We start from the raw sequence: 115,343 nt of genomic DNA, 5'->3' as shown, positions 1-115,343 counted from the left end.
CAGCAGGCGGGCCGTGACGGCAACGGCATTGGCGACGCCGAGCGCCGATGCGCTGCCGTGACTTTTCACAACCACGCCATTGAGGCCAAGGAAGACCGCGCCGTTGTGGTTGTTGGGATCCAGATGGTGCTTGAGCAGCTCGGTCGCCGGGCGCGAGATCAGGAAGCCGAACTTCGAACGCAGCGACGAGGAGAAACTGCGACGGAGCAGATCGGCGACGAAGCGGGCCGCGCCTTCCATCGACTTCAATGCGATGTTGCCGGAGAAGCCATCGGTGACGACAACGTCGCAATCGCCGCGCGAGAGCTTGTCCGCCTCGGTGAAGCCGTCGAACGTCATCGCGAGATCGCCGGCCAGTTCCTTGAGCTGGTTGGCGGCATCGCGCAGGGCATCGGTACCCTTGGTCTCTTCGGTGCCGATATTGAGCAGGCGCACACGCGGCGCGTCGAGCCCGTTGACGATGCGAGCGTAGGCGGCCCCCATGATCGCGAACTGGACGAGGTTGCGGGCATCGCAATCGGTATTCGCGCCAAGATCGAGCATGATCAGGTCATGTTCGCCGAGCGTCGGCAGCAGGGCCGAGAGTGCGGGGCGATCGATACCGGGCATGGTGCGCAAGGCGAGCTTGGCCATGGCCATGAGCGCGCCGGTGTTGCCCGCGCTGACTGCAGCGCCGGCATGGCCCTGTTTCACCGCATTGATCGCCAGGCCCATCGACGTGGTCTTGGCGCGGCGGAGGGCCTGCGTCGGCTTCTCGTCACCTGACACGACATCAGGCGCGTGAAGGATTTCCGAAGCTTCGCGTAAATTTGGGTGGTTTTCGAGGGCCTGCTTGATGCGGCCCTCGTCACCAACGAGAAGGAACTTGAAACGGTCATGGCGACGACGGGCAAGTGCCGCGCCTTCAACCATAACGCGCACGCCCTCATCACCGCCCATCGCATCGACGGCGATACGCGGCAGACTCATGTCCTCAGTCCCCCCGTTTTAAGGCTTAGAGCCCGACGGCGATGACTTCGCGACCGTTGTAGTGACCGCAAGCATTGCACAGGTTGTGCGGGCGCTTGAGTTCACCGCAGTTGGAGCATTCATGGAACGCTTCGACGCTCAGCGCGTCATGGCTGCGGCGCATGCCACGGCGTGAGGGCGAAGTCTTTCTTTTGGGGACGGCCATCTCGGCACCTGTTCTTAGAATTGCGTAGTTTTGTTGCGGGCGCGATAGGGAAAACCGGTCCATCGCACAAGCCCTGTTTGCGGCAGGACCCGTACGCGGCGAAGGACGCCAGACAGACACGGGATTCGCCAATCACTGGGCGAAGGCGCGCCTATACGGATTTTCTGGTGCTTTGCAAGCGCACCCGCGCTAGCCTTGGCCGCAGATCCCAGGACGGACGAACACAAGGGGGAGTACCTGAAGGCATGACTATACTGCCAATCACGCTGTGCGCGGCTGCGGCCGCTGCGGCGATCAACATCTGGCTTTCGATCCGTTGCGGCATGGTCCGCTCTGCCAAGAAGATCAGCATCGGCGATGGCGGCGACATGGATCTGATCGCGAGGATGCGGGCGCAGGCGAACTTTGTCGAGAACACGCCTGTCGTATTGGTGCTGATCGCCGCAGTGGAATTGGCGCGGACAGCCAACCCGTGGCTGATGGGCGTGGCCGCTATCTACATGCTTGGCCGCGTTGGCCATGGCGTCGGCATGGACGGCGGGCCGCTTGGGTTCCTTCGCGGCGTGGGTACGCTGACGACGATGCTGACCCAACTTGGTCTTGGAGTCTGGGCGGTTTCGATCGCCTTGGATATGTGAAATCTGCAAGGGTGGGCAGTGACATGCCCACCCCCAGGCCAGTCCACCTGCGGGAAAGGAGCTACTTCAGCGCGTTTGCTTAGCTCAGGGCATAGTCGCTGACATAAGCGTTGGTCTGGCGTTCACGGCCGAACGTGCTGTTGGGGCCGTGACCGGGAACGAAAGTCACGTCGTTGCCGAGCGGCCAGAGCTTTTGCGTGATCGAATCGATCAGGTCCTGATGATTGCCCATGGGGAAGTCGGTGCGGCCGATCGATCCCTGGAACAGCACATCGCCTACGATCGCTACCTGTGTCGGGGCGTGGTGAAAGACGACGTGGCCGGGTGTGTGACCGGGGCAGTGGATTACGTCGAGCTCGACCTCGCCGACGGTGACCTTGTCTCCATCATTGAGCCAGCGGGTGGGTTCGAACACTTCGCCATCGATGCCATAGCGCTGGCCGTCCTCATCGAGGCGGCTGATCCAGAAGCGGTCATTCTCGTGGGGGCCCTCGATCGGCACACCGAGTTCACGGGCGAAGATACCGACGCTGCCGCAGTGGTCGATGTGGCCGTGGGTAACCAGCAGCTTCTCGATGGTGACGCCGGTCATTTCGATCGCCTTGCGCAGCTTGTCCAGATCGCCGCCGGCATCGATGAAGGCGCCGCGCATGGTCCTGGTGCACCAGACCAGCGTGCAGTTCTGCTGCAGTGGTGTGACGGGGATGATCGCGACCTTGAAAGGCGGCTGGGCGGCGGTTTGGGTGGCGGCTACGGTCATGCCTGCCGATTTGGAGCGAAGGCACCATAATTGCAATGCTCCGGTCCGGGGCTTAGGTTTGCCCGATGATATCAATCCGCCCCTCCCGCCCCACAGATGACGAGCGTGCGCTGGAAATCTGGGCCTCTGCCGTGGATGCGACCCACGACTTCCTGTCGCCCGAAGACCGGCTGGCGATTGGCAACGAGGTTGCGGGCTTTCTTCCGGGTACGCCCATGACTGTAGCTGCGGACGCGAGCGACCGCGCCCTCGGCTTCATGATCGTGGACGATGGAAGCATCGAGGCTCTGTTCGTCGATGCCGCCTGCCATGGCCAAGGCGTCGGCAAAGCCCTGATCGGACATGCGATTCAGGCACTTGGAGCACATCGCCTTGAGGTCAACGAGCAGAATGCACGCGCCCGGGGGTTCTATCGCCGGATGGCCTTTGCCGAGATCGGCCGCAAGGAGGTGGACGGCCAAGGGCGGCCCTATCCGCTGATCCTCATGGAACTGCGCAGCTAGAGTCGGCCGCCTTTCCAGACGACCCGGCCGACGAGCTCGACCTCGTTCAAGGGGCGCTCAAGTCGAGGATAAGCGGGATTGTCTGAAATGATCCGCACCGTGCCGCCAGGGCCGGATTCGAGGCGCTTGACCAGCAGCACGTCGTCAAGCCGGATCACGTGAATTCCCGCGCGCAACGGGCGCGGAGTGCGGTCAACGAGGATCTCGTCGCCATCGCGCAAGGTCGGCTCCATCGAATCACCTTCGACTTCGATCACCGAAAGCATCGCCGGTTCCAGCCCCTGCCCCTTGAGCCAGCGGTGATTGAATCGCAGGCGACCGGAAGGAATCTCCTCTGCCGGGAGTGTGCCGGGACCAGCTGAAGCGCCCAGCGGCAGGCGGGGAATGTCGGCCCATTCGGCGGCGATGGACCGAGTGGGCTTGACGCCACGCGATGCTCCCTGCCCCGCGGTAATCACACCGCCGCGGGGCGAGGCACCAAGATCGGTTTCCGGGACGCCGAAGAACTCCGCAAGCGTACGGCGGTCATTCTCTTCCAGCTTGCGCGGACTGCCCTTGCGGACGAATTGCTGGAGATAGGTGGTGTTACGACCGATCAGCGCCGAGAGCGCCGAGAGGCTGACGCCGCGCTGCGTGGCAAGGCCCACAAGACGGGTGCGTGTGCCGTCTTCCGATTCGCTGTCTGCCGGGACCATTTCGCCTTACTCCGATTTCGAAGGACTTTTCCTAGCATTGTAGGATTTGAGGATCAACATAGGAAAAATCCTATTTCGAGTCGTCTCGCCGACTCCGCAGCTGGAGGTTTAGAAACGCCATGTTGCTCCGCAAGATCGAGAGCTTCCTTCGCCAGACGGGCATGTCAGTCACCAAGTTCGGCCGCCTTGCCGCCCACGATCCCCGTCTTGTGGGTGATCTGCGCAACGGCCGTGAGCCGCGTTCCGGAATGGTGGAACGCGTAGAACATTTCATGAACAACTTCGGAGAGAATGTCCATGCTGCTTGATCCTCATGCTTTCGAGACCAAGGCGCTTGCTGAATGCGTTCCTCCTCCTCTCACCCCTCGCCCATCTCCCGCCGAGCGCCTGTTGCGTGGCGTGCGCGAGATAAGCGGGCCACACGCCGAAGTAGTCAGTCATGACGAGACGCCGTGGGCGAGCATCACATTTTCAGGCTCGCGGCACCGTCTGGTGCTCCGCTTTGCCGGCAGCGAGGCGGTAAGTGATGGCGAGAGCTTCATCGCGGTTCTGCCCGAACACGAGTTCAAGTTGCGAGGGCGGCTGGTGGCCGATGCTGCGGTGACCCGGGTTGACCATGAGGTCCTGCCCGCACCGCTCATGGAAGTGGAGTGCGAGATCCTGCTGCTCGACGAGGACTGAGGAGATCGGCGGGTGCTCTTGAGCGCATGGACTCAAGGCACCCGCTCTCCTCTCCAACCGGTCAATTCGTCTTCGCGAGCAGCGGCGCAGGCTTGGCACCGACCCAGAGGCTCATGTCTACGGCGTTGGTGACGCGGAAGACATCGCCCTTGCTGTTGAGGAACAACTCTTCCATTTCCGGCCGGGTGAACGGGCGGGAACCAAGCCGACCAAAGACAGCCATCTGCCCTCCGGTTTCATCGACACCGCGATCGCGATCTAGCCCCTTTGACAGCGCCAGGGCCGGTGTCGGTGTACGAGCCCATGCAATGAGCTCCGGCTTGGGCTCGGGCGAGAAGCCGTAGAAGTTCGGCTGACTGGCTGGCGAGGTCAGCTGCAGCACTTTCATCCCGTTCCGGCCATCGGCGACGTAGGCGAAGAGCGAGGCGTTGGTTGACGCCGCGATCACGTCCTCGGCATCGTTCAATTGCCCGTCAGCGGTGTAGCTCGTGTAGATCGACGGTCGCGTCGGCGCGGTGATGTCCACGATGACCAGCCCCTGCGACTTGGCTGCGACATAGGCATACGTGCGCGCAAGGTAGACTCGGCGAGCGTCGACCATCGGCACAGTTGCCGATGGTACGGCCCTGGGCTGGGCCAGGTTGGTGATGTCCATCAGTTCTAGGCCATTGGCCGTCGTCACCCACAGGTAACGGAACTGCACCGCCGTGGCGCGAGGATCGCGCAAGGGCACGACCGAAGTGATGCGCGGATCGAGGCAAGTTTCGCCGCCCTTCTTCTCACTGACTTCGCACGGCTTTTGCGCAGACCATGGCTTGGGCAGGTGAACCGTGACCAGCGCCTTGTCGGTGACAATATAGGCGTAGTCCCCGGCGAGCGTGATGTGCCGAGCGCCAGTGAGCACGCCGTCCGGGTTGAAGGTCAGCGCGCGATTGAAGAAATTGTTGCGGAATTCGCCGTCGGCGAGAGTGTCGACGTTGACCGCGATCAGGCCTTCGACCGCATCGGTCACGAAAGCGTAGGAATAGATCGGCGAGAACGGCTGCTCCTGATTGAGCGTGCGCAATTCGCGTGTGTTGCGGGTCGGCGCGATGGACTGGTTGGTCGGCAGGGCCATGCAGGTCGCGTTGGTGGTAGCGACATGGGTGTCATGGCCCAAGGGCGAGAAGGGAGCAGTGACGATCCGCTCCGAGAAGCCCTTGTTGCCGATGGCGGCAATGTCATAGGCTCGGAATCCGCCCTTGCCCTCTGCGACGTACATGTACTCGCCGCGCATCTGCAGGCAGCGGACCGCGTCCTTGGTGCCCTCCACCACATTGGCAAACTGTTCCTGCCCGGTTGTTTCCCCCGAAAGCTTGCCATCGACGATCTTGCCGCGCGTCCAGTTCTTCAACTCGCGCCCGTTATCTTCGACATGCTGCTTCCAGTAATCAGGGTAGGCGTAGCGGTGCAGGTATGAGCCAATCACCGCTTGCGGCTCATCCCATTCGGTAACGCGGACAGCTTCAAATCCGCCGTCCAGACCGAACCAGGCGTTCATGCCCACGAAATTCACGTAGTTCGTGCCCAGCAGGAGAAGCTGCGCCATCGTGGCGTTATTGTCTTCGTCCTGGCTGACGTGGCAGTCGGTGCACTGCTTGGTCTCGTTCTTGCGAACAGTGTGCGGGAAGTGCGGCGCGAAGGCCTGTGACGAGTAGCCGATCGAGGAAATTGGCGGCTGCTGCACGTAGATGCGTTCGCGGTTGATGTTGGTTGACGACAAGATCAGAGCCGAAGTTGAACGGATCGGCGCGGTTATCGCCTTGCCCGACACCGGATTGCCCGAGGCGTCATACTGCACCGGGTCCGAACCCGACGACTTGTTGCGCTGGTGCTTGCCAAGCTGGAACATGTCATCGCGCGCGACCTGCGGGTTATAGGTCGCGTAGTTGCGGGTGTAATCTTCCTCGTACTTGTGCGTCGCCGACTTCCAGTTCGCCTCGATCGGGAGGTGGCACCCGGCACAGGAAGTGGTCCACGACAGGTGGCAGGTGAAGCAAGCCATATCGTCGTCACGATGGGCGCGCGCTTCCTTGGCCACGCCGGTGCCGAACTTGTAGACACCGTCATCCGACGCGGACTTGGCCATCAGTTTCGCGCGGGCGGCCTTGGGGTTGAAGATCGGCTTGCCGGACGTGTCCATTTGCCCGGCAAAGCGGGCGTCGACCGAGTCCTTCACCAGGCTGACGCGCCAGGACAACTTGGGATCGATGATCGAGCGCTGGATCAGCACGCGGCGCCCATCGGCCTCCTTGAACCATTCGAAGCGACGCTGGCCGTCTGCATTGCGCAGCAGCGCAAGATTGTTGCCCTTTTCGGGTGCCGCCATGTTCGAAGTCAGCAGCGTCGGGTAAGCATCGGGCGTGCCGTGGCAGTCCTTGCAGCCGATCTCGACCGCATTGGCGACTTCGCCATAGATCACGCCATTGCCGTGGCTGTCCTGCGAGAAGTGGCAATCGGCGCACTGCATGCCGATCTGGGCGTGGATGTCCATCATGTGGACGGCCTTGCCGGGATTGCTCTCACCCGGTTCGACGAACTTGCCCTCACCCGCCTTGCGGAACTTTTCCGGATCGTCAGGCGAGATGATGTGCGCCTTGTCGGTGCCGTAGGAGGACATATCACCCTCGTCATCGAGCAGGTTGCCGCGACGATCGCGCTTGAGGATGGCGCGGAAGTTCCAGCCGTGGCCGTGATAGTCGGCGAACTGGGTGCGTTCCAGCTTGTCGTTCAGGTCATAGACGTTGCGCAGGAATTCGACATCGCGCCACAGACCGCGCGTGGACGCGCCCTCGGGATTGCGGTCCAGCACTTCGCGCTGCTCGTCGATGTTCGGGTAGAACTGCTTCTTGAACGTCTTTGCGTAGTCTTCATCGGACATGCCGGCGGGCTTGGGCGCGCGGTTCTCTGGCCCGGGCCACATGCTCGGCGCATCGGACTCGTAGTCCCACATCGTGTAGCCGAGGTAAGAGTTCAGGAAGATGTTGGGCTGGTGCATGTGGCAATTCATGCACTGCGCGGTCGGGATGGCGCGGGTGAAGGCATGGACCAGCGGGTGGCCGCGTTCGCGATCCTGCATTGCGACTGGGCCATCGGCCTGGTGCGCATCTTCGCCGTGGGCATCCTTCTTCGGGTGCCCCTTGGCGTCCAGTCCTGCCATGGCGTGGGCCGAGGCCTGGTCCATCTTGTCGTTGTCCATCGAGCCATGTGGCGCGACACCCTTGCCCGGCGAGTAGACCAGCTGCTCGGCCGAGGAAATGGCGCGGGCGCAATCGCCCTCCATGTCTCTCGACTGTTCAGGATCAGTGCTGTCACCGCCGAGATAGCCGCGCTTCCCGCCGAGAACCGTGCCGCGCACCTTGTCGTGATGTTCTTCATTCTCGGCGTTGTAGGAGCCATAGGCACCCTTGCGATGCTGGCCTTCACGCAGGGAGTTTATGGTGGGGTCAGCCGTGATGGTCTGCCCGTCACGCCCGCACTTGCCGTAGCTCAACGAGTGACGCGGTTCACGGTCGTTCGCGTAGATGACATGGCACGCCGCGCAGCCCGAGGAGCGATAGTCGCCCGGCTGATCATTGGTGCCCATCTGGAACAGGAACGGGTCATTCAAACGCGTCTTGTGGATGTTGAGCACCGGGATGGCGACGCGCAGGCCCGTGGCGGGGCCGCGGTTGGACTGCTTGAGATCAGGACGCCCCGGTTCGTCCAGGCGCTGGATCAGACCCGTGGAATTGGGCAGGCCGATTTCGGGGAACTGCGGGTTGATCGTACGGCCACCATCCTCGAACACGCGGAACACGTCGCCCGGCGGGATGGTGTGCCAGCGCGGCAGTGGGTACATGATGGGCAAGGCGCCGCGCGCCTTCTCCCGGGGCGTGACGGTGCCCCACATCGGCTTGCCGTCCGCGCCGATCTCCTTCGAGGCCGACTTCAGCAAGGCAGGCTCACCATTGCGGGTGAAGCTTTCGCCAAACATGTAGTTCTTGAAGGGGACGATGCCGTTGTTATAGGCCGCCCCGCCCCACAGCATTGCCCCCGTCGACATCAGCGAGCGTTCGGACGCTTCGATGATCTGCATGTGGCAAGCACCACAGGAGTCACGCGCAACGCGATAGTCCGACGGGTTGACGAAGCGGATGAACTCGGGGCTTTCCTTGCCCAGAAGCGCGTAGGAACGCTTCGGGTTGGCTGACGACGGCCAGCCCCATGCGGCCGGGTACTTCGGCAGAACGTGTGCATCTTTCATGGCCGCGACATAATCGATCGAATTGCGGTTCCATGACCGGTCAGCCATGACCTTGGTGTTGCCGCCATGGCAATCGGCACAGGACAGCACCACAGCTGGGCTGGCGTGCATGGTGCGATGGTCGCTCTTGGTATGGCAGCTGACGCAGCCTGCGTTCTGCTTGTCGACGTAGGCCCACTGCTCCTCGACCGTATCACCGGGCTGGCCGCGCGGCGCGGCGGGTGCGCGAGTATGCGTAACCTTCTGGGCTTTCTCTTCACCCGAAGCGTAAAGAGCGCTCGGGATCAGCAGGGCGGCGAGCGCCGCTATCAGCCATGCCAGCGAGAGTTTGCGGAAGCTGCGCGTGTCGGTCATGGGCTGGGTCATCAGAAGGCCAGGGTCGCGTTGGCGAGGACGGAATAGAAGCGGCTTGCCTTGCCCATCTGGGCGAACAGATCATCAAAGCCCGCCCCAGGATCAAGCACGGCGCCCGAAAGGCGGAAGACGAGGTTCTGCGAGGCGTTGGGCCGCCAGATTGCCGAGACGGAAGCATCCCAGCCAATGTCGCGCGGAATCGAACCTTCGTTGCGCAGCACCTGCAGGATCTTGGTGTTCTCGAACCAGAGATGGTTGAGGTTGGTCGAGACCCGCACAGTTGGAGTGAGGTCGAAATCCGTACCCAGACCAAGCAGCATCGTACCCGGGTTCGTGAAGTTGGACTGCCCCTGCTCCTTGGATGAGCGAAGCGAGTTCAGGATGCCGTTGCGACCATTGACCGAGATGTTGCGGCCACCGCCGGCGAACGGGATCGTCTGGCGAATCCAGTAGCTGGTGTCCGCGCCTGCGACCTGGGGATTTTCGAAGATGGCGTCGAAACCGCCTTCGGTCTTGTCATAAGGATCACTGTCGCCACTTGCCCAGAGGCCGGAAAGGCGGACGCGGGTCCAGTCGAAATCATAGCTGACTTCGGCAGCGGCCATGAACGCCTTGATCTCGGCCGCGCGGCTGGTGAGGAAATTGTTCCGGTCCTCGCCCAGTGCAGCGTAGGCCTGCGCGGTGAGGTTGAGGCGTCCGATATGGCCGTCTGCAGCATAGCCGAGATAGACCACGTCGTACTCGCGACCGCGCAGATCACCAATCAGCGCCGGGCGAACCGGGAAGCCATTGGTATCGACCGTGATGTCGTTGCGCTCACGGTTCATGTTGTAGGTGACGGAGACCTGGCTGGTCAGGCCGACAACGGGAAAGTCCTGGCGATAGAGGTTCGCCATGAACACCCAATCGTTGCGCGGCGCCCGGCTGACGTCGTTCAGCCCGGAATTGGTTTCCTTCTCCAGCCGCCAGAACGCGGCGAGGTTGAACTGCACGCGGTTGTTGTCGCGGTTGCCGAAGAGGCGCACGCCCAACTGATTGTCGTTGAAGAGGAACCCGCGAAAGTCCGACTGCATCGGCTGGATGCCTGCACGCAAGGATATGAAATCGTAGCGCTTCGTATCGAACCGGCCGATGTGATAATCGATGAAGGCTTCCTGCAGTCCGATGAAGCCATCGGTACGCTTGGTTCCCTTTGAAGGTTCGACGAACAGGACGCGCCGTTCCGGCACCTCGACGTGGTTGATGTTGCCAGCCACCGCAATGCGATACTCGACCACGGGCGGCTTGTAGGCCGTCATGCCCTTGAGCAGCGAGAGGCTGGCGATGAAGGTCTGCGACAGCACCAGGCTGTGGCTACGACCAAAGACGTCAATCGCGTTGGGATTGGTCGTGGTCTGGTTGCCGACCGGGATCGGGAAACTACGCGGCTCGACCACCGTATCGGAAACCGCGCCGGCCAGCAGATACCAGTCATCCCCTTTCAGGAAACCGGGGCGCTTGCCCCGCGCCAGGGGACGATCGCCTTTGAGCAGGTTATGATGAAACGGATCGAGCTGCGAATGACAGACGTATTCGAGCTTCGGGAATAGCGTGTAGAGCGAGCGGTCTTTCTTGCCGGTAGCCTTGTCCTTCTGTGGACAGAGCGAAGACATGATACGCCAGCGGTCAGGCAGGGCCACATCAAGGCCGAGATCGCCCACGGGCCCCTCGCCATCGTACTTGTCGTAGAAGGCTTCCGGCGGCGGAGCATTGACCGCACCGGGATTGTCCTGCTCGACCTTCTCGGGAAGCTGCTTGTTGAAGCCGGGGCGGCGACGCCCATCGATCAGCGCACCATCGGCATCGGTTTCACCACCCGGGAGCGGAGCAGCTTCCTGCCCGGCCGCGGCATCGCTCTGCGGGTTCGCCGCCTCCTGCGGATCGCCCGCACCGGGAGAAGCCGCGTCTACGGCTGCCAAAACGTGGAACGGCAGGGTGACGGGCTGGGAGGCCGGCGTGGTAATGCCGAGAACCGGTCCGAGAAGGAGTGCGACATGCTGCATCACTTGCCCTCGCAGACGTTCTGGTCAGTGGTATCGAGGAACGGGGCGAAAGGACAGTTCACATAGCGCAGGCGAACGCCCTGGCCCACCGGGACGACGATGGTATCGGCCCGAATTTCCTTGGGCGCGTTGCCGATGGTGCCCACCTTGGCACCGCCATTGTGCGTTCCCAGGAAAGCGATCATGTCGTCCTGATCGATACCGTCACCGGAAATGCCGATGGCACCGACCAGCTTGCCGTTGCGGTAGATCGGAACCGAACCCGGAAAAATCTGGATGCCGTTGGCAATGCGCTTCTTGCCGGTAGGGGTGTCCGGGACCGCCGTGCAGCGCTGAACCACGTCACGCGCGTTGAGAGAGCCTTCGACGAAAACCGCGTGCTGCAACAAGTTGGCCTTGACCAGAGCGATCTGGAGGCCAGTGGCCAAGGGACTGAAATCCGTGATCGGGCGAGAAAGCGGTCCATGGGGACGGCCGACTTCTCCGTCAGGGAAAAAGGGCCGCGACAGGTTACCGCCCGATCGGTCAGCGAAAGCGATCTTGCCGGTGAGAGCCGTCTGATCGCCGAGGAAATCGCGGGTACGCTGCACGAATGCGGGGATTTCCGCATCGGTATTGGCGAGAAGCTGCTCGGCTGCGACCGGATTGGAAAAGAATGCAGCGGTGCGCGCTTTCTGGAGCGAAACGTCGATGCCGAAGATGGGCGCGTCAGGCCCGCGAACAAGGCCGAGCACCTCGCCGTATGTGTCGACAACGGAAATCGAAACCTGTGCGCGGCTATCGAGGGGGCGGCGGATCTGCGCGCGGGCGCGCGTCATGATCGTGAAGGCCTCTTCGAGAACGGCACGCACCTCTGCAGCGGTCAAAGCCGTGCCGACGGCAGCGGAATCGGTCCCGCCCTTGATGGGATAGCGGTTTGCGCCAGACCCGTTGCTCAGGACGTAGGCGTCGGCCAGCGAGAACTCGCTCAGGGTCGCACGCCGAATGCCGCTGGCTTCTGTTCCATAGGGCGTTCCAGCAAGAACCGCGGTGCCATCATAATAGCCACGCACGGGAATGAGGGTGCCTGCCGTGTTGTTAATTGCGGAAAAACTGGTCTGAAGCGGATGAAGGCCTTCGACCCGCGCATCGGCAAAGCGCAGCGTGGAACCATCGACCGGAATGCGATCGGCGCGAATCTCTGCCGGCGGTGCGAAGCCCTGGATGCCGGCGAGCGCCATGAATTCTTCCGGATCGCCGTCGACGTCGGTCACATCGGGATCGTAGGCATAATCGCCGTCGGCCATGATGCCGATGCCGCCAACCACGACCCCGTTCTTGTAAAGCGGGAGTCCGCCTGGATCGGCAGCCAGCCCCAACGGAGCGCGCTTTGGACCGATAAAGGCGGCGCTTCCGGCATTGCCCGCGGCAAATCGGGCGGAAAGGTCCGAGCACGGCAATTGACTGAACTGCACGCCGAAGAGCGGGCCTGATTCCAGGCCGGGCGTATTCGGCGCCGGCGGGAAATGCTCCTGCACGATCATGCTGGCCGTGCGGGTGGAAAAGGCATTCCCGCTCGACGAAAGGTAGGCGGCGGTGACAGCCTTCGAAATGGCTCCCATCGTCGCTTCGACTTCGAGCCCCTGCGCATCGACTTCACGCGGCGATATCTCGCCCGTGGCGGTGCGCGGGCTGATGATCATCCGGGTTGCAGCACCGTTCATGCGGAAAACAGCAAGCACGTTGCCGACACGATCGACCACTGCGATGATCGCCGGGTAGTTGAGGGCCTTGGCCTCGCCCACTGCCTGCGCAATTATTTGCTGGACTTCCGCGACAGTCAGGGCTTCCTGCGCCGGATCAGCGAAAAAACGCGAAGACGATGTCGGGGTAGGTGTCGGCGTGAATGTCCCGCCCGAGCCAGAGTCACCACCGCCGCACCCAGACAAAGTGAGAGAGAGCGCGAGTGCGACGGCGGTGGTCTGCCGGAGAGCCAACGGCATGCGCATCAGCGAAGGCTCCGGATGGATCGTACCGCGCTGCCGAGGGCGCGGCGGAATGAGAGAGGCTGGAAACCGTTCGGATCACGAACGGCGGCATAGGCCTGGTTGATCTGGACGCGCAGACCGCTGGCGGAACCTGGCGAGACCATGCCTTGATTGACGAGACCATTGAGCAGCGTATCGACAGCCATGACCGACTGCACGGCCCCCTCGTAATCAGTGAAGCGTTCGCCAATCGCGTCGCTGGCAATCGAGTCCATGATCGCGAAGGTCTGCTCCCGCGTGAAGCTGGCAGAGGCGAAGCGCGCAGACAGCGCATCGGCAGACTGGCGAAGTGCCTGGGCCGCGGCGACGGTCTCTGCGCGGTTCGCCAGCATCGCCCGGTGGAACGCCTTGGCCCGCGCGTCGAACGTGGCAGCCGCATCCGGCGCGATGACACGCGCAGCCGCCAGAAGCATGATCATGTTCTCGTCGTTATAGGGAGGCGTGCCAAGATCGACGGGGCGGCCGGGATTGCGGATTGCCGTGACGTTTCCATCCTCACCGTCATAAATGCGGCGGTGGCATGAGTGGCAATCGTAGAAGGTGAACTCGGGGAAGATGCCATCCATGGCCCGCGCCGGCTGACTGAACAGCTCAAGGCTGCGCTTCACGGCCTCGGCTTGCCCCACGGCCCACATGCGCATCGAGTTGGTCTTGCCGCCCTTGCGCTTAACGTAGTCGGCGTCCTCATCGTGGTGCTGCTGGAGCGTGGTGAACAGGTCCAGCTCGAACGAAATGCGCGGGTGGCCTGCAGCCATGATACGGTGGGCAATGAACTGGCCCTTGGCATCGCCGGAGAAATGACAATCAAGGCAGACCTGCGCCTTCACTTGTGGGCGGGTCAGGTCGGTCATGCCCTGGGCGACGTTGCGGGCATGGCTGGCGCCGACGGTGTAGTGGGAAGAGAGCCAGCCGCCAGAGGCACCGTGGCACGCTTCGCAATCGACGCCATCGGAAGGACGCGCAGATCCCGGCGAGGCGTGGCAACCCGCACATTCACGCTGAATGCCAGCAGCATCGAGCCCCATCCGCCTGACGATGGCCTGCCCACGCGGCTCCTGGATCACGCGCCAGGCGCGGCTGTGCGCACCCGAAGGCGAGGAATCTTCCTGCCAGCGCATGAGTTCATCCTGCCGGACGACAGCACCATCGGCGACGCTACGGCCGTGACAAGTGGAGCCCGCGCATGACGCGACACCGACGTGGCCGCGCAGGACCGCCGGCGCAGTCCCCTGGGCCTGCAGCGAAGGCGACACCAGCGAGGATGCACCGAGGGCGGCTCCGGCCATGACAAGGCAGAACGCCATCGCCATGGCGGCGGAGCGCGGTAGGGCCCGGCAAGTTGCCGCGAGCTGCCTGATTCGCAAGATAGTACCCAGCATTGCCCCTCGTCCCCACCGGCCCTGCATATCGCGCGGCTTTTGCCTTGTGCGATAGCTCCTGCCGGAAGTGCTGCAATGCGACCCCGTTGATCTTCAGGTTAGGACACTCTTACCCCTTGGTTCAAGTGGCTAATCGGCATCTTTGGAAACATATCGGAAAGACAGGCACCTTTCTTTGTCGGAAATCACTTCCGGCGGATGACCATGTTCCTGATCTCGGACATGTCTTCCATGGCGAAGCGGATCCCTTCGCGGCCGAGGCCCGAATCCTTGACCCCACCGTAGGGCATGTTGTCGACGCGGTAGGAGGACACGTCGTTTACGACGATACCACCGACGTCGAGCTTGTCCCAGGCGTCCATCACCTTGTGGATGTCGGCCGTAAACAGGCCCGCCTGGAGCCCGAACTTGCTGTCGTTCACTTCCTCGAGCGCGGCATCCCAATCCGTGAACCTGGACAGGATGACGACGGGACCGAAGGCCTCTTCGGTATAAACGTCCATATCGCGGCTGCAGCCTTCGAGCAGGGTGGCTTCGAGCATGTTGCCATCGCAGCCACCGCCGGCGAGCAGCGTGGCTCCCCCAGCCACTGCAGCATCGATCCAGGTCTTGAGGCGCTGCGCTTCCTTGGCCGAGATCATCGGGCCGATGAAGGTATCGCGGTGCTTGGGGTCACCCGACTTCAGCGTCTTGACCCTGGCGGCGAGCATGTCGCGGAACTGTTCGTAGATGTCGGCATGGATGATCACGCGCTGGACGTGGATGCACGACTGACCGGACTGATAATACCCACCAAAGATGATGCGGGCGAGCGCGTGTTCGAGGTCGGCGTCCTTGTCGACGACAACGGCTGCATTGCCGCCGAGTTCGAGGACGACCTTCTTCTTGCCCGCCTTCCCCTTGAGGTCCCAGCCGACGCCCGGCGAGCCGGTGAACGAAAGGAGCTTGAGCCGGTCATCAGTCGTGAACAGGTCGGCGCCATCGCGGCTGGCAGGCAGGATCGAGAACGCACCTTCCGGCAGGATATCGCATTCCGCCAGCACTTCGCCCATGATGATCGCGCCCAGCGGGGTGAGCGAAGCGGGCTTCATCACGAAAGGGCAACCCATGGCGATGGCGGGCGCGATCTTGTGCGCGGCAAGGTTCAGCGGGAAGTTGAAGGGCGAGATGAAGCTGCACGGACCGATCGGCACGCGCTTCCACATGCCCATGTAGCCCTTGGCGCGGGGGCTGATATCGAGTGGCTGGACTTCGCCGTAGTTGCGCGTGGCTTCTTCGGCGGCAATGCGGAAAGTGTCGATCAGGCGGCCCACCTCGCCTTCGGAATCGGCAATGGGCTTCCCGGCTTCGACGCAAAGGGCATAGGCGAGCTCGTCGTTGCGCTCGGCAAAGCGGCGGACGCAATGGTCGAGCACGTCGCGCTTCTCGTAGGATGCAAGCTTGGCCATGGGTTCGGCAGCGCGGACGGCACCGGCGATTGCCTCATCGATCACGTCTGGCGTCGCGAGCGCGGTGCGGAACGCGATCTCGCCCGTGAACTTGTCCGTCACCGCAAGGTCGGTGTTCGGCTGCACGGCCTTGTTGTTGAGATAGAGCGGGTAGACGTCCTTGAGCTGTGACACTTGATAACCTCCAACGTCACCCCGGGCTTGACCCGGGATCCCGCTATTTATCGAACCGCCGCAGGTGGAAAAGCGGGACCCCGGGTCAAGCCCGGGGTGACGACATGATGAATCGCCTGAACCCTAGAGTGCCTTGGACAGTTCCTTGATATCCTTGTTGAGAATCTGGTCGTTCTCCGAATAGTCGACCGGACAATCGATCAGGTGGACGCCCGGCGTATCGCGGCAATGGGCGAGCAGTTCCTTGAGGTGCTCGGAACTTGTGACGCGATGCCCATGCGCGCCGTAGCTTTCGGCATACTTCACGAAATCGGGGTTGCCGTAGGTCAGGCCAAAGTCCTCGAAGCCCATGTTGGCCTGCTTCCAGCGAATCATGCCATAGGCGCTGTCATTCAGGATGAGCACGGTGAGGTTGAGACCAAGGCGGACCGCGGTTTCCATCTCCTGGCTGTTCATCATGAAGCCGCCATCGCCGCAGATCGCCATGACCTTGCGCTCAGGGTAAAGCATCGCGCTCATCATCGCCGAGGGCAGGCCAGCGCCCATTGTCGCCAGCGCATTATCTAGCAGCACGGTGTTGGGATGGTAGGCGGTGTACCCACGCGCGAACCAGATCTTGTAGACGCCGTTGTCGAGGCAGATGATCGCGTCCTCAGGCAGGGCATCGCGGATCTGCTGCACGAGGTGCGGCGGGAAGATCGGGAAACGAGTGTCGGCGGCGAGCGGTGCGGTGTGCGCGACCTCGGCAGCGCGATAGGCCAGCATATGATCGAAGTTCCAGGCCGGGTTTGGCTCGACCGCTTCCTTCATCTGCCAGACCGCGTTGGCGATATCGCCGATCACCTCGATGGCGGGGAAATAGACAGGGTCGACTTCAGCCGTCTTGGTCGAGACGTGGATGACCGGCGTACCGCCTTCACGCATGAAGAACGGCGGCTTTTCGATGACGTCATGGCCGACGTTGATGATGAGGTCGGCGTCCTCGACGGCACGGTGGACGAAATCACCGGCCGAAAGCGCGGCGCAACCTAGGAACTTGGGGTGTCGCTCGTCGATCACGCCCTTGCCGAGCTGCGTAGTGAGAAACGGTATGCCGGTCTTCTCGACAAACTCGCGCAGCATCTTGCCGGTCATCTTGCGATTTGCGCCCGCCCCGATGACGAGGACCGGAGCCTTGGCGTTCTGCAAGGCGTGAACGGCCTGCGCGATTGACTTGGCATCGGCGTTGGGGCGGCGCACGAGACTGCGCTTGAGGGGGACGGAGTCGGTGTGTTCGTCAGCGATATCCTCGGGCAGTTCGATATGCGTTGCGCCGGGCTTTTCTTCCTCGGCGAGGCGATACGCTTCGCGCACGCGGCTGGGGATATTGTCGGACGAGGCCATCTGATGGGTGAATTTGGTAATCGGCCCCATCATCGAGACAACATCGAGAATCTGGAAGCGGCCCTGCTTGGACTTCTTGATCGGCTTCTGACCAGTGATCATCAACATCGGCATGCCGCCGAGCGTGGCGTAGGCGGCGGCGGTCACGAAATTGGTCGCGCCGGGCCCGAGGGTGGCAATGCAGACGCCGGTCTTGCCGGTGTGGCGACCGTAAGTGGCTGCCATGAATCCGGCACCCTGTTCATGGCGCGTGAGGATCAGCTTGATCTTTTTCGAGCGGGAAAGCGAATCGAGGAAATCGAGGTTCTCTTCGCCCGGAACGCCGAAAATGTATTCGCAGCCTTCTTCCTCAAGGCACTCGATGAACAGGTCTGACGCCTTCTTGCCTTCGGCCATTTTTGGTCGCTCCATCAACGGGAACGCGCGGCCAAGGCTGCGTTACCCTCCCCAACTTGGATGCGACCGCAGGGCAAGTTCCCGGCGCGTGTCGTTATGGCCCCCGCGCCTGCCCTTGCCCGCATGGCTATCAAAGGTGCGCGCCGCTGTCACGCCCCGCCGTCAATAGCCGAGCGAAAGATCCACCTGCGGCTGGAGCGGCTCGCCCGAGCGGAAGCGGGCAAGGTTTTCGAGAAAGCGCATGACCGAACGCTCGAACATCCGCGTCTGGGCACGTCCGGAGAGATGGCTGGTGATGTGGGCATTAGGCACGTCCCACAGCGGGTGCTTTGCCGGCAGGGGTTCGGGGGTGACGACATCGAGAAAGGCGTGGCCCGGGCGGCCCGCCTTCAGGCCCGCAATCAGCGCTTCCTGATCGACGACACTGCCTCTTGCGACATTGACCAGCGTGGAGCCGGGTTTCATCGCGGCAATCTCGGCTTTGCCGATCATGCCTTCGGTTTCGGGCGTAGCGGGGACGGCAAGTATCACCCAGTCGAAGGTACCTAGCTGACCACGCCACTCGTCCAGACCGAGCGTGCCCTCCCCCTGCGACCGTCGCACCTTGACCACATCGACATCGAAACCCTGCAGCATGCGATCGACCCTCTGGCCGATAGCGCCATAGCCGAGAATCAGCGCGCGGCTGCCGGCCAGTTCGACCTTGCCTGGACTGTCGAGCAGCCATTCGTGTCGGTCTTGCGAGCGCACTACCTCGCGATAGCCCTTGGCCACGGTCAGCATGCCCATGACTACATATTCGGCGATGGTGATAGCGTTGATGCCGGTGCCGTTGGTAAGGATCACGCCCCGCTCCCGAAGCACATCGAGCGGGAAGAAATCGACTCCGGCATAGACCGAGTTCAGCCACTTTAGCCCTGTCGCCAGCCGGATTGCCTTGTCCATGCCGCCGGGCTGGTAGAGGTCAAACCAGCCGATCTCCGCCTCCGGTGCCAGTTCGAACAGTTCCTCGGCGCTGCGAAAATACCGCGGCTCCACCCACCTTGGCAGGTGCGGCTCGATCAGCGGCGCGGCCACGGCATTCATCACGAGGACGGTCATGCTGAGCTCTCTCCCAATAACATTTGCGAGAGACTTACCCTATCGATTGCGGATTGAAACCCGTTCAGACGAGCTTCCATTCCCAGCCGAGCGGGTCGCCGTCCATCACCTCCACACCCTTGGCGGCAAGGTCATCGCGCAGAGCGTCGGAACGGGCGAAGTCCTTGTCCGCACGCGCGGCCCTGCGGGCTTCGAGAGCAGCTTCAATTTCAGCCCCTTCGATCTCGACGCCCTTGGGCCTGAGGCGGAGCGCCTTTCGGTCAAGCGTGAGCAAACCGATGCCAAGGACCGCATCCATTGCTGCCAGCGCCGCAAGCTTTTCCGACGCATCGACCTTTTTCAGCGCGAGCACTTCCTCGAAGACGGTGAGCGCGACCGGAGTGTTGAGATCATCCGACACCGCTGCATCGAAACGTTCGAGGAACGATGTGAATCGTGGACCGGGCTGGGCCTCCGTTTCGCCCGCCCGCTCCTTGAGCTGACCCACCGCGATCAGCATGCGCTTGAGGCGCGTGAGTGCGGCCGAGAGCCCGTCCCACGAGAACTCGAGTTCGCTGCGATAATGTGCCTGCAGGCACATCAGGCGATAGGCCAGCGGCGAGTAACCCTTGTCGATCAGGAGCTGCAGCCGCAGGAATTCACCGCTCGACTTGCTCATCTTGCCTGACCGTTCGACCAGGAAGTTGTTGTGCATCCAGACCCGAGCGCCGGAATTTGCGGGGAGGTCCAGCCCATTCGTGCAGCAAAACGCCTGGTTTTGCGCGATCTCATTGGGATGGTGGATCTCACGGTGGTCGATGCCGCCGGTGTGGATGTCGAACGGGAAACCGAGCACTTCGCCGGACATGACCGAACATTCGAGATGCCAGCCAGGAGCGCCCTTGCCCCATGGCGAATCCCACTCCATCTGGCGCTTCTCACCCGGCGGTGTCTTGCGCCAGATGGCGAAGTCGGCGGCGTTGCGCTTGCCTTCGACTGCTTCGATGCGACCCTCCCCGTCCTCGGTCTGCGCACGAGCGAGGCGGCCATAATCGGCCACGGTCGAGACATCGAAATAGAGGCCGCTGTCGAGTTCGTAGCAGTGGCGGGCCGCGATCTTCTCGGCAAAGGCGATCATCTGCGGCACGTATTCCGTGGCGATGGTCCAGCGTGCCGGCTGGCGAATGTTGAGCGCCTTGACGTCTTCCCAATAGGCTTGCGTGTAGTGCTGCGCGATGTCCCAGATGGACTGGGCCTGCGCCTTCGCCATCTTCTCCATCTTGTCCTCGCCATCATCGGCATCGTCGGTGAGATGGCCGACGTCGGTGATGTTGATGACGTGGGTTAGCTTCAGCCCCTTGAACGACAGTGTGCGACCAAGGATGTCGGCGAAGACATAGGCCCGCATGTTGCCAATGTGGGGATAATTGTAGACCGTCGGCCCGCAGGAATAGACGCGCGCCTCGCCTGCGTGGACGGGCTGGAACTCCTCGAGCTGTCGCGTCAGGCTGTTGAACAGCTTGAGCGGTGCAGAGGGCGCGAAGGGGGCGGGGCCGTGGACTGACATGGTGCAGCCATTGCCCCGCGCCCCCGCTTCAGGTCAAGTCACTCGCCGGTTTCGCGCGCCTCACCAAGCAGATCGTCATTGCCCGTGCCCGTCACCGGCTCGTCGATCAGCGGTTCGAAGCCCGCTGGCGCGATCTGGTTCAGTTGGATGAGCGTTGTCTTGGTGAAGCTGTCGACCACCTGCAGCGCGTTCTCCGCGGGATCGGTCTTGAGCACCTCCTCCACGAGATCGCGCAGTTCGATGATCTCGAAAGGCAACTTGTTGCAGGTATTGGCACTCAAGATAACGCAGCCGTTGACCGACGAAAGCTCGGTGAAGCTTTCATCGAACGCGATTTGCTCGATCGCATCGACACCGACCTCGCCATTCACGATGCCGTTGATCGCGATATCGAGCTGGCCTCCGTCACGACTGCCAATGCTCAGACTCTTGGCAACCAAGCCCCGTCGATCATCGAGACGGGTGCCCAGCGAGGTGTTCTGGATGTAAACCTCGCGGTCTGAACGAAGCTGTATCGCATCTGCTTCCACCAAAGTACGACCGTCAGTGACCCCATCATTCAGGGCAAGTCGATCCGTGATGAGCGCCGTGTCCGTCAGTTGCGCTATGTCCTCGAGCGCGCTGCGGGTGACCATGGCAATGCCAGTCCCCGATATCCGCAGGGTGCCCCCAGCATCTTCATTTTCACGCAAGCGGATCGAGCCGGTCGCGGCGTCGAGGAACACTCCGGCCTGACTGTCCACGGCCAGTCTGTTACCGCTGGCATTGCTCATGCTCAATGCACCGAGGAATGACGCCAGTCCGCCCGAAGCAAGCGAAAGTGTACCATTTTCCCCGATCTGGCCCGGCACTGTGCCAGCTTGGGCGGCCACTGCCAGATCGCCTACCAGCAGCGCCTGGTTGGCGCGGATGGTCAGATCTCCTCCAGAGCGGATGTTCGCAAATTCCGCCTGCGAGATGGCATAACCGCTCGCTGCCGAGGCAATGTTATCACCGAGCTTCAGTGGCCCCTGCCCGGTGCTGCGCAAGGTTATCTCGTTGGTATGCGTGGCCTCCCCAAGTCGACCGCTGGCCGCAATCGCAAGATCGGCCGAGGTCAGGTCCATCTTCGCACCCGTGGCAAGTCCATTGACACGGATTGTATTGCCCGCGTTCAAAGTAAGCGTCTCTGCGGCATCTGCCACGTCGTTGATCACGATGTCGCCGCTGGCCGCGATATCGATATCCCCTTGCCCCCTCACACCGGGTGTAACCAGTGCTAGCTGCCGCAGGCCTGCCCCATTGGCAAAGTCGTACCCTGCAGACAGATGACTGACGATAACGCTGCCGTTTCTCGCAAGCAGATCGATATCGCCCGCCGCGGCGACGGTTCCACCTCCGATAGAGCCATTCGCCGAGACAATGACGTTGCCGTCATTGGCGACGATGCGAATGATCTGCAGGTTGCCCAAGGAATCAAGGCCAACAGCATCGGCTTGGACGCTGATCGCGCCCGTCAGCTGCAGGCCCGAGATGTTGACGATCCCGCGAGACGAAATCCGCGCGGACGCACCAGACAACGCCGAAACTGCAAGATCGCCCTGTGTGGTGAGATCGATGTCACCTCCTGCGGAGATGGAAGTCCCGGTCATTGCAGTATTGGCGGACCGGAATGCCCCGCCCGCAGTGATCGACGAGAAGCCGAGGTTCCCGGCCACGACGTCGACGTCTCCGGCGGCATCAATCGCGCCCAGACTTGCATCGCCGCTCACGGAGATGGCGAGATCAAGGGTGCGTGCCCACAAAGCCCCTCCCGAAACCGTCCGGCCGCTGATCGCAATGCCCCCACCCTCGATCCGGCCATAGGTGAAGCTGCCGGTTCCAGTGGCAATCCGGATCTGCCCGGTGGCGACAAGATCACCGCCAACCACGTTCCCGCTGGTGATGACGCCCAACGAACCGCCGCTCGACATCCGGGTGAAGGTCAAGGACTGGCTTGTCACGTCGAGAGCGGTGCCCGCCGTTGCCGTGCCGACCTCCACCTTACCCGAACCTGCCAAGGTGAAGCTGCCGGAAGCACCGAGAACCGGAGCACTCAGCGAGCGGACACTTGCAGAGAAATCTGCGCCGGATTGCGCACTCGCAAGCGTTGCATCCCGGGCAGTCAGCTCAAGCGACCCACCCGCGATGAGCTGGCCGGTCGTCAGATCGCCCACGACATCAATGCGGAGCTTACCCGTGCGCGCCGTCATCGCGCCGCCACGAGCCGATGCGGCATTGATGGTCACGTTGCTTCCGTCGACGCTGCCGTAGGAAAGCGCGCCTCCTGTTGCGATGGCGACTGTATCCGCTGCGGTGGCACGACTGATCGAGACATCGCCATCGTCGTCGATGGTGATGTTCGCGCCTGCGATGAGATCACCACCTTGCGTACCGGCGAGCGATCGGATCTGCGCATCGCTCGCAGCATCGATCATATTGAAATCAAGTGCACCGGTAGCGGCGGTGAACATCCCGCCCGCAGTGGCTGTATCAATCAGGCTTGCTCCCGTGCTGACGATCGTGATGTCGCTCCCCGCAGTGAGTGTTCCAGCATCAATCGTATTGCCGACCAGCGACATCGCCGTTCCTGCATCGGCACTGCCGAGTTGAAGAGCGCCCCCAGCATCAAGAGTGATGGCAGATGTGGCCTTGGCGGTGCCGATCGTGAGATTTGAGCCGGTCGTCACGGTGACGCTGGCCGGGTTGCTCGCCGGGCCACCGCTTCCTGCCCCCAGCCCGAAGTTGAAGGATATGCTGCCGGTATTGTCGCCGGAATTCGAATCCCAGTAGCCAACCGAAAGGGTTCCCGTTGCCGGTGCCGTGATCGTGCCGTTCGCGCCGACAAGAACTCTCTGTCCCGCAACCTCGCCTACCAGCGCACCGAATGGTGCCGTAAAGTTACCGATCGTCAACGAGCCGAACTGCGCGCCAATCTGCGTTCCCGGCTGGATGCCCGAGTCGTCCTGGGCGGTAGACAGGCGGAACGCGATCAAGCCATCCGCGTCAGAGAAGCGCGGCAGCGGCCCGGCGCTCCACAGGTCGTTTGTCGATGACGAGACAGTAAAGGTCTGGCCCTGCACGACATCGAATACCGGCAACAGTTGTCCGCCAGTGTAGGAGTTGCCCAGAGCCTGCACCACGACCTGCACGAGATTCTGACCGGTATCAGCCAGCCCCGCCGAGATGCTGCCGATCTGGGCGCTCCCCGAAATTGCGAGCACGCTGTCCAGACCGGACCTGCTCGTGCCCAGCAGTAATGACGCGGCGGTAAGGTTGAAGGTCCCGAACACCGACACAGTACCGATTTCTGCCCTGTCACCGATTGTCAAAGTCAGGTTGCCATCGCCGGTCAGGCTGAGCGCATCGAGGCCTGCCGCATCGATCGAAACTGCACCGCCCGCCCGCAGGTCGGTCAGCGAGACGCCACCGGCAGTCGAGATACCGAGATCGCCGCCTGCATCGAGCGTGCCTGCCTGCAGGCTGTCGGCGCCAAGCGTCATCGTCGTGCCAGACGTCGCCGAGGCCAGCGTCAGCGCGCCGGTTGCGGTCACGGCGATGCTGGTGCCGGCATCGAGCGTGCCGCCGGTGATCGTCCCGCCTGCCAGCGTGATCCCGCCCGCAGCGCCGATTGCGTCGAACGTCAGCAGCGCCGGGTCGATGAACACCGAACCGCCGCTCGAGGTGACCGTGCCCAGCGTTGCCGTGTCAGTCACGGTCAGCGTCACGTCGCCCGCCGCCGCAAGGCCCGTCGCCGTGAGGTCCGTCGCGGTGATCGACAATGTGGTTCCGGCATTGACGGCATCGCCCGCGACACTGCTGCCGACAAGGATGGCTCCGCCAAGCGTGTCGAGGGTCCCGAACCGCAAGGTCGTGGCGCGATAGTCGAGCTGGCCCACGCTCGCCAGATCAAGGTTCGCCGTGCCATCGACAAGCACAAGCGCAGCGCCGTCCGTCAACAGGTTGGCAATCTGCAGGTTGCCAGCAGTCAGATCCAGCGAGCCTGCAAACACATCGCCGAGGCCGACATCGCCTGCCGACCGCACGGTCAGGAGTGTGCCCGCCTCGACGAGGTTGCCGGTGATCGCATCTGCCGTGAGACTGGTTGTCGCAAGGGATGCGACATCGCCGAACGCCAGCGTCCCGGCGGTGATCGCCACCGTGCCGGTTGGTGCGCGGACGCTGCCCAGCGCGGCGTTGCCGGTCACACCGATCGTGACGGCCCCCGCCTCGATCAGGTCGAGGCCAAGGCTGCCGGCGGTGATGCCCGCGTTGCGCCCCGCCGTGACCCCGCCGAGCGTCGCCCCGTCCGTCACCGCGACGGTCAGGTCGCGCACGGCATCGAGCGTCGTCGCGTCGAGCGTTGCCGCCGAGATGAACAGGTCGTTGCCGCTCTGGATCAAGGCGGCGGTGATGTTGCCCGTGGCATTCAGCGACATGTCGTGGCCCGGACCGCTGGTCCCGCCCAGGACACTGCGCACCACGATGTCCTGCGCGGTAAGGTCAAGCCTGCCCGTGAAGACATCGCGCAGGGTCAGCGTGCCGCTGGCAGTGCCGGTCAGCGCGTCGCTACCGACATCGCCGCCGGTGATCGTCCCGCCCGCAAGCGTGACCGCGCCGCTCTCCAGCGATGCAAACGTGATCGTCGGTGCCGCAATGGTGATCGCGCCGACGCCACCGGTGCTGGCACTGGTCGTGATATTCACGCTGCTGGTGCCGGTCAGATCGATCGTCGTCCCCGCAGCCAGCAGGCCCACATCGATCGTTGCACCGGACAGCGCCATGCCCTCGACCGCCTGCGCCGAGGCCAGCGTCAGCGCGCCGGTTGCGGTCACGGCGATGCTGGTGCCGGCATCGAGCGTGCCGCCGGTGATCGTCCCGCCTGCCAGCGTGATCCCGCCCGCAGCGCTGATCGCATCGAACGTCAGCAGCGCCGGATCGATGAACACCGAACCGCCGCTCGAGGTGACCGTGCCCAGCGTTGCCGTGTCGGCAACCGTCAGCGTCACGTCGCCCGCCGCCGCAAGGCCCGTCGCCGTGAGGCTGCCTGCGGTAAAGTCGAGCGTGCTGCCGGCGGTGGCCGAACCCAGCGCCGCCGTGCCGCTGACATTGCCCGCGATCAGGCCATCGGCGCTGATCGTCGTTGCCAGCAGCGTGCCCGCCGTGAGCGACAGATCGCCACCTGCGGCAATGTCGGTGATATCGGCAAGGCCGCTCACCGTCGCATCGAGATTGCCCAGTGCGGCCAGCGACGTGCCGCTGGCACTGGCCGCCTGAAGCGCAAGGTCCGTCCCCGCGCTCGCGCCGCCAACCGCATAGCTGCCGCCCAGCAGCGCCGTCAGGCTCGTCCCTGCACGGATGCTGCTGCCGGCAAGATCGCTGCCTTCCAGGCTCACCAGGCCGCTGGCATCAAGCGTGGTGAAGTCGAGCGTGCCGAACTGCGCCGAGACATTGCCACCGGACGTCGCCGCACCAGTCAGCACCGCGCCGCCCGTCACGGCAAGCGACAGATCGCCGCCTGCATCGAGCGTGCCTGCCTGCAGGCTGTCGGCGCCAAGCGTCATCGTCGTGCCAGACGTTGCCGAGGCCAGCGTCAGCGCGCCGGTTGCCGTCACGGCGATGCTGGTGCCGGCATCGAGCGTGCCGCCGGTGATCGTCCCGCCTGCCAGCGTAATGCCGCCCGCAGCGCCGATCGCATCGAACGTCAGCAGCGCAGGGTCGATGAACACCGAGCCGCCGCTCGAGGTGACCGTGCCCAGCGTTGCCGTGTCGGCAACCGTCAGCGTCACGTCGCCCGCCGCTTGCAGGCTCGTCGCCGTGAGGCTGGCCGCAGTCAGATCGAGCGTGCTGCCGGCGGTGATCGTGCCGCCGGTGATCGCCCGCGTGGCACCCAGGGTTACGCCCTCGCCCGCGCTCAGGCTGTCGAAGGTGAAGTTGCGCGCAGCAACAAGCACCGCCGCCCCCGCATCGGTCGCGCCAATGCGGATGTCGCGCCCCTGGTAGGTCGCCGAGGTTCCGGCATTCACCGCGTTGACCGTTGCGTCGCGGCTGCCCAGCGCGACGCTGGTGCCTGCCGTGATCGTGTCGAGGGTCATGGCACTCGTCGCGGTCAGCACCACCGACGTGCCGGCGTCGAGCGTGCTGCCATTGATCACCACGCCGCCGAGTTGCACCTGCCCGCTTGCGCTGGCAGACGCGAAGGTCAACCGCCCGGTCGTCGCCGCGATGTCGCCGCCAAGCGCGGACACGCTGCCCAGCGTGGCAAGCCCGCCGATGGTCAGCGTCAGGTTCCCCGCTCCGGACTGCAGCGTCGGCACCGCCAGCGTGCCAGCACCGATCGCCAATGCCCCACCGGCCAGCGCAGAATCCAGCACCGCGCCGCCCGTCACGGCAAGCGACAGATCGCCGCCTGCATCGAGCGTGCCTGCCTGCAGGCTGTCGGCGCCGAGCGTCATCGTCGTGCCAGACGTTGCCGAGGCCAGCGTCAGCGCGCCGGTTGCCGTCACGGCGATGCTGGTGCCGGCATCGAGCGTGCCGCCGGTGATCGTCCCGCCTGCCAGCGTGATCCCGCCCGCAGCGCCGATCGCATCGAACGTCAGCAGCGCAGGGTCGATGAACACCGAACCGCCGCTCGAGGTGACCGTGCCCAGCGTTGCCGTATCAGTCACGGTCAGCGTCACGTCGCCCGCCGCCTCCAGTTGATCAGCAGCAAGGTTATCTCCGGTGATGGCGAGCAGACCACCCGCTCTTGCACTCGTGCCTTCGATTGACTGTGCATCGATCGACAGATCGCCGTCGACAACCAGATCTCCGAACGTGGCCCCGGTCCCGGCAGTGAGGGACAGATTGCCCACATCGGACGCCGAACCCACGTGAAGCGAAGTTGCCGCATCGAAGGTGCCATCAAGGCCAGCCAATGTGAGGAAGCCGATGCGGATCTCGGCCGCAGCTGAAACTGCGCTTGTTGCCCCAAGCGAAAGTATGCCTGTGCGCAGCGCACCGGCAGCAGCAAAGCTTCCCTCGGTTTCACCGCCGACATCGACGGCTGAAGTCAGCTCACGTGCAGCAACGAGAGAAGCGGCATCGATGTCACCACCGATCGAGAGACCGATGTCACTGACCGTTGCTTCGATATTCCCCGTACCCGACAGATTGGCAGCGGCTGTCAGACTGACGAAACCGCCTTGCAGCGTGGAACCGCCAAGGAGAGCGATGCCGCCTTGCTGGGACGTGATCGAAAGGCCATCGACCGCCGCGATCTGCGCTACAAGCTCCGGCCCGCCGATCGCTATGTCACTGGTCGCGTAAAGCACGACGGACTTGCCGGATATCGCGCCGTTGGAGCGGATATCGAAAGCCTTGAAATCTCCGTCACCGATGCTGACGAAGTCAGCGGCGTTCACGTCGTCGATGCAGATTGCGCCCTCAAGGCAATCGGCATCAAGCGTATCGCCATCGTTCCGGCGGATCGACGACCCCGAAATCGCTCCTGTGACATCCGCGCGGAACGATGCTCCGGCAAAGCTGGCCAGCCGAGCATCGATGGCGGCACCGGAAATCTCGATACCGCCCGTGCCAGCATCAATTGCCGAGCCTGCCCCGATTGAAAGGACAGCGATGTTGGTGGGCAAGAGGTCGTAACTTATCGGCTGACCGCCGGCTGCAAAGACCAACCGTTCGGGGACTGACGATGGCCCGGTGTTGGCGAGGAAGCTGTTGTTCCTGCCAATCAGGATATCATTACCGGACCGAACTCCGATGCCCGCTCCGGCTGTGAAAGCAGTGCCATCCAGAGTCAGGACGGTTCCGCCGCTGTTGAGATCGAGACTGCCCGAAGCGTTGAAGCGGCCGCCGCCCGAGGCCTCTCCGAGGGTCAGCAAGCCATCGACGTAAAAGTAATCTCCGTCGAGCAGAGCGCCAGCCTCGGCTATGACGTTCGTGCCGGAGATATTGCGGATCGTGGCGTCGTTCCCGGCGCGAACGGCTACGTTGCCATTCGAATAGTATCCGCTGCCAGCATCGCCAGTGATGTTTCCGCCAGCGTAGGCGGTGAGATTGCCGAGACCGGCCAATTCGGCCGGACCGACAAGACTGAAATCGCTTGATGCGTCCACGTCGAGATTGCTGCTCGCCTCGATTAGGCGGCAGACCGCTGCGGTGCAGGCATCGCTGACGATATCGATGGTGTCGAATGACGAGAGCCTGATCGCCCCGGCAGAGAAGCGGCCATTGCCCTCGCCGGTCACAACGATGCCGGTATCACTTTGCACATACGCAGTGTCTGCGGCGAGCGATGCACCGTCGGCTAGCGTAATTGCAATGTTGCCGCCGGAGAGCAGGGTCAGCTCTGAATCGACCGCGATTGTCCCGCCGGTAACCGCAATGCCGATCGTTGGATCCAGGCTTGCAGGAAAGCCGGACGCTTCGCCGGTGAAGCTGCTGAAATGCAGGCCACCACCGGCGGCAGTCGCGGAGTTCGACAGCGAGATGCTACCCGGTGCCTGGTTGAAGCCGAAACCGAAATTGACGAAGAACTGTCTGCTCGTGACATCTGCCGTTACGTCGAGGGCAGAAATCTGTCCAAGACCACCGCCGCTATCGTCGCTTGCAGAAAATGCGATTGTTCCCCCCGAGGCGGGAACGGCAGTGGACGTTCCGGGATTGCCCGATCCGCCGGGCCCAGCGCCACTCGTCCCCGCCAGGTTTCTGAACCGGGTAGTGCCTGCCGCCGTGGCGACGAGATCGCCGAAGCTTAGCTTCCCACCCTCTGCGCCCATGGTGATTGCGCCACCGGCTCCAGCCTGCGCAAGTCCGGTATTGCCGCCATTGCCGCCCGCGACCCCGGCTTCGCTGGCCGACGCACCATTGCCGCCCGCACCGCCCAAGCCACCGACACCACTCGCGGTGAGTGTCGTGCCGCCAGACAATCCAAGTGACGCCTCGCCAAGCCGATTGGCCGATAGCGCTATTGTTCCTCCTGAACCTGCACCGCCAGCGCCGCCGTTGCCCCCTGAACCGCCGCTCGATCCAGTTGCATCCACGCCTCGCCCGCCGTTGCCGCCAAAGCCCGAAGTTGAAACCGCCAGTCCGCCATCGGTTTCGGCGATTGCGATAGAGCCTTCGAGGTCAGCAAGCAGGTTGAAGACGCCGCCGGAACCGTCACCGCCCGCGCTGCCAGCAGTGCCGTCACCCGAAGCGGAATATCCGGCTCCATCCGCACCAGCACCGCCGGTGCCGTCAACGGTCGCCGTCAAGCTACCGAGAGAAATGCTCGAATTGGCCCCCGTGGAAGTGAGAGCAATCAGGCCGCCGCGACCGCGGCCGCCCGTGCCGCCGACCGAGGGTCCGGGCGTGCCGCTGCTGCTGGCATCGACGCGGCCACCTCCAGCACCGCCCAGACCGCTAGCGATCATGGTCAGGACATCGAATGCCAGGCTGCCGCCACCCGACGCAGTTGCGGTGATGGCGCCACCCGAACCGTCCGCCCCATTGCCGCCATCGCCTTGTGCGACGCCGCCGAACAATGCAGAGTTTCCACCAAGCCCGCCATTTGCGGCTCGACCGGAGGCTTCTATCGCGGGGCCCGAAACCGTCAGCGTTCCGAGGTTTGCTGCGGCGAACGCAACCTCTCCGCCTATGGCCTCGCCGCCATCTCCGCCAAGACCTGCGCCAGCGGCGTCGGCTCCGCCGTTGCCGCCGTTGCCGCCGACGCCTGCCGCAGACAATGCTGCACCGGTTACGGTTAGTCCTGTACCGGATCCCCCGGAAGCCACCTCGACCCGACCACCAATGCCCGAACCGCCTTGTCCGCCATTGCCGCCGGATTGCCCATCACCACCCGCGGCACCCCTGCCTTCGGCGGTTATGGTGAGATCGCCAAGTGCCGTCGTGCCCGCGCCAACCAGAAGGCGGCCAATGCCGCCAGTACCATTGCCTCCATTGCCCCCGTTCGTCCCAGCTTCGCTAATGGCACCGATACCGTCGGCGGATAGGGTCACTGTGCGGAGATAGTCGAGCGACGTGGAAGCGCCGAAGTCGGCAGCAATCTCGAATATTGCCGTGCCGCCGGTGCCGCTGCCGCCACTTCCTCCGAAAAAGGCATCATTGGCATCGTTGATGAAGTTTCCGGCACGTCCGCCAATGCCGGTCGCATCGACTGCGATGATCCCAGCATCGAACACGCCAGAGAGGTATCTGATGGTCGCAGTTCCGCCAACGCCGTCTCCTCCGGGACCTGAGTACTGGGGAGTACCTGATCCGAAGGAATAGCCACCAAGCCCGCCATTGCCGATCGCCCTTACCTCGACCTGAGGCGGGACATCGCGATATGGAACAGTAGCTGACAACGAGCCGCCATCGATCGTGACGAGCGCCGCCCCGCCGGTGCCGAGTCCCCCCTGCCCCGGTTGCAGCGTTCCACCGAAATCGTAACCGCCGTTCCCGAAGTAACTGATACCGCCGTAAATCGGATCCGAAATCGGCGTGTTGCCATTGGCTTCAACCAGAAGGGAGTCCGTGCGGATCGTTCCGGACGTGAGAGTTGCAGTTGCATCACCGCCGGTGCCAGCGCCGCCAACGCCGCCATCAATGTCGAGGTCCGTGTATGCTCCATCGCCACCATAACCTGATGCGGTGACAGTGATACTGGGTACGGAAACCAAGCCGCCGCTGACGTTCAGCGCTGCCGATCCGCCAAGGCCGAGCCCACCGGCGCCCGGTCCCGCACCGGCCACGTTCCGGCCAGTGCCGCCTTCGCCTGTTGCGCTGATGTCGAGGGTGCTCGTCGCAAATGTGCCATCCGTAATAGTGAAAGTTGCCGTTCCACCGACCCCGCTGGCGCCGTCTCCCGCCTGAGCGCCAAGACTGGTGCGGGCGGATTCAAATGCTGCCCCGCCTTGGCCGAGACTGGACACAGTGACCTGCGCCCCCGTGAACGATGAAGTCTTGCCAGACTGGGTGAAAGTGACGTCGCCGCCTGTTCCGACACCCGAAAGCCCCGCTACGTCGTCTCTTCGGCCTGCGCCCCCGATCGAACGCATCGTCAGGTCACCCGAATAGGATGAATCGGCGAGCGTGAAGCCCACTGCGCCACCGGTTCCGCTCCCGCCGTCGAAACCGCTCCCGCCGCTTGCCTGCGAGCGCAATGACGCTCCGAAGTCAACGATTGCCGAAGACCCGTTGCGCAAGATCGCCGTGACAGTGCCGGACTGGGCGTCCTCTCCGCTCTCGTAAGAGCTCGCATCGGTTGTCAGGCTCAGATATCCGGTGCGCAGCGTGCTGGCGTCGCTGACGAACGAGACATTGGCCGACCGCTGTGTTCCCAAAGCATTACTGCCGTGCGCCGACAGATACACACTTGCGCCCGCCGTATCGAGCTGGGCGTTATTTGTAAGATTGAGCGACACCGTGTTCGGGTCGATCAGATCGCCATAAGCACTCGATCCAAGATTGATGTAATTGGAGAAATTCCCCCCGTTAGTGAGGATTGAGGTCGCTAGATTGGCATTGTCCAACGACATCGACACGTTGCCGAGCGAAGCGATGCCTCCATCGCTGGCCGAGGCATAGTTCGACGCATTGATCGAACCGGTCTGAAACCGTGTCGGGATGCCAGAAAAGCTGACGGATACCGCTCCAGCAGTGGCATCAAGTGGAGACTGATCGCTGCCGGAGTAGGTGATCGCATCTGAATGGAGCGAGAGTGAGCGCGATGCATAAGCACCACCGGACACCGACAAGGATACATCACCCGATGTGGCATTGCCGCCACTGATCGCCTGCTGACCACTGAAAAAGCCGTGGCTCGCGGTCGACGAAATGGTGACGTCACCGAACGAGACACTGTTGCTGGTCGAACCGACGGGAGCGGAAACCTGGATTGCCGCTGAACCCGACGTGGCACTTCCTGTCGAAAGAGCGCCGACTCCCGAGGTGGCGTCGCTCAGCAAAGAGGTCGAACTCGCAAAGACGCTGCCGTTGGTAACCGTCAGCGAGACATTGCCCGCAACGGCGTCGTCACCGACCGTGTCAGGCAACAGCGCATCGCCGTTCATTGGATCGGTCTGGATCGCTCCGATCGCGGTCGATGTCAGACTCAGGCCTCCGCTCACGGAGAGTCCCGCCTCTCCCGCCACAGATACCGCTACGTTGCCCGCCTTGGCGCCGTTCGCCGATGCCAGCGACAGCCCACCATCGACGGAAACGAAATTGCCGTTGTCAATCTTGGCAGACAGATCGCCGCGCGCGTCAAATGTGGCGCTGCCGTTCACGACCGTCGATGAAGTGGTCGCGTCAATTTCAATGCCACCGCTGGCACGACCGACGAGCGTGTTGGTCGATCCCTCGGAACCGATCGTGAGGTTCGAGACGACAAGGGAAGCATCGTTGCCCACGATCGCATTCGGATCGATAGCGCCCGACGCAATATTGTACCCCGCCGAGAGCACGACCGAACCATCCACCACCTCGGCGGTCGTCGCGCTGTCATAGCCCATCCGTCCCGAGACCATGGCGGTCATCGCCTGGTTCTTGGGAACCGCAACGAGGTAAACCCCGTGGTTTGCGTCGGTCGAGTTAGTGTTTGCGGCCCATGTGGTGCTGCCGGTATGGGAGACCCCGGTATCATCGGTCGACCCACTATCGACCACGATGTCGAATAGCCCGTTGTTGATCGTCAGGGTCGCCGCCTCTGCGGCAACGAATGCGGCGGAACCGTTTACCCGAACTGTGCCTGCCTGATCGACCCGCGGCGCTACCAGCGCAACGTAGCTGCTGTTGAACAGCGTGGCGTTGATCTGCGCGCCCGACTGAATCGTGACGGACGACTTGGGATCGAGGGCAGCGCCGAAACGTATCTCGTTCTTGTCGCCATACAGACGAGTACCCTCAGCAGTCACCGGGTCGACAGTGATGGGCAGCGACGTGAGTACGAGGCTGCCGACATTGAAGACGCCCTTCGCCCCCACGACCCAACCGCCGGCATTGTAGAACCAGATCCTGCCAAGCGGATCCGAAGAGACTGTTCCGGATATCGAGAGTGGACCAGTCGTCGCCGTGTCCGTGACGCGGTTCAGGACAGTGAATGGCGTGCCGGTGTCGGCGTTGAACCGCAGGGTCATGCCTTCGGGCAGGAACTCGCCGGACGGACTGGTAATGGCCCAGTCGATCAGGGCCTCGTTCGCATTGACAAAGATCGTGTCGGTGTTGGTGCCGTTGAAGACCGGCGCACTGGCGCCAAACTGGACCGTTGCCGTACCCTGCACCGCCTGTGCGCGGACCTGCGCGGGCGCAGTCGCAAGCGCCAGCGATGTTGCCCCGCAGGATATTCCGCACAAGAGCTTGGCCAAGGATAGTTTGCGCATTTTCGGGCTTGTGCTTTCAGGCGAATGGGCAGGCGAACGGGCCATCACAGCCTCCACGGCAGGAGCTGGAACGAAAGATTGAGCATGAAGCGGGCCTTGCCCTTGACGTCCAATCCCAGTGGATCGTGCAAGGGCACCGCCACGCCGGCATCCAGACGAATGGAATCCTTGATTGCAGCCCGGAGGCCCCCGCCGACCGAAATCACCTTCTGCGGATCGATCCCATCGAATGCGGCGTCATTGTTCCACACCCACGCCGCATCGGCGAAGGCGTAAGGCTGGAAAGCACTGCCACCGGCAACCTTGGGCAAGAGCGATCCCAGCCGGATCTCGCCGCGCACGCCAACGCCGCTGTCGCCGATCACGGCACCGGGATCATAGCCCCTGCCCACGGTGTAGTTGCCACCGGAGAATTCTTCATAGGAAAGGAGCCTGTCTGGCGAGTATTGGGCACGGGGCTGAATACTGAGCGTAACCTTGCGCACCGGACGGTAATCGAAAACACCAGAAGTTCGCAGGACAAAGCCCTTTGCGGTACCCTCAATCCGGCTCGGAGTAACCTTTCCGAAGCCGCGGCAACTGGGCGCATTGGCACCAACGCAGCCCTTGGTGGCGTCGAGGACATCAAGCCCCTGTCGGGCTTCTAGAGTCAGTCCCCACGACCAGTGCGGTTCGAACGGCGTGAAGCCGTCGCGGCCTGTCAGGCTCGGTCGGCTGATACCGCTGGCCTCGGTCCTGGCGTAGATCACCCGCAAGCGATCGCGGTTCAGCGGAATGCTGCCGAAGTCGAGATCCTGATTGGATATCTGTCCCCCTGCTGCAATCGACAGGTTGTATGCCTGTGACCGGACGAGCGGAAAGCTGCCCTCCAGCGATGCCGACAGTGTCCTCGAATGAAAGTCGGCCCGCGAGTCCGTCACAGTCGGATTGGTCCAACCGTACGTAAAGTCACCCCGAAGTGCGAAACCTTCTCCTCCAAGCCGCATCTCGTGGCCAAGTTGAAGCACGTTCTGCTCATGAAGGTCGGTGGTGGCAAAAAAGCTCGCCGTGGTGGAATCGCCCAGCCCCGTCAGCCCGTTGAACTGCACCCTCGCAAGTCCACTGTACCGACCGACTGCGCGAGAGCCGTAGTTCTGCAACCCGATTTCAGCATAGGCTGGCATCCTCCGCACGGAAACCTCGCCCACGACTTCGCCCGGCGACCCTTCCAGCGGGCGAAGCGCCAGCCGCACATCCATGCCAGGCAGGTCCTTGGCCAGAAGCAGGTAACGCTCTGCGCGACGGGTGTTGAATACGGGATCTCTGGTCAGCTTCTGGAGGTACCTGAGGAGCGCCTGTTCGGACCGCCCCACGTCACCTTTGACCTGCACGCGCTTGAGATGGGCAAGGAGCACATCCAGCCGGACGGTTCCTCCGTCAATTTTTTGCGGCGGCACCTGCACCGCGGCGAGATATCCGGCCTGGCGCAGCTTGGTCGCGGCGCGATCACGAATTTCGCAGATCACCGATACCGGCTGCTCCGCTCCGACAAACTCTGCATAGCTGTCCGCGAGAGCGAACCCCGCAAGATCCTGCATGCCGGTGAAGGTGACGGACGAAAGCTTGAAGCGGATCCCGGCGAAATCGGGAGCAGCAAGAGGGCATGGCGCGCGTTCGACTTCGGATGTGTCAACCGTGACCGGGCCACTCCGATTGAGCGTTCCTTCTGCTACCCCACGCTGGATTTCTTCGCGCGTAGGGGCCTGAACGTTACCCGGAGGAACCGACTGGGCGAGCGCAGTGCTCACCGAAAAGGATAGGGTCAGAAGAGGAAACAGGCCTGCCGCGGCTGTCCCGCGAAGCCTGAAGAACCAGGCTTTGCCACGGAAACGAACTGGCATCGTGCCCCCGGGCAAGGGCAAAACAGCAACAGGATCGGCCATTTGAGTCGAATCTCCACAGGCGCGACCCGTGATGACTTAACTTGTTGGCCCGGTAAGGCTCTGTAATGTTGGGAATGACCTGTGGTGGAGAATCACCCTAAGTAGTTCCACTATGGATGTTGCTCTTGTATCTCCGGTTCTGCAAGAGTTGCCGCGAGCCAATCGAATTGCGCTTTGCAACCGTTGTCCAGCAACAACGTGCCCAATGACGCGGCATCGGCTGGAACGTCCTCAGGTTCAAGCATGACGATCCGGAACTCTGCCGCTTTGTCCGGCGCCGTTTCATCGTAGATACGGTAGGTCCGCCCTTCCTGCGGGGCGAGCATGGTCTTGGGCCAGGCAATACCCACGGTCTTGGGCGGCCACTGCATGCGCACCATCTCGCCGCCCGCACTTTCGGTCAGCCAGGTGAAGCTCCGTGCCTTGGCCTCCGCTCGCCAAAGATAAAGGTCGCTCCCCCGCGGAACACAGACGTTTCCGCCCTCGCTGGTGTCCGCCAGCCAGATGCTTACGGGCAGAACGTTTTCGCCCGAGGTATCCCCGGCCCCGCGCACGGCTCCCGCCCTGACGGACGCAGGATTGCTGAGAGACCGAGCCAGCAGCGCCGCTGCACTGCGATCACGGTTAACTGCATTGTCGAGCGTGAAGGTGCCAACGCCCCTGAGAACCCTCGTCCCGGCCTTGTCCAGCACGGTAACCACGTCGCCGGCTTTCAGCACCACTTGTGCATTCGCCGGGAGCCGCTTGCCCTTTGGGTATGAGGCGGCAGACGGACCGGTCGATCGCACGACAACGGCCTGTGCGAAGGCGCTGCTCGATATTGCCGCAAAAGCTGAGGCAACTACGATACTGAACGTGACCAGTCCCTTGCGACGCATTGGTCAGCCTCCGGCTTGCGTTGATTGGGCGAGGTTCGCAAGGAGGTCGAGCTGCGCGTTGCAGCCCTTGTCCGCCATGGCTCCTGCCACCTCAAGTTCGTCAGACGGGACATTCGTCATGACCATGGTGCGGATCTTTACCGGCGCGCCCACGGCATTGCTGAAAGTGTAGGTCTGCCCGTCGACGACGGGCACGCTCGCGGCCGGCCAGACCTTGAGCGCACTCCCGGCACGCCATGTTACATCAGCGGAACTTCCGTCCTGCGAAAGCAGCTTGCCCGTGCCCTCCTCAACTTTCTCCGGACGCCAAAGCACGACCGTTGCAGGATCGGCAATGCAATAGGTCCCGCCCTTGCTGACGTCGATGTACCAGACGTTTTCCGGGCCGGTCGGCGCAGCCATCGCCGGAGCGCTTGCCGCGCCGCGCACAGCCCCGGTTCGCGTACGCGACGCGCCGCCGCGGGCCATCATCGCAGCGAGCTGCGTCCCTGCTGCCGCATCGCGGTTGACCTCGCCGTTGAGGGCGAACGTTCCAGGACCGTTGAGAACTCGTGTACCGGCCTTGTCGAGAACCGTCACATGGTCGCCGGACTTCAAGACAACCGATGCTCCAGCGGGCAACTTGCGCCCCTGCGGATAGGAACCTGCCGAAGGTCCGGTTGAACGGACCACAACCGATTGCGCCATGGCCTGGCCTGCCAGTGCAAGCACGGCAATGGCCGAAGCGCCCGCCACCAGGGCGCGCAACTGCTTGCCATCAACCAAGAACATAACTCTCTCCCTTGTGCGTCTGCCGCAACCTCTGGATCAAATTCATCATCGCATCATCATGGACCGATTCGAGAATTGTGTCTGTGAGAGCTTTCACACGTTCCACCTCTCCCCGCGCGTGCGCCTCTACCGCCGCGATCGCAAGTCTGCGCTGTTCCGCAGGCATGTCCGGAACCGGTTCGAAAATTTCGACAGGTGTCTTGCGCCCCCGCAGCGTGACAGCCCCCATGGGACGGAACCAATCCAGGCCAGATCGCTCCGCCGCTTCTCGGCTGACGAGTACGCGCGTATCCAGAGGCTTGTTGGCCCCCTCGAGGCGGGCGGCAGTGTTCATGGCATCGCCAAGCGCGGTGTACTGGATCCGACCTTCCCCCCCGAAATTGCCGACGACCGCCTCACCGTAATGGACCCCCACGCGGGTCCGGCCAATCTTGGGCACACCTTCAGGTACCGACTTTCGAAACTCCTCGCCCGCCAGGTACATCGCCCATGCGGCCTTCACTGCGCGCTCACCATCATCGGGGTATGCAATCGGAGCCCCCCAGAAGGCGACCACGGCATCACCTACGAACTTGTCGAGCGTACCGCCATACTCGAGTACCACTGCACTGAGCCGGTCGAGGTAATCGTTCAGCAATCGCGCGATCATTTCCGGCTCGACTGCATGGGTCAGCTTGGTGAAGCCTTCGAGGTCGCTGAAAAGACAGAATATCTCGCGCTTTTCTCCGTGAAGCGAGAGACGGTCCGGGTTGCGCATGATCTCTGATGCAACCGATCGGGGAAGGTACTTGCCAAGTGCGCCCTGGGCGAACTCGCGCTGCGCTGCATTGATGGCTCGCAAGCCTGAACTGATGGCAGTGTAGGCTATCAACCAGCCGATCAGCCAGCCCGTCGCCGGCAAGTCCAGCGTGTCATATCCCGCCCGCTCCACCAGGAACGGCACGGCGAGGAACAGCGAGAACTGCGCAAGTACGCCGATCGCCAGGACCCAGGTGCGGGTCTGGACCATGGCCGTGGCAGCGCCAAGCGCAACGGCAAGGATGCCAGCCAGGATCTTGAGACCCATCGCGGGTCGCTGCTTCCAGGCCTTGTCCAGGAGTTGCGCAAGCATCGAGGCGTGGACTTCGACGCCGATCATCCGCGTTTCGCCGGTCACGGGATTACCGGTGCGGGTATAGGGCGTGTCAAACTGGTCGAAATCCGAAAAATCGCCGCCAATCAGGACATAGCGCCCCCTGATCGCGTCTGCGACCAAGGGCGCCGTCTCGGGATCGGCAACGAGATCGATCGGAATCTTGTCGAACACCGGCCGATCGCTCGCCGAGGGCACCCGATAGCGGATCGGTCCTGTAAAGTTCGCAAACCGGGGATCGGCATCGGCACTGCCCTGCGTCAGGGCAATGGAAAGCAGAGGCGGCAACCCCGGATATTGCCGAGGCCAGCGGCGGGCAACGCCGTCCGTATCCGTCTCGAGAAGGATCGAGGCCGGCTTGGTCATAGCCCCCCCTGCACTTTGCATGAAGGCGCGCAGGTCCTGCTCCTGCTCGTACGTGATGGCTTCCGGATTGGTGCGGTTATCAGCAAACGCCAGAAAGACAGGAGTCTTCATACCCTTCAGCGACGCTCTCAAGAGGTCATCGTCATCCTGCGGGCTGTCGAACAGGACGTCGATACCGATGCCCTTCGCTCCCAGTTGGTCAATCTGCCCGAGTGCTTTCGCCAGGATCGTCCGATCGACCGGAGAGATCTGTCCCGTCGCACGATTTGTATCGGCTGTGTAAACGACCAGGGTGACACGCTTGTCGGTATCGGTCGGCGGGGCAAAATTGGCTGCCCGCAGATCGTAGAGGGCTGCTTCCGCATCACGCAAAAGCGGCAACCGCCAACTGTTCAAGGCAATGAACAGTGCCAGGGCCAACAGGACCAGTGCCACGAAGCTGCGCTGCCAGCCGAGCTGCGACAAGCTGCGTCGCGCCGTCCTGCCAATCTCGCGCGGTCCATCTTTGGCCGCGCGCGGCTCTTTGGCCATGCGTTAAATTCCCTCCGTTATCATTGAGGGCGCGCCCGCTTTGCCCTTCAAAGATGCAGCCATCCGCGCGCCTTGCGATACGAGCGGCCTCGCTCCGTCTCCGATAACTGCAAAGCCGGCCCAATAATAAGGGTGAGATGTATCGACATCGGACATGAGCCCCTGCTGCGCCTTGAGCAAAGCCTCTCCGGACGGCGTGCCGGGGGCAGCTGCGAACAGTCCGTTGATCAGTCGCGCCGTGGCATCGAAGTCGTCAGGCGCCGGCCAATGGCTGGCAAGTACAGATCGACTCCCGGCACCGATGAACGCACGGACCAGACCTTCCAGCGCTGACCCGCCACCTGTGGCAAGGCCAGTCTCGCGCGTGGCGATCACGTCCGCTTCACCTGCCGTATCGCAGGCGGAAAGGATGACCATGTCGGCATCGAGCTTCAGATCGAATATCTCGGCAAAGCTGAGCAGGCCGTCCGAACCCTGCGCGCCGAACGACGTGACAAGCGCTGGCCGTGCCGCGCACGACGGCTGCGGCGGCGTGACGAGGCCATGCGTCGCGAAATGGAGAATCCGGAAATTGTCGAGGTCGCCTCGCGATTTGATCGCAGTGTCCGAAAAGGCCGGACCGACCATCAGATCAGTCCCCTGGCCTGATAGCAGCATCCGGGCCTTGAGAAGCTCGGCCTCGGAGATGGGCCTGCTCCACGTCGTCAGCGGCCAATCGCAATCGTTGCCTGCCGCCCCATCGCTTCCCCGCACCCTCGGACCAACTTGCCCGCTTAATTGTACAACCGCAGCATTGCGGCCCATGCCGAGATAGGCTTCGTGCGCCTTGGAGGCAGGCTGCTTCCGGGCATCCATGAAGGACCGTGCCGAAACGGCAGTGGAGACGAGCTTGTCCTTTGCCAGCCATTGCACCGCTCGCAGATCGAACGGATCGCCCGCCGGGCTTTCGGCCTGCTGAAGATAGTCCTGCGCCGACCCCTCGTCGGCAATCAGGACATTGACCGGCAATTTCAGCATCGCCCCGTCTGGTTCAAAGATCAGATGCCTGGCTGCCTGCAAATCCGATGCGACAGGACCAAACAATGCCTTGTAGACGGCTACCGCCTCTTTTGCCGCAAAAGTCCCGGTCACATACTGCTTGCCATCGAAGCGCGAGATGGAGTCACGAATCGCCTTGACCGATGCGTCCAGTTCCGCCGAAGTGATTGGCGCCCGATAACCAACGGCCTTGTCCTTGTTCGCGAAGAACACGAACACATCCGGACCAAGAACGGCCATCTTGGCATAGGCCTCGTTCGGCGCGAGGCCTTCCTGAAGCTCCTTCTGTCCAATTACCCGCTGCGTCACAACGCGGTAGCGCGCATAGTTGGCAAGTTCGATGACGGTTGCCTGTTCCTGCGCTTCGAGTTCGTTGACCCGTTTTGCGGCATCCGCAATCTCGTCACTCCGGGCTGATGCATCATCCAGTCGCTGCAAGGCCGCATAAGTCATGCGGGCGCGCTCAACGGCGCGCGTCAGGCTGTTGGATTGCCGGAACAGCCGGGCTGCTTCGTCGCTGCCTCCTGATAGTTCGCGCGATAGCACGGCCTGTGTTTCGGCAACGCCTGGACGCACCAGCACTTGTGACGCCTGGAAGAAGGCATCGCTCGTTGCCGCGTCGCCGCTCATCCTCGCTGCTAGCAGATCAAAATAGGGGGACATCTGCCGTGAAAGGCCGGAAAGACCATTCTCGCGCTCGACAGAACGGGCCACGACCTGACGATATAACGGCTCTGCTTCGGCCGGGCGGCCATGACGCATCAGGTAGGCTGCCAGCCTCGCCTGGGCCGCTGCCATGCTGCGGGTTTCCGGGTATTGAACGCTAACGATTTCTAGCGCAGAGCGCAGCAGCGCTTCTGCGTCAGAGATGCGCCCCTCGTCTTCGGCGATCGTTGCCAGCTCGTTCAGAACTTGCGCGCGCATCCGCACGATCGAGACGACGCGACCGTTGCGCACCGCCAAGGCCCGAGCCTGCGCCTGTTCCAACGCGGCACGAGCCTCGACCTTGCGCCCCACAAGACGCAGCGCCGTTCCGCGCAACTGGAGGCTCTGTGCATCCAGAATTGTGGCGCGTTCGTCATCTGTCAGCCGAAGATCATCGACCAATCCCATTGCGTTGGCCGTAAGATCCGAGGCGTTGATCCGTCGCGAAACCGAAGGCGTAAGTTCCATGGTGGCGCGCAGGCTGTCCGCGCCCATGGCGCTCGTCTTCCGCAGGGGCTGGCCCAGCCGGTCCAACGCCTGAGCATACCTTTCCTGATTGAGCAGGTGAATGGCTTCGTAATTGCAACGCAACCGTTCCACCACGCCGCTACCGGCGGGCATGGCAGCGGCTTCGGAAAACAGGCGGTCTGCCTCGGCAAACTGGCCAAGGTTGGAGCGTTGCAGGCCAGCGTTTACAAGGAACTCGACGCGATCGATCGGAACATCGCCTGTCGAAGCCTGCCGCTGGTCCAATGTCTCGAAGTATGCCGCGGCCTCGGCGTAATCGCCAGAATTGTTGCGACGATAACCTTCTGCCAGCGCTGTTGCTGGATCAAGCGTTAGGGCCTGTATCCGGGCATAAGCTTCGGTGTCGTTGATGGAAGTCGTGGCAATCTCGATCGGTTCGTCCAGAATACGATCCGCATAGATCGACCGCAGAGCCAGATCGAGCGCACCGTGATAGGCGGAGAAGCCTTCCACCACGAATGTCGTGTTGCCTCTGGCCACGCTCACCACTTCGTAGGCCAGATCAGGGTCTTTCCACCGGCAATCCGTCCGCATGCGCCCAGCAACGGACGCGCGGCTGGCGTCTAGGCAGGTGACCTTCTGGCGACGCCGATCTGCCAGACGGGCAAGTTCATCGTCCTGGCCATGCCGCAGGGCAAATACATATCCAACCGGCAGGGCGGAATCCCGGCAGACGATGGCCCATGTCCTGTCCAGGGGCGATCGGTTGGCCTGATCCGTCGTGCGCGACTGGACCTGGCAAAGTGCCTTGCTGCCGCCCGATCCGAGAGGGAAACTGTCGCGCAGGAGCAGCGATTCCTCAGCTGCCACCGCGTGGCCAACCGAAGGGCCGCACACCACTGCAAGCGCAGCAACGCCCGTTGCCAGTCTGATTCCGAAGCTCGCCAATCGGTTACGCATCGCCTGCTCCCTTAGCCCGGCCTTCACGATTCACGTGAAGACCAAGACCACTGCATCGAATTACTGCGTATCCCGAAGACTCTTGTGCCCTTTGCCACAGCATAGGCGCGTCGATGCGGCAATGCCAAGTGATACACCGGCAACGTGTGACAAAATGTCCCCGTCAGGCGTCAGAAGCCCTCGAAAGTCACTGCCTCTTCCAGCGCCGCGCGAGGTACTTCAAAGCGATTGATGGCTGCGTCCTGATCGCGATAGCCGATCGCCAGCCCACAGAAGAACACATGATCCTCGGGGATGGCGACGCATTCCCGGACTTGCTTCTGATAAACAGCCCAGGCCTCCTGCGCGCAGGAATCAAGCCCTTCCTCACGCAACAGAAGCATGACCGTCTGCAGCCACATTCCGATATCCGACCACTGCGGCGGCCCCATGTAGCGCGGCGTGTGGACCAGCATGAGCACTGGCGCACCGAAGGCCCGGAAGTTGCGCATGAACTGGGCCAGGCGACCGCGCTTGTTGTCCCGTTCGATGCCAAGCGCAGCGTACATCGCTTCGCCCACACCAAATCGCCGCGCTTCGTAAGCACCCTCAAGATCCGGCGGATAGATGGCGTATTCGGGCGCGTGAGCATTGCGCCCCATTGGTATTACGGCTCCTACGGTTCTGACCAGCCGGTCGAGCGGCTCACCCGAAATGACGTGGGCGTTCCAAGGTTGGACATTGCCACCCGAAGGAGCTCTTTGCGCCTTCGTGAGGACACGCTGAAGGATGTCGAAAAGTACGGGGTCCGAGCGAAAAAGACGCACCGATCGCCGCGTCAGCACTGCCTCGGTTACGTCCATCGAACCGCTTCAGAAACCGAGGAATCGCACGTTTCCGTCGATCGGCTCGCGCTGGCGACTGAAGCCGTTCACGGGATTGCCATCATCACGGTATCCAATCGCAATGCCGCAGAAGAAGATGTGGGTCTCATCAGAAACGCCAATAAACTCCTTGATAAGCTTGGCATACATCGAGAGGAATTCCTGGGGGCAGGAATCAAGCCGCTCTTCGCGCAGAAGCAGCATGAACGTCTGCAGCCACATCCCGACGTCCGACCACTGCGGGGGGCCCATGCGACGATCGAAATAGCAGAGCAGCACCGCCGGGGCGCCGAAAGACGTGGCATTGTTGCGAACGAAGTCGGCCCTTGCATCCGCATCGGCTCGTCCCACGCCCATCGCCTGATACATGGCGGCTCCGACCGCATGGAGGCGAGCCTTGCATTCGGGAATGACCTCGGGATCAGACCACGAATATTCGATCGGATCCTGCATCGGTGACGAAAGCATCTTCGCCTGCAACTCGGCCAGGGGAGCGCCGGTCACAATGGTCGCTTCCCAAGGTTGAAAGTTACAGCCAGACGGCGCCCACCTTGCCTTGTCCAATACGCGACGCAAGGTCTCGAGCGGCACAGGGTCAGGCTTGAAAGCCCGGATGGAACGACGGGAAAGTACGGCTTCGCTGACGGTCATCGTGCTCATGCCGGATTAACTGCCCGGTTAAACCGACATCGTCAAGCGGGACCTACTCGTCCTCGAACAGATCTGCCAACTGTTCGATAATCGTGCCGCCCAATTGTTCGGCATCCATGATCGTCACTGCGCGGCGGTAATATCGGGTCACATCGTGACCGATGCCGATCGCGACAAGCTGGACCGGCGATTGCTTCTCGATCCAGTCGATCACCTTGCGAAGGTGCTGTTCCAGGTATCCCGCGTTGTTGACGGACAAAGTGGAGTCATCAACCGGAGCGCCATCGGAAATGACCATGAGGATGCGGCGGTCCTCGGGCCGGGCCAGCAGCCGGGTATGCGCCCACAGCAGCGCTTCGCCGTCGATGTTTTCCTTGAGCAGACCCTCGCGCATCATCAGGCCGAGATTCTTTCTCGCACGGCGCCAAGGCTCGTCGGCCTTCTTGTAAACGATGTGGCGCAAGTCGTTGAGACGGCCCGGCTGCGAAGGCTTGCCACCGGCCAGCCATGCCTCGCGGCTTTGCCCCCCCTTCCACGCGCGGGTGGTGAAGCCGAGCACTTCTGTCTTGACCCCGCAACGCTCAAGCGTGCGCGCAAGAATGTCGGCGCTGATCGCTGCGATCGAGATGGGGCGCCCGCGCATCGATCCGGAATTGTCGATCAGTAACGTGACGATGGTGTCCTTGAACTCGACATCGCGCTCGATCTTGTAGGACAGCGAATGACCCGGCGAGATCACCACGCGGGCAAGCCGAGCCGCGTCCAGCAGGCCCTCTTCCTGGTCGAAGTCCCAAGACCGGTTCTGCTGCGCCATCAGGCGACGCTGCAGCCGGTTGGCGAGGCGGGTGACCACGCCCTGCAGCCCCTTGAGCTGGGTATCGAGGTAGGCGCGCAGCCGCGTCAGTTCTTCCTCGTCGCACAGGTCAGTAGCCGAAACGACCTCGTCGAACTGCGTGGTGTAGCTCTTGTAGTCGAAGTTCTCGGGCAGGTCGGTCCAGGGACGGTTCGGGCGCGTCGGCAGCATGCCCTCCTCGCCCTCGTCGGCCATGTCCGAATCGGCCGCATCGTCGTCCTGTTCGATTTCCTGCTCGGACTCCGAATCCTCGTCGCCCTCGCTGGTGTCGCCAGCCACTTCGGACGGTTGCTGCTCCTGATCGTCGGAGTTCGAGGGCTCTTCCTCGCCCTCGTCTTCCTGCTCCTCGCCCTCGTCGTCCTGCGTGTCCTCATCCTGTTCGGACGCGGACTGCGTCAGGTCGAGATGCTGCAGCATGTCCAATGCGAGCTGCTGAAACGCCCGCTGGTTGTCGAGCGAAAGGGCAAGGCCTTCGATGTCCTGGCCAACCTTGCTCTCGATCCAGCTGCGCACCATCGCCATGCCGGTATCGGTCGACGCCGGGGATTCCTGTCCCGTCAGCTTCTCGCGCAGGAGCAGCGCAAGCGCGGTTGGCAGCGGCACGTCCTCGGGCTTTGCGGCGCGACTGATCGGGTCGGAGGCCATGCGCATGGCGAGGGCCGCACCGAGGTTGCCGCGCATGCCGGCATAGGCGTTCGCGCCAAGCGCCTCGTAGCGGACCTGCTCCACCGCATCATAGCAAGCGCGCGCCAGTGCCTCGGTCGGCGCATTGCGGCCGTGCATGGCAGCGTTGTGATGGCGCAGCCGCAGCGCCATCGAATCCGCATGACCGCGGGCTTCTGCTACCTGCTCTGCCGGGAGCGAACGCCCTGGCATTGGCACGCGCATGGACTGCCCGGACTGCACCGGCGCATCCGCCGTCCACGCCACCTCGACCTCGGGATCGAGCGAGATCGCCCGCGCAGTGCCGGTCAGCACCGAACGGAAACGGTCGAGGGGAGTTTCGTCAGCCAATGCGCAAATGCCCGTGATTCAGAACGTTCAGCCGATCTTCTGGCCGGTCTTCGCCCAGTCCGCAAGGAAGCCTTCGATACCCTTGTCCGTAAGGACATGTTTGAACAGGCCCTTGATCACGGCCGGGGGCGCAGTGATCACGTCGGCACCGATGCGTGCGCTCTCCAGCACGTGAACGCCATGGCGGATCGAAGCGACGAGGATTTCGGTCTCGAACGCATAGTTATCGTAGATCAGGCGAATGTCGCGGATCAGGTCCATGCCATCGAAGCCGTTGTCGTCATGACGGCCGACAAACGGCGAGATGAAGGTCGCGCCGGCTTTGGCCGCAAGCAGCGCCTGATTGGCCGAGAAGCAGAGCGTGACATTGACCTTCGTGCCGTCGCTGGTCAGCGCCTTGCAGGTCTTGAGACCGTCAATCGTCAGCGGGACCTTGATGCAGACGTTGTCGGCGATCTTCCGCAGGATCTCGGCCTCGCGCATCATGCCTTCGTGGTCCAGCGCCACGACTTCGGCCGACACCGGACCATCGACCAGACCGCAGATCTCACGGGTGACTTCAATGAAGTCCTTGCCCGCCTTGGCAATCAGGGTCGGGTTGGTCGTCACGCCATCAAGCAGGCCAGTGGCAGCAAGGTCGGCGATTTCGGCGGTATCGGCAGTGTCGACGAAGAACTTCATGGGACGAGGCCTTCCAGCAGGGAGAAGTGATTCCCCCGTGCCTATAGGGAAAGCCTCGGCCAATGTCAGTGCCCGAGCATGCGAATTTGTCAGACTATTTCAGGCCAAAAGCGGCCATCAGCACCGGATCGTTGGTCGAACGAGGGTCAGAACGGATGGCGGCCTCTTCCCGGCCGATTGCGCGGAAGATTGCATTGTCCGCCTCATAGGCCAGCGAATTGGCAATGCCGCCAACGTCAACACCTGTCAGCGCGCCAAGGACCTGCCCCAGCAGCGGGTCCCGGCTCACCCGGATCGCATCGCCGAACTCCGGCACCATGATCTCGACAAGGCTCGTGCCCATCTCCTGGTGCAGGAACGACGTCGCCCCCATCGGATCTGAACCGCGCAGCAGCGCGAGCGCATTGCGAATGCCGATAGTGCGCACCGCGTCCGTCACTGCAGGCGCTGCGCGTTCCGCCGCATCATAGGCCATGTCGTTGAACGCCCGCTGCAGCCGGTCCCTGACGATCGGTCCGGTCAGGATCCGCTCGAGCACGCCGCCGCGGTTTCCGATAGCCTGGGGCAGGGCAAGCCGGGTTACCTGATCGTCCCAGAACCCGCCCGGCGCCAGCAAGCGCGCAAAGGCCCTATCGGTCGACAGGAACAGCAGCCGACGCACGGCCTCTTCCAGCGAGAACTGCGGATAGCTCGCACAGCCGGAAACGGCGAGCACGGCAGCTGACGTCATGCCGCCAAGCAGGACCCGGCGGTTCAGGATGGTGGAAGCCTGCGACACGTTTTTCTCCTCAATTCCTTTGCGCCCGGGCTTTGCCCGTTGCGATGCAGCCCCATATAGACCGGCGAACATGAACCGCGTCCGATGCCTTGTCTTCAACTCCGCGCTCGGCCCGCTCGACTATCGCGTGCCCGCCGGGATGGACGTGGAACCTGGCAGCGTCGTGATCGCACCGCTGGGGCCGCGGCAGATCATCGGCGTGGTCTGGGAAGCGGAACGGCTGCCGGGAACTGAAGTTCCGGATGCCAAACTCCGCCCATTGCTTCAGGTTCTCCCTGTCCCTCCCCTGCCCGCACCATTGCGGCGCCTGATCGAGTGGACTGCCGACTATTACGTCGCGCCGCTTGCGGCAGTGGCGCGCATGGCGCTGTCAAGCACGGCCGCACTGCAAGGCGGCGGCACCGTCACCGAATATCGCCTGACCGGCCGCGAGCCGGAACGAATGACGCCCCAGCGTCTCATCGCTCTGGACCTGTTGCAGGACCAGCAGGCAACGATCCGCGAACTGTCGGAAATCGCCGGGGTCTCCGACGGCGTGCTGCGCGGCATGGTCAATGCCGGGCTGCTTGAACCGGTGGTGGTCGATTCGGACCGGCCCTATCCACCCGCGGATGCCGGTTTCGCCTCTCCCGACCTGTCGGATGAGCAATCGGAAGTCGCCGCCCGCTTTGTCGAGGCGGTCAATAAGCATGACTTCCACCCGTTTCTGCTCGACGGCGTGACCGGCTCTGGCAAGACGGAAACCTATTTCGAAGCTGTAGCAGCCGCGATTGAGCATGGGCGGCAAGTCCTCGTGCTCCTTCCGGAAATCGCGCTCACAGAAACCTTCCTCAAGCGCTTCGAAGCGCGCTTTGGGGTACCGCCGGTCACGTGGCATTCCTCGCTGAAATCGTCCGAACGGCGGCGCGCGTGGCGGGCTGTGGCAGCAGGAACGGCGCAAGTGGTGGTCGGTGCACGCAGCGCACTGTTCCTGCCCTTCGCCCGCCTCGGCCTCATCGTCGTCGACGAAGCGCACGAGATCTCGTTCAAGCAGGACGACGGGGTGCGCTACAACGCCCGCGACGTCGCAGTCATGCGCGCTCATTTCGAGAAAGTGCCAGTCATCCTTGCCAGCGCCACGCCGGCGCTGGAAAGTCTGCAGATGGCCGAAGCCGGGCGTTACGAGCGGGCGGTCCTGCCCGCACGCTTTGGCGGGGCGACGATGCCAGACATCCAGATTGTCGACCTGCGCGAGCAACAGCCCGAGCGCGGACACTGGATCGCGCCGCCATTGGTCGAGGCACTGAAGGATCGGCTCGCCAAGGGCGAGCAGTCACTGCTTTTCCTGAACCGGCGCGGCTATGCTCCGCTTACCCTGTGCCGGACCTGCGGCTATCGGTTCCAGTGCCCCAACTGCTCGGCCTGGCTGGTCGAGCACCGCCTCTCGCGCCGCCTCGCCTGTCACCATTGTGGACACGAGATCCCGCCGCCCGATGCCTGCCCCGAATGCAGCGAGCCCGATTGCCTTGTCGCCTGCGGCCCCGGGGTTGAACGCATTGCAGACGAGGTTGCGGCGATCCTGCCCGAAGCCCGCGTCGCGCTGGTCACTTCCGACACGCTGACCAGCCCCGCGAAGGCTGCAGAGTTCGTCGAGATGGCAAGCAACAAGGCGATCGACGTGATCGTCGGCACCCAGCTTGTCACCAAGGGCTACCACTTTCCGGAACTCACGCTGGTCGGCGTGATCGATGCCGACATGGGCCTCGAGGGCGGCGATCTTCGCGCAGCCGAACGCACCTATCAGCAAGTGGCGCAAGTCGCAGGCCGCGCCGGCCGTGGTGAAAAGCCCGGCGAGGTGCTGATCCAGACCCGGCACCCCGAAGCGCCGGTTATCGAGGCCCTGGCCAGCGGCGACCGTGACGCCTTCTACGCCGCCGAAGCCGAAGCCCGGCGCGATGCCGGAGCGCCACCCTTCGGACGTTGGGCCGCGATCATCGTTTCAAGCGAGGACGAAGCCGAAGCGCGCGACGCTGCTCGCGGGATTGGAGGTTCGGCGCCGCGACTGGACGACGTGCTGATTCTCGGGCCTGCCCCGGCGCCGCTGTCGCTCCTGCGCGGCCGCTATCGCTACCGCCTGCTGATCAACGCACGCCGCTCCACCGAACTGCAGCGCGTAATCCGCGACTGGCTCGATCCCCTGCGCTTCCCGCCGGGCGTCCGTGTCGCCGTGGATATCGATCCCTACAGCTTTGTCTGACGCTTAGGGGGCCTGACCCTTAGAGGCAGGTTGAACCAAAACGCCACTCGGCCATTCCGCAAGGATGACCGGCCCCGTCCTCGTTCCGATCCTTGGCGACCAGCTTTCGCCTGACATCTCCAGCCTGGCTGATCGCAAGCCGGACGACACCGTGATCCTGATGATGGAAGTGGCCGAGGAGACCACCTACGTCCTCCATCACAAGGCCAAGATCGCGCTGATCCTCTCGGCCATGCGCCACTTCGCCCAGGAATTGCGCGAGGCTGGCTGGACGGTCGACTACGTTCGCCTTGATGACCCGGAAAACACCGGCAGCTTCAGCGGCGAAGTTGCCCGCGCCATGGCTCGCCATGACGTACGCGGCGTGCAGGTGACCGAGCCAGGGGAATGGCGGGTGCGACAGGCAATGGAGCAGTGGCGCACGGACCTCCCGGTCCGCGTCCGCATTTTGCCCGATAACCGCTTCATCTGCCCCCTGCCCGACTTCTTCGAATGGGCGGCAGGCCGCCACGAGTTGCGCATGGAATGGTTCTACCGTGAAATGCGCCGCAAGACCGGACTTCTCATGGACGGTGACAAGCCAATGGGAGGTCGCTGGAATTTCGACGCGGAAAACCGGAGAGGACCCGAGAAGAGCCTCGCGCCGCCAGTTCTCCCCGCGTTCAAGCCGGACGAGGTGATGCACGAGGTTCTCCAAATGGTCGCCGAACGATTTGACAGGCACTTCGGCTCGCTCGGCAACCTTGCCTGGCCGGTTTGCAGGGCCGAGGCGGAGCAGGCAAGAGACGCCTTCCTCAAGGACCGTCTGCCAATGTTCGGCAGGTATCAGGACGCAATGGTGACGGGGCAGGATTTCCTTTTTCACGCCGCACTGTCCCCCGCGATCAATATCGGCCTCCTGGATCCGCTCGACCTCTGTCGCCGTGCCGAGACGGAATGGCGCGAAGGCCGCGCACCACTGGAAGCCGTCGAAGGCTTCATCCGCCAGATCATCGGCTGGCGGGAGTACATCCGCGGCATGTACTGGCTGGAAATGCCGGCGCTCGCCGAAGCCAACGGCCTTGATGCCCACCGTCCGCTACCCGACTTCTACTGGACGGGCGACACGCAGATGCACTGCATTGCCGAATGTGTCCGCACCACGCGGGACAATGCCTATGCCCATCACATCCAGCGGTTGATGGTGCTCGGCAATTTCGCTCTGCTTGCCGGCCTTGACCCTCGGGAAGTGGCGGAATGGTATCTGATCGTCTTTGCCGATGCCTATGAATGGGTCGAACTGCCCAACGTGGCAGGCATGATCCTTCATGCCGACAAGGGCCGTCTGGCGTCCAAACCCTACGCGGCCAGCGGCGCCTACATTAATCGCATGAGCGACTATTGCGGCAAATGCACTTACGACGTGAAGCAGAAGACCGGCCCCGGCGCCTGCCCGTTCAATGCACTCTACTGGCATTTCCTCGCGCGGAATGAAAATCGCCTGTCAAGCTATCATCGGCTCGCCCAACCTTATGCCACGTGGCGAAGGATGGACGAAGACCGGCGTGACGAATACATTGCCAGTGCCGAGCTTTTCCTGAACAGCCTTTCCCAAAAGCCCTGAACTTCGGGCCGGAACCGATCCGAATACGGTCGTGCTTGCCGATAACGAAAGAATGAAGGACTGCTCTTGCGAACCTTTCCGGCAATGGGTGGTTGATCTGGCGTGAATATTTCTGGCTTGAAGAAGTTCCTGCGGTCCATCGCATTTGGGACAAGCATCCTCGTCTCGGCAACTACTCCAGCTTCGGCAGAAAGCTGGTACAAGCTCAATTCCCGCCATTTCGTGCTGCACAGCGCGGGCAGCGTCGAACTCGCCACAAAGTTGTCGAATGATCTCGAACGATTCGATTTTCTGGTCCGGCAGATGTTCGGCATTCCCGATGATCCCAATGCCATGCCGCTGCCGATATATCTGCTGCCCAACAAGGCTGCAGTTGGCGCATTGTACAAGGTCCCGGAGGTAGCGGGATTCTTCTCGCATGACATCGAAGGCCGCTTCATCGTCTCGCATCGCGAGGTTGCCATGTCCGAGCTCGAACTTGGCGCCCAGGCAACCTTGTTCCACGAATATGCCCACTTCCTGATGTTCCGAAACTTCCGCTTCGCCTATCCCTCCTGGTACGTGGAAGGCTTTGCGGAGTATCTTTCCACCGTCGAATTTGACAGTCAGGGTCGCTTCGATCTTGGTCGTCCGGCCCGTCATAGAGCGTGGACCCTTGCGCGGGACGATATGCCCCTGACCGAGGTTCTGGCTGGCAAGCAGGGGCGCAATTCGGATCTGTTCTACGGCAAGTCCTGGCTGCTGGTACACTTCCTCAGCACAAGCGAGGAGCGGAAGGGCCAGCTCGGCAATTATCTCTCGCTCGTGGCAGGTGGAATGCCGCCCGACGAAGCCGGCACCGCTGCATTTGGTGACCTCAAGAAGCTGGATCGCGAACTCGACAAGTACATGCGCGGAAGCATCAAGTTCTCGCGCTCCGCCACGCCCTTGCCGCAGCCTGCCGCCCCTGCCCTCGAACGCTTGTCGCCAGTCGATTCGGCCATCGTTCCCCTCCACCTCATGCGCTTCATCGACAAGCGTGAGGAAGAGGCACTTGGCGAACTGCACCAGATCGCGCTGGCAATTCCGCAGTCCGCCAATGCCGCTTACGAGGTGGCAAGAGCAGCACAGGCGCTCGCGAACAACACCGAAGATACGGCCAAAGAAATCGCGTTGTGGAACGAGGCCGAGAAGTTCAACGAACTTGCCTTGAAACTGGCGCCGTGGATGGCGCGGGCGAACCTCCTGAAGGGCGAGATCGAGATGCACCGGCTCGGGAACGTGTCCATAAGGACGCCCGAACGGTGGACTGCGGCCCGAGGCTGGGTCAACAAGGCCAGCGACGCATAACCTTACGATTCCTTCGCGATCTGGACGCTGTTCCAGAGCTACAGCTGCGAGTCGGCGGATATACCCGGTTCTGCGCGCTACGCGTTGCGACGGGCGCTCGAACTCGCGCCGGAGGCGAACAGCATACGCGCAGCCTTTGCCTGGGACCAGGCGAACCAGGGGCGGTTCGATGACGCTATCGCCCATGCGCGCATCCTCGCCAACGATCCTCACGGCGGACAGTACGGTAAATCCCTCCTCGCCCGGATCGAGCGTTGGAAGTCAACCGGGCAACCAGAGAAACCTTGTACGGCAGAGGAAAACGCCTGCGAAAGTAAATGATGCCTCGGCACTGGCGAGGCGACCGCTCCGTCAGTGCCGCGCCCACATGGGTGGCCGTATGCCACCCTGACGGACGACGCGCAGGAGCAGGAACAACCCTGCGCCAGTCGCCACCAGCATGGCGATCACGCTTGCCTCCAGACCGAACGCACCGCCAGTCAGCCAGTCAGGCCCGTTGCGTGTTGTCGCCAGCAGGCCATCTGGCGTGGCGCCCCCTGAAACCGGCACGCTGAACACCCAGCCCTGGGTGAAATTCCACGCGGCATGAATGCCGATCGGGATCCACAGCCTTCGTTTCCAGAGGTATGCCGCGCCGAGCAGGATGCCTGCTTCCATGGCAATGGCGAAGGCGGCAAAGATCGTCGCTCCGTCATTGGCAAGGTGCGCCGCACCGAACAGCGCCGAGGTGACAAACAGCGCCGCCCACGTGCCCAACATCGCCTCGACGTGCCGCAGCAGGATGCCCCGGAACAGAATCTCCTCGATCGTCCCCGATGTTACCGCCATCGCCAGCATCGCCCACAGCGCGCCGATGCCATTCACGCGCTCGACAGACAGTCCACCCAGCAGCGCGACAATCCCCGTCATCAGTGCAAAAAGAGCGCCACCGATCAGCATGCCAAGCGGCAGATCCATGGTCATGGCCGAAAGCGGAAGATCATGGGGCGAACGTCGCTCGATCCAGCGGACGCAAGCGAGGTAGACCAGCATTGTCAGCACAGCCACGCCAAGCCCCCCGAGGAAGTAGCCGGGCGTTCCGTGGGATAACAAACCTTTCAGACCGATTGTCGCAACAGAGGCAGCTATGGTGACGGCAAGGAACTCGACAATCGTCAGCGTCAACGGAAAGGCAATGATCTTGCGCAAGGTCCCAGCTCTTGCCGTCTGAAGATCGTCCATGCCTCACCCCCGGTTGGTATCGCGCTCCTTGTCGAGCAATCGCTGCTTGATCTCAAGCCCATAGGCATAGCCGCCCAGTGAGCCGTCGGAACGTATTACGCGGTGACAGGGAATGAGCACCGCCACGTTGTTCGCCCCGTTTGCGGTGCCTGTTGCACGCACCGCGCCCGGTTTGCCAACGGCTGCCGCGATTTCTGCGTAGGAACGGGTCTCACCAGGCGGTATCTGTCGCAAGGCCTGCCACACAGCCTCCTGAAATGACGTTCCCTTCACGTCGATCGGAATATGAGAATGATCGCCCGGAGCCTCGACGGCCGCGATGACCTCCTCCAGCAGATTGGCGAAATCCGCCCCCCCTTCTTCCAGAGCGGCCTCGGGAAAGCGCCGCCGCAAAGCTTCGTCGCTCTCGTTGAACGCCAGACGGCAGATGCCTTTGTCGGTCGCAGCGACGAGCATGTTCCCAAGAGTTGTGGGAACGACTGCCCAGCGAATCCTCACTCCCCTCCCACCATTGATCCAGGCCGATGGCGTCATTCCCAACCGCTTCCCAGCAGCCGAATAAAACCGCGAAGGTCCCGAGAAACCGGCATCGTAGATTGCATCGGCAACCCTTTCCGTTCCTGAGAGCGCCTCGGCCATCCGGGCATTTTGCAACGCCCGCGCATAGGCTGTTGGCGACAGTCCCGTTGCCTTGGCAAATACGCGCTGGAAGTGAGTGGGCGAATACCCGCAGCGTTTCGCCAGATCGGCCAGACCCACCGGTTGGCCCGCCGACTTGATAGCCTCGATAGCCGTCAACACGGCGCGCTCGTCGCGCGATACATCATCGGGGGAGCAACGCAGGCAGGGCCTGAGACCTGCCCCACGTGCAGCCTCCCCATCTGGGAAGAAGCGCACGTTTTCGCGGCGGGGATGCCGTGCAGAGCAGGACGGTCGACAGTAAATCCCCGTGGTCAGCACACCTGTGACAAAATGACCATCATAAGAGCGATCGCGTGCCAGCACCGCCGCCCACGCCTCGTCGTCGGCAATCTTCGATCCACTCGTCATAGGCTTTCGATAAAGCTCCGAACGATAGCTGCAAGCCCGCGTCGCCTTGTGCATGGTCACATCTCCTTCTTGTGCAGAGTTTCTGCCCGCGCTCCATGCCAAAAGCGTCCCGCACCTTGCGGTCAAAGCAATATGGCGCAAAAAGCGGGTACATGCGTGTTGCCAAACAGATAATTGCCCTCCTTGCAGCTCTTTTCGCATTGGTAGCGGCGCCTGTCGCCATGGCCGATCCGGCGGACATCAGCGCGGCAAGCCGCTCCGTGGTTCGCGTGGTGATCATTGAAAGCGACGGCGATCGCGCCCGGCTGATCACCCATGGCACGGGATTCGCCGTGACCCCGAACCTGATCGTCACCAATGCCCATGTCGTCGAGGAGCTGCGCGGAGACGACACTCTCATCGCCGGTGTCGTCCCCGCCGAGGGCCGCAACGGATATCCGGCCAAGCTGGTCGCCTATTCGCCCGGCAATGATCTTGCCCTGCTGCGCATCGAAGGTGGCGGCACCCTTACGCCAATCACGCTCTTTCCCGGTGCACCAACCGATGGTTCGGAGGTCTATGCCGTCGGCTATCCCGGCAACGTCGATCTGGCGCAAGGCTTGTCGATGGCCGATCTCGTCACGCCGCAGGAAGCGGTCAAGACACGCGGCTATCTGTCCGGGGGCCGCTCCTCGCGGTCATTCGATACCCTCTTGCACACGGCCCCGCTTGGATCGGGAAATTCGGGCGGCCCGCTGCTCGATTCCTGCGGCCGCGTAATCGGCGTCAACTCCTTCGGCACGGTCAGCGACAACAGCACCGATTCGTCCTTCTACTTCGCCATTTCGATGCGCGAGCTTTCGGCCTTCCTGCTCCGCGCCAAGGTGGACGTGCATAGCAGTGGCCTGCCATGTCGCTCGATAGCGGATCTGGACCGCGCCGAAGCGCAACGCGCAGCCGGAGAACAGGCCCGCATGGCTGCCGAACGCGAAGCACGCGCGCAAGCCAGCCAGCAGCAGTTCGAAACTGCGCGGCGCGAGGCTGAAATGGCAGTGCTGTCCGAGCGTGACAACGGCATGGCCCTGGCCGCCCTGCTGCTCGTCGGCGCGCTCGGCGTTGGCGGTTGGGGCATGGTCCAGGCCTCACGGCGGCGCGGAAAATTTCAGCGCAAGCACGTCTTTGGTGCTGCGGCGCTGCTTGTGTCCGCTATCGCAGTATGGTTCCTGCGCCCGTCGCTCGCATCAATAGATAGCCGCGCACGGGAAAACCTCGAACAACCCCAGGCGTCTTCCAGCAGTTCGGCAGCGGCACTCGATCGCCCTGGCTCAGGACGCATGATCTGCGTGCTCGATCCCGAACGCAGCCGCGTCACCGTTTCCGATATCACCGATGTTCCGATCGAATGGACCGAAACTGGCTGCATGAACGGAAAGACGCAGTACGGCCTCGCCAACGATGGCTGGAGCCGAATCCTTGTGCCGAACGGCGAGGAAACGATCTCGGTGAATTCGTATGATCCACAATCCCGGACCTACACCGTGGAACGGTTTCTCGTGGGTCTGGATGCCATGACCGAGGCCCGCGCTGCACGCGCCAGGCTCAATGCGCCCGCATGCGGCGCCGGTGAAGAAGCCGCCCGCCAGTTCGGCCAGAACCAGCAGTCCATCAAGGCACTGCTTCCTCCCGAACCCAATGAGCGCATGCGCTACAACTGCCAGCCTCAGCCCTGAGACCTGTCGATCGGACGTCGATCGAGGAAATCACGATCATACCTATGCACAAGAAGCCAAGTCGCATCTTGTCATATGGGCCTGACGTTGCTAGGCGCGCCCCGTCTGCAGGCCACCCGGTGTTCATCGCCGGGTAATGGTCTGCCTCGGCTTATCCTGGATGAAGGAACTTCGGCGCGTGGAGATTTCCAGCGGCATTACGGCCAGCCTGTCAGGGCGTTACGCCTCGGCATTGTTCGATCTGGCCAATGAACAGAGCTTCGTTTCGGCGGTCGAAAGCGATCTCGAGAAGCTCGATGCTGCACTGCGCGAATCGGCTGACCTCAAGGGCCTGATCAGCAACCCGCAGCTTGGCCGCGATGCAGCCGGCCGCGCAATGGATTCGGTTGCCGGCCTGCTCGGTCTTGGCGACCTTACGAAGAAGTTCCTCGGCGTGCTCGCTTCGAACCGCCGCCTCTCGGCCCTGCCCGACGTGATCCGCGCCTTCGGCCAGATCGCTGCCGCCCATCGCGGCGAAGTCAGCGCCGAAGTCGCCAGCGCTCACCCGCTCGACGATGCACAGATCGCAGCCCTCACTGAAAAGCTGAAGGCCCGTACCGGCAAGTCGATCAAGCTCAAGACCAGCGTCGATCCCGAAATCCTTGGTGGCCTCGTCGTCAAGATCGGCAGCCAGATGATCGACAGCTCGATCCGCACCCGTCTCAATTCTCTCGCCCAGGCGATGAAGGCCTAACGGCCCGCACAGGTTCCAGGAAGGACAGAACATGGAAATCCGCGCCGCTGAAATCTCGAAGGTCATCAAGGACCAGATCGCCAGCTTCGGCACCGACGCCCAGGTCTCGGAAGTCGGGTCGGTTCTCTCGGTGGGTGACGGCATCGCCCGCATCCACGGTCTCGACAAGGTCCAGGCCGGCGAGATGGTCGAATTCGCCAATGGCGTGAAGGGCATGGCCCTGAACCTCGAAGCCGATAACGTCGGTGTCGTGATTTTCGGCTCGGACGCCGAAATCAAGGAAGGCGATGTCGTCAAGCGCACCGGCACGATCGTCGACGTTCCCGTCGGCAAGGGCCTGCTCGGCCGCGTGGTGGACGCTCTCGGCAACCCGATCGATGGCAAGGGCCCGATCGTCGACGCCACCCGCACCCGCGTCGAAGTCAAGGCTCCGGGCATCATCCCGCGCAAGTCGGTGCATGAACCCGTGCAGACCGGGCTCAAGGCGATTGACGCTCTCGTGCCCGTCGGCCGTGGTCAGCGCGAATTGATCATCGGTGACCGTCAGACCGGCAAGACCGCCGTCGCGATCGACACCTTCATCAACCAGAAGGCCGTCAACGCCGGCACCGACGAAGGCAAGAAGCTCTACTGCATCTACGTCGCCGTGGGTCAGAAGCGCTCGACCGTCGCGCAGATCGTCCGCCAGCTCGAAGAGAACGGCGCGATGGAATACTCCATCGTCATCGCCGCTACCGCTTCGGAACCGGCTCCGCTCCAGTACCTCGCGCCCTACACCGGTGCGACCATGGGCGAATTCTTCCGCGACAACGGCATGCACGCCGTGATCGTGTATGACGACCTTTCCAAGCAGGCCGTTGCCTATCGCCAGATGTCGCTGCTGCTCCGTCGCCCGCCGGGCCGCGAAGCTTACCCCGGCGACGTGTTCTACCTCCACAGCCGCCTGCTCGAGCGCGCCGCGAAGATGAACGACGAGAACGGCGCTGGCTCGCTCACCGCTCTGCCGATCATCGAAACCCAGGCGGGCGACGTGTCGGCCTACATCCCGACCAACGTGATCTCGATCACCGACGGCCAGATCTTCCTTGAAACCGGCCTGTTCTACCAGGGCATTCGTCCGGCAATCAACGTCGGTCTGTCGGTGTCGCGCGTCGGCTCGTCGGCACAGACCAAGGCGATGAAGAAGGTTGCCGGCTCGATCAAGCTCGAGCTCGCCCAGTACCGCGAAATGGCGGCCTTCGCCCAGTTCGGTTCGGATCTGGATGCTTCGACCCAGAAGCTCCTCAACCGCGGTGCACGCCTGACCGAGCTGCTCAAGCAGCCGCAGTTCTCGCCGCTCGGCTTCGAAGAGCAGACTGCGGTGATCTTCGCCGGTACCCAGGGCTACCTCGACAGCGTGCCGGTGAACCGTGTCACCGAGTATGAAGCCGAACTGCTCAGCTTCCTGCGCACGCAGCACGCTGACCTGCTCGGCCTGATCCGCGACACCAAGGACCTTGGCGACGAAGCCAAGGGCAAGCTGGTCGCGGCGCTCGACGCTTTCGCCAAGCAGTTCGCCTAAGTCTTTGAAGTCAACGCCACCCCGTCCAGCGCGGCGGGGTGACGGATCAAGGGAGCCGTCATGGCCTCGCTGAAGGAACTCAAGGGCCGGATCAACTCGGTCAAGTCGACCCAGAAGATCACCAAGGCCAAGCAGATGGTCGCGGCGGCCAAGCTGCGCAAGGCGCAGGCGGCTGCCGAAGCCGCGCGCCCCTATGCCAGCCGCCTCGCGGAAGTCATGGGCAGCCTCGCTGCCAAGGTCGCGGGCCAGGACAACGGTCCGCTGCTTATGCGCGGCACCGGCTCCGACCAGCGTCACCTCCTTGTCGTGGTCAACACCGACAAGGGCCTGTGCGGTGGTCTGAACTCGAACATCGTCAAGGAAGCCAAGCTGCAGGCGCGCGCGCTTGAAGCCGCGGGCAAGACGGTGTCGTTCTACCTCGTCGGAAAGAAGGGCCGCGCCCCGATCCGCCGTGACTATCCGAACGGCATCGCCGCCGGATACGATACCGGCAACGTGCGCACGCCCGGCTTCGATGAAGCCAGCGCGATCGCTCGCGAACTCCTCGAGATGTTCGAAGCCGGCAAGTTCGACGTTGCGCACCTCGTCGCGCCGGAGTTCAAGAACGCGCTAACCCAGCTGCCGGTCACCACGCAGATCATCCCCGTCCCCGCTCCGACCAACACCGTCGCCATTGACGCGGTGGTTGAATACGAGCCGGGCGAGGAGGAAATCCTCGAGGAACTGCTGCCGCGCTACGTGACCACGCAGCTCTTCGGTGCCCTGCTTGAGCGTGAAGCCTCGGAACAGGGCGCGTCGATGACCGCGATGGACAACGCGACGCGCAATGCGGGCGAGCTGATCAACAAGCTCACCATCCAGTACAACCGCAGCCGCCAGGCCGCGATCACCACCGAACTCATCGAAATCATCGCTGGCGCCGAAGCGCTCTGACGACGACATAGAAGGCAAGGAAACAACAATGGCCACCGCAGCAGCTACCGGCAAGATCAGCCAGGTCATCGGCGCCGTCGTCGACGTCGCGTTCGACGGCGAACTCCCCGCCATTCTCTCGGCGCTCGAAACCGACAACAACGGCAACCGCCTCGTTCTCGAAGTCGCGCAGCACCTCGGCGAGAACACCGTTCGCACCATCGCGATGGACTCGACGGACGGCCTGACCCGCGGCCAGCCCGTGACCAACACCGGCGCGCAGATCTCGGTGCCGGTCGGCCCCAAGACCCTCGGCCGCATCATGAACGTCGTCGGCGATCCGATCGACGAGCGTGGTCCGGTTGGCGCCGAGCAGACCGCTCCGATCCACGCCAAGGCTCCGGAATTCATCGAGCAGTCGACCGAAGCCGCGATCCTCGTGACCGGCATCAAGGTCATCGACCTTCTCGCTCCTTACGCCAAGGGCGGCAAGATCGGCCTGTTCGGCGGCGCAGGCGTGGGCAAGACGGTTCTCATTCAGGAACTGATCAACAACATCGCCAAGGGCCACGGCGGCGTGTCGGTCTTCGCGGGCGTCGGTGAACGCACCCGCGAGGGTAACGACCTCTACCACGAGTTCCTCGACGCTGGCGTTATCGCCAAGGACGCCGACGGCAACCCGACCCCCGATGGTTCGAAGGTGGCTCTCGTGTTCGGACAGATGAACGAACCGCCGGGCGCCCGCGCTCGCGTCGCTCTGTCGGGTCTCACCATGGCTGAGTACTTCCGCGACCAGGAAGGCCAGGACGTTCTGTTCTTCGTCGACAACATCTTCCGCTTCACCCAGGCGGGTTCGGAAGTGTCGGCACTGCTCGGCCGCATTCCTTCGGCGGTGGGCTACCAGCCGACGCTCGCGACCGACATGGGCGCGCTGCAGGAGCGCATCACCTCCACCACCAAGGGTTCGATCACCTCGGTGCAGGCGATCTACGTTCCCGCCGACGACCTTACCGACCCGGCTCCGGCCGCCTCGTTCGCCCACTTGGACGCAACGACCACGCTGAACCGCGCGATCTCGGAACTCGGCATCTATCCGGCGGTCGACCCGCTCGATTCGACCTCGCGCGTGCTGACGCCCGCCGTCGTCGGTGAAGAGCACTACCAGACCGCCCGCCGCGTTCAGGAAACGCTGCAGAAGTACAAGTCGCTGCAGGACATCATCGCGATCCTCGGGATGGATGAGCTTTCGGAAGAAGACAAGCTCACCGTCGCCCGCGCCCGCAAGATCCAGCGCTTCCTGTCGCAGCCGTTCCACGTCGCCGAAGTGTTCACCGGCATCTCGGGCAAGTTCGTCCAGGTCGAAGACACCGTGCGTTCGTTCAAGGCGGTTGTCGACGGCGAGTACGACCACCTTCCCGAAGCCGCGTTCTACATGGTCGGCGGCATCGACGAAGCGGTCGAAAAGGCCAAGAAGCTGGCTGCTGAAGCCTGATTGAGCTAGCTCCCCGGGCTGGCCCCGGGGAGACCGAAAGGCAAGAGATGTCGCTCCACTTCGAACTCGTCACCCCGGCCCGCCTCGTCCGTTCGGAAGAGGTCCACATGGTTGTCGTTCCTGGCACCGACGGTGAATTCGGCGTGCTGGAAGGCCACGCGCCTTTCATGTCCACGGTCAAGGACGGGACGATCAAGGTCTACAAGTCTGCAGGTTCGGCACCTGAAGAGATCACGGTCCAGGGCGGCTTCGCGGAAGTCGGCGCCAAGGGCCTGACGGTTCTCGCCGAACACGTCGAAGGCTGATTTGCCTTAACCGACACGCAAGGGGGCTGGTCCGCAAGGACCGGCCCCTTTCGTTTTTGCAGAACCGAACCCGGTCGTATGTGTCACATACATTTTTTGCACAATTCAGCATTCCGAACTTTTCAAGCACGCGAAAATAGGGCAAAGCGACTCCACATCCGCGAAATCGCATCGGGAGAGCCAAGAAACCATGTCCCAGACCCTCGAACAGGTCATCCAGAATGCCGGTGACCTCGTAAACTTCGTCCGCAACCAGCAGGTCGGCCCCAACGTCTATCCCGGTGTTCCGGCAGAATACTCGAACTGGCGCAACGAACAGTGGGCGTGGGCGCACTCGGCGGTGCTCTACAACCAGTCGTACCATATGGTCGATCTGGCGGTTAAGGGGCCTGACGCCTTCAAGATGCTCGAACACCTCGGCGTCAACTCGTTCAAGAACTTCCAGCCCGATCGCGCCAAGCAGTTCGTACCGGTGACGCCCGACGGCTACGTCATCGGCGACGTGATCCTGTTCTACCTCGACGAAAACCACTTCAACCTCGTCGGCCGCGCACCGACGATCGAGTGGGTCGAATACCACGCTGCTTCGGGCAACTGGAACGTCACGGTGGAGCGCGACGAACGCTGGGCGATGCGCACCGATGGCAAACGCAATTCGTACCGTTTCCAGGTGCAGGGTCCGAACGCGATGAAGATCATCGAAAAGGCCACCGGGAAGACCGCGCCTGACCTCAAGTTCTTCCACATGACCCGCATGACCATCGGCGGCAAGGAAGTCCGCGCGTTGCGTCATGGCATGGCTGGCCAGCCGGGCTTCGAACTGATGGGCCCGTGGGAAGACTATGGCGCCGTCCACGCCGCGCTGGTCGAGGCCGGCAAGGAATTCCAGATGGCGCTGGTTGGCGGTCGCGCCTACTCGTCCAACACCCTGGAATCGGGCTGGATCCCCTCGCCCTTCCCCGCGATCTACACTGGCGAAGCGCTCCGCCCCTATCGTGAATGGCTCTCCGCCAATTCCTACGAAGCCAAGTGCTCGGTCGGCGGCAGCTACGTGCCCGAAACCATCGAAGGCTACTACACCACGCCGTGGGATCTCGGCTACGGCCCCTTCGTCAAGTTCGACGATGACTTCATCGGCCGTGCCGCGCTCGAAAAGATGGCCGCTGAAGGCAAGCACCGCACCAAGGTCACGCTCGCGCTCGACAACGAAGACGTCATGCGCGTCCAGTCCTCGGCACTGAGCAAGGGCGATCGCGCCAAGTTCATGGAGTACCCGAGCGCGGTCTACTCGATGCACCCATTCGATCAGGTTCTCGCCGATGGCAAGATGGTCGGCCTTTCCACCTGGATCGGCTACACCGCTAACGAAGGCAAGTTCCTGACCCTCGCGATGATGGAACCGGGCTACGTCGAGCCTGGCACCGAGGTCAGCCTGCTCTGGGGCGAACCCAACGGCGGCACCACCAAGCCGACGGTCGAACCCCACGTCCAGACCGAAATCAAGGCCACCGTTGCTGCAGTCCCCTACTCGGAAGTTGCCCGCGACAGCTACGCCGAAGGCTGGCGCACGAAGAAGTAAGTCTCAGGGCGCAAGCCTGACAGCGAGAGCGCCGGCCCATCCCGACGGGTCCGGCGCTCTTTGCATTGTAGCACTTCCTGCGCTGCTAACGCCTCGTCATCCTGAACTTGTTTCAGGATCCATGTCTAAATGCAGGCAGCCTAGTGAGGGGACGGATGGACCCTGAAACGAGTTCAGGGTGACGGCGGTCGAGGCACAAATTTCGTTTGTGTTACTAACAATATCTGGCAAAGTGCTGGCGACAAGAACCGAGCCAGAAACCCGAGGATGCCATGGCCGCCAACAATACCATTACCTTCTACGACCTCGCCCTTTCCACCGGTGCGACGATCAGCCCGTTCGTCTGGGCGACCAAGTACGCGCTCAAGCACAAGGGCTTCGATCTCGACGTCGTGCCAGGCGGCTTCACCGGCATTCTCGAACGCACCGGCGGCAAGACCGAGCGCCTGCCTGCCATCGTGGATGACGGCGAATGGGTGCTCGACAGCTGGGGCATCGTCGAGTACCTCGACGCGAAGTACCCGGATCGCCCTGCCCTGATCCCGCACGAAAGCGTTGCCGTCACGCTCAAGGCACTTGATCACTGGTTCTGGAACGCCGCCGTTGGCCCTTGGATGTTCTGCTTCTGCGCCGACTATCGCGATCTCTCGGTGCCGGCAGACCACGAATACGTCACCCACAGCCGCGAAAAGATGCTCGGCCGCAAGCTCGAGGATGTGCAGGCCGGCCGCGAAGAGCGCCTGCCCAAGATCAGCGCCGCGCTTGAACCACTGCGCGCGGCGCTCGGCCAGCACGAATGGCTCGGCGGGTCGTCGCCCAACTATGCCGACTTCCGTATCATGGGCGGCATCCTGTTCACCGCATCGGTCTGCAAGACTCCGGTCCTTGCCAACGACGACCCGCTCCGTCCCTGGATCGAACGCTGCCTCGATCTCTACGGCGGCCTCGGGCGTCATCCCGGCCTCTTCCCCCTGTTTGGCCTCGAACAGCGCGAAGGCGATCCGGACCTGTTCAACCGCTCGGCTGGCCAAGGCGGCATCTACAAGCGCAACACCGGCCCGGATTCGACCCGCGCCGAAACCCAGCGCATCACCGAAGGAATGAAGAAGTAAAAGGAATGGGCCGGAGCGATCCGGCCCTTACTTCCTGAGCTTGGCCAGCATGTCCCCGAACGTCAGCCGCGTGTCGATCGTGGTATAGACGCGGATCGGACGTCCCTTGGGGTTCGGCCTGCAGGTGCCATCGTCCTGCACCGTAGGCGCAGGCACAACGGCGTAATCGCTCGAAGAAGGGTCAGGCTCGAACGCGGACTGAAGCACCGTCAGCGTGACCAGCGGGCTGTCGCCCAAGGCATAGGCTTCGCCTACCTTAAGCCCCATCTTCGCTGCGGCCTCGGACAGTCCGGATATCTGACCCGCCAGCCAAGCCCCGGTCCCGCCATTCTCCTTCATCGCTTGGAGTTCGGCCATCGAGAATAGCATTCGCCGATACGTGTTGCGCGGCACTTGCCATATCGCAACGTCGGAGCGGTTGAAGACGACCTGTGCTGCGGCAACGTCAATTGTTATGTTGTACTCGCCCGGAGATCCACCCGGCACGGGCAGGCCAAGCCCGGGATACTCCGGCCCGCCAATCCACACCAGCGTCAGCCGCTTGGCGATGCGCGGCTCGATCAGCAAGGCTGAAGCAAGATCGGTCAACCCGGCCCCGGCGCAATAGAACAACGGCAGGGGATCGTCCCGCATCGCCTCTGCAATGATCGCATCGACCGCTGCCGAGCGCGCCGGGACGAACGCGGAGACCATCGCTTTCTCCGACCCGACGTGGACGGGAACCTTGCCGGTCAGCCCCATGACTCCAAGCAATTCGCGGGCCTTGTTTGCTCCATCCGTTGCCTGATGCTCTGATTTTGCCCAGATTTCATCGACATGAAGATGCGATCCGATGATCGCCCGCACTTCGACCGAAGGCGAGCGCAAGTGGTGCGCCAGCTGGAACAGCCCGTCCGGGTCGCCGGAAAAGTCGTTATCGCAAATCACGCGAAAGCGACGTTGGTCTGCCGAGGCTCGCGCCAGGCCGGGTACGACCACCAGACCTGCAGCGGCGTGCAATAGCCCCAGAAAAGACCTGCGCTTCATCACTTTACCGCTCCTGCCACGCGCAGCAAAAGTTGGCGCACCCGCTCGGCCAGTTGTTCATCGAATCGTACCGCAGGGACAGCCACGCTGAACGCACCGGCAAGCTGCTCGTCGATCCATACCGGGACCGCCATGCCGCATATCCCGACCGTCGCTTCTTCCTGGGCGAGGCTGAAGCCAGTGGCCATGATCTGCGCAAAGTCGGCGCGAAGCTCCGCCTCTGTCGTCCTTGTCTGCGGCGTCAGCTTGGCGCGTTCGGTCTCGGCGAAATAGCGCTCCATCTCGGCCGGCGGCAGCCACGCTGCCATGATCTTGCCGGCGGCCAGTGCATGGAGCGGGCGTCGCGTGCCAGGGTCGACGGCATAGCGCAGCGCCTGATCGCTGGCCTCTGTGACCAGCGCTTCGACTTCCCAGCCACGGCGCACCATGAAAGACGATGTCTCGTTCAACTCGCTGCGGAGGGCGCGGACCAGCGGCGCCACCCGATCCTCAAGCGTCAGTGCCGTTTCAGGGGCTCGCAGCCGCTGCAGGCCCGGCCCCGGCAAATAGCGTCGCCCTTCCCGCGTCAAGTATCCACGCTCGGTCAAGGTGGCGAGCAGATAGGACAGGCTGCTGACCGGAATGGCCAGCGCGCCCGCAATCTCCTGGGCCACCGCGCCCTGCCGATGCGCCACGACGTACTCGATTACGTCGAGCGTCCGCATCGCCGACTTGACGGGGTTGGATGCGGTTGGTGCGTTCACTTGAACGTCAGGCTGCCGCGGCGCTCTGCGAACCGCCAGCCGTCGGCGGTAAGCGCAAAGCGATCGTGGAAAGAGCCGACGAGCGGGGCGCCGTCGCCCGTGAACAGCAGCATGGCGCTGGTGCCGCGTGCAGTCGCCGGCCCTTCAACATCGATGACCACGTTCGAGCAGACATGTCGTGTGGTGCGTGGCGGACGCGCCTTGAACGCGGCGAGGATCGCTTCGCGCCCCACCACTCCCTGATCTGGCGCGGTCGGGCGGTACATGACACCATCCTCGGTATAGAGGGCTGCCACTTCCTCCCAACGCGCCTCGTCGTTCAGGTTGGCATAAAGCGCAACCAGCCGGGCGCAATCATGCTCGGCCGCGCGGCGGTCTTCCGGACTCACAGGCGGCTCGCTGCGATGTCTGCGCCTTCACGCAGAGACTCGAGCTTGCGCCACGTCACGATCGGATCGAGCTTGCCATAACCGGCAAATGTGCCGAAGCCGCAGTCGGTGCTGGCGACCACGCGGTCCACGCCGACGAAGCTGGCAAAGCGCTCGATGCGCTGGGCGATCAACTCAGGATGCTCGATGTAGTTCGAGCAGGTGTCGATCAGGCCCGGCGCAAGGATCTTGTGATCCGGCAGCTTCGCGTCCCTCCACACCGTCCATTCGTGTTCGTGGCGCGGGTTGGCGCCTTCGAACAGGATCGTGGCGGGTCGGGCCTTGATCACGATGTCGACCACGCGTTCCAGCGGGATATCATGATCGTGGGGGCCTTCGTAGTTGCCCCAGCAGATGTGCATGCGCATCTTCTCGGGCGGAATGTTGGCCGTCGCCGCGTTCAGCGCTTCGACGTTGGCGGCGGCTACCTTGAGGAAGTCCTCTTCCGACATGTCCTGATAGCCGGTGTGACGGCTCATCGCGAGATCGGGACAATCGAGCTGGAGGTAGAAGCCCGCGTCCACGATCGTCTCGTACTCCTCGCGCATCGCATCGGCGAGGTCGGCGAGGTAAGCTTCGTGGGTGGGATAGTGGCGATTGACCTGGAAGGCGGTGATCAGGCCCGGCGAGGCCGCGTTCATGAACGCTTCCGTATCGGGCGCTGCGTGCTTTTCCAGCGCCGCCTTGAAGCGGCGGATATCGTCGTGCAGCGGCTGCAGCGTGACCTTTCGCACCGGCCCGATGCACGAAGCGCGGACGAATTCCTGGCTGCCCATGATCGCCGAGAGCTTCTTCGCAAGATTGGGCACTTCGGCAAGGTCAGCAGCGGGCTTGCGATCGATGTGGCCGCCGAAGCCGGAGAGGCGCTCGATCATGTACGTGGAGTAGCCGACCTTGCCGAGTTCGCCATCGGAGACCACCGAGACTCCGGCATCGACCTGCATCTTCACCGCGGCATCGACGGCGGCCGAAACTTTCGCGTCGAAATCCGCGGCGTCGTAAGGCTCACCCTTGTCCCGGGCGAGGAGCAGAGGCGTCAATTCATCCCCGCGCGGGAGGCTGCCGACGTGAGTTGTCTTGATCTTGGCCATTTCAGTCGCCTCTTCCTCAGTTCATATCCATGAAAAATTCATAGAGAACTTGGCGGGCGAAACAAGGGGAATTGCTGGCTTTTGCGCGGAAACGCCGCGGGAGGGAGTTTACGGGTTTACAGTGTCCTGAGAAAAATGCCGCAACCGCCCCGGGTACACTTCAAGCGGCAGATCAAAGCACTGAGCCATCATTCCCCACGCCAACGACGCTGCCATATTTCCATGCTGTAGGACAGCCCTGCCGATCAGCGGCAACGAATTGACACTGCCTCGAGCCGGAATGGGACAACGGACAGAACCCCACAATATTCCAGCGAATCCATTCAAGTTGGATCCGTCGTTAGTAACGAACGCAAGACTCTGATTCTAATGGCTTAAGAGTATGAAACACCATCGATCGTGCTGCCTTTTCATACCGAAGGTTAGTAATGCACGCTTGCTGACACAATGGTTAACACAGTTTTAATAATTGTTAACTTCGCGTATACCAAAGTTCGACCCCAACAGTCGAGTCGCAACCGAAAAGGCGCAGCAAACTCCAATCCAAGGATAATGCACATGCGCAGGATGATGATTGCGGCCGTTGCGGCCACGGCCCTTATTTCGACTTCAGCAATTGCCGCCGTTTCGTTCAATTACGACACCGGCACAGGCTTCGTCGGCAAGGGCGACGTTTCTGTGCTTTACGGCTGGAACAACGCCCAGGCGAAGGCCAACATGACGGCAGACACGCTGTCATTCTACACCCTCTCCAGTTCCGAAGTCGAAGCCACGTGCGAATGGACGAACGGCGTCAAGAAGAAGACCACACATAGGAAAGTACGCAAGATCGCAGTGATCGATGCCAACGCCGTGACCTTCGATGTTCGCAACAACAAGAACGGCACTGTTACGGGTATCAACCTGCTTGGATATGGTGCTGATCTTGGTTCGACCACCGACGCTCCCGAAGTCGGCTCAGTCTGCCTCGGCGACGGTAACGAAGACAATGGCGCCAACGGCATCATTACCAGCGTCGTGGAAGTCCCCGGCTCGGATTCTGGAGACATGCTTTACGTGTCGTTTGGCGGCGTCGACTATGCCCTGCCGAACACTCCGATCGTCACCACCACGATCTGATCGACGGCTTGATGTCCTCGGAGAGGGTGCCGGGCAACATCGGCACCCTTTTCCTTTGCGCCAGCGTGAATCCGTTCCGATTGCATCGGACGGATGGCTCCTAACGCCTGTTCTATCGCGTTTTCAGGGTCATCTGATGATGCCATCTGGTTCGAAAACGCCCAAGAGCGCCTTCGTCAAAAGGTCTTGCGGACGCCGATCTGTATAGAGCGGCCCACAGCGTCGAGCAGGTAGGGCTGGTAGCGCAAGGGCGTGTTGCCGGTCCCGTCCGTAACGCGCTGTCGACTGTCGAACAGATTTCGCGCATTGATGCTGACGCGTGTGCCGCTTGCCCAAGTTGCATCAGGCAACACGCGCCCAAGGTCGGCGAACAGGCGGACATCGATCAATGCGCGCGACGCATAGCGCAGATCTGCAGCAGACGGGGTAGTGCCGGCCCGGATACTTGTTGCACCTTTCCATGTCCCGCTGGACTGCAGCCCGAATCCCTTTCCTGCAATGCCGGCGTTAAATTGAATGGCGTGCCTGGCCTGTCCGCCGCCATAGCCGAATACGCCGCCGTCAAGAAGATCGACGCTCGGCAAACCTGCACGGGCCAGGCGTTGGGCCTTGAGCGTCCACGTGTGGTTCAGGGAGAAGTTGACGCGCCAAGGCTTGGGCCCTTCCAGGCCCGGGCTGCCAGCCGTGCCATCTTCGTCGTTGTCGATCAGCGCCGTGCCCAGTTGACGGGCCAGTTGACGGGCCTGCCGGACCTGAGCCTTGCCGAAAAAGCGTGAGAAGTTGACGCCCCATCGTAGTTGCTCATGCTCCTCGCGCGCAAAGGACACCGGTCTATTGTCCACCCGGACGAGGCGGCCACTATCATCCCGACCAAATCGGTCAGCGAAAGCCTGCTGCACTTCGGCATTGAGCGGTGGCAGCGCACCGATCCTGTTGAGATAGCGTGTGCGCGTGAAATCTGCGTTGAGATTAAGCCTGCCGCGGTCCTGCAAGGCCAACGTCCCGCCGAAGCTCAAGGTTCTGCGACTTTCGTTGCGCAAGGCGGCATTCCCGCCACCGATGACGGTGACGTCCACCGTTTCATTGCGAATGAAATCGAAGAAGCGGACGTTTGGATAGACAATAACTGGAGCATTGATGATCGCCAGCTGCGGGGCAATGTCCTCGCCCGTGAACCCGCCCCGCAAGGAGACACTGGAAACCGGTTGCCAGTTCAAGCCGTAGGCGTGGTTCCACAGGCGCCCCACGCCGCTTGCGTTTCGCAAGCCCAGCGCAAGATTGGCCCGGAGATCCCCGATCGCCGCCAAGACATTGTTGCGCCGGCTTGCGAGGGGCACATCGACCGACACCTGCCCGTTCGCATCGTTCCTTCGTGTCGAAACGAGCGAGCCGTTGCTTTCCGAACGTTGCCAGTGGATGCCGCCCCCAACCCCGGAGCGAAACCATGATCTCCCCGGTCGGCAATTTGACGGCCGGGCCCGTCAACGTCGCCTGTGCACTGGCCAGATCGCTGTTCGAACGGGCGACATCACGCCGGGAAATGCCGAGGAAGGCGTTCGGCACTTCAGCAAATGGGCTGAACAGGTTTGCATCAATTGCCGCTTGCAGAGCCGCAGTATCAACGCCCCGATCGGTCAGTGTCCGATCTTCGCGGTGATTGTAATTCAATGAAAGCGTGCCGGTCCACTTGCCCAGATTATGGTTGATGGTTGCTGCCAGATTAGCACCGCCTCCTTGCCGCTTGGCTTCCAGCGGCACCGGCAGATAGCGCGCCACATTGACAGCTTGCGAAAAGACCGAGGCCGGATTGGCAGGGTCCAACCGAAAGAGCGCCGTGGCCGCCCCCTGCAACGAACGGCTGCGGGTCAGCTCACCAATGGCGGTGATGTTGACATTCGTGCGGGGACCGAGCCGGCGCCCCAGCGTCGCATTCATCGACCAGGTTCGGGAATCCGGCACCAGGCTGCGGTATGTCGCAATGCCATTCAGGTTCGTGGCATTGGCGCTGGCTACAAACTGGCCAGTGTCGGGTTAGTGGACGGAACGGCCGCCACCGTTACCCGGGCGCCGGCAAGCTGGCTGAACATGGGGTCGATTTCGTTGCCCGATCCTGCAAGAGCCACGACGTTGCCAACAAGATCGTAGGGTGTCGCCCCTGCCGGAGTGGGCAAGATCGGGCGGTCGCTCTCAAGCAGCATGTCGGTGTCACGCATGCGCGCCGTGATCGTGGTCCGGTTCGAACCTGATATCTTGGTGTACCCGGCGGCGGCGCCGGCGCCAGTCCCCTTGCCCGCAGTGGCGAAGGCGCCCTCGGCGTTGAGCGTCGCCTGGCGGAAAGCGGGCTTCAGTTGAATGTTGACGACACGACGCTCCGGTCGCTGACCGATGCGCGATGCGGTATCACGGGGAAGCAGCTGGATCTTGCGAAGCGCCTCGGGCGGCAAGTCGGCAATGTCATCCATTCCATTGGCCAACTGGCCATTGATCAGAACGACCGGGCCGTCATCGGAAGCGTCAATGCCGGATGCAACCTGATCGAGAAGGTCCCCCACCGTATCGGCTCCATAGGCCGAGATATCCGCTTCCTCGAGCTCATCCTCGGCAATGATGCCGTCTATGATCGACGTTTCGCGCTGCCCCTTTACGACGATGGGATCGCCCGTGTCTCGAGGATTTGCCGTCAGGGCGCCGGGAACCTGCGCATCCGGTTCAGCACCGGCGCCGAATGCGGGATGCGGCAAGAGGAGGCACGCAGCAGACAGCGCGACCGCTTCGCTTCTTGTCAGCGCATGAGACAAAGAGGCTCCCCCGTTTACCCCTCGAAAACAGGACCGACCTTGGCAAAGATTTGCCATAATTGCCAGCCGATCCCGTTAAAGAGGAGCAGTAATCTGAAGAGCATTACTTGAGTTAAAGATGACTGCGCGATAAGCAGATCTGACGAGGCACAGGTCGACGGTGATCCGTAAACATGACTAAACAGGTCTACGCCTTGTCTTGCGAAGGCCGCCGACCGGTAACCCGCTGGTAGAAGCGGGAGAAGTAGCTGGGGTCTTCGAAGCCGAGTTCGGCGGCGACCTGGGTGGCGGTGGCATTGGTATAACGCAGCAGGCGGTGGGCTTCGAGAGCGAGGCGGCGGTGGATCAGGTCCATCGGCGAACAGCCTAGCCGCGTGGCGGTGAGGCGCGAGAGCGTGCGCCGGGTCAGGCCAAGCGATCCGGCGTAGAAATCGAGATCGCGGTGCTGGCGGTAATGCAGTTCGACAAGTTCGCGGAAGCGGTCAAGACGCCGGTCGGAGCGCTCGAGCGCATCGCCTGCAGGCACATCCCTGACCAGCGTGCGGATCAGGCTTTCGGCCAACGAGAGGAACAAGGGGTCATGCTGCTGCCAGTCCTGCTGGAGCAAGAGCATTTCGCGCGCCAGCCAGAACGCGCGGGTGGCAGCTTCTTCGGAAAGGGCAGCGATTCCGCCTTGGGCCAACGCGGGGAGCAGCGGGTCTGAAGGCTCTGCTGCGCGTGTGGAAAAGTCGGTGGACAAGGTTAGGACAAATCCGCTCGTCCCCTGACGGAAGCGGAAGCCGTGGACGGCAGCGGCAGGAACGATAACCCTGCCCGGCCCTTCCAGCCCGACGGTGCGCGTATCGAGCGTGATGGTGGCGTGTCCTTCCTCTACCAGAAGGACCTGCACGAAGTGGTCATGCCGATGGATGCCGATTTCCCAATCGTGCAGCGCGCTACGCTCGGCAATCGTCTCGATATGCGCAAAGCCGCCAGCGGTTGGCGCCATCCCTTCGCCATAGAGCGCGTATCTGGGAATTGCCTCGATCATGTCCCAAAAGTGCCAGCTGTTTGTCCTGACGCTGCATTCCTCCAGATGCCGCATTCTGTCAAATTCCGCAGGATCAGGCCCGCATCCCAGTGCGGGCCGCGTGGGAGAATTGTCATGAAGACCCAGGTCGCCATCATCGGCGCAGGCCCGGCCGGCCTGCTGCTCGGACACCTGCTCAAGGCCGAGGGCATCGATTGCGTGGTGCTCGAACGGCAGACGCCCGATTACGTGCTTGGCCGCATTCGCGCCGGGGTACTTGAACAGATCACGGTCGGCCTGATGGCACGCCTCGGGCTGGATGCGCGCCTCAAGGCCGAGGGACTGGTCGAGGAAGGCTTCAACCTTGCCGATGGCGAACGCCTGATCCGCATCGACGTCGCCAATCTCACCGGCAAGACGGTGGTGGTCTATGGCCAGACCGAGATCACCCGCGACCTGATGGACGCCGCCCCCGAACGCGGCCTGCAGGTGATCTATGGTGTTGGTGACGTTGCGCTGCATGACATCGAAAGCGAAGCGCCCTACGTCACCTATGCGGCCGACGGTACCCAACTGCGTCTCGATGCGCGCTTCATCGTCGGTTGCGACGGGTTCCATGGCCCTAGCCGCAAGGCCATCCCGGCCAGCGTGGCGCGCGAGTATGAGCGCGTCTATCCGTTCGGCTGGCTCGGCATCCTGGCCGACGTGCCACCGTGCAATCATGAACTGATCTATGCCAACCACGAACGCGGCTTTGCCCTCGCCTCGATGCGCAGCCACACGCGCAGCCGCTATTACGTCGACGTGCCACTGACCGAAAAGGTCGAGGACTGGTCGGACGAGCGCATCTGGGACGAGCTGGCGGTGCGCCTTGGGCCCGAGGCTGCGGCGAACATGACGCGCGGGCCTTCGATCGAAAAGTCGATCGCGCCTTTGCGCTCCTACGTGTTCGAACCGATGCGCCACGGCAGCCTGCTGCTGTGCGGCGATGCTGCGCACATTGTCCCGCCCACCGGCGCAAAGGGCCTGAATCTTGCCGCCAGCGACGTGCATTATGCCGCCGAAGCCCTGAGCGGATATTTCAAGCGTGCCGATAACGATGCGATCACGGGATACTCCGCCAAGGCGCTGGCCCGCGTGTGGAAGTCCGAGCGTTTCTCGTGGTCGCTGACCAAGCTGATGCATCGCTTCCCCGAGGACGGCCCGTTCGAGCGCGCCATGCAGGTGGCCGAGCTGGAGTACATCGCGTCCAGCAAGGCAGCGCAGACGAGCATCGCCGAGAATTACGTCGGCTTGCCGGTGTAACATCGTCATTTCACCGTCACAAAGTCGATACAGAAAGCTCCTGGAAACAGGGGCTTTCTTTACATGCGGCACATCGACATCCTGCTGACAGGCAACCTATCCGGAGGACGGGAACCCTTCGTTCATTCCGATTTGCGCGTGGTGTTTCACCGCTGGAAATCGGAGGCCCCCCTTCCCCTCATGGAAGGGCGGCCCTGGGCGTTCATCGATTGGGTGCTGGACGAAATGTCCGGCCTTGAACTGTGCCGCCGTCTGCGCTGCGGCGACAGCTTGGGGCAGGAAGCGCATATCACGATGATCCTCGAGGAAGACGACGCCGAGGCCAAGCGCCGCGCCCTGCGGGCCGGAGCGGATGACTATATCGTCGGTCCCGTTGACCGAGGCGCGATTCTCGACCGGGTGCTCTCCATCCAGCTTCCCGAGCACGAAGCGCCGACGCGGGTGCTGCGGTTGGGCGAACTGACGCTGGACCTTGCTGCGCTGCAGGCCCGCTGGCGGGAGAAGCCGCTGCTCCTGATGCCGAACGAGATGCGCCTGCTGCGCTACCTGATGGAGAAGCCCGGCCACGTATTCAGCCGCACCCAGCTGATTGCGGCATTGGGCAAGCACGATCAGCCGATCGACGAGAGGACCGTCGACGCCTGGATCAGCCGCCTGCGCCGCGCTTTGCGCGATGTCGGCGCAGGATCGCCGCTGCGCACGGTGCGCTCGATGGGGTACGTGCTGGATCGGCCGTAAGGTCAGGTTCGCAGGAATTCATCAAGTTGATGCAGGCTTTCCGCCGTTCCATCGCAGGCGCTTGATGCCAGTTCCTGTTCGAGCGCTTCGGCACTTGGAAACAGGTTCGAAATGGTGACTTCGGTGCCGCCATCGCGCTCGGCAAAGGTGACCGTGGTTATCGCTCCGTCGGCGCTCTCTTCGTTGGTCCAGACGATCCTGCGATCCCGCTCGACTTCGAGATAGGTTCCGTAGAACGCCATCGGTCGATCCATGGACACGTGGCCGATCTCGAGCCGGTAAGTGCCGCCGACGCGCACGTCCATTTCGCACGAGACGAGCGTCATGCCGTATGACCGTGGCACCCACCACTGACGGAACAGCGCGGGGTCGGCCCATGCGCGATAGACCAGATGCACCGGCGCCCTGAAGCAACGGATGACGACCAGCTCCCTGTTGGACGGGCGTTCCACCCGCGTTTGCGGATCGGGGCTATCAGCTTGACTGACCATCGTCATTCTCCCTTCGCATCATTGATTCAAGAACATTGTCCAGCGCGCCAAATCGGGCGTCCCAGGCCTGCCGGTAGCGCTCGATCCACGCGGCTTCGTCTTCCATGCGACGAGGCCCCAGCCGGCACTTGCGCACCCGTCCAATCTTCTCCGTGGCGACAAACCCGGCGGCCTCGAGCACGCCGACATGCTTCTTCATGCCGGTGAGCGTCATGCCGAAACGGGAGGCGAGATCGGTGATCGAGGCATCTGCCTGCACAAGGTGCAGCATGACTCCGCGCCGCGTGGGATCTGCCAGCGCCGCGAAAGCTGCATCAAGGCCGGACGACTCATACTGAACCATATGGTTCACTTTCTCACGATCAGGCCATTGCCACAACAAAAAAGAGGCGGCCTGTTGTGACAGGCCGCCTCCCGAGGGTGGTTGATCGGTGCGGCGTCAGAACGTCATCGAGGCCGAGAGCGCAAACGTGCGGCCAACATCGTAGGAGTTGACCTCGACGCGGTTGGCACCGGACTGCTGGTATTCGTAGTTGCGGCGGCCCGTGATGTTGCGCGCCTCGAACTTGAGTTCGAGATCCTGCTTGAACAGCTTGAAGCCCTGGCGTGCAACGAAATCGATGCGCAGGCCCGGGTCCTGCACCACATCGGGCTGGCCGGTGTTGAGCAGACCGCGGCTGAAGACGCGCTTGCTGGCATAGCTCAGCAGGATGGTCTGCTGCGAGAGCTTGTCGGTGTCTTCGAGCCCGAGCTGGACGTTGGCGATATGCTCGCTCTGCCCCGTCAGTGGCGCGCCATTGGTGAAGTAGTCGAGCGCGCGAGTCGATGCGGCGAGGTAGTACGACGTCTGATCGCCTTCCTTCACCTTCAGCTTCGACTTTGTGTAGGTATAATTGGCGATCAGGGCAAAGCGGCGAGACTCCCACATGCCGCCCCAGTCGGACATGTCGAAGTACTTCTGCAGTTCGACTTCGGCGCCGTAAAGATCGGCCTTGGGCGCGTTGGCGAAGCTGGTGATGAAGTTGTCGCTTTCGAGGCTGACGAAGCTCTCGATCGGCTTGTCGATGCGCTTCCAGAAGCCTGCGATCGAGAAGCGCTGGTCACGCGCATAGTACCACTCGTAGCGGGCCTCGGCGTTGGTCAGCGTGCTGTCCTGCAGGTTGGGGTTGCCGCGATAGGTGCGGTTGGTGTCGGGATCGAAGTAGAACTGGTAGATCAACTCGCGGAACTGCGGGCGGGCGATCGTCTTCGAGGCGTTGGCGCGCAACTGCATGTCGTCGCGGAACGACCAGGTCAAGGTGGCCGCAGGCAGCCAGTAATCGTTGTTCAGGTTGGTCGGCGCGGTTATCGTGGTCACGTCCTTGAACACCGGGATGGCCGCAACGCCCATCTTCGCCGTTTCATAGCGAACACCGGCATCAAGCTGCAGCGTATCGGTCAATTGCGCATCGAACTTGGCGTAGGCACCGTGGTTCTTGAGCGTGGCGAGGAAGGCGGGGTTGCCTTCGTTCGTATCGACCAGACCGATGTTGAACGCCTTGATGACGGCGTTGCTCAGCAGGTAGTCCGGACGGAACAGGTTCACGCCATCGGGCAGATCGACGGCACGCCACTGGAAATCGCGGCGCGAGCTTGTCCGGCGGGTATCGGTATAGGCATAGCCAACCGTCGCAGTGATCGCGGGCGAGACCTTGTACGACACGTCGATGCCACCCGACCACAGGTCTTCGTTGAGATCGGAGAAGCTGACGTTGGCGCGACCGGCGTTACCATCGAGGTTGTTGACGAAGTATTGGCCGAGCGGGTCGGAGGCCACGTTGGTTCGGACGTATTCGAAGCCCAGTTCGTAGGGCGCCTCGCGCTGCGAATTGGCGAAACCACCGCGCAGGTCGACGCTCAGCCCATCGAGCGGCTTGAGTTCGGCGACGATCTGGCTGTCGATCAGCTGGCGTTCGTACCAGGCGGTTTCCTGCTGCTGCCAGTCTGCCGAAGTCTGGTTGCGCTGGCCAAGGCTGATGCGCGTGTGCTTGAGCGTGTCGCGGATGTAGAGGTTGGTCCAGCGGATCTTGTTGCGACCGAATTCGAGGCCAAGACCGAGCATGCCGTTGACGACAATGCGATTGTCGGTGGTCACGCGGCGGAAATCGGACTGGAGGTCAGCGAGATCGGATTCGACCGAAGTCTGGCTGAGCACGTCGCGAGTCAGCCACTTGTTGTTGTAGCCTGCGGTGGCGATGACGCCGAGCGTCGCGCCGCCGAGCTCGAACGACTTGCCCGCCGAGAACGAGAGCGAGCCGTTGCCCGGCATGTTCGGGATGCGCTGGGTCAGGCCGTTGCGGGTATTGACGATGCCCTGCCCCACGGCAACCGCATCGACATTGCCGGAACTCAGGCGTTCACCGCTGGCAAAGAAGCTCTGCAGGGCCTTCGTGTAATCACGCTGGCCGTTGTCGAAACCCGTCCAGTCAGTGCTGGAACCATAATAGGTGTAACCCAGCTGATTGGTGGTCTCGGTATCCCATGAACCGCCGATGCCGACGTTGACGAAGGCTTCTTGCGGGACCGACTTGGTGGTCAGATTGACCACGCCGCCGCCGAATTCGCCCGGGTAGTTCACCGAATAGGACTTCTGCACCAGCGACGAGGCGATGATGCTGGAGGGGAACAGGTCAAGCGGGACGACGCGCTTGAGCGGCTCCGGGCTTGGCAGAGGAGAGCCGTTCAGCAGCGCGAGCGAATAGCGATCGCCCAGGCCGCGCACGTAGACATAGCCGTTGCCGACGACGCTGAGGCCCGTCACGCGGCCAAGTGCGCCTGCGATGTTGCCTTCGCCGGTCCGCGCGATTTCGGCAGTTCCGAGCACGGAGACGACCTGCGGGGCGGCACGCTGCAGGTTGCGGTCTCGCTGGCCGGTAACGACGATCTCGCCACCCGGAATGGAGACTTCCGGCGCTGCTTCCTGCGGCTGTTCCTCAACCTGAGGACCAGTCGCAGCCTGATCGGGCGAAGCCTCGGATGCCGGGGGCGGTGTCTGCATGGCCTCTTGCGCGTGGGCAAGCGCCGGGCAGATCAGCGCGGTGGAGAGCAGCAGCAGGTTTGCGAGCCGCGAGGTATTCATCTGTCGTCCCCCCTGGGGAAAAGGAATGTTCTGTAGTGCGGGAAAGGGGGCAGCCGTTGCCGGCCACCCCCCGGGTTTCCCGAAAGGCGCCGATCAGGTGGTCGGCAGCAGCGTGCAGGACTGGCTGGTGGTGCCGAAGTTCGCGGCCGTGCTGTTGCAGGTCCAGCCAGCGTACCAGGTGTCCGAGCTGTTGCGGACGGCACCGACATACGGTGCAGCCGAGAAGAACGAGGACAGCGTCGTCACGTCGAACGCCGTGACAGCGGTTTCATTGGCGCCGTTGATGTAGAGGCTGGCCAGCGTGGACGCGAAACCGGCGTTGTTGTTGTTCGCACCCGAGCCGAAGAAGCCGGCGACCTGTGCCGCGGTGTAGGCACCCGTACCGATAAAGCGGTCGTCACCGGTGCCAGCGCAGGACATGACCACCGAACGTGCGGTCAGGGTCGAGGAGGCCGTGCCGCCCGAGCCGTTCATGCGGATGCACTGGTTTGCCGGAGCGACGACCACGCCGTTGTAAAGGTTGATGTCGGAGTTGCCGCGGAAGAACAGAGCTGCCTGGCCATTTGCTTCGTTGTTGCTGCTGGTGGCGGGCTGGATCGCGGTGAAGTTGGCAATGCGCGAAACCTGACGCGGCGTCTGGCTTTCGTTGCCATTGCTGTCGAGCTCCATCAGCGTGTCGCCCGCGCCCGAACGCTGGATCAGCAGCAGATACTGCAGGTTCGCCTGCACGCCGGTGTCCATGTCGAGGCTGTCATCGTCAGCACCGACAGAGATGTAGTGCTTCATATTGACAGTGCCGCCGAAGAACTCGGCGCCATCGTCCGAACTGTTGTAGCTCTGGATATAGTCCAGCTCGGTGCCCGAGCCCACGCCTTCGAGCGTAAGGGCCTGAAGCTCCGAGTTGGAACCAAGCACGTAGCCCGAATAGCGGATCTGGACGTACTTCAGCGCACCGCTGCTGTCGGCGCTGTTGGTGCCGCCGTAGAGAGCGGGATCCGCCGAACCTTCGGTCTGACGCTCGCAGGTGCTGGCGGTCGAACCGCTGGCGACCGAACCGGTGGTGCAGTCGGTGATCGGCGCGCGGCCCATAAGCACGACGCCGCCCCACTGGCCCTGCGAGGTCTCGGTATTAAGGCCGAGCACGTTGTCGCGGCTGGTGAAGACGATCGGTGCGCTGGCAGTGCCAACCGCGTTGATCTTGTTGCCACGGTTGACGGCGAGCCAGGACGTGCCGGTATTGCCGAACAGGATCACGCCCGGCTGGATGGTCAGCGTCACGCCAGTGCTGGTGCTGCTGAAGCCGGCATCGGTGCCGACATCGACGCGACCGTTGATGGAGTAGAGCAGACCCGCGATCTTGGGGAGCGTGGTTGAACGGGTGATGCGGGCAGGCAGGGTGCACACGCGCCATGACCCCTGAGCCGAAGTGACCGTGCCCGCATCAGTCAAGCCGGTGGGGTCTTCGATGGTGGGGCAACCGGCTGCCGCGACGACCGGGCTCGTGGTTGGCGTGGGCGTCGGCGTCGGGGTCGGGGTCGGCGCAGGATTGATGACGACATTGCCGCCGGTGCCCGGCGAGGCGATGTCGGTCGGGCCGCAACCGGCGAGCGCAAGTCCGCTGCAGCCGACGAGCATAAGGCCGTGGATCTTCTTCACTTGGTATCCCCCATGGATAACAGCGGGAGCGATTCCCGCCAGGTCGAGGGGTGATCTAGGCGCGCAAAGTGACAGCCACTTTGCGGTTTCCTGACAGAAATAAGTCAGTTTCTCTGACGGTTATTTGACATTTGTGACGACCGGACGGAAATCCGCCGGACAGAAAATTGCAGTTTTGTGACAATGTTTCACTTTGATTGCAGTCACTGTCATCGGGTGCATAATCAGACTCAACAAGCGGATGCGCTGACGGAATGCGCAGGAAGCAAAGCAAGGAGAGTCCCGATGTCTGCCACCCTGTATCTCGCAGCCGCACTGATGGCGCAGGCTCCCGCCACGCTGACTGTACCGGCCCCTGCAATCGAGAGTGGTGATGTTGGATACGGCGAGATCATGGCCGGGCGCCCTCGCGCTGCGATCAGCAGAATTGAGGGCAGCGATCTGTTGCGGAAGCAGGATCCGCTGGCCATGATCAACCTTGGCACCGCCTACAAGCTTGTCGGTGAAAGGGAAAAGGCCGCGAAGCTTTACCGCGGCGCAGCTTCAAGCGATCAACGTTACGACGTAGAGCTTTCCGACGGACGCTGGATCGATTCACGCCGCGCCGCGTCGCTGGCAATGAAGCAATTGGACACAAACGAGGTTCTGGCGCTGCGGTGACTAGCGCTCCGGATTTCATCTGCGAAAAATGAGGAAAAGGATCGCAATTCCTAACCTTCGTTGAATTTTCAAAACGGAAATTCTTTGCTTCACTTCGGATGTAGATTCTGGGGTGGGTCTCATATGGTGTCGTTGAAGTGCTTTCTGGGCTATCATCGCCCGGTACGATCGAAAGTGTCGTACGATCTGGAAGGTTATGTAGGACAGTGTGAGCGCTGCGAGCGGAGCATCAAGCGCTTGCGCAAGGGCCGCTGGATCGTACGAAGGCAGTCCCGCCGCTGATCACGGCGTGACGCGGGAGAGACAGCATCAATCACGTTGGGCTCGTGGCGTCGTCGCGCCTTATCGGGTGACGCGCGGGCCGAACGTGAGCGATGCGGCGCGCCAGCTGCGGCGGGCAGCCCTCACCATGTTCGTGGCCCAGATCAGCTTGATCTGGTGCGGCCTTATGGGAGCCGCTCGCCCCGTGCCGCGACGAGCACGGCGTACCAATCCGTTCGTGTCCACCGTACCTTGAGCGCGGCTGCGCCCTCGGCAATGCGCTGTGGCTTCTGCGATCCGATGATCGGCACGATTCCGGCCGGGTGCGCCATGAGCCACGAATAGGCCGCGACGGTCCGCGATACACCTTGTGCGTCTGCCACCGTGTCGAGCGCGGATGCCACGGCCATTTCGCGATCCAGCTTGGGGCCAGCCACACGGCCACCACCAAGCGGGGACCAGGCCATCGGGGTCAGACCCAGCTGCATTGCCTGATCGAGTTCGCCATTTTCGAAGCAGTCGATGCGCAGAGGGCTGATCTCGGGCTGCGTGGTCGCCAGCTTCTCGCCGAGAAAATGATTGAGCGCGGCGATCTGGTGAGTGGCGAAGTTCGATACGCCAAGTGCGCGAACTTTGCCCGAAGCCACCGCATCATCAAGCACGCGCGCGGTTTCGTGCGGATGGGCAAGGATGTCGGGACGGTGGATCTGCCAGAGATCGATCACCTCGGTCCTGAGGCGGCGCAGCGAAGCCTCGATCGCCTTGCGCAGGTAATCCGGGCTCTGATCGTAGGGCAGAGGCGGCAGGATGCCGCCTTTGGTGGCCAGAACCACGCGCTGGCGCAGCGCAGGTTCTGCGGCCAGAACTTCGCCCAGCAGCGCCTCGGCATCACCGAAGCCGCGCTGCCCGTCGAAGCCATAGATGTCTGCGGTATCGAAGAAGGTGATTCCGGCATCGAGCGCAGCGTGAACCAGCTTCGCCGCATCGGCGGCGCTGCGACCGCCTTCGGCGAGACGCCACATACCCCATGCAATCGGCGATACGGCAATGCCGGTGTGGCCCAGTGGGCGGAAGGCAGGCGGAAGTGGCAGTTCGCTCATGAAACAGTCCTGTATGGTGGTGCGACCGACGCGCGCTCTACGAGGATAAGGGGCACGCGACGATGGGTTAAATCACTACCGTCAATGAGAATTTCGGTGGCAGGACAAACAAGCGCCGACGGACGGCGCAGGCAAGCTCGGTGCTTCGGGCGTAGTCCCCTCGCCAGCATGCAGCATGGTGCTGCTTTTTTGGCCTGGATACCTCCACCGGAAAGGCAAAGAGCACGGAAAAATCGCCCCGGAGCACGACAAATCCCTCGAAAAAGGTTAATATTTCCTAATTTTTCATTGGTATTCAAAGGTTTGTAATTGCAAGACAAGAGACATTACAGCATATGTATGGTTGGGGTGGCCAGAGGTATAGCAATGAACAGCCAGGAACGAGAAAGGATCGCAAGGATCACGCTCCTGCTTAACGAATTGCTATCTGCGCCCGAAGAACAGACGCCCACCGACACGCCTCCATCGACCGCTGACCTGGTCGCCATCGCCAAGAGCGAAATCCGCGCCCGCCGTCGCCGGCAGGAGCTTTTCCCAAACATTCAGGTTGCTGACCCTGCATGGGACCTGATGCTGGAGCTGTTCATCAATCAGGCCGAGGGCCGACGCATCTCCGTGACGGGTCTGGGATTGAGCGCGAATGTGCCCGGCGCAACGGTGCTGCGCTGGCTTGCCATGTTCCACGAATCCGGACTGATCCTGCGCGAGCCGGATTCGGCTGACCGGCGGCGCATCTGGGTATCTCTCACCGAAAGTGGATGGGAGAAAATCGCGATGGGAATCACCCCGTCAAAGGCGGGGCAGCAGTCCCAGCGTTCGGAACGAGCCGAAGAAAAAGGCTCCGGCTCTTCGTGGTTGGCAGCCTGACGCTTCAACCGCGACCGCGATAGGGCGCCACGCCTTGATCGGGCAGCCACAGGCCTGCCGGGGGGGCATCGGACTGCCAGAACACGTCGATCGGAATGCCGCCGCGGGGATACCAGTAGCCACCGATCCGCAGCCAGCGCGGCTTCATTTCGGCAAACAGCCGCTGGCCTATGCCAACCGTGACGTCCTCGTGGAATCCTGCGTGATTGCGGAAGGACCCGAGGAAGAGCTTGAGCGCCTTGGATTCGACGATCGTCTCACCCGGAGCATAGTCGATCACCAGATGGGCAAAGTCGGGCTGGCCGGTCACCGGGCATAGCGAGGTGAATTCGGGCGCAGCAAAGCGGATCATGTAGAGCGTGCCCGGACGCGGATTTGGCACATAATCGAGCACGGCCTCTTCCGGAGATGCGGGGAGGGCGGTGTTCTGCCCAAGGAAGAGAGGAGTCTTGGTCATTGTCTGGCCTCTGGATGCGCAGGCGGTGCGAGTTGGTTTCCCGCCAAGCGATCACTTCAAGAATAGAATTGGCTCGCCCATGCACCCGTCGCAGACCGGGAGCAAGTGGCCCGATCGTGCCTCTTGGTTCACGAGGCATTAAACTGGCGGGTTGTCATGCCCCGGCGATGAGGTTGTTCCCGGGGTCATTTGTCATTTCGGCGGCGGCGCTAGCGCTTTGCACAAGCGCGGCGCGCGCGCAGGATGCCACCACGTGGCAATTGCCCCCGTCGGAGAAGCCCAGTTCCGCCGCGCAGGGCCCGGTCGTTCCCGATGCGCCCCCACCCCGCGCCACGACCGGGCAATCCGGTGCAACGCCGTCGCCACCGGTTGTTGCCGTCCCTGTACCGGCGCCGGTACCGTCACCGGCAGCGCCTGTTGCGCTCCCTTCTGCCAAACCAGCGCCTCGGCCATCCGCCCAAGCTGACGTACCCGAAGCTGAGACTGCGGCCCTGCCGACGCAAGCAGCCGAAAGTGCGCCTCCGCTTCCCCAACCGACAGCGGCTACACCAAATTTGCCCGAGCCGATGTCGCCTCCCGCGGTGCCGGTCACGGCGACGACGACAGAGCCCGAAGCGCGAGGCGCCACGCTTTGGCCGTGGGTGGCAGCGCTTGTCGGCTTGCTCGCGGCCGGGGCATCATGGGCGCTGCTCCGCCGTCGACGCACGGCGCCGCCCGAGGTTGCCTTCGAACCGCCAGCGATAAAGGCCGCGTCCCCCGCCAGCTCTCCTGCACAAGGTCCCCACCTGGCGGAGACCGCGCTTGTGCCGGACGCTGCCCTGACGCTCGACCTCGCTGCCGCGCGCATGAGCGCGACCCTCGTCAATGCCACGCTTTCCTATCGGCTGGTGCTGTCGGCCACAACGCAAGCGCAAGACGTGGTGATTTTTGGCGGAATGACTGCCGCGCACGCCTCGCGGCCAGTGCAGGACCAGCTCGACCCGCGCAATGCGCCCGAGTTGCATACGATTCGGTCAATAGGCGCTGGCGAGATCATCGAAGTTGCGGGCGAAATACGCCTGCCCCTCGCCGAAATCACACCGATCCGTCATGGCAATGCCGCCTTGTTCGTGCCACTCGTCAGACTTGAAATGACGGCCACCGTCGACGGACGACCGTTCACCATGCGCGCGGCCTTCGTCGTCGGCCTGGAAGAAGGTGCAGCGGGGCAAAGGCTGCAGCCCTTCCGGCTTGACCTCGGCCCGCGCATCTACCCGAAGATCAGCCAGCGCGCGCTCACCGTTCCAGCGTTTGCGTGAGTTCATCGGGAAAGGTCGCGCGGCTGTCCGTTTTTGTGGTCGACGCACCCGATTGCCGCGTCTAGTCTTGGCCTAACGAACCCGCGCCAGACGGGTCGCACAGCAGGCAGGAGCACGATTAACCATGGACTCACTGGTTTCGACCCAGTGGCTCGCGGACGAAATGGGCGCGAGCGATCTACGTATTGTCGACGCTACGGCATTCTTGCCAGAGCATGGTCGCGTGCCGCGCCTCGAATATGAGGCATGCCACATTCCCGGTGCAGTCTTCATGGATCTGGCCGAACTGGTCGATGCGGCCTCGCCCGTACCCAACACACTGCCGTCGGCCGAAAAGTTCGCCAGCCGAATGCAGACGCTCGGCCTTGGCGACGGCAGCCGTATCGTGATTTATGACGACAGCCCGGTGAAGACATCGACCCGTGCCTGGTTCATGCTGACCAAGTTCGGTGCCCAGAACGTGGCGCTGCTCGATGGCGGGATCGCCAAGTGGAAGGCGGAGGGCCGCAAGTGCGCGCAAGGTGTTGAAACGCTGCGCCAGCGGCACTTTACCGTGTGGTCTGACGAGAGCCATGTGCGTTCGAAAGCCGATGTGCTGGCCAATCTCGACAGCAACGCCGAGCAGGTCATCGACGCGCGTGGCGCCGGGCGCTTTACTGGCGAAGTGCCGGAGACCAACCCTGCGCTGGCGAGCGGCCATATACCCGGCGCGCGCAACCTTCCTTATTCGAGCCTGTTCAATCCCGATGGCACGTGGAAATCGCCTGACGCGATCCGCAGCCTGTTCGAGGCAGCCGGCATCGACCTTTCGCGCCCGCTGATCTCCTCGTGCGGCTCGGGAATGACCGCCAACGTGCTGATTTTCGCGGCACATCTGATCGGCAAGGAAGATGTCTCGCTCTACGACGGATCGTGGAGCGAATGGGGGATGGACCCGGCAACCCCCAAGGCAACCGGCGCGGCCTGAGGTTCCTGTCAGCGATCATTGCTGCTATCGCCCGAGGCCATGAGCAGTTCTGACGATTTCGAGAATTATGGGGCGGCGACGCGGGGCGTGCTGGCTGGACGGCGCGAGGAGTGGACCGGGACGCCAGGGCATCCCGGGGCCGTCGTCAACCCCGCCGTCTGGCGCGCTTCGACGCATCTTTATCCTGATATGTCAGCACTCAGGGCCCATCCAGCCAACGAGGACGGGCGGTTCTATTATGGGCGCAGGGGATCTCCAACTCAGTGGGGACTCTCCGAGGCATTGACCCAACTCGAGGGGGACTCTGCGGGAACTGTGCTCTATCCCTCAGGCGTCGCGGCAATAGCCGGAGCGCTGCTCACGGTGCTGCGTCCCGGCGACGTGCTGCTGATGACGGACAATGCCTACGAACCCTCGCGCATCATGGGACGGAGGCTGCTGAAGGACTTCGGTATCGAGACGCGCTGGTTCGATCCGACCGACCTTGCCTCCTTCGAAGCGGCATGTTGCGAACGGACGCGCTGCGTGCTGCTGGAAAGCCCGGGCAGCCTGACCATGGAGGTGCAGGACGTGCCCGCCATCGCAGCGGCGGCCAAGGCACGCGGGATCGTCAGCGTACTCGACAATACCTGGGCCTCGCCGCTCGGCTTTCAGGGACTGCGCCATGGTGTGGACATCGTGGTGATGAGCCTGACCAAGCACGTTTCCGGCCATTCCGACTGCATGATGGGCAGCGCCAGCGCCGGGCCGGAGTGGTATCGCAAGCTGCGGCTGCGCTCGCAGGGCATGGGGACAGTGGTCTCGCCCGACGATGCCGCGCTGATGCTGCGCGGCCTTCGGACGATGAAGCACCGGCTCGAGGCGGAGACGGCATCGGCGCTGGGAATCGCACAGTGGCTGGAGGGGCGGCCGGAAGTGGCGCGGGTGCTGTGCCCGATGCTGCCGGGATCGCCCGGGCATGAGCTTTGGCGCCGGGACTTCACCGGCGGCTGCGGATTGTTCAGCTTTGTGCTGAAGGGCGGCACGAGCGCGGCGCGCGATGCGCTGATCGATGCGCTGACGCTGTTTGGCATCGGCTATTCATGGGGCGGTTTCGAGAGCCTGGCAACGCCGGTCGATCCGGCGGGCATCCGCACGGCAAGCCAGTGGCCGCTCAAGGGGATGGACGCCGAGGATCGTTTCGGCGTGCGACTTTCCATCGGGCTTGAAGATAGCACCGACCTGATTGCCGATCTCGAGCGTGGGCTTGCCGTGTGGGCAGGAGCGACCGCATGAACAGCTTCAGGCAGCAAGTGGCCGACGTGATCCGAGTGCTGAACGAGATCGGGTTCGATCTGGGGACCTACCACATCTCGGTCTGGGGCGCGCTGCGCATCGTGATCGTGATGCTGCTGGTGATCGTCGCGGCGCAGCTGATCGGCAGGCTGGCGCGGCGCACGTTCCGCCGGTTGACCAGCCTTGACCGCACGCAGCAACTGCTGGGCGAGAAGATCGCCACCATCGTGGTCTGGGGCATCTCGATCCTGGTCGGGATCGACGTGCTGGGGATCAGCCTGACCGCGCTGACGGTGTTTTCAGGCGCATTTGGCCTCGCCATCGGTTTCGGCCTGCAGAAGACCTTCGGCAACCTGATCGCCGGGATCATCCTGCTGATGGACCGCTCGATCAAGCCGGGCGACGTGATCGCGGTGAACGACGGCAAGGGCAATTCGTTCGGCGAGGTCAAGAAGATCGGCATCCGCGCGGTTTCGGTGACCACGCGCGACAATCGGGAATACCTGATTCCGAACGAAAACCTGATGACCAGCCAGGTCGAGAACTGGTCGTACTCCTCGCGCGAGGTGGCGATCAACATTCCCGTTGGCGTGGCCTATGGAAGCGATCTGGAGCAGGTCGAGAAGCTGATGCTTGAGGCGGTGGCCAGTGTCCCGCGCGTGCTGAGCTTCCCCTCGCCCGGCGTGCTGCTGAGCGCGTTCGGGCCGAGCAGCATCGACATGACGATCGTGGTGTGGATCGACGATCCCGAGGGTGGCGTAGGTAACGTGCGGTCGGACATTCTCAAGGCGGTGTGGCGCCTGTTCCGGGACCACGGGGTTCAAATTCCGTTCCCGCAGCAGGATCTGAACCTGAAGGACAGCGAGGGTTTGCGGATGCTGGTAGAGGCTTTGCGGGGCGAAGGTTCCCCTCACTCTCCACCGTCACCCCGGACTTGATCCGGGGTCCCGCTTGTTTCTGCACCGTCGCCCGAAGTGAAAGCGGGACCACGGGTCAGGCCCGGGGTGACGTTAGATCTTGAAGATCGTGTAACCAGGTCCAGCGCAGCCGCTAAAGAACATCTAGGCGGTGGGAAAAGCATTCTCGCTGGTGACTTGCGCTCATCGCGCCCATCTGGCCCCCATGAGCAATCCCTCTTCAAGAGTCGGAACCGTATTCCTTGTCGGCGCGGGGCCCGGTGATCCGGACCTGCTGACGCTGCGTGCGGCGCGGCTGGTGATGAATGCGCGCGTGCTGGTCCACGACGGGCTGGTCGATCCGGCGATCCTTGCCATGGCGCCCAAGGGCTGCCGGATGATCTCGGTGGCCAAGCAGCGTTCGCGCCACACCATGCGTCAGGAAGAGATCAACGCCCTGCTGGTGCGCGAGGCCCTGGCCGGGAATGACGTGGTGCGTCTCAAGGGCGGCGATCCTTTCGTGTTCGGGCGTGGTGGCGAGGAAGCGGAAGACTGCTTTGCCGCTGGTGTCCCGGTGCAGGTCGTGCCCGGAATCAGCGCCGCCATGGGCGCGGCTGCTTCGGCGATGATCCCCCTCACCCACCGCGACGCGGCAAGCATCGTCTCGTTCGTGGCAGGCCAGTGCAAGGGGCTGACCGATCAGAACTGGGCTGGCCTGGCGGGGGTTGGCAGGACGCTGGTGATCTATATGGGCGTGGCGACTTCGGAAGCGATTGCCGAAAAGCTCATGGCAGACGGGCTCGCGCCCGACATGCCGGTGGCAGTCATCGAGAACGCGGCGCGCCCGCAGATGCGCGTGCTGCGCGGAACGCTGGCGGCTCTCGGGCCGCTGGTATCGGAAAACAAGGTCAAGAGTCCTGCCCTGATCGTGATCGGCGAAGTGGCAGGCCGGGGAGACATGATGGAATTGAAGCAAGTTTTGGAGGCAGTGCAGTGAAGATCATCACTGGAAGTGATCTGCGCACCGGCGACGTGATCTGGTGGACCGGCGAAGGCTGGTCGCGCCATGTCAACGATGCGGTGGAAGCAGGCGAACATGCCGAGGCGATCATCGCCCGCGAGAACGCCAAGCAGATTGTCACCGACACGCAGGTGATCGAAGCGACGCTGACCGACGAAGGCGTGCGCCCGGCGCACATCAAGGACCGCATCCGCGCCCTCGGGCCGACGGTCCGCCTCGACCTTTCCCTCAAGCCTGCCGACCCCAATGCCGGCACCTGGGTGATCTGAGATGTATCAGTACGACCAATACGACCAGGCAATGGTCGATGCCCGCGTTGCGGAGTTCCGCGACCAGGTGGAGCGCCGCCTTGCCGGAGACATCACCGAGGACCAGTTCAAGCCGCTGCGCCTGAAGAACGGCCTCTACCTGCAGCTTCACGCCTACATGCTGCGCGTGGCCATTCCCTATGGCACGCTGAGCAGCCGCCAGATGCGCATGCTGGGCGATATCGCCGACAAGTATGACCGCGGCTATGGTCACTTCACCACGCGCCAGAACATCCAGTACAACTGGATCAAGCTGCAGGACGCGCCCGACATTCTCGCCGATCTGGCTTCGGTCGAGATGCATGCGATCCAGACCAGCGGCAACTGCATCCGCAATACCACCGCCGACCAGTTCGCCGGTGCCGCCGCGGACGAGCTGGTCGATCCGCGCCCCTATGCCGAACTCCTGCGCCAGTGGTCGACCTTCCATCCGGAGTTCGACTACCTGCCGCGCAAGTTCAAGATCGCGATCATCGGTTCGGAAACCGACCGCGCAGCGATGAAGCTGCACGATATCGGCATCCAGCTGGTGCAGAACGATGCCGGCGAGATCGGCTGCCGCTTCTACGTCGGCGGTGGCATGGGCCGCACGCCGATGATCGCTCCAGTGATCGGCGATTTCGTGCCGCCGCTGCAGATGATCTCGTACCTCGAAGCGTGCCTTCGCGTGTACAACCGCTATGGCCGCCGCGACAACAAGTACAAGGCGCGCATCAAGATCCTCGTCCACGAGATCGGTGCCGACGAATACCGCCGCCAGGTGGAAGAAGAGTTCAAGCACATCCTGACGCTGGGCCTCGAGCCGCCAGCGGCCGAGCTGGAGCGCATCAAGGGCTACTTCGAGCAGCCGGGCTTCGATGCGAATGCGTCCGACGAACTCGACCTGTCCGATCCCGACTTCGCGCTGTGGGTGGACCAGAACGTCCATGCCCACAAGCAGCCGGGCTACGCCATAGTCAACATCAGCCTGAAGCCGGTTGGCGGCATTCCGGGCGATGCCACGGCTGACCAGATCCGCCTGATGGCCGACCTGGCGCTTGAGCATTCGTTCGACGAACTGCGCGTGACCCATGCGCAGAACATCGTGCTGCCGCATGTAAAGAAGGCTGACCTCTATGGCCTGTGGCAGAAGCTGGACGAAGCAGGCCTTGCCTCTGCCAACCTCGACCTGATCGGCGACATCATCGCCTGCCCGGGTCTGGATTACTGCGCGCTGGCCAATGCGCGGTCGATCCCGGTGGCGCAGAAGATCTCGGAGCGCTTTGCCGACCTGGGCCGTCAGCGCGAGCTGGGCGAGCTGAAGCTGAAGATTTCGGGCTGCATCAACGCCTGCGGGCATCACCACGCGGGCCACATCGGCATCCTCGGCGTCGACCGCAAGGGCGTGGAGAACTACCAGCTCCTGCTCGGCGGCTGCGAGGGCGCGGACACCTCGCTCGGCACGATCACCGGCCCCGGCTTCAACGAGGACGGCATCGTCGATGCAGTCGAGAAGGCAACCGATGTCTATCTCGCCCAGCGCGCCGAAGGGGAGCGTTTCGTCGACACCTTCCGCCGCATCGGCATGGCCCCGTTCAAGGAGGCGATCTACGCCAAGGAGACCGCCAATGGTTGAGCAGAACCTGCGTTTTCGCGATGACGAGCCGGTCGGCGATCCTGCGGTGACGGTCGACGCCTTTGCCGACCAGTCGAACGCAACTGCCGTGCGGATCGAACCGGGCGACGATGCCCGCGCGCTGCTGCCGCATCTCGATCGGCTGGCGCTCGTGGAAGTGAACTTCCCGGCCTACACCGACGGGCGCGGCTATTCGGCGGCGCGTATCCTGCGCGAGCATGGCTATCAGGGCGAACTGCGGGCCGTGGGCGATGTGCTGCTCGACCAGCTTTCGCACATGCGCCGCTGCGGGTTCGACAGCTTTGCGCCGAACCAGCCGATCAGCGTGGAGGCCGCCGAAAAGGCCTTCGCGACCTGGCCTGAAGTCTACCAGAAGACCGTCGACGGACGCCCGGCAATCTGGGCGAAGCGTCACCCCGCCTGAGCTGCGGGAAAAGGACTTAGAAGTATGGACAGCACCGTGAACCGCAAGATCGACCTGATCGATGTGCGCCCGCGCTTTACCGAGACGGACGCGATCCGCCTGAACAACCTGTTCCGGGGCACCGACACGCACGAGATGCTGCGTTCGGTGATCCGCGACGGGCTCGCGGGCGACCTTGCGGTGGTTTCGAGCTTCGGCGCGGAAAGTGCTGTCCTGCTTCACCTTATTGCCGAGGTCGATCCTTCGGTGCCGGTGCTGTTCCTTGAGACGGGCAAGCACTTCCCCGAGACGGTAGCCTATCGCGATGAGCTGATCGGGTTTCTGGGGATGACCAACCTCCAGATCATCGAGCCCGATCCGGAAGTGATCGCCAAGAAGGACGAGAACGGCCTGCGCTGGTCGTGGGACCCCGATGGCTGCTGCGAGATCCGCAAGGTCGAGCCGCTGGCCAAGGCGCTGCTGCATTTCGATGCCTCGCTGACCGGGCGCAAGGGCTTCCAGTCCAAGACCCGCGCCGGTCTGCCCCGCTTCGAGATCGACCATTCCGACGCGCAAGGGCGGCTCAAGATCAATCCGCTGGCATCGTGGGACAAGACCGCGCTGGAAGCCTACTTCGCTCAGCACGGCCTGCCGGCGCACCCACTGGTGGCCCAGGGCTATCCGTCGATCGGATGTGCGCCCTGCACCAGCAAGGTCGCCCCCGGTGAAGATCCCCGGTCTGGCCGGTGGAAGGGCTGGGACAAGACCGAATGCGGCATCCATTCGCCGACGGATGCCAGCAAGCCGGGCGACGAACTGCCACCGGGCTACGATCCGATCTTCTGATCGGCATTTGCCAGTCGCGACAGTGCTCTGCTAGGTCCCTGCGCCGGGACATGGGGGAGTAGTCGGTTGGCAGTGGATGCGCGCAGGATCGGGTTCTGGGCCGGACCGCTGGGGTTTGCCGTAACGCAACTGGCGGCAGCACCGGCTGGCATGCCCGATGCGGCATGGAGTGCGGCGGGCCTTGTCTGGTGGATGGCAGCCTGGTGGATGACCGAGGCGATGCCGCTTTCGGCAACGGCATTCCTGCCTTTCCTCGTGCTGCCGCTGACCGGCGTGGCGGATGCCAACAAGACGGCTGCCGCCTACTACTCGCCGATCATGTTCCTTTTCGTAGGTGGCGCCTTTCTGGCGCTGGCAATCGAGCGGACCGGGCTCCACCGGCGGCTGGCGCTGTTCATAATGGGCCTGGCCGGTGCAAGGCCGGGGCAGTTGCTGCTGGGCGTGATGACCGCGACGGCAGTGCTTTCAAGCTTCATTTCCAACACATCGACGGCCCTCATCATGATGCCGATGGCGATTGCCATGCTGCGTGCGGGCGGCGTGCGCGAAGGGGAAACCGGGGGCATGGCCGGAGCGCTGCCGATGGGCATTGCCTTTGCCGCATCCATCGGCGGGCTGGCGACATTGATCGGCACGCCGACAAACGCCATCGCGGCAGGACTGATCGAGAAGGCGCTGGGGACCCGGGTCACGTTCCTGCAATGGGCGATGTACGGCGTGCCGATCGCCGTTGCCGCCGTGCCGATTGCCGCGTGGATCATCGCGCGGGTGCAGAAGCTGAAGGAGGATGCGTTCGATCCTGCGGCTGCACGCGATGCCATTGGCCATTCCGCGCAATGGAGCGTGGCCGAGCGGCGGTTGCTTCCGGTGGTGCTACTGGCCTTCCTGGCGTGGGTGTTCCAGCCGCTGATCGAAGGGGTGTTTCCGAAGGGTGGCTTCACCGATGGCACGGTGGCTGCGATCGCGGGGCTGGTCCTGTTTTTCCTGCCCGACGGCACCGGCCGCCCGATGCTGACCTGGCCCGAGGCCAATCGCGCACCGTGGGACGTGGTGCTGATGTTCGGCGGCGGCCTTGCCATGGCGATGGGCATGACCGAAAGCGGGCTGACCAAGTGGATGGGCGAGATGCTGCTGCCGCTTGCCCATGTGCCACTTCCGGTGGTTGCACTGGTCCTCGTCGGGTTCGTGATCGTGGTGACAGAATTTGCCAGCAACATCGCGGCGGCGAGCGGAATCATGCCGGTCGTGGCAGCGCTGGTGGCGGCGCTGGGGGCCGATCCGATCCTGCTGGCTCTTCCGGCAGCCTTCGCCGCGACCTGGGGCTTCATGCTGCCGGCAGGAACCGGCCCCAATGCGCTGGCCTGGGCAACCGGGCACTGTTCGATGCGCGCGATGGTCAAGGCAGGCTTCGCGCTCGACGTGGTCGGGGTGTTCCTGCTGGTCGGCGTAGTCTGGACCGTCGCCGCCTTTTCATGATTATGTTACGTAGTCTTACTTGATTTGGGCTTCACCAATCGGTGCAAAATAGTCTAACATCGAACAAACAGGCCTCCCGCTGACTCCCTGTGAACCAGTTCACAGCAGACGGCGCAGAATGAGGCGAAAGAGTGGTCGCACGTTCTTTCGTCAGAATTCGCAGTGGGGAGATTCGCCGTGCGCCGCATTTTCAAGACATTGCTGGCGGGCAGCGCCGGGGCCGCCAGCCTCGCCGCGCTGATGCTGGTGCCGACCGGCGTCGCGACAAGCGCCGACCACCTCGATCCGCCGAGCCGCACCGACGGCGGCGTAGATCCCAACCCGGATATTCCGGCCGACATCGCCGACGTGTTTGCCTGGCATTCGAATGGCACGACCAAGATCGCGATGACCTTTGCAGGACCCGTCTCCGCCGCCGCGACGACGCCGCTCTATTATGACCGGGACGTGCTCTACAAAATCAACATTTCGACTGCGGCACCGGGCAATACCCCCGAGTTCACGATCAAGTATCGCTTCGGGCCGGGCCAAAATCCTGGCGAATGGGGAGTACGAATCGAAGGCGTGCCCGGCGTTAACGGCGTGATCGAAGGTCCGGTCGAGCAGAACCTCCAAAAGGATGGCGTGAAGGTCCGCGTCGGCCTGTTCGACGAACCTTTTTTCTTCGACCTGATCGGTTTCCGCGAGACGCGATCCACCGGCACATTGAAAATCCGCAACGACCGCAACTTCTTCGACACCCAGAACGATACCGCGATCGTGCTTGAAATTCCTGACGCAAACCTTGGCGCAGGGGTAACCAATCTTGGCGTCTGGGGACAGACCGCCCGCTTTGGGGGGAACATCTGATGAGCCTGCGCAAGATCATCCGGATCGCGACGCCGTTCGCTCTGGCCCTGACGCTGGTCGGGTGCGGCGATGATGGTGCTGGTAGCCAAGTCGTCGTCCCGGCCCCGCTACCGAGCTCGACATCGACCGCGACGCCGACTGCCACGGCAACCGCGGTTGCCTACGACTCGACCAAATGCTTCCTGCAGCCGATCCAGGGCCAGAACGGCGCAAACCTCAAGTCATTCATCATTCCGGATACATTGAAGCTCGACCTGACCCGACCGACCAAGTTTCCGAATGGACGCCATCCCGAAGATCAGGTCGTCGACATTCTGCTTGCAACCCTGCTGCTCGATATGAGCGTTACCGGCCAAGGACCATACACGCTGGCAGATGTGCCGCTGAATCCGCAGCGCAATGACAAGTTCTTCCTGCTGACCTTCCCGTTCCTGGCAACGCCGAACGGCACGCCGCAGGTAGCGACCGGCACCGGCACAAACTTCAATTTCCGCACCGACCCGGATTCGGCCTATGTCAGTGTGGACCGCATGGGCAATCCGGCTATCGCTACGGCGCTGGTTAGTTCTTCGATGAAGCTGAGCTACAACGATGATACGCCGACCGGAGACGTCGCTGGCGACAAGTATCTGACCGAATACGAGCACGAACTCGACAAGCTGTTCGGGCTGATTGGCGACGATCTGGAAAAGCTGCAGTTGAAGATCTGCGCGACGAAGTCCTGACAGGCATGAGCGGCAAGCGCGGCCCCAAGTGGTCGTGGATCCTGCTGGCGGCGGTTTTCCTGATAACCGCCGCCAGCATTGCCTTTGACAAGTACAAGGCTCGGCAAGGCCCGCCGGATCCGCTGCCCTCGGAAATCAAGCCATGGTTCGGACCACGCAACCAGCTCGAACTGGAGCAGGCAGCGCAAGTTGCAGTGGATGGCGCACGCGCGCGGTTGGCGCTGAATCCTGAGGAGTGGCTGCGGCAGGAGGTACTGGCACGAGCTCTCGTCAGGCGCTTCCGCGCGACAGGCGCATATGCAGATCTCGCCGAAGCGGACGGATTGCTGGACAAGGGGATGGCGGGTGCCCCCTTCCCCGCCGGGCCGAGCCTGTCTCGCGCCGAAGTTTCGGTCCTGGCACACCGCCTCGACGCTGCCGGAAAGGGGCTCGAACGGTTCTTCGCGCAAGTGGGGGAGCCGGACGACGGCGAGTCTGCCGGCGCATGGAGCCTGAAGGGGGACATCGCCTTCCAGCGCGGCGACATGAAGGCAGCGCGCCTCGCGTTCAGCCGCGCGGAGGAATACGACAACAACGCCGCCGTTGCGTTAAGGCAATCTATGCTCGCATTGCGCACGGGCGATCCTGATCTTGCCCGCCGCCGCATCAACGCAGTGCTGCGCGCACCAAAGCTGAGCCGCTACGTCAAGTCGCAGGTCGGCTTGCAGCGGGTGACGATCGCATATGCCACGGGAGACTGGAAGGCGGCGGGCACATGGGCCCGGTTTTCCGAGCGCTTCTTCCCTGGCAGCCCGCTCGCCATGGCGCATGTCGCACAGCAGAAGGCTCTCGAAGGGGACGTGGCTGGAGCAGTTCGGCAATATGAAGCGATCTTGGCCAAGGCCCCCTTGCCGGAGATCATGGACGCGCTTGCTTTCACGCTGCGCCTGCAGGGCCGCGGCGCCGAAAGTCGGGCGTGGGCCGAGAAGGCCGGCGCGATCTGGACCGAGCGCTATAGCGTGATGCCAGAGGCGGCAGCGGCGCACGTGGTGGAGCACGAACTGGCCTTGGGCGACCCGGCCAAAGCCCTGCCAATCGCGAAGGCCGATGCACAGGCGCGACCGCACGGGGCCAGCCTGATCCTGCTGGCGCGGGCGCAGCTTCTGACCGGCGATGCCAGAGGTGCACTTGCAACGCTTGAACGTGCCGAGAAGACCGGCTGGCGGACGGCAGGACTTTACCTTGCCATGGCAGACGCCCACACCGCGCTTGGAGACACCGATGCCGCCGAAGATGCGCGGGAGGACGCGCTTGATCTCAATCCCAAGGCCACCGATCCGGCGGCGCGCTACATCTGGTTCGGTCACGATTAGGACGCTACTGACGGCGCTGGCCTGGCTTTGCCTCGCCAGCCCTGCCGCCGCGCATCTCACGCCCAACTCGGAAATCCGCCTCGATTTCGCACCGGGGCTGGTCAAGGCCGACATCGTCGTGCCGCAGGCCGAATTCGGCTACGCCACGGGATTGCCGACGGACAACAGCACGGCCAGTCTTGCCAAGGCGCAGGCGCGCGTAGTGGCCGACATGGCCGTGCTCGACGCAAATGGAAAGCCGTGGCGCGTCGCTGTGGATCGCATCGCATTCGAACAGATTGCCGGGCCGCCTGACCTGCATCTGGAGCTGTCCTTGACACCCCCGCCCGGCTCCTCGGACAGGTCGTTGCTTTGGCGCTGGCATGTCGTGACGCGGGAAGCGCCGAACCACTTTGCCCTGTTGGTGGTGGACGGGGATCTGGCGGGAGGTGTGAGTGGGGAGCGCGAACTGATTGGCGCGCTCACTGCCGGTAAATCCGAATTGCTGGTGGAGCGCGGCAAGGCGGGGCTGGGAGCGCTCTTCCTCAACGCCATGGCGCTTGGTGCCCGGCATATTGCCGAGGGCTATGATCATCTGCTGTTCCTGCTTGCGCTGCTTCTCCCTGCCCCGCTGCTCGCGGCAGGCGGACGCTGGGGCGAGGCGCGACCGGCAGCAGCCACGTTGCGCAAACTGGCGTGGATCGTCACGGCCTTCACGGTCGGTCATTCGACGACGCTCATCCTGGCCGCACTCTTCGGCGTTCGGCTTCCACCACAGCCGGTTGAAGCGGGTATCGCGCTTTCTGTTCTCATCTCGGCCATTCATGCGGCGCGGCCCGTGTTTCCCGGCAAGGAACCACTCGTTGCGGCGCTGTTTGGCCTCGTCCACGGGCTTGCCTTCGCCACGCTGGTCAGCAACTTCGGACTTGGCACGACCCCGCGCATCGTCGCCATTCTTGGCTTCAATTTGGGCATCGAGGCGGTCCAACTGGGCGTCGTCGCGGTCACTCTGCCAGTCCTGCTGATGCTTGCCCGCTGGCGATACGGCAATCGCGCGAGGCTGGTTCTGGCGGTGCTGACCGGTATCGCTGCCCTTGTCTGGCTGTCGGAGCGACTGGGCCTTTCCTGATATGGACATATCGGCCCGCGCCACCCTATCAGAAGGCTGAGGGGGCTGTGAATGATACGCGATGATGACAGCTCTGCCTTGACGCAGGGGGCAAATTCGGTGCTGGGGTCGCCGCTGCGCCTGCTGACGGGGACGCTGATCTTTGTTCTCGCCGTCTATGTCGTGTCGACGTGCGGGTTCGTCTATGCGGGCTGGCCGTTCGGCGATGCCGCCTACATGGTGCTGCTGACCGTGTTCTCCGTCGGCTATGGCGAGATCCGCCCGGTCGACACCTTGTTCCTGCGCTGGTGGACGAGCGCGACGATCATGCTGGGGTGCACCGGAATGATCGTGCTGACCGGTGCGCTGGTTCAGGTGTTCACACTCTTCCAATTCCGCCGCCTGCTGGGTCTGGACAAGATGATGACCGAAATAGAAAAGCTGACCGGCCATGTGATCATCTGCGGTTACGGCCGCATCGGCGTGCAACTGGCCAAGGCGATGACCGAGGCAAAGAAGCCTTTCCTGATCCTTGAGCGAGACCATGCCAAGGCCGAGGATGCCAAGGCGCAGGGCTTCCTGTGCATGGTTGGCGAGGCCACGCACGAGGAGACGCTCAAGGCTGCGGGGATCGCGCGGGCGAAGGTGCTGGCATCGGTCCTGCCCGACGACGCGGCGAATGTGTTCATCACGTTATCGGCGCGCAATCTCAATCCCGCAATCGAGATCATCGCCCGCGGCGAGGCGCCGACGACCGAGAACAAGCTGTTCCACGCCGGCGCCGACAAGGTGGTGATGCCCACGCATATCGGCGCCGAGCGCATTGTCGAGATGATCCTCTACCCCGCCACCGGACAGCTGGACGACATCGGCGCGGTGCGGCGCAACCTGCACGATTTCGGGCTGGACATCGAGATGGTGGAGATGGGCGCGGACAGCGCCCTCACCGGCGAGACCGTCGGCGAGGCCGAGCGACGCGGCAACGGCGCATTCTTCGTGGTGCAGATCGATCGGACGAGCGGCCAGTCGATCCAGCACCCCGGCGAGGACGTGACGCTGGAACAGGGCGACAAGGTCATGCTCGTCGTTCGCGGCAGCAGGCTGTCAGCCGGGGCGGTGTTCAGTGCGGTGAAGGCACCGGTACGGCACGGGCATTCGTTTGTGGGGTAATTGAACGCCCACCCCCTTCCCGCAGGCGGAAGGGGTCGGGGGTGGGCTTTTTCCTGTTACCCGTGGGCGCCGAAGTAGTTGGCAATGGCTACGGCGACGCGGATGTTGAGGGCGTGGGCGCGGTCGATCGGGTCGATGAAGCGGGCGCGGATGGCGCCGTAGTCCTCGCCGCGATGGTCCGGATAGTCGGTCGGCTCGTCCACCGGGAAATCGGTGATCTCGGGCTCGATCACCGGATAGGCGCGGCGCAACTGGGCCAGCGCATCGTCGACGCGCAGCGAGAGGACCATCTCCAGCACGTCCTCGCGGCTCACGTCGTTCGAACGGGCGAAGGGCGGAACCTGCACGGCGCGGATGAACATGTGCATCAGCAGCGCGAGACGCACCGATTGCAGCAGGCCGATGTTGCGGCGGTCAGCGTCCTGCGCAGCATCACGCCCGGCCTTCTGCCCCGGCACCAGCGAGAGCAGACGGTGGAGCTTCATCCAGTCTACCCGCAGGCGCGAGGTCAGGCGGCGGAATACCCCGGCCCTGTCATCCTTGGTAAGATATTCGGCAAGCGCGAGGCATGCGCCTTCCAGCGCGGTTTCGGTGCCGCGATAGGGGCGGCTGGCCCAGTAGGCGGAGTTGAACAGTTCACCGTACGCAGCCACGGTCTTGATCGAGGCGAGACCGTTGGCAGCGCGCAGCAGGCGGACCAGCTGGTTGCCGCGTTCAGACCGTCCGAGCAGTTCGGCGACCGATTCCATCTCCTCGCCAGCCGCAGTCCCCGCCCCGGCGACGACGTTCACCGGGTAGCCGATCTGCTGAAGGATGGCGTTGTGCGGGATCGCCCGGATCTGGCGCAGGCTCATCGTGCGGTCGGCGCCGATATCGGACTGGCGGCGCGAGACGCGGCTGCCGGTGCCCTTGAGCAGGCCGAGGCCGAAGGCGGTCAGAGCGCGTGAGTACGTGGCGCTTTCGAGATGTTCGCGCTGAACGCGGCGGATCGAGCGGTAGAAATCGAGGCTGAGATCGGTCCGATCGTAGAACGGGTCCTTGGCCGACAGGTCCTGATCGCGTGCCTCGTGCTCGGCAATGCGGGTGAGCGTGGCGAGGGCGAGTTCATCGTTGCGGAAGAACAGGTAGCCGTCACCACCCTGGAAGCTGGCTTCCGGCTCGATCGTCACGCCTGCGCGGGCGAAGCGACGGCGGGCCCAGCCGGAGAGCGGCCACGTGAGACGGTCGGCAAAGCCCGAGGGATGCGCGCCGCGGCCCATGGATTCGCCGTGGGTGTTGAAGATCAGCGCGGCGACGTCGGTCAGGCCATTGGCCTTCATCGCTTCGGCAAGGCGGCCCTGCAGGCGTTCGATGGCGAGCGCTGCGGGGATCTGGCCCATGAAGCGGCCAGCGTCGGAAAAGCCGGTCTGGATCGAGACGCGGCCGCGCAGGCGGGCGTAGCTGCGGTAGGATTCTTCCGAAAGCAGCGCTTCGAGGAAACGACCGCCATGTTCTAGCGCGGCCTCTGTCTCGAACAGGGGCGAGACATCGACCTTGCCTTCGATGCCGAACAGCTTGGCGAAATAGAGCGCGGCAAGCACTGTCTGCGGCTGCTCGCATTCGGCGATCAGCATGCGGATCGGCGCGTCGGCGTCGATGTGCTGGAGCATCTTCGCCATGACCAGGAACTGGCGCATCGCGGTGCTGGTTTCGATCGCCAAAGCAGCGAAGTTGACGCGCAGCGGCTTCACGTCGGCCAGCAGCTCGCGCAGACGCGACAGCGCGCTCTTGCTGCCGAGGTCCAGCGTGCCTTCGGGGTCGATCCGGCGGCGCAAGGCGTTGAGCAGCTGCGACGAGTTCACGCGGAAGTGGATCCAGCCGATGCCGAGGCCATCGGCGCGCATGGCAGCAGCGAGCGTGGCAAGCGGGATGGCCTTGGCCTCGTCCGCATTCCGCGCCTCGGTTTCCAGCGCCTCGATCAGCGGAGCAAGGCTGAGAAGCTTGGCCTCGTGGTCCGCGCTCAGGCGGTTGGCGGCAGCGGCAAGCGCTTCGGGGCTGTCGAGCGGCGAGGAGAACAGCTCGGCCATTTCCGCCGAATGGGCGTGCGCCGCATCGAGCGTGGCGAGGAGCGGGTGTGCCTCGTCGATGCCGCGCAGGGAGGCGGCGTAGCTGCCAAGGCGCAGCGCCTTTTCGCGCAGGCGGAAGGCGATGGAAGTGGTCCAGCCAATGTCGGTGCGGCCGTCCATGTCGTAGCCGACCCACGTGGCGAAGCGGAACGGCAAAGGCTTGAAATCCAGCCAGCGCCCGGGCCAGCGCTGGCGGGCGTGGCCGAGAAGCGTGGCGTTGATCGCGTCACGTGCCTTGGCGGCACGCTCGATCGCGTTGCACACCTCGACATGCTCGAATTCGAGCGTGATCTTCGGCCCCTCGTGCGGGACGGTGCAGACGGTCGAGGCCTGCGGATCGTCGGACAGGGCGGCCGTCGCCACCGCATCGGACTGTGCCGGGCTGAGCAGGAAAGTCGGGTGCGCTGTGAACACCGCGTGGAGCAGCGGCTTTTCCCAACGCTGGCGGAACTCGGAAAAGCCCGCCTCTTCCGGGTTCAGCGCCTCGATAGTGGCAAGGTTCTCGGTAGCCGCTGTGGGCGCGACGAGACGCTTGAGCCGGGCCGCGCGGCTCTTCAGCGCCTCGCATTCCAGTTCCGCGACAAGGGCATCGATGTCTGACAGCGAAAGGTCGCCACCCTCCAGCGACCGCGAAAGATCGTGGCTGAGCTGGAAGACCGGGTTGAACAGCGGCGTTTCCGCCGTCCGCTCATGGAGTTTCTGCAACCTGGCCTTGAGCTTGGCGACCGTCTTCATGGCCCTTGTATTCCCTTGAATTCGTTACTTCCCCAAAGCCGAGGCTTCGCGCGCTGCGGCTTCGATCGCTGCTTCATCGGGCGTGCCCTTGCCGACCACCCAGCTGCCACCGACGCACAGGACCGGGTCGAAACCCAGCCAATCAGGCGCGGTGGCGGCGGTAATGCCGCCGGTGGGGCAGAACTTGCACTGATAGAACGGCGCAGCGAGCGCCTTGAGCGCGGGAAGTCCACCCGACGTGGAAGCCGGGAAGAACTTGAAGTGGTTCAGGCCGAGGTCGAGACCGCGCATGATGTCGCCCGCAGAGGAAATGCCGGGCAGAAAGGGGATGCCCGATGCCACGGCGGCCTTGCCAAGATTCTCGGTCAGGCCGGGCGAGACGATGAATTCTGCGCCAGCGTCGATCGCGGCTTTCAACTCATCGGGGTTGGTGACAGTGCCCGCCCCAACGATGGCGCCTTCAACCGCCTTCATTGCATGGATGACGTCGAGAGCGGCGGGCGTGCGCAAGGTAACCTCGAGCACGCGCAGGCCGCCCTTCACGAGCGCGCGGGCGACAGGAAGCGCGTGGTCGACGTCCTCGATCACCAGAACCGGGATGACCGGCGCGGTGCGCATGATGGATTCGATCGGCTTCATGGCGTCTCCCCTGGCGCAGAACGGTTGCGCGCTTCGTTTGGTGAAGCGGACTTAACGCGACTCAGCCGGATTGTGCACCTGCTAAGGGCAGGCGCATAGCTATTCTTGGGGAACGCAGAACAACTGGAACTTCACACTGCCGAGCTGAATTGCCGCTCACCAGTGCGATAGGCGTCGAACACCGAGGCGATCGAACGGGCGTAGGGCTCGTTGCCCGACAACAGGCTCAGCACGTTGCCTTCGAGACGGGCGAGGCCGCGTGCGATAAATGGCTCCAGCCGGCTGCGGTTCATGGCCAGAAGATCGGAGTCGATCTGCGCCCTGCCCCGGCAGAGGATGTCGTTGATGATCGCGCCGCGGCGGCGATCCTCGGCCGTGCGGACCACGCCCTTCCGTCCCGGCAACTGATCGGCGCCGACCAGCATGCGATAGCGGCCGGCGTTTTTCTCGGTCTGCACGTAAAGCTCGGGGAATTCGCTGATCGATGATGCGCCAAGGCCGATGAGCACTTCGGACTGGTCTTCGGTGAAGCCCTGGAAATTGCGGCGCAGGGTGCCCGCGCGCGAGGCGATGGCAAGGTCATCGTCCTGCAGGGCGAAGTGATCGAAGCCGACCGCCTGATACCCGGCACTGATCAGGCGCTGATAGCCTTCGGCGGCCATGCGGAAGCGCGCGCGCTGGTCTGGCAGTTCGCTGGCATCGATCCGCTGCTGGCGCGGGATCATGTGGGGCACATGGGCATAGCCAAACAAGGCGAAGCGATCGGCACCCATGGCGATCGACTGGTCCAGCGTCTGGCTGAGGATATCGTCGTTCTGGAACGGCAGGCCGTACATGAGGTCAAAATTGATGGAATCGACACCGGCCTTGCGCAAGCCTGCAACCGCGCGCTCGATATCGTCACGCGGCTGGACGCGGCCAATCGCCTGCTGGACGCGGGCATCGAGCGTCTGCACCCCGAGGCTGGCCTTGATCACGCCGATGCCGCGGATCGCCATGAACCAGCCGGGCTCGAGCGTGCGGGGATCGAGCTCGATCGACAGCACCGGATTGGCGAGGCGGAAGCTGAGGGTCAACTTGTCGACGAGGCGGACGAAATCGGTCGGCTTGATGGCGTTGGGGCTGCCGCCGCCGAAGGCGATGCGCGAAACCTTGACCGACGGGTGCAGCAGGCGCGAGACCAGGTCGATCTCGTGATGCAGCGCTTCCATGTAGGCGGCGAGGCGCTGGGTCTTGTTGGCTGCGCCAGTGTTGCAGCCACAGTACCAGCATATCTCACGGCAATAAGGGATGTGGAGATAGAGCGAGACCGTGCCGCGCAGGGCCTTCAACGCTTCACGCTGCCGGTCCTCGAAGCTCTCCTCGACGAACTCGGCAGCGGTGGGATAGCTGGTGTAACGCGGAACCGGGCGTTCGAGCAGCTCTGGCCAGTAGGTCCATTGGCCGAAGACTTCAGGCCCCGTCATCATGTCAGCAGCCATCGCCTTCACCTTCTCCGTCGTCTCCATTTCCGCAACAGCTATCGGTGCCCGTGCGCTTGCGCATTGAGATATGACAAACCTTGCAGCAGGGCAGATTTTTGCTGCCATCATCCTTGGCGGGGATGCGGATCGGTATCGGTGCGCCGGTTCCGCCGCACGACGCAACCATCATGACGCTGGCGTGGCCGGGCGACGGCATGGCCATCTGCAGCACGGCCAATGGCGCGAACAGGCGCATGAGGCGGTTCATGGCTGATCCTCTTCCTCGATCAGGATGCGCGCGGCGGCGCCATCGAGATCGCTGAATTGCCCGCGCTTCAAGGCCCAGAAGAACCCGGCCAGTCCGAACAGCCCCATGCCGAGTGCGATGGGGAGCATGAAGGCGATGCCGTTCATTTCGTCTCTCCGGCAAGGCGCAGCGAATTGGCGACGACGATCAGCGAGCTGGTCGACATGGCGACGGCGGCGATCAGCGGGGTGACGTGGCCGAGAATGGCCAGCGGAACGGCCAGCACGTTGTAGCCGATGGCGAGCGCGAAGTTCTGCCGGACCACGCGCATGGTCGCCCGCGAGACGCGGATCGCGCGAGGGACGGCGAGGAGCGAGTCTCCGGTGAACACCATGTCCGCTGCCTGCCGCCCGACATCGCTGGCGGAACCCGGCGCGATCGAGGCATTGGCGGCGGCCAGCGCCGGGCCGTCGTTCAGGCCGTCGCCCGCCATCATCACCTTCCAGCCGACGCGTTGCAGGCGCTGGAGAGCCTCCTGCTTGTCGGCAGGAGAAGCTGCGGCTTGCGCCGTCAGACCGGTGGCGCGGGCTACTGCTGCCACTGCCGGGACCGAATCTCCGGAAAGGATCGAAGGATCGACTTTCAGAGCCTTCAACTGCGCCAGAGCCTCATCTGCATCGGGGCGAAGACGGTCAGCAAAGGGAATGACGCGGACGGCATCGCCTTCGATGCGGAACGCCGTGGCCATGCCCTGCGACGAGGCAGGACGGCCCAGCGCGACCGCCAGACCGTTCCAGCGGGCGGTGATGCCCTGCCCTGCTTCCTCGCGCACATCTTCGACAACTGCGGCCCGCACGCCGCGGGCACCAAGGGCTTGCACCAGGCCGAGCGACAGCGGGTGGCGGCTATGGCTGGCAAGGGCCATGACGACCGAGCCTTGCGCTTTCGTCAATGCGCCGAGCGCGACTTCGTCCGGCACGGGGCGTCCGAGCGTGAGCGTACCGGTCTTGTCGAGCAGGATACGGTTGACCTCGGCCATGCGTTCGAGCGCGGAGCCGTCCTTGACCAGAATGCCGCGCTTCAGCAGCGCGCCTGCCGCTACGACTTGCGCTACCGGGACGGCAAGGCCGAGCGCGCAGGGGCAGGTGATGATCAGCACCGCAATGGCGATGACCAGCGACTGGTAGACGCCAGCGCCCGCGATCATCCATCCGGCAAAGGTGAGCGCCGCCAGCGTGTGGACAGCAGGGGCATAGAGGCGCGAGGCGCGATCGGCGATGCGCACGAACTTCGAGCGCGATTGCCCGGCTGCTTCCATCAGGCGGGCGATTTCGGACAGGGCGGTATCTCGCCCGATGGCGGTAACGCGCACGTCGACCGGTGCATCGACGTTCAGTGTCCCGGCGTGAACGACCGTGCCGGGCGCGGCCTCGACCGGTGCGCTTTCGCCAGTCAGCAGCGACTGGTCGAAGCGCGTCGTGCCGCGCAGGACTTCGCCATCGGCGGCGAGGCGTTCGCCCGCCGCGACGCGCATGAGCATGCCGGGCTGCAGCGATTTCGTGTCGAGCCAGCGGGTTGCGCCATCCGCCTCAACGACCATCGTGCCACTGGCGACCTGGCGCAACAGGGCATCGACGCCCGAACGCGCGCGATCGCGCATCATCGCATCGAGTACGCGCCCTGCCAGCAGGAACATCAGCAGCATGAGCACGCCGTCGAACCAGGCCTCTGCCCCGCCGGTCAGGGTTTCGTAGAACGACAATCCGGTGGCGATGGTCACGCCGATGGAGATCGGCACGTCCATGTTGGTCCTGCCATGGCGCAGCACCTTCCAGGCCGAAGCGAAGAACGGGCGGCCGGCATAGACGATGGCGGGCACCCCGATCATCGCCGAGACCCAGTGAAACAGCGATCGCGTCGTCCCGTCGGCGCCAGACCAGACGCTGACCGACATGAGCATGACGTTCATGCAGGCAAAGGCGGCAACGCCGAGTGGGGCGAGAAGTGGCCTGACGGCCGAAACGGGTTCGGCCTCGATCTCGCGCGGCTGCGCATCGAAACCGGTAGCTGCGAGCGTCGCCACGAGCGTTGGCGGCTCGACCTCCGGGGCGTGGATGACTTCCACCGTCCGTGCGGTCAGGTTGGTTCTTGCGCTGGCCACCCCGTCGAGCGCGGCGAGCGCGCGCTCGACCTTGCCCATGCAGCCGGCGCAGTGCATGCCCGGCACGGCGAGGACAGTGTGGACTGCATCGTCAGGGACAGCGCGAAGGCGGGCGGCGACGGTCACAGCACTTCACCTACGGCGCGCCACACCTTGCCTTCGGCCTGGACCATGACCCGCAAGCGCCAGCGACCGGCTTCGAGCGGGGCGGCGTAAGTGCCCGGTGCAAGTTCGTGCAAGGTCAGGTCGGTCTCCGGACGCTGGCCGAGCGGATGTTCGGCAACGGCAGAGACCTTGGCGGCAGCGATGGCGCTGCCCTTGCTGTCGCGCAATGTGATCGCCGCCCTGCCTTGCTCGTCGCGGGCGATGTCGGCTTTCCAGCCGAGCGCCTGCTCAGCGCTGGCTTCCTTGAGCCAGCCGTTGAACTGCTGGCTGGCAACGTAGGAATTCTCGACCACCACCCCGCCGAAAGTGTCCGTGGCAAGCCGCGCCATGAGGACGTTGACCGCGATGACCACGCCGAAGAAGCTGACGAGGATCAGGGTGATGTGCTTGCCGGTGAACGGGCGAGCGGTACGGCTGTTCTGGGTCATTCGCCGTGTCCTTCAGGGAGGGTGAAGCTGGTTTCGCTGCGGTCCATGCCGCCTTCGTCATCGGGGGCCGTGAGGACGAAGGCGAATTCGCCGTGGCCCCTGTCATGATGGCCTTCACCGTGGCCGTCGCGGCGGTGTTCGCCATGTTCACCACGGCGCCGGGCAACGACGTAGATGCGCAGGCGCTGCGTGGTGTCGGCGGGGACGCGGAAGGTGAGATCGCGCTTGGCAGCGGCTGCGTCCATCTCGTCGGTGAACATGGCAGCGCCTTCAAGGCCTTCCAACGCGACGCGGAAGGTGCGCGGGCGCTCTTCCATGTTGCGCAGCTTGATCGTGTAGGCGTTGCGGATTGTCCCGTCAGACAGCGTCACGAACTCGGGATTGCGGTCCTTGGCCACCGAAATGTCGAGACGGGCGCGCTGGCCAAGGGCGAAGAGCATTGCCGCGCCGATCGCCGACCACACCCCGAGATAGATCAGCGTGCGCGGACGGAAGATGGTCTTGAGGACCGGGGTGGGCTCCTCGCCCTTCTTCTCCTTTTCGGCATCGACCAGCGTGCAGTAGTCGATCAGTCCGCGCGCGCGACCGACGTCGGCCATGGCCTTGTCGCAGGCGTCGATGCACAGCGCGCAAGTGATGCAGCCGATCTGCGGCCCCTCGCGGATGTCTATGCCGGTCGGGCATACGGCGACGCACTGCATACAGTCGATGCAGTCACCCAGCGGAGTGGCAGCCTTGACCGCGCTCTTGACCGAGCCGCGCGGCTCGCCGCGCCAGTCCTTGTAGGTGACGATCAGGCTCTTCTCGTCGAGCATCGCGGTCTGGATGCGCGGCCAGGGGCACATGTAGATGCAGACCTGTTCGCGCATGAAGCCGCCGAAGATGAAGGTCGTCATCGTCAGGACGAATGTGGTCGCATAGGCGACAGGAGCGGCAGTGCCGGTCCAGAATTCGTATTGCAGCGTCGGTGCGTCGGCGAAGTAGAAGATCCAGGCCCCGCCCGTGGCGAAGCTGATGGCGAGGTAGATGGTCCACTTCAGCGCGCGCTTGCCGATCTTGCCGGCTGTCCACGGCGCCTTCTGCAGGCGCAGCTGGGCGTTGCGGTCGCCATCGATGAAGCGATCGACGTGCTGGAACAGGTCCGTCCACACCGTCTGCGGGCAGGCATAGCCGCACCAGGCGCGACCCACCGCCGAGGTGACGAGGAACAGGCCGATCCCGGCCATGATCAGCAGGCCTGCCACGAAGTAGAATTCATGCGGCCAGATTTCGATATCGAACATGAAGAACCGGCGGTGCGCCAGATCGATCAGCACCGCCTGGTCGGGGGCATAGGGGCCGCGGTTCCACCGAATCCACGGCGTGCCCCAGTAAATGCCCAGGCACACGATCATGACCAGCCACTTGAAGCGGCGGAACGGTCCGTTGATAGCCTTCGGGAAAACGCCTTTCCGCTTTTCGTAGAGGCCGATTTCGTTCGAGTGGTCCGCGCGGAGTTTGGGATCGTGCGCAGTCATGACCGTGTTGTCCTGTGTTCGGGTTATTTGGCAGCGGCAGGGGCTGCGGCAGGAGCGGGAGCTTCCTCGCCGCCGCCCAGCGAATGGACGTAAGTGGCCAGCATCTTCACCGTCACCGGATCGAGACGCGTGCCCCACGATGGCATCACGCCGTACCGGGCGTTCGTCACCGTCTGGGTCAGCGCCTTGCGGTCACCACCGTAGAGCCAGATCGCATCGCTGAGCTTGGGCGCGCCAAAAGCCCGATCGCCTTCACCGCTGGCGCCATGACAAGCGACGCAGTTTGCGGCGTAGATCTCGGCGCCGCGCTGCGAGGAACCGCTCGGCTTCTCCTGCGCGCTGATCACCCGGACATGGCTGACCACGTCCTGCACTTGGGCCGGCGTCAGGATGCCATCGCGCCCGAAGGCCGGCATCTGACTCATGCGGGTGGCGTCGTCGCCGGGCTGGCGCACGCCGTGGACGAGCGTCTGGTGGACCGTGGCGACATCGCCGCCCCACAGCCAGTCGTCGTCATTGAGGTTGGGATAGCCCGCACTGCCAGCGGCGCCATTGCCGTGACACTGGATGCAGTTGACCTTGAACGCAGCGCGGCCACCGTCGATCGCGGCGCGGCGCAGGCGCGGATCAGCGGCGATCTGTTCGATCGAGGCCTTGTCGAGTTCGGCCAAGAGCCCCGCCTTGCGCGCGGCTTCTGCCTTCATCTCCTGGTCGAGCTGGCCGCGGCTGGTCCAGCCGAATGTTCCCGCCGTCGCCTTGTCGATCATCGGCCAGGCCGGGTAGACCACGCAGTAGGCGATGGAGAAGACGATCGTGGCGTAGAAGGACCACAGCCACCAGCGCGGCAGGGGATTGTTCAGTTCCTCGATGCCGTCCCATTCGTGGCCGACGGTTTCGACGCCGGTTGCGTCGTCGATGCGCCCTCCGGCGGAGGCCGGAATCTTGTTAGACTCAGACATCGGTTTCGTCCTTGAAGATCGAGTTCGCAGCCTCGCGGTTCAGCGGCTTGGCGCCGGGGCGGAACGGCCATGCGCTCAACCCCACGAAAATGGCCGTCATCACCAGCAGGCCCCAGCTGTCAGCGAGATGCCGCAGCATGTCGTAAGTGGAGTGGGTGCTCATCGGCCCTTCTCCTTGGCGAGCTTCTCCTGCGCGGCAGGGGCGTTCACGTCGACAAGCGTGCCCAGCATCTGGAGATAGGCGACAAGCGCATCCATCTCGGTCAGACGCGTCGGATCGCCGTCAAAGTCGCGCGCCTGCGCCTTGGGGTAGCGCTTGAGCAGATCGGTCGCGTCTGCGTTCGGATCGGCCTGGGCCTTGAGGTCCTCGTTGGCCTTCTCGATGTCGGTCTTCGAATAGGGCACGCCGACCTGGTAGAGCGTGCGCAACTCTGCCGTCATGTCGCCCGGGTTCAGGTCATGCTCGGCAAGGTGCGCGTACGTCGGCATGATCGATTCCGGCACCACGGCGCGCGGATCCTTGAGGTGCTGCACGTGCCATTCATCGGAATAGCGATTGCCGACGCGGGCAAGGTCAGGCCCGGTACGCTTCGAGCCCCACTGGAACGGATGGTCGTACATCGATTCCGCTGCAAGGCTGTAGTGGCCGTAGCGTTCGACCTCGTCACGGAACGGACGGATCATCTGGCTATGGCAGGTGTAGCAGCCTTCGCGGACGTAGATGTCGCGCCCGGCCTGCTCGAGCGGGGTGTAGGGGCGCATGCCGTCCACCTTCTCGATCGTGTTGTCGATCCAGAACAGCGGGGCGATCTCGACGATGCCGCCCACGGTCACTGCCGCGAAGGCCGCGAGCCCGAGGAGCGTCACGTTGCGCTCCAGTTTCTTGTGCTTTTCCACGATTGTCGTCATGGGATTTTCTCCGGATGCGTCTGATCAGGCTGCGGCAGGCGCGGCGAGGATCGGACGGTCCTTTTCGGGATCGTAGGGGGCGTCGCTCATCGGTGCTTCGTCACGCAGCGCCCCAAGGATCGTGCGCCAGACGTTGACGGTCATGACCACGGCTCCTGCGAGGTAAAGCAGGCCACCGAATGCGCGCAGAAAGAACATCGGCTTCAGCGCAAGGACGGTTTCGGCAAAGCTGTTCACCAGGTAGCCGTCGGCACCATATTCGCGCCACATCAGGCCCTGGGTGATGCCTGCCACCCACATCGAGGCGGCGTAGAAGACGATGCCCACGGTCGCGAGCCAGAAGTGCCAGTTGACCATGCGCAGCGAGTAGAGCCGTTCACGGTTCCACAGGCGCGGCACGAGGTAATAGACCGCCGCGAAGGTGATCATGCCGTTCCAGCCCAGCGCGCCGGAGTGGACGTGGCCGATGGTCCAGTCGGTATAGTGCGACAGGCTGTTCACCGACTTGATCGACATCATCGGGCCTTCGAAGGTGCTCATGCCATAGAAGGCGAGCGCCATGACCATCATGCGGATGATCGGATCGGTTCGGACCTTGTCCCAGGCGCCGTTGAGCGTCATCAGGCCGTTGATCATGCCGCCCCAGCTCGGCATCCACAGCATGACCGAGAAGACCATGCCCAGCGTCTGCGCCCAGTCGGGCAGCGCGGTGTAGTGAAGGTGGTGCGGACCCGCCCAGATGTAGAGGAAGATCAGCGCCCAGAAGTGGATGATCGACAGGCGGTAGGAATAGACCGGGCGTTCGGCCTGCTTCGGAACAAAGTAGTACATCATCGCCAAGAAGCCGGCGGTGAGGAAGAAGCCGACCGCGTTGTGGCCGTACCACCACTGCACCAGCGCGCCCTGCACACCGGCAAAGATCGGGTAGCTGCGGCTGCCGACGAAGCTGACCGGCCAGTTCAGGTTGTTGACGATGTGCAGCATCGCCACGGTCACGATGAACGACAGGTAGAACCAGTTGGCGACATAGATATGCGGTTCGGTGCGCTTGACGATCGTACCGACGAAGACCGCGAGGTAGGCCACCCAGACGATGGTCAGCCACAGGTCGACGTACCATTCGGGCTCGGCATATTCCTTGCCCTGCGTGATGCCGAGCAGATAGCCGGTTGCCGCCAGCACGATGAACAGCTGGTATCCCCAGAACACGAAACGGGCGAGGCCGGGGAAGGCCAGCCTCGCCCGGCAAGTACGCTGCACGACGTAGAACGACGTGGCGATCAGCGCGTTGCCTCCGAAAGCGAAGATGACCGCAGAGGTGTGCAGCGGGCGCAGGCGGCCGAACGCGGTCCATTCAAGACCGAGGTTCAGGACCGGCAGCGCCAGCTGCAGTGCGATGTAGAGCCCTGCCAGGAACCCTGCCATGCCCCAGAAGACGGTCGCGATCACGCCCCAGCGGATCACGTCGTCGTCGTAGCGGCCCTGATCAGGTGCGAGGATGGCCTTCGACAGATCCACCCCGCGCAGCGTGACGATCAGCCCGATGATGCAGGCCAGTGCCACGATGCCCATGTGGATCGCGAAACCCGTGTCGACGGCTGCAGCGCAGGCGGCGACGGCGATAAAGAGCGCAACGAGCCAGAGGCCCGAGCGCGATAGTGCCGATTCCATGGAGCCTTCCCTTCCATGAGTGATGTGCATGCCGCGCTGCACCCAAGGGCGGGGAGGAACATTGACCAGAGTCAAATCGCGCAAAATCAGCCTTATACTTTGGTCGTAGATCGCGTTTTCGCATTTTTGCGCTTCGTCAATGTCTCGTGATTCGGTGCGGTGCATCAGGCTGTCCAAGCCACGGACGATCTGGGGCCAGCGAGGGGCTGGCCATCCGTGGTGCAGGACAAGACCGATGAAGAAGCTGATTACCGCCGCCCTGCCCCTGGCCTTCGCAGCCGCCGCTCTTGCACCGGCATCGGCCCTTGCCGGCTCGGCCGAAGGCAAGCTGCAGGTCAAGGTGCTCGGCACTGGCGTGCTTCCGGACGGCAAGATCGTGGAAGTGAAGAAAGACCCCCTGGGCCTGACCACCGGCGCGCAGACCAAGGCCAACGACAACTATGTGCCGACCCTTGCGGTCGAGTATTTTCTGACGCCCAACGTCTCGGCCGAGACGATCTGCTGCTTCACCCAGCACCATGTCAGCGGCGTGGGCGCCCTGGCCCCAGCCACCAACATCGTCGACCACGTGCTGGTGCTGCCGGCCACGCTGACGCTGAAGTATCACCTGCCGATGGGCGGCGGGATCAAGCCATATGTGGGCGCCGGTCCGTCGATGTTTCTGATCTTCGGTGAAAAGCCTGGTTCGAGCATCACTGGCCTGGGCGTGACCAAGGTCAAGATGTCCAACGAAGTGGGCTTTGCCCTTCAGGCGGGGGTGGACATTCCGGTCAACGACAAGGGTCTCGGTGTCAGCATCGATGCCAAGAAGTATTTCCAGGACACGACCGCCCACTTCTATGCCGGAAATGCCGAAGTCCTGACCACCAAGCACTCGCTTGACCCGTGGGTCGTGAGCGCGGGACTCGCATACCGCTTCTGACGAAATCCCCTTCCCGTCCGGCGCCCCCCACGCGCGCCGGATCAGGGGACGGCGGGCAGGAAATCACGAGGTTCTGGGATCGCCTCGCTGGTTTTCTGCCCGCCACTTTTTTGTTTGTTCAACTTACAAATCCCAACAATTCCGGGCATTTCAGGCCTGTTGCGCCGCAGCCACAGGTGTGGCTGAATAGGCGGAACTTCCCCAAAGCCTGATTGCGCCGAACCGTTGCTCTAGCGCATGGGAACTCCAGCACTTGTCAACGAACAAGTTGCCATCGCAACTACAGTTGCGCCATTTCGGGAGGATACAACAATGGCTAACCCAGCCCGCATTCGCAGGATTCTGCTCTCGTCCGTCGCCTCGCTGGTGATCGCGACGCCCGCCCTCGCCCAGTCCGCCGATGAAGCACAGGCTGAAGACGGCAGCACCGGCAACGAAATCGTCGTCACCGCAACCAAGCGCGCCCAGACGATCCAAGAAGTGCCGTTCTCGGTGAACGCGCAGACCGCAGCCGACATCGAGAAGACCGGCGCCAGCTCGATCGAAGACATCTCGCGCTCGGTCGCCGGCCTCACTGTCCAGAACCTCGGGCCCGGCCAGAGCCAGGTTTCCGTGCGCGGCGTATCGGCAGGCCAGATCGTCCGCGACCAGCCGGGCGTGAAGGAACAGGTCGGCATCTATCTCGACGAATCCGTCACCTCGCTGTCGCTGTTCACACCTGATTTCGACCTGTTCGACCTCAACCGCGTGGAAACGCTGCGCGGGCCGCAGGGCACGCTGTTCGGTTCGGGTTCGGTGGGCGGTACCGTCCGCTACATCACCAACCAGCCCAAGCTGGGCCAGACCGAAGGCCAGGTCGCCGCTGACGTCAACGTGCTCGACGGCGGCGATGTCGGCTATTCGGCCAAGGGCGCCGTCAACGTGCCGCTGGGCGAGAACGCCGCGCTGCGCGTGGTCGGGTATGGCGAGCACTTTGCCGGCTTTATCAACGCAGTCGGCCCCGCGGCCGGCAAGAACATCAACGACGGCGAGCGCTACGGCGTTCGCGCAGCAGTGCTGTTCGAGCCTGTTGCTGGCGTGAAGATCACGCCGCGCATCGTCTACCAGGACATCAAGACCAACGGCTTCAACCGCGCGGACGTGTACCACTTCTACCAGAGCCCGCTGGCTGGCGCTCCCGCGCTGCCGGAAAACACGCAGTATCTGAAGCTGCGCGAAGGCTTCCGCGACAAGACCACCTTGGCTGACCTCACGATCTCGGCTCCAGTTTCGGATTCGATCGAGGTCACCAGCGTCACGACCTATATCAACCGCGATATTCTGGTTAGCCGCGATGCTTCGGCCCTGACCGGCTCGGTCTCGGTCTCGTTCGCCGGTTTGGAACCGCTTGTGGCGCCGGGCGCAAACCTGCCTTCGAACCTGCGCGATGGCACCAAGCTGAAGACCTGGACCCAGGAAGTGCGCCTGGCCTCGTCAGGCAAGGGCCCACTCCAGTGGGTACTTGGCGGGTTCTACAGCAAGATCGACCGTAAATACGCCCAGCGCCTGCCCACCCCGGGTTACGACGCCTTCGGAAACCTGTTCCTTGCCGCCCTGTGCCAAGCCGAAAACACGTGCCGCGTTCCCAACGCCAATCCGGCTTTGCGTACCCCGTTCGTGTCGACCGACGCTGCGATCGCCAACGGGTTCCCCGCGAACTCGCCTTACAATGCCGATATCCCATACGACATCGAGCAGTTCGCGATCTTCGGTGAAGCCAGCTACAAGATCGGCGACTTCAAGATGACCGCAGGCGGTCGCTATTACGACTTCAAGGAATCGCGCGATTTCATCTCGGGCGGCGTCTTCGCCAACGGTGACCGCCGGATTGCCGACAAGACCAAGAGCGACGGGTTTAATCCCCGCTTCATCGTCAGCTATCAGCCGAGCCGGGATCTTTCGATCAACCTGCAGGCTTCGAAAGGCTTCCGCCTTGGTGGCGTGAACGACCCGCTGAACCTGCCGCTCTGCTCGGCCAACGACAAGGTCATCTTCGGTAACAGCCAGACCTACAAGGACGAGACCCTTTGGAACTACGAGGCCGGTGTGAAGCTCGCCAGCGGCCCCGTCACCTTCAATGCGGCGGCGTTCTACAACGATATCCGCAACCTGCAGGTCACGGCCGACGCCGGAAGCTGCTCGTCGCGCGTGGTGTTCAACGTGCCAAAGGCGCACACCACCGGTGTCGAAATGGAACTCGCTGCCGACCTCGGCATGGGCTTCTCGCTCGCAGTCAACGGCTCGGTGATCGAATCGCAGTTCGACAGCAGCGTCAAGGACGGCACTGGCGCGATCATCGCGGGCATCCGTGACGGCAACCGCCTGCCGACCGTGCCGAAGTTCCAGATGTCGGCAACAGCCGGTTACACCACTGAAGTGTCTAGCGGCATGGAGTTGTCGGCCAATGCCAGCTTCCAGCATGTCGGCAACCGCTTCACCCAGCCCTCGGATCAAGAGGCCGGCGCAGGCGTGTTCGGCAACTCGCTGTTCTTCAATCCGGCAACCGGCGCCTACGGCAGCGGCGCCTACAACTTCGGATCGTATCAGCTTCCAAGCTACAACCTCGTCAACATCTCGGCGGGTCTGAACTGGGAGAACGGCCTGTCAGTTCTGGTCTATGCCAACAACCTGTTCAACGAAACGCCGCTGCTCTCGCTCGACCGAGAACGCGGTGGCCGCGCACGCCTCGGCTACAACGTCGGCACGCCGCGCAAGATCGGCATGACCGTGCGCAAGTCGTTCTGATCCTTCGGGATCGGACAAGAGAAAGGCCGGTCCCGCAAAGGGCCGGCCTTTTCCATTTCCAACGC

General features: G+C 63.2%; 88 protein-coding genes (1 of these 88 only partly in view). 36 read left to right on the top strand and 52 right to left on the bottom strand.

The genetic code is table 11. From position 1 onward, the window contains the following. Together plsX and rpmF are read right to left on the bottom strand one after the other, a co-directional pair. Positions 1-969: the 5' portion of a phosphate acyltransferase PlsX gene (gene plsX, locus IM701_RS05610; RefSeq protein ID WP_062346192.1), read on the bottom strand. It extends 135 nt beyond the left edge of the window; only the first 969 of its 1,104 coding nucleotides appear in the window; the start codon lies at positions 967-969; its stop codon lies off the left edge, out of view. A 25-nt stretch (positions 970-994) separates the two neighbouring features. Then, positions 995-1,174 carry a 50S ribosomal protein L32 gene (rpmF, locus tag IM701_RS05605; RefSeq protein ID WP_039331452.1) on the bottom strand — a complete coding sequence of 60 codons (180 nt, stop codon included), beginning with the start codon at positions 1,172-1,174 and terminating at the stop codon, positions 995-997. 245 nt (positions 1,175-1,419) lie between these two features. Here rpmF and IM701_RS05600 point away from each other — a divergent pair, with 245 nt between their 5' ends. Further along, a complete protein-coding gene (locus tag IM701_RS05600) occupies positions 1,420-1,812 on the top strand; it encodes an MAPEG family protein (protein WP_039331453.1) in 393 nt (130 codons plus the stop codon). 79 nt (positions 1,813-1,891) lie between these two features. Here IM701_RS05600 and IM701_RS05595 read toward each other — a convergent pair whose 3' ends face one another. Further along, the gene (locus IM701_RS05595) at positions 1,892-2,572 is read right to left on the bottom strand and encodes an MBL fold metallo-hydrolase (protein ID WP_193828035.1); all 681 of its coding nucleotides are present in this window, start codon (positions 2,570-2,572) and stop codon (positions 1,892-1,894) included. Between the two features lie 65 nt (positions 2,573-2,637). Here IM701_RS05595 and IM701_RS05590 point away from each other — a divergent pair, with 65 nt between their 5' ends. Continuing rightward, positions 2,638-3,075 carry an acetyltransferase gene (locus tag IM701_RS05590; protein ID WP_193828034.1) on the top strand — a complete coding sequence of 146 codons (438 nt, stop codon included), beginning with the start codon at positions 2,638-2,640 and terminating at the stop codon, positions 3,073-3,075. Here the strand turns inward: IM701_RS05590 and IM701_RS05585 are convergent. Then, the gene (locus IM701_RS05585) at positions 3,072-3,770 is read right to left on the bottom strand and encodes a S24 family peptidase (protein WP_039331456.1); all 699 of its coding nucleotides are present in this window, start codon (positions 3,768-3,770) and stop codon (positions 3,072-3,074) included. The genes IM701_RS05590 and IM701_RS05585 overlap by 4 nt on opposite strands. Positions 3,771-3,934: 164 nt before the next feature. Beyond that, positions 3,935-4,069 carry a hypothetical protein gene (locus tag IM701_RS22240; RefSeq protein ID WP_255355072.1) on the bottom strand — a complete coding sequence of 45 codons (135 nt, stop codon included), beginning with the start codon at positions 4,067-4,069 and terminating at the stop codon, positions 3,935-3,937. Between IM701_RS22240 and IM701_RS05580 the strand changes: the two genes are divergently transcribed. Continuing rightward, positions 4,068-4,451 (top strand): hypothetical protein, encoded by a 384-nt coding sequence (locus IM701_RS05580; protein ID WP_039331457.1) that lies wholly within the window; start codon positions 4,068-4,070, stop codon positions 4,449-4,451. The two genes, IM701_RS22240 and IM701_RS05580, sit on opposite strands and share 2 nt — an antisense overlap. Positions 4,452-4,512: 61 nt before the next feature. Here IM701_RS05580 and IM701_RS05575 read toward each other — a convergent pair whose 3' ends face one another. The 19 genes from IM701_RS05575 to IM701_RS05485 form a co-directional block, all read right to left on the bottom strand. After that, positions 4,513-9,090 carry an LVIVD repeat-containing protein gene (locus tag IM701_RS05575; protein ID WP_230487813.1) on the bottom strand — a complete coding sequence of 1,526 codons (4,578 nt, stop codon included), beginning with the start codon at positions 9,088-9,090 and terminating at the stop codon, positions 4,513-4,515. Positions 9,091-9,101: 11 nt separating this feature from the next. Beyond that, the gene (locus tag IM701_RS05570) at positions 9,102-11,132 is read right to left on the bottom strand and encodes a hypothetical protein (protein WP_193828032.1); all 2,031 of its coding nucleotides are present in this window, start codon (positions 11,130-11,132) and stop codon (positions 9,102-9,104) included. Beyond that, positions 11,132-13,120: a heme-binding protein gene (locus tag IM701_RS05565; RefSeq protein WP_193828031.1), complete on the bottom strand. Its 1,989-nt coding sequence runs from the start codon at positions 13,118-13,120 to the stop codon at positions 11,132-11,134. Before IM701_RS05565 ends, IM701_RS05570 begins: the two co-directional genes overlap by 1 nt. Next, entirely contained in the window at positions 13,120-14,538 is a 1,419-nt protein-coding gene (locus IM701_RS05560) for a multiheme c-type cytochrome (RefSeq protein WP_193828030.1), read from the bottom strand. The genes IM701_RS05565 and IM701_RS05560 overlap by 1 nt, the downstream gene beginning before the upstream one ends. A gap of 185 nt (positions 14,539-14,723) precedes the next feature. Then, positions 14,724-16,160: an aldehyde dehydrogenase family protein gene (locus tag IM701_RS05555; RefSeq protein WP_193828029.1), complete on the bottom strand. Its 1,437-nt coding sequence runs from the start codon at positions 16,158-16,160 to the stop codon at positions 14,724-14,726. A 123-nt stretch (positions 16,161-16,283) separates the two neighbouring features. Further along, positions 16,284-17,939, bottom strand: a complete 1,656-nt coding sequence (locus IM701_RS05550) for an acetolactate synthase large subunit (protein WP_039331462.1) — start codon at positions 17,937-17,939, stop codon at positions 16,284-16,286. 162 nt (positions 17,940-18,101) lie between these two features. After that, positions 18,102-19,040, bottom strand: a complete 939-nt coding sequence (locus IM701_RS05545; RefSeq protein WP_193828028.1) for a D-2-hydroxyacid dehydrogenase — start codon at positions 19,038-19,040, stop codon at positions 18,102-18,104. Positions 19,041-19,104: 64 nt separating this feature from the next. Continuing rightward, positions 19,105-20,586, bottom strand: coding sequence for a cysteine--tRNA ligase (cysS, locus tag IM701_RS05540; RefSeq protein ID WP_193828027.1), 1,482 nt, complete (start codon positions 20,584-20,586; stop codon positions 19,105-19,107). A gap of 38 nt (positions 20,587-20,624) precedes the next feature. Further along, positions 20,625-34,010: a hypothetical protein gene (locus IM701_RS05535; RefSeq protein ID WP_193828026.1), complete on the bottom strand. Its 13,386-nt coding sequence runs from the start codon at positions 34,008-34,010 to the stop codon at positions 20,625-20,627. Then, positions 34,010-35,887: a ShlB/FhaC/HecB family hemolysin secretion/activation protein gene (locus tag IM701_RS05530; RefSeq protein WP_193828025.1), complete on the bottom strand. Its 1,878-nt coding sequence runs from the start codon at positions 35,885-35,887 to the stop codon at positions 34,010-34,012. The genes IM701_RS05535 and IM701_RS05530 overlap by 1 nt, the downstream gene beginning before the upstream one ends. 110 nt (positions 35,888-35,997) lie before the next feature. After that, a complete protein-coding gene (locus tag IM701_RS05525) occupies positions 35,998-36,765 on the bottom strand; it encodes a hypothetical protein (protein WP_052242440.1) in 768 nt (255 codons plus the stop codon). A gap of 3 nt (positions 36,766-36,768) precedes the next feature. Continuing rightward, the gene (locus tag IM701_RS05520; protein ID WP_039335029.1) at positions 36,769-37,536 is read right to left on the bottom strand and encodes a hypothetical protein; all 768 of its coding nucleotides are present in this window, start codon (positions 37,534-37,536) and stop codon (positions 36,769-36,771) included. Continuing rightward, complete coding sequence (locus IM701_RS05515) at positions 37,523-39,565, bottom strand: adenylate/guanylate cyclase domain-containing protein (protein WP_193828024.1); 2,043 nt, start codon at positions 39,563-39,565, stop codon at positions 37,523-37,525. The genes IM701_RS05520 and IM701_RS05515 overlap by 14 nt, the downstream gene beginning before the upstream one ends. Positions 39,566-39,568: 3 nt before the next feature. Then, positions 39,569-42,736 (bottom strand): CHAT domain-containing tetratricopeptide repeat protein, encoded by a 3,168-nt coding sequence (locus IM701_RS05510; RefSeq protein WP_193828023.1) that lies wholly within the window; start codon positions 42,734-42,736, stop codon positions 39,569-39,571. A 170-nt stretch (positions 42,737-42,906) separates the two neighbouring features. Continuing rightward, the gene (locus tag IM701_RS05505) at positions 42,907-43,578 is read right to left on the bottom strand and encodes a nitroreductase (RefSeq protein ID WP_193828022.1); all 672 of its coding nucleotides are present in this window, start codon (positions 43,576-43,578) and stop codon (positions 42,907-42,909) included. A 9-nt stretch (positions 43,579-43,587) separates the two neighbouring features. Then, positions 43,588-44,250 (bottom strand): nitroreductase, encoded by a 663-nt coding sequence (locus tag IM701_RS05500; RefSeq protein WP_193828359.1) that lies wholly within the window; start codon positions 44,248-44,250, stop codon positions 43,588-43,590. Positions 44,251-44,302: 52 nt separating this feature from the next. Then, positions 44,303-46,117 (bottom strand): cobaltochelatase subunit CobT, encoded by a 1,815-nt coding sequence (gene cobT, locus IM701_RS05495; RefSeq protein ID WP_193828021.1) that lies wholly within the window; start codon positions 46,115-46,117, stop codon positions 44,303-44,305. Positions 46,118-46,144: 27 nt separating this feature from the next. Beyond that, positions 46,145-46,798 carry a fructose-6-phosphate aldolase gene (gene fsa / locus IM701_RS05490; RefSeq protein ID WP_039335041.1) on the bottom strand — a complete coding sequence of 218 codons (654 nt, stop codon included), beginning with the start codon at positions 46,796-46,798 and terminating at the stop codon, positions 46,145-46,147. 94 nt (positions 46,799-46,892) lie between these two features. After that, entirely contained in the window at positions 46,893-47,576 is a 684-nt protein-coding gene (locus tag IM701_RS05485; protein ID WP_039335044.1) for a DUF4197 domain-containing protein, read from the bottom strand. Positions 47,577-47,646: 70 nt separating this feature from the next. On the opposite strand from IM701_RS05485, the gene IM701_RS05480 reads away from it, so the two are divergent. From IM701_RS05480 to IM701_RS05470, 3 genes are all read left to right on the top strand, one after another. Next, complete coding sequence (locus tag IM701_RS05480; protein WP_039335046.1) at positions 47,647-49,812, top strand: primosomal protein N'; 2,166 nt, start codon at positions 47,647-47,649, stop codon at positions 49,810-49,812. Between the two features lie 64 nt (positions 49,813-49,876). Next, positions 49,877-51,415: a cryptochrome/photolyase family protein gene (locus tag IM701_RS05475; RefSeq protein WP_193828020.1), complete on the top strand. Its 1,539-nt coding sequence runs from the start codon at positions 49,877-49,879 to the stop codon at positions 51,413-51,415. Positions 51,416-51,532: 117 nt separating this feature from the next. After that, positions 51,533-52,744 carry a hypothetical protein gene (locus IM701_RS05470; protein ID WP_193828019.1) on the top strand — a complete coding sequence of 404 codons (1,212 nt, stop codon included), beginning with the start codon at positions 51,533-51,535 and terminating at the stop codon, positions 52,742-52,744. A 351-nt stretch (positions 52,745-53,095) separates the two neighbouring features. On the opposite strand, the gene IM701_RS05465 is transcribed toward IM701_RS05470, so the two are convergent. Beyond that, complete coding sequence (locus IM701_RS05465) at positions 53,096-53,965, bottom strand: CPBP family intramembrane glutamic endopeptidase (RefSeq protein WP_193828018.1); 870 nt, start codon at positions 53,963-53,965, stop codon at positions 53,096-53,098. Positions 53,966-53,968: 3 nt separating this feature from the next. Beyond that, entirely contained in the window at positions 53,969-55,015 is a 1,047-nt protein-coding gene (ada, locus tag IM701_RS05460; protein WP_193828358.1) for a bifunctional DNA-binding transcriptional regulator/O6-methylguanine-DNA methyltransferase Ada, read from the bottom strand. A gap of 152 nt (positions 55,016-55,167) precedes the next feature. Here ada and IM701_RS05455 point away from each other — a divergent pair, with 152 nt between their 5' ends. From IM701_RS05455 to IM701_RS05420, 8 genes are all read left to right on the top strand, one after another. Further along, positions 55,168-56,724 (top strand): serine protease, encoded by a 1,557-nt coding sequence (locus tag IM701_RS05455; protein WP_230487812.1) that lies wholly within the window; start codon positions 55,168-55,170, stop codon positions 56,722-56,724. 178 nt (positions 56,725-56,902) lie between these two features. Continuing rightward, positions 56,903-57,457 (top strand): F0F1 ATP synthase subunit delta, encoded by a 555-nt coding sequence (locus IM701_RS05450; protein WP_039335249.1) that lies wholly within the window; start codon positions 56,903-56,905, stop codon positions 57,455-57,457. A gap of 31 nt (positions 57,458-57,488) precedes the next feature. Beyond that, positions 57,489-59,018, top strand: a complete 1,530-nt coding sequence (gene atpA, locus IM701_RS05445) for a F0F1 ATP synthase subunit alpha (RefSeq protein WP_039335058.1) — start codon at positions 57,489-57,491, stop codon at positions 59,016-59,018. 60 nt (positions 59,019-59,078) lie between these two features. Continuing rightward, the gene (locus IM701_RS05440) at positions 59,079-59,951 is read left to right on the top strand and encodes a F0F1 ATP synthase subunit gamma (protein WP_039335060.1); all 873 of its coding nucleotides are present in this window, start codon (positions 59,079-59,081) and stop codon (positions 59,949-59,951) included. Between the two features lie 28 nt (positions 59,952-59,979). Beyond that, complete coding sequence (atpD, locus tag IM701_RS05435) at positions 59,980-61,422, top strand: F0F1 ATP synthase subunit beta (protein WP_193828016.1); 1,443 nt, start codon at positions 59,980-59,982, stop codon at positions 61,420-61,422. 47 nt (positions 61,423-61,469) lie between these two features. After that, positions 61,470-61,727 carry an ATP synthase F1 subunit epsilon gene (locus IM701_RS05430; protein ID WP_039335066.1) on the top strand — a complete coding sequence of 86 codons (258 nt, stop codon included), beginning with the start codon at positions 61,470-61,472 and terminating at the stop codon, positions 61,725-61,727. Between the two features lie 190 nt (positions 61,728-61,917). Next, a complete protein-coding gene (locus IM701_RS05425) occupies positions 61,918-63,306 on the top strand; it encodes an aminomethyl transferase family protein (RefSeq protein ID WP_193828015.1) in 1,389 nt (462 codons plus the stop codon). A 272-nt stretch (positions 63,307-63,578) separates the two neighbouring features. Continuing rightward, positions 63,579-64,418: a beta-etherase gene (locus IM701_RS05420; RefSeq protein WP_193828014.1), complete on the top strand. Its 840-nt coding sequence runs from the start codon at positions 63,579-63,581 to the stop codon at positions 64,416-64,418. A 27-nt stretch (positions 64,419-64,445) separates the two neighbouring features. On the opposite strand, the gene IM701_RS05415 is transcribed toward IM701_RS05420, so the two are convergent. The 4 genes from IM701_RS05415 to IM701_RS05400 are packed head-to-tail and all read right to left on the bottom strand — an operon-like array spanning position 64,446 to position 67,706. After that, the gene (locus IM701_RS05415) at positions 64,446-65,444 is read right to left on the bottom strand and encodes a nucleoside hydrolase (protein WP_193828013.1); all 999 of its coding nucleotides are present in this window, start codon (positions 65,442-65,444) and stop codon (positions 64,446-64,448) included. Next, positions 65,444-66,187, bottom strand: a complete 744-nt coding sequence (locus tag IM701_RS05410; RefSeq protein ID WP_230487811.1) for an IclR family transcriptional regulator — start codon at positions 66,185-66,187, stop codon at positions 65,444-65,446. The genes IM701_RS05415 and IM701_RS05410 overlap by 1 nt, the downstream gene beginning before the upstream one ends. After that, entirely contained in the window at positions 66,184-66,576 is a 393-nt protein-coding gene (locus IM701_RS05405) for a nuclear transport factor 2 family protein (protein ID WP_039335081.1), read from the bottom strand. Before IM701_RS05405 ends, IM701_RS05410 begins: the two co-directional genes overlap by 4 nt. Further along, on the bottom strand, positions 66,573-67,706 hold the full coding sequence (locus IM701_RS05400) for a cobalamin-independent methionine synthase II family protein (RefSeq protein WP_193828012.1): 1,134 nt from the start codon (positions 67,704-67,706) through the stop codon (positions 66,573-66,575). The genes IM701_RS05405 and IM701_RS05400 overlap by 4 nt, the downstream gene beginning before the upstream one ends. A 558-nt stretch (positions 67,707-68,264) precedes the next feature. Here IM701_RS05400 and IM701_RS05395 point away from each other — a divergent pair. Continuing rightward, the gene (locus tag IM701_RS05395) at positions 68,265-68,825 is read left to right on the top strand and encodes a hypothetical protein (RefSeq protein ID WP_193828011.1); all 561 of its coding nucleotides are present in this window, start codon (positions 68,265-68,267) and stop codon (positions 68,823-68,825) included. 176 nt (positions 68,826-69,001) lie between these two features. Here the strand turns inward: IM701_RS05395 and IM701_RS05390 are convergent, their stop codons facing one another. The 4 genes from IM701_RS05390 to IM701_RS05375 form a co-directional block, all read right to left on the bottom strand. Then, positions 69,002-69,901, bottom strand: coding sequence for a TonB-dependent receptor (locus tag IM701_RS05390; RefSeq protein ID WP_193828010.1), 900 nt, complete (start codon positions 69,899-69,901; stop codon positions 69,002-69,004). Positions 69,902-69,905: 4 nt separating this feature from the next. Further along, on the bottom strand, positions 69,906-70,760 hold the full coding sequence (locus tag IM701_RS05385; RefSeq protein ID WP_193828009.1) for a hypothetical protein: 855 nt from the start codon (positions 70,758-70,760) through the stop codon (positions 69,906-69,908). A 74-nt stretch (positions 70,761-70,834) separates the two neighbouring features. Then, positions 70,835-71,623 carry a hypothetical protein gene (locus IM701_RS05380; protein ID WP_193828008.1) on the bottom strand — a complete coding sequence of 263 codons (789 nt, stop codon included), beginning with the start codon at positions 71,621-71,623 and terminating at the stop codon, positions 70,835-70,837. A 187-nt stretch (positions 71,624-71,810) separates the two neighbouring features. Beyond that, positions 71,811-72,653 (bottom strand): helix-turn-helix domain-containing protein, encoded by an 843-nt coding sequence (locus tag IM701_RS05375; protein WP_062343653.1) that lies wholly within the window; start codon positions 72,651-72,653, stop codon positions 71,811-71,813. Between the two features lie 114 nt (positions 72,654-72,767). On the opposite strand from IM701_RS05375, the gene pobA reads away from it, so the two are divergent. Then, positions 72,768-73,937, top strand: coding sequence for a 4-hydroxybenzoate 3-monooxygenase (gene pobA, locus IM701_RS05370; protein WP_193828007.1), 1,170 nt, complete (start codon positions 72,768-72,770; stop codon positions 73,935-73,937). A 63-nt stretch (positions 73,938-74,000) separates the two neighbouring features. Next, positions 74,001-74,675, top strand: a complete 675-nt coding sequence (locus tag IM701_RS05365; RefSeq protein WP_039335097.1) for a response regulator transcription factor — start codon at positions 74,001-74,003, stop codon at positions 74,673-74,675. Positions 74,676-74,677: 2 nt separating this feature from the next. On the opposite strand, the gene IM701_RS05360 is transcribed toward IM701_RS05365, so the two are convergent. From IM701_RS05360 to IM701_RS05345, 4 genes are all read right to left on the bottom strand, one after another. Further along, on the bottom strand, positions 74,678-75,166 hold the full coding sequence (locus IM701_RS05360) for an SRPBCC domain-containing protein (RefSeq protein ID WP_230487810.1): 489 nt from the start codon (positions 75,164-75,166) through the stop codon (positions 74,678-74,680). Beyond that, positions 75,150-75,509 (bottom strand): helix-turn-helix transcriptional regulator, encoded by a 360-nt coding sequence (locus IM701_RS05355; RefSeq protein WP_039335102.1) that lies wholly within the window; start codon positions 75,507-75,509, stop codon positions 75,150-75,152. The genes IM701_RS05360 and IM701_RS05355 overlap by 17 nt, the downstream gene beginning before the upstream one ends. Positions 75,510-75,605: 96 nt before the next feature. Further along, complete coding sequence (locus IM701_RS05350; protein WP_193828005.1) at positions 75,606-78,284, bottom strand: TonB-dependent receptor domain-containing protein; 2,679 nt, start codon at positions 78,282-78,284, stop codon at positions 75,606-75,608. Between the two features lie 93 nt (positions 78,285-78,377). After that, positions 78,378-79,940, bottom strand: a complete 1,563-nt coding sequence (locus tag IM701_RS05345; RefSeq protein ID WP_230487809.1) for a hypothetical protein — start codon at positions 79,938-79,940, stop codon at positions 78,378-78,380. Between the two features lie 285 nt (positions 79,941-80,225). Between IM701_RS05345 and IM701_RS05340 the strand changes: the two genes are divergently transcribed. Next, positions 80,226-80,600 (top strand): hypothetical protein, encoded by a 375-nt coding sequence (locus tag IM701_RS05340; protein WP_193828004.1) that lies wholly within the window; start codon positions 80,226-80,228, stop codon positions 80,598-80,600. A gap of 446 nt (positions 80,601-81,046) precedes the next feature. On the opposite strand, the gene IM701_RS05335 is transcribed toward IM701_RS05340, so the two are convergent. Next, positions 81,047-81,961, bottom strand: a complete 915-nt coding sequence (locus IM701_RS05335; protein WP_062343647.1) for an aldo/keto reductase family oxidoreductase — start codon at positions 81,959-81,961, stop codon at positions 81,047-81,049. A 366-nt stretch (positions 81,962-82,327) separates the two neighbouring features. Between IM701_RS05335 and IM701_RS05330 the strand changes: the two genes are divergently transcribed. Beyond that, positions 82,328-82,828 (top strand): MarR family transcriptional regulator, encoded by a 501-nt coding sequence (locus IM701_RS05330; RefSeq protein WP_052242455.1) that lies wholly within the window; start codon positions 82,328-82,330, stop codon positions 82,826-82,828. Positions 82,829-82,832: 4 nt separating this feature from the next. Here IM701_RS05330 and queF read toward each other — a convergent pair whose 3' ends face one another. Next, the gene (gene queF, locus IM701_RS05325; RefSeq protein WP_039335112.1) at positions 82,833-83,285 is read right to left on the bottom strand and encodes a preQ(1) synthase; all 453 of its coding nucleotides are present in this window, start codon (positions 83,283-83,285) and stop codon (positions 82,833-82,835) included. 566 nt (positions 83,286-83,851) lie between these two features. On the opposite strand from queF, the gene IM701_RS05320 reads away from it, so the two are divergent. The 15 genes from IM701_RS05320 (at position 83,852) to IM701_RS05250 (ending at position 98,573) form a co-directional block, all read left to right on the top strand. After that, positions 83,852-84,583 carry a hypothetical protein gene (locus tag IM701_RS05320; protein ID WP_062343645.1) on the top strand — a complete coding sequence of 244 codons (732 nt, stop codon included), beginning with the start codon at positions 83,852-83,854 and terminating at the stop codon, positions 84,581-84,583. A gap of 124 nt (positions 84,584-84,707) precedes the next feature. After that, positions 84,708-85,550 (top strand): 3-mercaptopyruvate sulfurtransferase, encoded by an 843-nt coding sequence (gene sseA / locus IM701_RS05315; protein WP_039335116.1) that lies wholly within the window; start codon positions 84,708-84,710, stop codon positions 85,548-85,550. Positions 85,551-85,589: 39 nt separating this feature from the next. Beyond that, positions 85,590-86,825, top strand: a complete 1,236-nt coding sequence (metC, locus tag IM701_RS05310) for a cystathionine beta-lyase (protein WP_193828003.1) — start codon at positions 85,590-85,592, stop codon at positions 86,823-86,825. Beyond that, the gene (locus tag IM701_RS05305; protein ID WP_193828002.1) at positions 86,822-87,763 is read left to right on the top strand and encodes a mechanosensitive ion channel family protein; all 942 of its coding nucleotides are present in this window, start codon (positions 86,822-86,824) and stop codon (positions 87,761-87,763) included. Before metC ends, IM701_RS05305 begins: the two co-directional genes overlap by 4 nt. A gap of 184 nt (positions 87,764-87,947) precedes the next feature. Further along, the gene (gene cobA / locus IM701_RS05300) at positions 87,948-88,718 is read left to right on the top strand and encodes a uroporphyrinogen-III C-methyltransferase (RefSeq protein ID WP_062343642.1); all 771 of its coding nucleotides are present in this window, start codon (positions 87,948-87,950) and stop codon (positions 88,716-88,718) included. Continuing rightward, positions 88,715-89,011, top strand: a complete 297-nt coding sequence (locus IM701_RS05295) for a DUF2849 domain-containing protein (protein ID WP_039335120.1) — start codon at positions 88,715-88,717, stop codon at positions 89,009-89,011. Before cobA ends, IM701_RS05295 begins: the two co-directional genes overlap by 4 nt. A 1-nt stretch (position 89,012) precedes the next feature. Continuing rightward, positions 89,013-90,665, top strand: a complete 1,653-nt coding sequence (locus tag IM701_RS05290) for a nitrite/sulfite reductase (RefSeq protein ID WP_062343641.1) — start codon at positions 89,013-89,015, stop codon at positions 90,663-90,665. Next, positions 90,658-91,089, top strand: coding sequence for a DUF934 domain-containing protein (locus IM701_RS05285; protein WP_039335124.1), 432 nt, complete (start codon positions 90,658-90,660; stop codon positions 91,087-91,089). Before IM701_RS05290 ends, IM701_RS05285 begins: the two co-directional genes overlap by 8 nt. Positions 91,090-91,113: 24 nt before the next feature. After that, positions 91,114-91,914, top strand: a complete 801-nt coding sequence (locus tag IM701_RS05280) for a phosphoadenylyl-sulfate reductase (protein ID WP_039335126.1) — start codon at positions 91,114-91,116, stop codon at positions 91,912-91,914. Between the two features lie 72 nt (positions 91,915-91,986). Next, a complete protein-coding gene (locus IM701_RS05275) occupies positions 91,987-93,390 on the top strand; it encodes a DASS family sodium-coupled anion symporter (protein WP_193828355.1) in 1,404 nt (467 codons plus the stop codon). Positions 93,391-93,567: 177 nt separating this feature from the next. Then, positions 93,568-94,239 (top strand): hypothetical protein, encoded by a 672-nt coding sequence (locus IM701_RS05270; protein WP_039335130.1) that lies wholly within the window; start codon positions 93,568-93,570, stop codon positions 94,237-94,239. After that, positions 94,239-94,964 (top strand): DUF4331 family protein, encoded by a 726-nt coding sequence (locus IM701_RS05265; protein ID WP_062343637.1) that lies wholly within the window; start codon positions 94,239-94,241, stop codon positions 94,962-94,964. The genes IM701_RS05270 and IM701_RS05265 overlap by 1 nt, the downstream gene beginning before the upstream one ends. A gap of 5 nt (positions 94,965-94,969) precedes the next feature. Beyond that, positions 94,970-96,316 (top strand): hypothetical protein, encoded by a 1,347-nt coding sequence (locus IM701_RS05260; RefSeq protein ID WP_193828001.1) that lies wholly within the window; start codon positions 94,970-94,972, stop codon positions 96,314-96,316. Beyond that, on the top strand, positions 96,255-97,424 hold the full coding sequence (locus IM701_RS05255) for a HupE/UreJ family protein (protein ID WP_193828000.1): 1,170 nt from the start codon (positions 96,255-96,257) through the stop codon (positions 97,422-97,424). Before IM701_RS05260 ends, IM701_RS05255 begins: the two co-directional genes overlap by 62 nt. A gap of 51 nt (positions 97,425-97,475) precedes the next feature. Continuing rightward, positions 97,476-98,573 (top strand): TrkA family potassium uptake protein, encoded by a 1,098-nt coding sequence (locus IM701_RS05250; protein WP_193827999.1) that lies wholly within the window; start codon positions 97,476-97,478, stop codon positions 98,571-98,573. A 56-nt stretch (positions 98,574-98,629) separates the two neighbouring features. Here the strand turns inward: IM701_RS05250 and IM701_RS05245 are convergent, their stop codons facing one another. From IM701_RS05245 to ccoN, 12 genes are all read right to left on the bottom strand, one after another. Next, entirely contained in the window at positions 98,630-101,413 is a 2,784-nt protein-coding gene (locus IM701_RS05245) for a phosphoenolpyruvate carboxylase (protein ID WP_193827998.1), read from the bottom strand. A gap of 24 nt (positions 101,414-101,437) precedes the next feature. After that, on the bottom strand, positions 101,438-102,052 hold the full coding sequence (gene eda / locus IM701_RS05240) for a bifunctional 4-hydroxy-2-oxoglutarate aldolase/2-dehydro-3-deoxy-phosphogluconate aldolase (RefSeq protein ID WP_039335137.1): 615 nt from the start codon (positions 102,050-102,052) through the stop codon (positions 101,438-101,440). Positions 102,053-102,183: 131 nt separating this feature from the next. After that, positions 102,184-103,533, bottom strand: a complete 1,350-nt coding sequence (gene hemN / locus IM701_RS05235; protein ID WP_230487808.1) for an oxygen-independent coproporphyrinogen III oxidase — start codon at positions 103,531-103,533, stop codon at positions 102,184-102,186. After that, complete coding sequence (locus IM701_RS05230; RefSeq protein WP_039335139.1) at positions 103,523-103,783, bottom strand: hypothetical protein; 261 nt, start codon at positions 103,781-103,783, stop codon at positions 103,523-103,525. The genes hemN and IM701_RS05230 overlap by 11 nt, the downstream gene beginning before the upstream one ends. Further along, entirely contained in the window at positions 103,780-103,929 is a 150-nt protein-coding gene (ccoS, locus tag IM701_RS05225) for a cbb3-type cytochrome oxidase assembly protein CcoS (RefSeq protein ID WP_039335141.1), read from the bottom strand. Before ccoS ends, IM701_RS05230 begins: the two co-directional genes overlap by 4 nt. Then, a complete protein-coding gene (locus IM701_RS05220) occupies positions 103,926-106,049 on the bottom strand; it encodes a heavy metal translocating P-type ATPase (protein ID WP_230487807.1) in 2,124 nt (707 codons plus the stop codon). The genes ccoS and IM701_RS05220 overlap by 4 nt, the downstream gene beginning before the upstream one ends. Further along, positions 106,046-106,516 (bottom strand): FixH family protein, encoded by a 471-nt coding sequence (locus IM701_RS05215; protein WP_193827997.1) that lies wholly within the window; start codon positions 106,514-106,516, stop codon positions 106,046-106,048. The genes IM701_RS05220 and IM701_RS05215 overlap by 4 nt, the downstream gene beginning before the upstream one ends. Then, positions 106,513-108,033 carry a cytochrome c oxidase accessory protein CcoG gene (gene ccoG / locus IM701_RS05210; RefSeq protein ID WP_193827996.1) on the bottom strand — a complete coding sequence of 507 codons (1,521 nt, stop codon included), beginning with the start codon at positions 108,031-108,033 and terminating at the stop codon, positions 106,513-106,515. The genes IM701_RS05215 and ccoG overlap by 4 nt, the downstream gene beginning before the upstream one ends. Before the next feature lie 23 nt (positions 108,034-108,056). Further along, positions 108,057-108,992, bottom strand: a complete 936-nt coding sequence (gene ccoP, locus IM701_RS05205) for a cytochrome-c oxidase, cbb3-type subunit III (protein WP_193827995.1) — start codon at positions 108,990-108,992, stop codon at positions 108,057-108,059. After that, entirely contained in the window at positions 108,985-109,155 is a 171-nt protein-coding gene (locus tag IM701_RS05200; RefSeq protein WP_039335150.1) for a cbb3-type cytochrome c oxidase subunit 3, read from the bottom strand. Before IM701_RS05200 ends, ccoP begins: the two co-directional genes overlap by 8 nt. Next, positions 109,152-109,901, bottom strand: a complete 750-nt coding sequence (gene ccoO / locus IM701_RS05195; protein WP_193827994.1) for a cytochrome-c oxidase, cbb3-type subunit II — start codon at positions 109,899-109,901, stop codon at positions 109,152-109,154. Before ccoO ends, IM701_RS05200 begins: the two co-directional genes overlap by 4 nt. Positions 109,902-109,925: 24 nt before the next feature. Next, complete coding sequence (gene ccoN, locus IM701_RS05190; RefSeq protein WP_062343625.1) at positions 109,926-111,572, bottom strand: cytochrome-c oxidase, cbb3-type subunit I; 1,647 nt, start codon at positions 111,570-111,572, stop codon at positions 109,926-109,928. 235 nt (positions 111,573-111,807) lie between these two features. Between ccoN and IM701_RS05185 the strand changes: the two genes are divergently transcribed. Together IM701_RS05185 and IM701_RS05180 are read left to right on the top strand one after the other, a co-directional pair. Beyond that, complete coding sequence (locus IM701_RS05185) at positions 111,808-112,494, top strand: OmpW family protein (protein ID WP_193827993.1); 687 nt, start codon at positions 111,808-111,810, stop codon at positions 112,492-112,494. Between the two features lie 312 nt (positions 112,495-112,806). After that, positions 112,807-115,278 carry a TonB-dependent receptor gene (locus IM701_RS05180; protein WP_039335155.1) on the top strand — a complete coding sequence of 824 codons (2,472 nt, stop codon included), beginning with the start codon at positions 112,807-112,809 and terminating at the stop codon, positions 115,276-115,278. Positions 115,279-115,343: the final 65 nt, after the last annotated feature.

Source organism: Novosphingobium sp. ES2-1, from assembly GCF_015169775.1.
GTDB lineage: Bacteria > Pseudomonadota > Alphaproteobacteria > Sphingomonadales > Sphingomonadaceae > Novosphingobium > Novosphingobium subterraneum.
The sequence above is the reverse complement of the archived record's forward strand: the minus strand, read 5'-3'. Positions and strand labels throughout refer to the sequence as shown.

Bases quoted from the DNA above. Each gene is read 5' to 3' on its own strand.
- rpmF (WP_039331452.1), bottom strand. From the start codon at position 1,174: ATGGCCGTCCCCAAAAGAAAGACTTCGCCCTCACGCCGTGGCATGCGC.
- IM701_RS05600 (WP_039331453.1), top strand. From the start codon at position 1,420: ATGACTATACTGCCAATCACGCTGTGCGCGGCTGCGGCCGCTGCGGCG.
- IM701_RS05595 (WP_193828035.1), bottom strand. From the start codon at position 2,572: ATGACCGTAGCCGCCACCCAAACCGCCGCCCAGCCGCCTTTCAAGGTC.
- IM701_RS05590 (WP_193828034.1), top strand. From the start codon at position 2,638: ATGATATCAATCCGCCCCTCCCGCCCCACAGATGACGAGCGTGCGCTG.
- IM701_RS05585 (WP_039331456.1), bottom strand. From the start codon at position 3,770: ATGGTCCCGGCAGACAGCGAATCGGAAGACGGCACACGCACCCGTCTT.
- IM701_RS05580 (WP_039331457.1), top strand. From the start codon at position 4,068: ATGCTGCTTGATCCTCATGCTTTCGAGACCAAGGCGCTTGCTGAATGC.
- IM701_RS22240 (WP_255355072.1), bottom strand. From the start codon at position 4,069: ATGGACATTCTCTCCGAAGTTGTTCATGAAATGTTCTACGCGTTCCAC.
- IM701_RS05575 (WP_230487813.1), bottom strand. From the start codon at position 9,090: ATGACCGACACGCGCAGCTTCCGCAAACTCTCGCTGGCATGGCTGATA.
- IM701_RS05570 (WP_193828032.1), bottom strand. From the start codon at position 11,132: ATGCAGCATGTCGCACTCCTTCTCGGACCGGTTCTCGGCATTACCACG.
- IM701_RS05565 (WP_193828031.1), bottom strand. From the start codon at position 13,120: ATGCGCATGCCGTTGGCTCTCCGGCAGACCACCGCCGTCGCACTCGCG.
- IM701_RS05560 (WP_193828030.1), bottom strand. From the start codon at position 14,538: ATGCTGGGTACTATCTTGCGAATCAGGCAGCTCGCGGCAACTTGCCGG.
- IM701_RS05550 (WP_039331462.1), bottom strand. From the start codon at position 17,939: ATGGCCGAAGGCAAGAAGGCGTCAGACCTGTTCATCGAGTGCCTTGAG.
- IM701_RS05545 (WP_193828028.1), bottom strand. From the start codon at position 19,040: ATGACCGTCCTCGTGATGAATGCCGTGGCCGCGCCGCTGATCGAGCCG.
- cysS (WP_193828027.1), bottom strand. From the start codon at position 20,586: ATGTCAGTCCACGGCCCCGCCCCCTTCGCGCCCTCTGCACCGCTCAAG.
- IM701_RS05535 (WP_193828026.1), bottom strand. From the start codon at position 34,010: ATGGCCCGTTCGCCTGCCCATTCGCCTGAAAGCACAAGCCCGAAAATG.
- IM701_RS05530 (WP_193828025.1), bottom strand. From the start codon at position 35,887: ATGGCCGATCCTGTTGCTGTTTTGCCCTTGCCCGGGGGCACGATGCCA.
- IM701_RS05525 (WP_052242440.1), bottom strand. From the start codon at position 36,765: ATGCGTCGCAAGGGACTGGTCACGTTCAGTATCGTAGTTGCCTCAGCT.
- IM701_RS05520 (WP_039335029.1), bottom strand. From the start codon at position 37,536: ATGTTCTTGGTTGATGGCAAGCAGTTGCGCGCCCTGGTGGCGGGCGCT.
- IM701_RS05515 (WP_193828024.1), bottom strand. From the start codon at position 39,565: ATGGCCAAAGAGCCGCGCGCGGCCAAAGATGGACCGCGCGAGATTGGC.
- IM701_RS05510 (WP_193828023.1), bottom strand. From the start codon at position 42,736: ATGCGTAACCGATTGGCGAGCTTCGGAATCAGACTGGCAACGGGCGTT.
- IM701_RS05505 (WP_193828022.1), bottom strand. From the start codon at position 43,578: ATGGACGTAACCGAGGCAGTGCTGACGCGGCGATCGGTGCGTCTTTTT.
- IM701_RS05500 (WP_193828359.1), bottom strand. From the start codon at position 44,250: ATGACCGTCAGCGAAGCCGTACTTTCCCGTCGTTCCATCCGGGCTTTC.
- fsa (WP_039335041.1), bottom strand. From the start codon at position 46,798: ATGAAGTTCTTCGTCGACACTGCCGATACCGCCGAAATCGCCGACCTT.
- IM701_RS05480 (WP_039335046.1), top strand. From the start codon at position 47,647: ATGAACCGCGTCCGATGCCTTGTCTTCAACTCCGCGCTCGGCCCGCTC.
- IM701_RS05475 (WP_193828020.1), top strand. From the start codon at position 49,877: ATGACCGGCCCCGTCCTCGTTCCGATCCTTGGCGACCAGCTTTCGCCT.
- IM701_RS05465 (WP_193828018.1), bottom strand. From the start codon at position 53,965: ATGGACGATCTTCAGACGGCAAGAGCTGGGACCTTGCGCAAGATCATT.
- ada (WP_193828358.1), bottom strand. From the start codon at position 55,015: ATGACGAGTGGATCGAAGATTGCCGACGACGAGGCGTGGGCGGCGGTG.
- IM701_RS05455 (WP_230487812.1), top strand. From the start codon at position 55,168: ATGCGTGTTGCCAAACAGATAATTGCCCTCCTTGCAGCTCTTTTCGCA.
- atpA (WP_039335058.1), top strand. From the start codon at position 57,489: ATGGAAATCCGCGCCGCTGAAATCTCGAAGGTCATCAAGGACCAGATC.
- IM701_RS05440 (WP_039335060.1), top strand. From the start codon at position 59,079: ATGGCCTCGCTGAAGGAACTCAAGGGCCGGATCAACTCGGTCAAGTCG.
- atpD (WP_193828016.1), top strand. From the start codon at position 59,980: ATGGCCACCGCAGCAGCTACCGGCAAGATCAGCCAGGTCATCGGCGCC.
- IM701_RS05430 (WP_039335066.1), top strand. From the start codon at position 61,470: ATGTCGCTCCACTTCGAACTCGTCACCCCGGCCCGCCTCGTCCGTTCG.
- IM701_RS05425 (WP_193828015.1), top strand. From the start codon at position 61,918: ATGTCCCAGACCCTCGAACAGGTCATCCAGAATGCCGGTGACCTCGTA.
- IM701_RS05420 (WP_193828014.1), top strand. From the start codon at position 63,579: ATGGCCGCCAACAATACCATTACCTTCTACGACCTCGCCCTTTCCACC.
- IM701_RS05415 (WP_193828013.1), bottom strand. From the start codon at position 65,444: ATGAAGCGCAGGTCTTTTCTGGGGCTATTGCACGCCGCTGCAGGTCTG.
- IM701_RS05400 (WP_193828012.1), bottom strand. From the start codon at position 67,706: ATGGCCAAGATCAAGACAACTCACGTCGGCAGCCTCCCGCGCGGGGAT.
- IM701_RS05395 (WP_193828011.1), top strand. From the start codon at position 68,265: ATGCGCAGGATGATGATTGCGGCCGTTGCGGCCACGGCCCTTATTTCG.
- IM701_RS05385 (WP_193828009.1), bottom strand. From the start codon at position 70,760: ATGAATGCGACGCTGGGGCGCCGGCTCGGTCCCCGCACGAATGTCAAC.
- IM701_RS05375 (WP_062343653.1), bottom strand. From the start codon at position 72,653: ATGATCGAGGCAATTCCCAGATACGCGCTCTATGGCGAAGGGATGGCG.
- pobA (WP_193828007.1), top strand. From the start codon at position 72,768: ATGAAGACCCAGGTCGCCATCATCGGCGCAGGCCCGGCCGGCCTGCTG.
- IM701_RS05365 (WP_039335097.1), top strand. From the start codon at position 74,001: ATGCGGCACATCGACATCCTGCTGACAGGCAACCTATCCGGAGGACGG.
- IM701_RS05360 (WP_230487810.1), bottom strand. From the start codon at position 75,166: ATGGTCAGTCAAGCTGATAGCCCCGATCCGCAAACGCGGGTGGAACGC.
- IM701_RS05355 (WP_039335102.1), bottom strand. From the start codon at position 75,509: ATGGTTCAGTATGAGTCGTCCGGCCTTGATGCAGCTTTCGCGGCGCTG.
- IM701_RS05350 (WP_193828005.1), bottom strand. From the start codon at position 78,284: ATGAATACCTCGCGGCTCGCAAACCTGCTGCTGCTCTCCACCGCGCTG.
- IM701_RS05340 (WP_193828004.1), top strand. From the start codon at position 80,226: ATGTCTGCCACCCTGTATCTCGCAGCCGCACTGATGGCGCAGGCTCCC.
- IM701_RS05335 (WP_062343647.1), bottom strand. From the start codon at position 81,961: ATGAGCGAACTGCCACTTCCGCCTGCCTTCCGCCCACTGGGCCACACC.
- IM701_RS05330 (WP_052242455.1), top strand. From the start codon at position 82,328: ATGAACAGCCAGGAACGAGAAAGGATCGCAAGGATCACGCTCCTGCTT.
- queF (WP_039335112.1), bottom strand. From the start codon at position 83,285: ATGACCAAGACTCCTCTCTTCCTTGGGCAGAACACCGCCCTCCCCGCA.
- IM701_RS05320 (WP_062343645.1), top strand. From the start codon at position 83,852: ATGTCGCCTCCCGCGGTGCCGGTCACGGCGACGACGACAGAGCCCGAA.
- sseA (WP_039335116.1), top strand. From the start codon at position 84,708: ATGGACTCACTGGTTTCGACCCAGTGGCTCGCGGACGAAATGGGCGCG.
- metC (WP_193828003.1), top strand. From the start codon at position 85,590: ATGAGCAGTTCTGACGATTTCGAGAATTATGGGGCGGCGACGCGGGGC.
- IM701_RS05305 (WP_193828002.1), top strand. From the start codon at position 86,822: ATGAACAGCTTCAGGCAGCAAGTGGCCGACGTGATCCGAGTGCTGAAC.
- cobA (WP_062343642.1), top strand. From the start codon at position 87,948: ATGAGCAATCCCTCTTCAAGAGTCGGAACCGTATTCCTTGTCGGCGCG.
- IM701_RS05290 (WP_062343641.1), top strand. From the start codon at position 89,013: ATGTATCAGTACGACCAATACGACCAGGCAATGGTCGATGCCCGCGTT.
- IM701_RS05285 (WP_039335124.1), top strand. From the start codon at position 90,658: ATGGTTGAGCAGAACCTGCGTTTTCGCGATGACGAGCCGGTCGGCGAT.
- IM701_RS05280 (WP_039335126.1), top strand. From the start codon at position 91,114: ATGGACAGCACCGTGAACCGCAAGATCGACCTGATCGATGTGCGCCCG.
- IM701_RS05265 (WP_062343637.1), top strand. From the start codon at position 94,239: ATGAGCCTGCGCAAGATCATCCGGATCGCGACGCCGTTCGCTCTGGCC.
- IM701_RS05260 (WP_193828001.1), top strand. From the start codon at position 94,970: ATGAGCGGCAAGCGCGGCCCCAAGTGGTCGTGGATCCTGCTGGCGGCG.
- IM701_RS05250 (WP_193827999.1), top strand. From the start codon at position 97,476: ATGATACGCGATGATGACAGCTCTGCCTTGACGCAGGGGGCAAATTCG.
- IM701_RS05245 (WP_193827998.1), bottom strand. From the start codon at position 101,413: ATGAAGACGGTCGCCAAGCTCAAGGCCAGGTTGCAGAAACTCCATGAG.
- eda (WP_039335137.1), bottom strand. From the start codon at position 102,052: ATGAAGCCGATCGAATCCATCATGCGCACCGCGCCGGTCATCCCGGTT.
- hemN (WP_230487808.1), bottom strand. From the start codon at position 103,533: ATGGCTGCTGACATGATGACGGGGCCTGAAGTCTTCGGCCAATGGACC.
- IM701_RS05230 (WP_039335139.1), bottom strand. From the start codon at position 103,783: ATGAACCGCCTCATGCGCCTGTTCGCGCCATTGGCCGTGCTGCAGATG.
- ccoS (WP_039335141.1), bottom strand. From the start codon at position 103,929: ATGAACGGCATCGCCTTCATGCTCCCCATCGCACTCGGCATGGGGCTG.
- IM701_RS05215 (WP_193827997.1), bottom strand. From the start codon at position 106,516: ATGACCCAGAACAGCCGTACCGCTCGCCCGTTCACCGGCAAGCACATC.
- ccoG (WP_193827996.1), bottom strand. From the start codon at position 108,033: ATGACTGCGCACGATCCCAAACTCCGCGCGGACCACTCGAACGAAATC.
- ccoP (WP_193827995.1), bottom strand. From the start codon at position 108,992: ATGTCTGAGTCTAACAAGATTCCGGCCTCCGCCGGAGGGCGCATCGAC.
- IM701_RS05200 (WP_039335150.1), bottom strand. From the start codon at position 109,155: ATGAGCACCCACTCCACTTACGACATGCTGCGGCATCTCGCTGACAGC.
- ccoO (WP_193827994.1), bottom strand. From the start codon at position 109,901: ATGACGACAATCGTGGAAAAGCACAAGAAACTGGAGCGCAACGTGACG.
- ccoN (WP_062343625.1), bottom strand. From the start codon at position 111,572: ATGGAATCGGCACTATCGCGCTCGGGCCTCTGGCTCGTTGCGCTCTTT.
- IM701_RS05185 (WP_193827993.1), top strand. From the start codon at position 111,808: ATGAAGAAGCTGATTACCGCCGCCCTGCCCCTGGCCTTCGCAGCCGCC.
- IM701_RS05180 (WP_039335155.1), top strand. From the start codon at position 112,807: ATGGCTAACCCAGCCCGCATTCGCAGGATTCTGCTCTCGTCCGTCGCC.